A 115,343-nucleotide genomic window follows, 5' to 3' on the forward strand; every position below is an offset into this window, starting at 1 on the left:
GGGTTCGAGGTGCTCGGCGACGGAGGCCCGCACCTCGGCCCGCAGGGCCTCCTCGTCCGCCACCACGCGGGCGCCGGGCAGCGTGGCCGCCGGGTCGTCCGGGAGGCAGGCGAACGATTCGGGGCGTACGGCCATGCGGCCCACGGCGAACCCGGCGGCGGAGCGGTCGAAGGAGACGTGGGTCACGGGGTAGCGGGGCACGCGGCGGTGCAGGAACCACGGCACGGTGATCAGCAGGCAGGCGGGCCAGGTGTAGCGGTGCAGGCCGAAGCTGGCGACCACGTCGGGGCGGGCCTGCTGTCCGTAGTCCCGCAGCACCTGGCTGTCGTCCCAGGACAGGAAGGCGTCCAGGGCGGGGCCGTTCTCCCCCTCGGCGAGAGCGTCGGCGGACACCCAGGCGCCGCCCCGGGGCGGCGCCTCGTCGGCGGCGAGTTCCGTGACGGCGAGTGCGGGGAAGGCCTCCGCCAGGCGGGCGTACGCGTCCGCGACGGCCGAACCGGGCACTGCCATGGGATCACCCCTTCACGTCTCGCCGAACCGGCCCGACACCGGAGCGGTAAAGGTAAGCCTCACCTTACCCAAGACCGTTGAGATGTGAACCGTGGGGCCCGTGCCCGTAAGGTGCTTGACGAGCGGCTGACAAGCCGCCGTAATGACCCCAAGTACCGAAACGTCCGGAGGAGGACCCCGTGAGGCAGGGCACGAAGGGCTTCGCAGGGGCGGGTGACATCGCGACCGGGCAGGACGGCAGGGCGCCGGGTCCAGGCGCGGGCACGGACCCGCGCGCGGACCCAGGCACGGGCTCGGGCCGCGCGGACCCAGGCACGGGCTCGGGCCGCGCGGACCCAGGCACGGGCCGCGCGGACCCAGGCACGGGCTCGGGCGCGGAGAGGGCCAGGGTGCCCGCTCAGTCCGGCGTACGGGGCCGGGAGGGCGACGCCGTACGCGGTCGGGACGACGCCGTACGCGGTGAGCACACCCACAGCGAACCGGCCGCCGTCCTTCCCCGGCCCCGCACGCCCGTCCAGCGGTCCTCCGTGCGAGGGCAGGTCCTCGCCGCACTGCGCACCGCGCTGGTGACGGGTGACCTGCGGCCCGGTGTGGTGTACTCCGCGCCGGTACTGGCCGAGCGGTTCGGGGTCTCCGCGACACCCGTCCGGGAGGCCATGCAGCAACTCGCCCTGGAGGAAGCGGTCGAGGTCGTGCCGAACCGGGGCTTCAGGGTCGTCGAGCGCGGCGCCCGGGACCTGGCCGAACTGGCCGAGGTCCGGTCACTGATCGAGGTTCCGGTGGTGCTGCGGCTGGCCCGTACGGTGCCCGCCGAACGATGGGCCGAACTGCGCCCCCTCGCCGAGGCCACGATCCGCGCGGCCTCCTCCGGCTGCCGGGCCACCTACGCCGAGTCCGACCGCGCCTTCCACCGCGCGGTGCTCGCCCTCGCCGGCAACGAGCAGCTGGTCCGGATCGCCGAAGACCTCCACCGCCGCGCCCAGTGGCCCCTGGTCGGGACTGCCCTCGGCCCGCTCGGCCGGGTGGGGCTGGTGACCGACGCCCACCAGCACACGGCCCTGCTGGACGCGCTGATCGCGGGCGACCGGGACGCGGTGCGGTCACTGGTGGGTGAACACTTCACCGGCGCGGTCTGAACGGCGGCCGCCCCGCAGCACCAGGGCCTGTCCGGCGGACCATGCCGGAGACGCGAGGGCCGGCACGCCCCCGAGCTCTTCGAGCAGGGGGGACCCCCATCGCGTCGACGCCCTCCTCCGCCTTGCGGCTGGACACTCCCCCACGCTCGAACATGTTTGCGCGGGAGGGCCCCCATCGCCCCCGCTCGGCCCAGCTGGACAGACGCCGCCGGTCACCTCCGACTTGATCCGCCGGACAGACCCTGGGCGCGCGGTACGGAGCCCGTGCGTGCGGGGGGTCGTGCGTGCGGAGCCCGTGCGTGCGGGGGCCGTGGGTCCGGAGCCGCGGGTCCGGAGCCGCGGGCGCTTCTACGCCGTCGCCGCTTCCGGGGCCGGCGGGGCCAGTTGGCGGGACAGCCAGGTGGGGACGCCGCCGAGCAGGCGCAGCAGCCGGCGGGCCTCCTCGCGCAGGCGGGACGCCTCCGGCTCGGTCTCCGTGTCGGCGAGGGAGGCCAGGGCCGGGGCCGTGCCGACCAGATAGCCCAACTCCTCCCGGATCCTCAGAGATTCGGCGAACCCATGCCGTGCCTCCGCCAACTCGCCCTCCCGCAGCGCGAGTCCGGCGAGATGACGCCAGGTGCCGGAGAGCAGCAACGGGTCGGCGTGCGCGGTGGCACCCGCGTGCGCGCGGCGGTACGCGGCGCGCGCCGACTGCGGGGAGCGGGACAGGTTCTCGGCGATCAGTCCGCGCCGGAAGTCCAGCAGTGCCCGGACCGGGGCACCCGGAGGGACCAGCGCCGCCGCGCGCCCGAGCGCGGCCCGCGCCTCGTCGGCCCGGTCGCGCACCGCGAACAGGGTGGCGGCGTAGGCCAAGTACCCGCGTTCACAAGCGGCGGCGCCCCGTTCGTCGTCGGTGTCGGCCAGCGCCTCGGCGGTACGCAGCGCGTCCTCGGCCTCGGCCCAGCCCGTCTCCGTGTACAGGCACCGCTCCACCAGGAGCGACGACCGCTGCAGCGCGGCGGCCGCGGTGTCCGGTGTGAGCAGGGCGGCGGCGTCGGCCCAGCAAGCGCGTGAGCGCAGCCGCCATACCGCGGTCTGGAGGGGATCGTCACCAGCGGTCGTTCCGTTACCAGACATGGCGGTGTGCGCCACGTTGCCCTCCCCGAGCACGCCATCGAGCTGTTGAGTGGTGGCCGCATCTCAGCACGAACAACGGGGTCGGGCCAAGAGGGTGGGTGAAGGATTTCACAAAGTCGTGGATCAACGGGCACGAACGGTGGAATGCCCGACGGCGCCCGCGACACCCCACCGGCGCACACTTTCCGCGCGCGCCACCCCCGCCCCGCGCGACCTCCACCACCCCGCTACCCCCGCCACGCGCCCGCCGGGCCGTCAGCTCATGCGGAGGGCCAGGAAGAAGTCGAGCTTGTCCTCCAGGCGGGACAGGTCACGGCCCGTCAACTGCTCGATGCGGCCCACCCGGTACCGCAGGGTGTTGACATGCAGGTGCAGCCGGGCGGCGCAGCGGGTCCAGGAGCCGTCGCAGTCCAGGAAGGCCTCCAGGGTGGGGATCAGCTCGGCGCGGTGGCGCCGGTCGTAGTCCCGCAGCGGGTCCAGGAGACGGGCGGTGAAGGCCCGGCGTACGTCGTCGGGGACGAAGGGGAGCAGCAGGACGTGCGAGGCCAGCTCGTGGTGGCCGGCCGCGCAGACCCGGCCCGGCCGCGCCGCGGCCACGCGCCGCGCGTGCCGCGCCTCCTCCAGGGCCCCGCGCAGCCCCTCCGCCGAGTGCACGGCCGCGCTGACCCCTAGGGTGAGCCGCCCGGCGCCCTCCAGACCGGCCGTCAGCGGCTCCCGTACGGACTCCAGCAGGGCGTCGGCGAGAAGTCCCCGCCCGTCGGCACCGTCGTGCTCGCTCGCCACCGCGGGCAGCGGGACGAGCGCGACGGCCTCGTCCCCGGTGTGCGCCACCGCGATCCGGTCGGAGTGCTCGGGCCCCGTCGACGCCGGGTCGACCAGGATCTCCTCGAGCAGCGCCTGCGCCGCCGCGCCGCCCTCGGCCCCGCCGCCGTCCCGGTCGACCCGCGCGACGACCACCTGCCAGTGCGGCGCGGCCCCGAGGCCGGGTACCAGCACCGGCGCCGCCACGCGCAGCCGGGCCGCGACCTCGGCCGGCGCGGCCCCCGCCTGCACCAGCTCCAGCACCTCCTGCGCGAGCCGGCGCCGTACCGTGCGTGCCGCGTTACGGCGGTCCCGCTCGACCACGATCAGCTGGGTGACCCCGTACAGCAGGTCCAGCCGCTCCTCGGCCCAGTCCCCGGCGTCCGCCTCGACGACCAGCAGCCAGTCCGACAGCACCGTCTCCCGGCCGTCCCACAGCTCCCGGGAGGCCGGTGTGCCATGCCCGCCGGGGTCGCCGTGCGGGGTCTGCGGGGCTTGTGCGGTCTGTGGGGTGGACGCCGGCGTCGGGGCCGTGGATCCGCCGTCGTGCACCGGGAAGAGGCTGTACGTCGTCCGGTCGTCCAGGGTCACCCGGTGCGGTCCGGGGCGGCCGCTGCGGGCGGCCGCCAGATGCTCCGCCGCGATCCGCACGCACACGTCGTCGGGCAGCCGCGGTCCCGCCTTCGAACCGGCGATCAGCCGCCCGGTGGGCGAGAGCACCCACGCCCGCAGGTCCAGGTCGCTGCCCAGCAGGTCGAGCACCACGTCCGGGCCGCCGCCCGCCGGTCCCGACGTCATCAGCCGCCGGTGCCGGTCCACCACGGCCGCGAGGTCCCCGGCCCGCTCACCGGACACCTGCCGTACGACATGCTCGGTGACCGTCGCGAAGGCCACCGACTCGTGCACCGCGAACAGCGGCAGCCGGTGTCGCGCACAGGCCGTGACCAGGTCGTCCGGGACGGCGCCCAGCTCCGCCTCGCCGGCCGCCAGGGCGACGACCCCCGCCTGCACCAGACGCTGTACGAACGGCTCGGAGTCGGCGGCGTCCCGGCGCCAGGCCAGGCCGCTGAGGACGAGTTCCCCGCCGGAGAGGTAGCGGCTGGGGTCCCTCAGGTCGGTGGTCATCACCCCGTGCACGGTGCGGTCCAGTTCGTCCTCGCCGCCGAGCAGCGCGAGCCCCAGCGCGTCGGTCTCCAGCAGTGCGCGCAGCCGCATCCTCGTCGCCGCCGTTCCCTGTCTCGATGTGTACCGATGTCTACGATGGGCCGTGGAAGGGCCCGTGGAGGGCCTTCCGCACGGCGCCTGGGCGCCTTCCGCGCGGTGTCCGGGCGGCCTTCCGTGCGGTAGTCCGGGTGAGTGGCCGATCCGGCACGGTCGGCCGTCTCCCGGACCGTGTCCTCCGTGTCTTCCGGGTCCGTTGTTTCCGGAGGAAGGCAAGGAGGTGGCTGAGGTCCTCTTTTCATATGAATCTACAAGATGCCCCCGTTGGCCAGCCAACTCCTTCAGGTTTTCCGTGACTGACCCGGGTGGAGCAGCGGGCGGTGTACTGAGCCCACTCCGCGTGAATCCCCATATAAGGAGCCGGGCCCCCACACACGGATTGGCTCGATCCGTACGATCCACGAGACGAAGAAGAGAGCCGGTCATGGACTTCCTCCGCCCCGCCAGCTGGGAGGAGGCGCTCGCCGCGAAGGCCGAGCACCCCACCGCTGTGCCGATCGCGGGCGGCACCGACGTGATGGTCGAGATCAACTTCGACCACCGCAGGCCCGAGTACCTCATGGACCTCAACCGCATCGCCGACCTCACCGAGTGGGAGGTCGGCGAGGACACCGTACGGCTCGGCGCCTCCGTCCCGTACACAAGGATCATGGAGCACCTGCGGGCCGAACTGCCGGGCCTCGCCCTCGCCTCCCACACCGTGGCCTCCCCGCAGATCCGCAACCGCGGCGGAGTCGGCGGCAACCTCGGCACCGCCTCCCCGGCCGGCGACGCCCACCCGGCGCTGCTCGCCGCCGGGGCCGAGGTCGAGGCCGCATCGGTGCGCGGGTCCCGCCGCATCCCGATCGACGCCTTCTACACCGGGGTGAAGCGCAACGCGCTGGCGCCCGACGAACTGATCCGCGCCGTCCACATCAAGAAGGCGGACGGACCGCAGCAGTTCTCGAAGGTCGGCACCCGCAACGCCATGGTCATCGCCGTGTGCGCGTTCGGTCTGGCCCTGCACCCCGGTACCCGCACGGTCCGCACCGGCATCGGCTCGGCGGCGCCCACCCCCGTACGGGCCGCCACCGCCGAGGAGTTCCTGAACGCGGCGCTCGACGAGGGCGGACTCTGGGACAACGGGAAGATCGTCCCGCCGTCGGTGGCCGAGCAGTTCGCCGACCTGTGCTCCGCAGCCTGCAACCCGATCGACGACGTCCGCGGCACCGCGAGCTACCGCCGGCACGCGGTCGGCGTCATGGCCCGTCGCACGCTGACCTGGACCTGGGAGTCGTACCGCGGCACTCGCCGCACCACCGAGGGAGTCGCGTGATGCGTGTCCACTTCACGGTCAACGGACGGTCCCAGGAGGCCGACGACGTATGGGAGGGCGAGTCCCTGCTGTACGTGCTGCGCGAACGGCTCGGCCTGCCCGGCTCCAAGAACGCCTGTGAGCAGGGCGAATGCGGCTCCTGCACGGTGCGCCTCGACGGCGTCCCGGTGTGCTCCTGCCTCGTCGCGGCCGGCCAGGCCGAGGGCCGGGAGATCGTCACGGTCGAAGGACTGGCCGCCCTCGCCCGGCATCGCTCCCGCACCGCCGGGGGCGGTGCGCGGGGTGGTGCGGGAGCCCCGGACGCCACGGGCACCCCGTTTGCCACAGGCACCCCGCTCGACGCGGCCCAGCGGCGGCAGGCCCAGGCGGCCCACGGGGCCCACGGGGCCCACGGCGCCGGTTCACAGACCGGCGAGGGAGCCGAACTCGCCCCGATCCAGCAGGCGTTCATCGACGCCGGAGCCGTCCAGTGCGGTTTCTGCACCCCGGGCCTGCTGGTCGCCGCCGACGAGATGCTGGAGCACAACCCCAGCCCGAGCGACGCCGACATCCGCGAGGCGCTGTCGGGCAACCTGTGCCGCTGCACGGGCTACGAGAAGATCATGGACGCGGTCCGCCTCGCCGCCACCCGCCAGTCCGAGGGGACCCGGCCATGACCGAGCACAGCCCCGGCCCCTCCCGCACCCCCACCCGGGCCGCCACCGGTCCCGGACCGGCCGGCGCCCCCCTCGGCGCGCCCTCCATCCTCACCCAGGGCGCCCCGGCCAGCGGCGGAATCGGGGAGTCCACCCTCCGCCCCGACGGCACCCTCAAGGTCACCGGCGAGTTCGCGTACTCCTCCGACCTGTGGCACGAGGACATGCTCTGGGGCCAGATCCTGCGCTCCACGGTCGCGCACGCCGAGATCGTCTCGATCGACACCTCCGAGGCCCTCGCCCTGCCGGGCGTGCACGCCGTCCTCACCTACGACGACCTGCCGACCGAGGTGCGCCACTACGGCCTGGAGATCCAGGACACCCCCGTCCTCGCCCACGGCAAGGTCCGCCACCACGGCGAACCGGTCGCCGTCGTCGCCGCCGACCACCCCGAGACCGCGCGCCGCGCCGCCGCGAAGATCAGGGTCGAGTACCGGGACCTGCCCGTCGTCACCGACGAGGCCTCCGCACTCGCCCCCGACGCGCCCCTCGTCCACGAGCACCGCGACGACCACCACACGCGCCACGTCGCCCACCCCAACATCGTCCACCGCCAGCCGATCGTGCGCGGCGACGTGGCACGGGCCCGCGAGCGCGCCGACGTCGTCGTCGAGGGCGAGTACACCTTCGGCATGCAGGACCAGGCCTTCCTCGGCCCCGAGTCGGGGCTCGCCGTCCCCGAGGAGGACGGCGGCGTCCACCTCTACGTCGCCACCCAGTGGCTCCACTCCGACCGGCGCCAGATGGCGCCCGTGCTCGGCCTGCCCGAGGACAAGGTACGGATGACCCTGGCCGGCGTCGGCGGCGCGTTCGGCGGCCGTGAGGACCTGTCCATGCAGATCCACGCCTGCCTGCTCGCCCTGCGCACCGGCAGACCCGTCAAGATCGTCTACAACCGCTTCGAGTCCTTCTTCGGCCACGTCCACCGCCACCCGGCCAAGCTCCACTACGAGCACGGCGCCACCCGCGACGGCAAACTGACCCACGTCACGTGCCGCATCGTGCTCGACGGCGGAGCGTACGCCTCCGCCTCCCCGGCCGTGGTCGGCAACGCCTCCTCCCTCGGTGTCGGGCCGTACGTCGTGGACGACGTCGAGATCGAGGCCCTCGCCCTCTACACCAACAACCCGCCCTGCGGCGCCATGCGCGGCTTCGGCGCGGTCCAGGCGTGCTTCGCCTACGAGGCCCAGATGGACAAGCTGGCGAAGCGGCTGGGCCTGGACCCGGTGGAGTTCAGACGGCTCAACGCCATGGAACAGGGCACGGTCATGCCCACCGGGCAGATCGTCGACTCCCCGGCACCGGTCGCCGAACTCCTGCGCCGCGTCAAGGCGATGCCGATGCCGCCCGAGCGGCAGTGGGAGAGCAGTGAGGGGGCCGACGTACGCCAGTTGCCCGGCGGCCTGTCCAACACCACCCACGGTGAAGGCGTCGTGCGCGGTGTCGGCTACGCGGTCGGCATCAAGAACGTCGGTTTCTCCGAGGGCTTCGACGACTACTCCACCGCACGCGTCCGGATGGAGGTGGCCGGCGGCCGGCCCGTGGCCGCCGTGCACACCGCGATGGCGGAGGTCGGGCAGGGCGGAGTCACCGTCCACGCCCAGATCGCCCGCACCGAGCTGGGCATCGGCCAGGTGACCATCCACCCCGCCGACACCCGGGTGGGCTCGGCCGGTTCGACCTCCGCCTCCCGGCAGACGTACGTCACCGGAGGAGCGGTCAGGAACGCCTGCGAACTGGTCCGGGAGCAGGTCCTGGAACTGGGCCGGCGCAGGTTCGGCTCCTACCACCCGGCGTGGGCGACGGCCGAACTGCTGCTGGAGGACGGCAAGGTCGTCACCGACGGCGGCGAGGTACTGGCCGACCTGGTGGACGTCCTCGGGGACGAGGCCGTCGAGGTGGAGGAGGAATGGCGGCACCGGCCGACCGAACCCTTCGATCCGCGCACCGGCCGGGGCAACGGCCATGTCCAGTACACCTTCGCCGCGCACCGGGCCGTCGTCGAGGTCGACACCGGACTCGGCCTGGTCAAGGTGATCGAACTCGCCTGCGCACAGGACGTCGGCAAGGCGCTCAACCCGCTGTCCGTCATCGGCCAGATCCAGGGGGGCACCGTCCAGGGCCTGGGCGTGGCGGTCATGGAGGAGATCGTCGTCGACCCGAGGACGGCGAAGGTGCGAAACCCCTCCTTCACCGACTACCTCATCCCCACCATCCTCGACACACCGGTCATCCCCGTCGACGTGCTCGAACTCGCCGACGGCCACGCGCCGTACGGACTGCGCGGCGTCGGCGAGGCCTCCACCCTGTCGTCCACCCCGGCGGTCCTCGCGGCCGTCCGGGACGCGACCGGGCTGGAGCTGAACCGCACACCGGTCCGCCCGGAACACCTCACCGGAACCGGGTGACGCACCGTCGCCCCCAGGCACCCGCCCGGTGCCCACCCCGTCACGGCTGCCGCAGCAGCGAGTTCACCGCCCGGCCGAACACCCTGCGCGAGACGGCACGCAGGGCCGGGTCGCAGAAGCCGGGCAGGAACCGGACCCGCAGGTCCTCGCGCCACAGCACACGGGTCCGGCCACCCGGCCCCGGGTGGACCTCGATCTCCGCCCAGCCCCTGACCAGGCGACCCCGCTTCTCCAGCCGGCACAGGCCGGGGGAGCCGTCGACCGGGGGCTGCCAGACGGTCACCTCCATCGGATCGTCGAAGGCGACCGGGCCGAGGCCCGAGCGGGCGACGAACACCGTGCCCTCACCGGTGGGCGGGGGAGTGGTCACGGTGACCCGGGTGAGCGGGACCGCCGCCCCGTGGCGGGGCCACTCCGTGAGCCGACGCCAGGCCTCGTCGAGCGGGAGGGGTGCCGTGCGCTGGAGATGGAAGGTGGCCACGGGAGGATCCTAGGGAACCAGGACAGGCCGATGGCCCCACCGGGGGCGTGTCACCCGCCCGGCCCAGTCGGCGCGGGGGCTCACCGGGGGACCGGCGCGGGCGCGGGCCGGGTGTGGGGGCGTACCGGCAGTACCTGGCGCATCTGGCGCTCCATGCGCTCGGCCACCTCGCGGGTCTCCGCCAGGACGTCACCGAGCTCGCGCACCAGACCTTCGTAGACGGGGAGACGAACGTGTCCGGACGCGGCGGATCCATCGGTGCCGGTGGGATGGGAAGTCACTGAGGAGGTCCTTCGGTTGTGGGGTCGTTCCTGGTACTGGCCCGAGACATGCGAAAGGGGCCGCTTCTCGCGCCCCGTAGAACTCAGCGTCCGGTACCCGCCGGGGTGTTACACGTCCCGAGGAAATGTCCTGAACCGGCGGTCCTGGGACGGCGGGTGGGTACCGGCGGGCGTGTACCGGTGGTCGTGTCCGTAGCGGTGTCCCGGGCCTTGCGGACAGAGGGTGGCCGCAAGCCTCGGTAGCGTGCGGGCATGACGAAGACGAAGCGGAGCGTCACCCCGGTGCGGGGTCCGGTCGCCGTGCTCGGTACCCGGGCCCTGAACCGTGCCACCCTCGCCCGGCAGTTGCTCCTGCGGCGCTCACCGCTGTCCGCGGAGGCGGCCGTCGAGCATCTGGTCGGACTCCAGGCGCAGAACGTCAAGCCGCCGTACTACGCGCTCGCCGCCCGGCTCGACGGCTTCACGCCCGAGGCACTGTCCCGGCCGATGGCCGACCGCGCGGTGGTCCGCATCGTCACCCTGCGCTCGACCATCCACACCCACACGGCCCAGGACTGCCTCACCCTGCGCCCCCTGGTGCAGCCCGCCCGCGACCGCGAACTCTCCTCCTTCCGCAAAGGGCTGACCGGGGTCGACCTGGACCGGCTGACCGCCCTCGCCCGGGACCTCGTCGAGGCCGGACCGCGCACCATGAAGCAGTTGCGCGAGGCCTTGCTCGAGGAATGGCCCGACGCCGACCCGCAGGCCCTGTCCGTCGCCGCCCGGTGCAGGCTGCCCCTCGTCCAGATCACCCCGCGCGGACTGTGGGGCCGCAGCGGCCAGGTGACGCTCACCACCGCCGAGCGGTGGCTGGGCCGTCCCGCCGAGCCCTCCCCGGGACCGGACGCCACCGTGCTGCGCTACCTCGTCGCCTTCGGGCCCGCCTCCGTGAAGGACATGCAGATCTGGGCCGGACTGACCAGGCTGCGCGAAGCCTTCGACCGCCTCCGCCCGCGCCTGGTCACCTTCCGCGACGAACACGGAGTCGAACTGTTCGACCTTCCCGACGCGCCCCGGCCCGACCCGGACACCCCGGCCCCGCCGCGGTTCCTGCCCGAGTTCGACAACCTGCTCCTCTCCCACGCCGACCGCACCCGCGTCGTGCCCCACGAGCTGCGGGGCAGCACCTGGCAGGGAAACATCCCCTACCGCGCCCTCCTCGTCGACGGCTTCCTGGCGGGAGTGTGGCGGCTGGACGAACACGCCCTGGTGGTCGAGCCGTTCGGTCCGCTCACCAGGGCACGGCGGGAGGAGATCGCCGCCGAGGGGGAGCGGATGCTCCGGGTGATGCACCCGGACACGCCGTACGACATCCGCTTCGGAGCCGTACGCCAGTGACGCCAGTGACGCCAGTGACGGCAGGACGGGCGAAGGGCCGACGGGGCATGGATAGGGGGCGTTGCGGGCTGCTCGTGGAAGCCCGCAGCGCCCCCTGGCATTCACCTGAGGGGTGCTCAGGAAATCAGATGGCGGCGAGCACGGCGGTGGTCGCGGCGGCCTTCGTACTGCGGATGAGCCCGTACATCGGTCTCCTCATCGGTTGCCGGTGGGGGCGCGCGGGGTGGGGGGTTCGACACGAGGGCCGGGCTACCGGTCCCCGTGTGCCCGGCGAGCGGCACACCCTTACGCTACGAGCCGGAGCGCGAGCCCTCAATGAGGGAAGCCCCTAAGGGAGTTGGACAGGGAAAACCCTCGGTCCCGCCCGCCCCGTACGGCCCGGCACGGTGCTCACCGCTGACCCGTGAGGGGCCCGTACGCGTACCCCGGCCCAGGTCACCGTGCCCTGCCGCCCTGCCGCCCTGCCGCCCTGCCGCCCGCCCTGTACGGCCCGGCACCGTGCTCACCGCTGACCCCGAGAGCGCCCGCATGCGCACCCCGACCCAGGCCATCGCACCCCTGCCGCCCTGCGCCCGCCGTGTCCCCGCCCCGGGAGTCACTTGGCGCGGCGGCCCGCGGCCAGGCGGACGATGTCCACCCGCGACCGGATGCCCAGTTTCCGGTACACCCGGGTGAGCGTCGCCTCGACCGTCTTGACGCTGATGAACAGCCGGGCGGCGATCTCCCGGTTGGTGGCGCCCTCCATCACCAGTGAGGCGACCTGCCGTTCCATCGAGGCGAGGCCGTCCAGCGCCGCCGAGGCGGACGCGGGCACCGTGTCCGGTCCCACCGGACCGGCGGCCACGGCCTCGTCCACCTGCCGCAGCCAGGGCAGTGCGCGGCAGCGCCGGAACAGCCGGGCGGCCTCGTCGTAGGGGGCATGCCCTGGGGCCGCACCCGGGAGGCGGGCGCGCAGCCTGGCCAGCGCGAACGCGGCCCGCGCCTCCTCCAGCCCGTACCCCAGCCGGCCCAGCCGGTCCTGAGCCGACGTCAACTGCTTCCGCGCGGCCTCGTGTTCCCCGCGGGCCGCCCGTACCAGGGCCTCCGCGCGGTCCAGTACGGCGAGGACGCCCGCCCGGTCCAGCCGCAGCGCGTGCACCCGGGTGAGGTCGATGAGTTCCTGCGCCTCGCCGGGCTCGCCGATCCGGACCAGCGCCTCGGCGAGATCGCCGTGCCAGCGGCCCCGCGCCGGGTCGGTGATGCCCATGCCCCGCTCCAGCTCCCGCACCCGGCGCAGCGAACGGACCGCACCCGCCGCGTCCCCGGCGGCCGACCGGGCATAGCCGAAGGCGGCCAAGGCGCGCGAGAGGTACATCTGGTCGCCGTCCACCTCGGCGTGGTCGGCCGCCTCCCGGGCCAGGGCCAGCGCGCGTTCCACGTCTCCGCCGGAGGCCTCCGCGAGCGAGGCGAGCATCGCCGAGGCGCCCTCCCCGGTCCCGGAGTCCCGGGCCAGCCGCAGACTCTCCCGTGCCAGGTCCAGGGCGCGGCCGCAGTGCCCGGAGCGCAGCTCCGTGTCGGCGAGGAAGCGCAGGAAGTGCACCTCGCTCTCGACCATGCCGCGCCGCCGCGCCTCCCGCAGCAGCCCGGTGATGCCCTTGCGGGCCTCGGACAGCTGGTCACTCATGAGCAGCCAGCGGAACCTGGCCATGCCCGCGCCGTTGTGGTGGCAGGCCACGTAGGGGTCCTGGGGTTCCCGCAGGGCCCGCTTGATGGTGGCCGGGGCGTCCGGGTGGCCCATCAGGGTCTCGGTGGACGACTGGAAGGCCAGCGCCATCAGCTCGGTGCGCCGGTCCGCGCCCCGCGCCGCCAGGTCCGCCGCGTGCGCGGCCTCCCGCCGGGCCTTGTCGAAGTCGCCGTCGACCACCAGTTCCCGCCAGGCCAGCTGGTAGTGGACCAGGGCGAGCAGCCGCGGGTCGTCGCCCGCGTCGGCCAGCACCTGCGGGAAGACCGCGTCGACCTCACCGAGTGCCTGCCCGGCCGCCTCGATGACCACCATCCACGCCCGCACCCGCTCCGCGGGCACCGTGGCCCGGGTCAGCACCTCACGCGCGATGTCCCGGGCGAGATCCGCCTCCCCCGCGGTGATGGCGTCCTCGGCGGCCTGCAGCCGCCGCTCGTCCGGGCCCGGCGCGCCGTCGGCCGTGTCGGCCGGGGTGCGACGGGCGGCCAGCAGCCCCAGCGAGGCGGCGACCGAAGGAGCCCCGCGATCGCGGGCCAGCGCGGCGGCCTCGGCGAGCCGGGCCGCCACCTCCGGGTCGGTGCCGGTCGTGGCGAGGGCCAGATGCCGGGCCCGCTCGATGGGGTCGGAGGCCGCCGTGGACAGCGCGGCGTGGGCTGCCCGCCGCTCGTGGGCGGGGGCCTCCGCGTACAGCGCGGCCGAGATCAGCGGATGCGCGAACCGCAGCGCCGGCTCCTCCGGGTCCGTCGCCAGCAGCCCCAGCGCGGCGGCCTGGGCCGTCTCCTCCTCGGCGTGCTCCCGGCCGGCCGCGTGCAGCAGCGCCGGCGTCGGGCGGGCACCGGCGCTGGCCACCAGCAGGGTGCGGCGCGCGTCGTCCGACAGCATCTCCAGCCGGCTGAGCACCAGGGCACGCAGCGAGGTCGGCACCGGCAGCGGCTCACCGGGGCGAGGCCGGGCCGGGCTCTCGGCCAGAGCACGGCCCAGTTCGAGCGCGAACAGCGGGTTGCCGTCGCTGGTGCGGTGGATGTCGCGGACCGTGGTGCGGGACAGATCCGTGTAACCGCGATGGTCGAGCAGTGCGGACACCTGGGTACGGGAGAACGGGCCCAGCCGGACCACCCGCGTGTCCGGCGGGCAGGCCCGCAGATGACGGTCGTACTCCTGCCCCTCCGTGCCCTCGGTCCGCACCGCGCACAGCATCTGCACCGGCGCGTCCCCGAGACGCCGGGCGGCGAAGCCCAGCAGCTCCGCACTGGCCGAGTCCAGCCACTGAAGATCGTCGGCGACGACCAGGACGGGTCCCTCGGCGGCCAGCGCCCGCAGGGTGGACAGCACCGCCAGGCGCAGCGCGAGCCCGTCCCGCTGGAGCGTGGACTCGCCGCGGCCGGTGAGCGCCGACTCCAGCGCGGTGCGCTGCGCGGCGGGCAGCGCACCGCAGACCCTCTCGAGGACCAAACCGAACAGATCCGCCAGCGCCAGGAACGGAAGGTGGGATTCGGACTCCGTGGCGGAGCAGCGCAACACCGTGGGCGCCCCGCCCGCGTTTTCCGCCGCAAGTGCCCGCAGCACGGTCGATTTACCTATTCCGGCCGGCCCGTGCAGCAGCACGCTGCCCCCTCGGGCCAGCTGCTCGCGCGCTTGGGCGAACGGCTCCTCCCTGCCGATGACCAGGTCGGGACGGCATCGGACAGGATCCTTGAAGTCCCGGCGCACGGTCACCGCTCCCTCCTGTGTCGTGTCCTGACCAATATTAGGCAACGGGTCAGTTGAATTCGGAGGGGCGACGTCGTGAGGCATTTAACAGCGCACACGCGGATGAAATCCGAAGTCCCGGCACACCGGCCGAAAACCCCGGACCACCGGTAATGCCGACCCCACGAGAACACCGCAAACCTACGGCAACCACCCCGCCCCGCGTGCGGAGACCACCGCCTCCCCACGCGTCCGGGCACCCGGCTCGCGCATCACCGAGCGCGGACACCCCTTCACGGCCCCGTCCGTCACCCCCAGCCGCTCGGCCGCCCTCACCTCGGTCGCCCCCGCCCGGGCCGGCTGTCACCTGTTCGCCTCTCCGCCGCGGCTCCCGAATGAGCCACACCCCCTTTCAGGGGTGGTGAGACCTGCGTCACGGATTAGACGATGGCACGGAGGCACCCGGCAAGGTCCGGGACCGAGGAGGACGGAGCACCCATGACGACGGCGACGGAAGGGAACACATGACGACGGCGACGGAGGAGTTCCGCAGGGCCCGGGACTTCCTGCTGGAACACCGCGACGACTACACCACGGCCTACGAGGGCTTCCGCTGGCCGCGCCCCGACCGCTTCAACTGGGCGCTCGACTGGTTCGACGTGATCGCGGACGGCAACGACCGCACCGCCCTGCACCTCGTCGAGGAGGACGGCGAGCGGACCAGGCTCTCCTTCGCCGAACTGGCCCGCCGCTCCGACCAGGCCGCCAACTGGCTGAGGCAGCAGGGCGTGGGCGCCGAGGACCGGGTGCTCGTCATGCTCGGCAACCAGGCCGAACTCTGGGAGACCGCGCTCGCCGCGATGAAACTGCGTGCCGTGGTCATCCCCGCCACCCCGCTGCTCGGCCCCGCCGACCTGCGTGACCGCGTCGACCGGGGCCGCGTCCGGCACGTGATCACGCGCGCCGCCGACACCTCGAAGTTCGACGAGGTGCCCGGCGACTACACCCGCATCGCCGTCGGCGGGGGCGCCGGCGACGCCTGGCTGCCCTACGAGGACGCCTACGGCGCCGCCGAGCACTACGCGCCCGACGGGCCCACCCTCGCCGACGACCCCCTGATGCTGTACTTCACCTCCGGCACCACCGCACAGCCCAAGCTCGTCGAGCACACCCACACCTCGTACCCCGTCGGGCACCTGGCGACCATGTACTGGATCGGGCTCACACCCGGCGACGTGCACCTGAACATCTCCTCGCCCGGCTGGGCCAAGCACGCCTGGTCCAACCTCTTCGCCCCGTGGAACGCCGAGGCGACCGTCTTCCTGCACAACTACGCGCGCTTCGACGCGGCCCGGCTGATGGCCGAGATGGACCGCGCCGGCGTCACCACCTTCTGCGCCCCGCCCACCGTGTGGCGCATGCTCCTCCAGTCCGACCTGACCGGGCTGCGCACCCCGCCGCGCGAAGTGGTCGCCGCCGGCGAACCGCTCAACCCCGAGGTCATCGAACAGATCCGGCGCGCCTGGGGCGTCACCGTCCGCGACGGCTTCGGCCAGACCGAGACCGCCGTCCAGATCGCCAACAGCCCCGGCCAGCCCCTGCGGACCGGTTCCATGGGCCGCCCGGGGCCCGGCTACCGGGTCGAACTCCTCGACCCCGTCTCCGGCGCGCCCGGCGCCACCGAGGGCGAGATCGCACTCGACCTGTCGGACCACCCGGTGGGCCTGATGACCGGCTACCACGGCGACCCCGACCTCACCGCCCAGGCCATGGCCGGCGGCTACTACCGCACCGGCGACATCGGCTCCCGCGACCCCGACGGCTACCTCACCTACGTGGGCCGCGCCGACGACGTGTTCAAGGCCTCCGACTACAAGATCTCCCCCTTCGAGCTGGAGAGCGCCCTGCTGGAGCACGAGGCGGTCGCCGAGGCGGCCGTCGTACCCGCCCCGGACGAGCTGCGCCTGGCCGTGCCCAAGGCGTACATCGTGCTCGCGGAGGGCCACCGGCCCGGCCCGGACACCGCGAGGGAGCTCTTCGAGCACTCCCGCAAGGTACTCGCCCCCTACAAGCGGGTCCGCCGGCTGGAGTTCGGCGAACTGCCCAAGACCGTCTCCGGCAAGATCCGCCGCATCGAACTGCGCGAGGCCACGGCGGCGGGCTCCGACGCCGAGTACCGCGAGGAGGACTTCCGGTGACCCCCTCGGCCCCGGCACCGGTCCCCGCGCCCTCCCCGTCGTACAGCCACGGGACGAGCACCACCCCGCTGCTCGGCGACACCGTCGGCGCCGATCTCGACCGCGCGATCGCCGCGTACCCGGACCGCGAGGCCCTCGTCGACGTGCCCTCGGGCCGGCGCTGGACCTACGCCGAGTTCGGCGCCGCGGTCGACGAGGTGGCGCGCGGGCTGCTGGCGAAGGGAATCACGACCGGTGACCGCGTCGGCATCTGGGCGGTCAACTGTCCGGAGTGGGTCCTGACGCAGTACGCCACCGCACGCATCGGCGCGATCATGGTGAACATCAACCCGGCCTACCGCGCCCACGAGCTGGAATACGTCCTGCGGCAGGCCGGTGTCGCGGTGCTGATCGCCTCGCTCTCCCACAAGGGCGGCGACTACCGGGCGCTGGTGGACCAGGTGCGCGGGCGCTGCCCCGGACTGCGGGAGGCCGTGTACATCGGCGACCCGTCCTGGGACGCGATGACCGAGGGCGCCGCCACCGTGCCACGCGAGCGGCTCGACGCCGTCGCCGCCGGACTGAGCTGTGACGACCCCATCAACATCCAGTACACCTCGGGCACCACCGGCTTCCCCAAGGGCGCCACCCTCTCCCATCACAACATCCTCAACAACGGCTACCGGGATTCATTCGCAGTGCATCGGGCTTCAGCCCGGTGGTGAAGCGAATCTGAGGGTGGTGACGCGGAGCGTCGCCGCATCTGGTCCGGCGGGGCCGGACACGGCGTGTGCACCACCGCGGCGCGGAGCGCCGTGATCGCCTGGTCCGGCGGAGCCGGGCAGGGCTCACACCGGCCGGTTCTGCTGCTCGACGTACTGCCTGATCACAGAGAGCGGGGCGCCGCCGACGGTCCCGGCGAAGTAGGAGCCCGACCACAGCTTGCTGGCCCGCCAGTAGTGGCGCACCAGGTCGGGGAACTCCTGACGCAGGCGGCGTGAGGAGACGCCCTTGAGAGAGTTGACGAGCTTGGCGACGGCGACCTTGGGCGGGAAGTTCACCAGCAGGTGGACATGGCTGGTCTCGCCGTTGAACTCCACCAGCTCGCACTCGAAGTCCGCGCAGACCGACCGCATGATCTCCTCCATCCGCACCAGGTGATCGTCTGTGAACACGTCGTGCCGAAACTTCGTCACGAAGACCAAGTGCACATGCATCACAAATACACAGTGCCGACCAGTTCTGATCTCTTGCATCTCTGCCATAGCCCAAGTATGTACGGTGGCTCTCACGCAGCTTCGGTACAGCTTTCGCCTGTACCCGGATCACGCCCAACGCAGTGCGTTGTCACGGACATTCGGGTGCGCCCGCGTCGTCTTCAACGACGCCCTGCGCGCCCGCGAGGACGCCAGAGCGGCGGGAGGCCCCATCCCGAAAGCCGGGGAGCTGTCCACGCGCCTGATCACCCAGGCCAAGCAGACCGAGGCCCGCTCCTGGCTGAGAGAAGCCTCCGCGGTCGTGCTCCAGCAGTCCCTGCGCGATGCCGAGACGGCCTACAAGAACTTCTTCGCCTCCCTCAAGGGTGAGCGCAAGGGCCCCAGACTGGGAGCGCCGAGGTTCAAGTCCCGCAAGGACGCCCGGCAGTCGATCCGGTTCACCGCCAACGCCCGCTGGTCGGTCACCGACAGCGGACGACTGAGCCTGCCGAAGATCGGGACCGTCAAGGTGAAGTGGTCGCGCACCCTGCCCGCCCCTCCCACCTCCGTCACCGTGATCAAGGATGCGGCCGGACGGTACTTCGCATCCTTCGTCATCGACACCGACCCGGCCGCCGACGCCGCCCGGATGCCCGACAGCGACCAGACCGTCGGCATCGACCTGGGGCTGACACACTTCGCGATCCTCGACGACGGCACGAAGATCGATTCTCCGCGTTTCCTGCGCCGCGCGGAAAAGAAACTGAAGAAGGCCCAGCGGGAGCTGTCCCGCAAACGGAAGGGATCCAAGAACCGGGAGAAGGCCCGCCTGAAGGTCGCCCGCGCGCATGCCCAGGTCGCCGACGCGCGCCGTGAATTCCACCACCAGCTCTCCACGAAGCTGATCCGCGAGAACCAAGCAATCGGCGTGGAGGACCTGGCGGTGCACGGACTGGCACGCACCCAACTGGCCAAGAGCGTGCACGACGCGGGCTGGTCGCAGTTCGTGGCCATGCTCGTCTACAAGGCCGACCGGTACGAACGCACCCTGATCAAGATCGGCCGGTTCGTGCCGACCAGTCAGACCTGCTCGCACTGCGACCATGTGGATGGACCCAAGCCCCTCCACATCCGGGAATGGACCTGCCCCGCTTGCGGAGCCCTCCTCGACCGGGACATCAACTCCGCACGCAACGTGAAAAAGGCCGCCGGACTGGCGGTATCGGCCTGTGGAGCGCCGGTAAGACCAGAATCCGTTCTGGCGCAGCGCAACGAAGCAGGAAGCCACGGATTCCCTCCCAAAACCTGTGCCGCGTAGCGGCACAGCAACGAGAGAGAAGGCCAGAATCCTCGGGCTTCAGCCCGAGGAGCAAGTCAATGGAACGAGCCGGAGCGCACCGCCGAGGCCGTCGACGCGGGCCGCTGGATGCACACCGGGGACCTCGCGGCGATGCGCGAGGACGGGTACGTGGAGATCGTCGGCCGCATCAAGGACATGATCATCCGGGGCGGGGAGAACATCTACCCGCGCGAGATCGAGGAGTTCCTCCACACCCACCCGAAGATCGCCGACGCCCAGGTCGTCGGCGTCCCGCACGAGCGGTACGGCGAGGAGGTCCTCGCCTGCGTCGTCCTGCGCGACGCCGGTGACCCGGTCACCCTGGAGGACCTGCGCGCCTTCTGCGCCGACCGGCTGGCCCACTACAAGATCCCGAGCCGGCTCCAGGTCCTGGACTCCTTCCCGATGACGGTCTCGGGGAAGGTGCGCAAGGTGGAACTGAGGGAGCGGTACGCCCCGGGTACGGCGGAGGGAGCCGAGGGGGTGGGCGGCACAGAGAGCTGAGGCGCGCGGGCGGGTGTCAGGCGACGGTCCGGCGGAACACCTGCCGGGAACCGCCTTCCGGACCGGGTTCGGCCGGTTCGGCGGGGAGGAAGCCGAGGCGCTCGTAGAAGACGCGTGCGCCACTGGCCGCCGCCCCGGGGTGGTCGGCCCCGAAGGTGACCACCTCGATTCGGCCGGGACCCCGTACCCACCGGCGCGTCGCGTCCGCCATCAGCGCACGGCCGACACCCTTTCCCCGCGCCCGGTCCGAGACGACGAGCCAGTGGACGTGGTGGGCCGGCGGCTCGGCTCCGAACAGCAGCCCGCCGAGGAGGTCCGGACCCGGACCCGGGCTCGGACCCGGCCCTGGACTCGTGGGGCCGGGGTCGACGGCGACGAGCGCCATGGACGCGCGGAGGTGCGCGCGCACCGCGTCGTGGAAACCGGGTACCTCGACCATGGGGCCGAACCACTGCTCGACCTGGGACGCCAGGTCGAGGAACCCGGGGAAGTCCTGCTCTGCCGCTGTTCTGATCATCATGCGAGCAGGGTGGCAGGTGTGTGCCCCGGTGGTCACGGCCGGCCGAGGCTTCGGGACATGCACACGCGCGGCCACCGGTCGAGCCCGTGCCCGCCCTCCTGGGCGCGGATCCGGCGCAGACCGGGCGTGAGTTCGGCCTCGGCCAGCGTGCGGAAGCCGAGGCGGGCGTAGTACGGGGCGTTCCACGGGACGTCGGCGAAGGTGGTCAGGGTCAGGGCGCTCAGGCCCTGCGCGCGGGCCTGCTCGGCGGCGTGGGCGATCAGGGACCGGCCCACGCCCCGGCGGGCGGCGCGCGGGTGCACCGAGACCTGCTCGAGGTGGAACGCGTCGTCCACCGGTTCGGCGATCAGATAGGCGGCGGGCCGGTCCCGTTCGTCGGCGGCGACCCAGCAGTGGCCCGCCCGCCGGTAGTGGTCGAGGGTGTCGAGGGCGGGCGGCTCGTCGTCGGCGATCTCCGGCATGCCCAGGGCCCGGAAGGGTGCGCCGGCGGCCCGTTCGATGTCCTGGAGGGCGGACAGCTCGTCGGAGGCTGGGGGCCGGATGTGCGTACGCATGCCCCGAGTATCGGACGGTGGGGGCGGGAACGTCCCCGGGTTCCCGGGCTTCTCAGGAGCGGGTGGCGTCCAGCGCGTCGGCCGGGGCGTTCACCGGTTGCGGGGTGCCGGTGAGGTCGAGCAGGAACAGCGGGACACCCAGGCGGTCGGCACGCTCCCGGGCGTCCGGAGTGTACCCGGTGAGGGTGACGTACAGACACCGCGCGGACTCCGACATGGACATGAGCCACAGGCACTCCACGTCCCGCGACGTCACCGGACGCGCCGACGGGTCGACCAGGGCGAGGACACCCTGGCCGGCCAGCCCGATGCCGAACGGGGGACGCCGGTGGGCGCGGCGGATGTCGTCGTGGCCGAGCAGGCGCAGATACAGCACGGTCGCCGTGACCGCGTCCCGCGCGGTGCGGATCGGCACGGAGGGGATGTCAGGGCGGCGTGGAGCGGGTCCGGCGGCCGCCGGCGACTCCGGTGCAGGGGTGCCGTCCGGTGCAGGTGCGGCGTACGAGTCAGGTGTGCCGTACGAGCCAGGTGTGGCGTACGAGTCAGGTGTGGTGCCCGAGGCGGGTGAGGGGGATCCGTCCGGGGCGGGAGGGGTTCCCGGGCCGGTCACCGGGATCCGCAGCACCGTCCCGCACGGGCAGCCGAACTCCGGTCGCGGCCACTCGCCGGGCCGCCCGCAGCGTCCGCAGCGCACGGTGACCCACTCCTCCTGCCAGACGCGATGGACGACCGGTGTCGGCGCCGCGTCCGGATCCAGCGGCGGCACGACCGGCGCGCCGCACACGCACGGGTACGACGGCGCCGTGTAGCGGTGCTCGCTCCGACAGGCCGGACAGCGTACGGACACGCTCTCGGGCATGGCCCACCACTTCCGTTTCCGGACGACGTCCTCAGCTCAGGCCGGCGCCCCCATCGTCCTCCCACGACCCCCGGCCTGTCCGGCAGTTGCCGTTCCCGGACACACACCTCCGGCACGGAGGCCGCACGCACACCGCTCCCTTGACGGCCTTTGCGGGACCCGCTTACATTCATTCCAGATAGCAGAAATAAGTTTCCGTAATACGGAAGTCAGAGTGAGAGTCGATGCGGCCGGGAGGAGGGCTCACCGCAGGGCGCGACGGGAGTGCGTATCCGAACAGTCGAAGCAGGAGTGCTCCATGGCTCGAATGACCGCTGCCCGCGCGGCAGTCGAGATCCTCAAGCGTGAGGGCGTCACCGACGCGTTCGGTGTCCCCGGCGCGGCGATCAACCCGTTCTACGCGGCACTCAGGGAATCCGGCGGCATCACCCACACCCTCGCCCGCCATGTCGAGGGTGCCTCGCACATGGCCGAGGGCTACACCCGCACCCGGCCGGGCAACATCGGCGTCTGCGTCGGCACCTCCGGTCCGGCCGGGACCGACATGATCACCGGCCTGTACTCCGCGACCGGCGACTCCGTCCCGATCCTGTGCATCACCGGCCAGGCCCCGACCGCGGTGATCCACAAGGAGGACTTCCAGGCCGTCGACATCGCCGCCATCGCACGGCCGGTCACCAAGCTGGCGGTGACCGTCCTCGAGGCCGCGCAGGTTCCCGGCGTCCTCCAGCAGGCCTTCCATCTCATGCGCTCAGGCCGGCCGGGCCCCGTTTTGATCGACCTGCCGATCGACGTGCAGCAGACGGAGATCGCGTTCGACCCCGGCACGTACGAGCCGCTGCCGGTTCACAAACCCGCCGCGAGCCGCGCCCAGATCGAGAAGGCGCTCGGCATGCTGAACGCCGCCGAGCGCCCGCTGATCGTGGCGGGCGGCGGAGTCATCAACGCCGACGCGTCCGAACTGCTCGTGCAATTCGCCGAGTTGACCGGCACACCGGTCGTGCCGACCCTGATGGGCTGGGGTGTTCTCCCCGACGACCACGAGCTGAGCGCCGGGATGGTCGGCCTCCAGACCTCGCACCGCCACGGCAACGCGACCTTCCTGGAAGCCGACTTCGTCCTCGGCATCGGCAACCGCTGGGCCAACCGCCACACCGGCCGGCTCGACGTCTACACGGCCGGCCGGACCTTCGTCCACGTCGACGTCGAACCCACCCAGATCGGGCGGATCTTCGCCCCCGACTACGGCATCGCCTCCGACGCGCGCGCCGCGCTGGAGCTGTTCGTCCGGGTCGCGAAGGAACACAGGGCCCGGGGCACGCTGCCCGACCGTTCCGCCTGGGCGGCGACGGCCCAGGAGAAGCGGGCCACCCTCCAGCGGCGTACGCACTTCGACGACGTCCCGATCAAACCGCAGCGCGTCTACGAGGAGATGAACCGGGCCTTCGGCCCCGAGACCCGGTACGTCTCGTCCATCGGCCTCTCCCAGATCGCCGGCGCCCAACTGCTCCACGTCCACCGCCCGCGGCACTGGATCAACTGCGGCCAGGCCGGCCCTCTCGGCTGGACCGGCCCGGTGGCACTCGGTGTGGCCAGGGCCGACCCCGGAGCCCAGGTCGTCGCCCTGTCCGGCGACTACGACTTCCAGTTCATGCTCGAAGAGCCGGCCGTCGGGGCACAGCACAGGCTCCCGTACATCCACGTGCTGCTCAACAACTCCTACCTCGGCCTCATCCGGCAGGCGCAGCGGGCGTTCGGCATCGACTTCCAGGTCAGCCTGGAGTTCGAGAACATCAACGCGCCCGAACTGGGCGTCTACGGCGTCGACCACGTCCGGGTCACCGAGGGCCTCGGCTGCAAGGCGATCCGGGTGACCGACCCCGCCGAGCTGGGCGCGGCACGCGGGCCGTCGCGGAGCAGCGCGATCTCGTGCGGTGTCCGCCGGGCGTCGGTGCATCGAGTGCAGTGGACGCAGCGGGTGCAGTCGCCCATGGTTCCCCCTGAAGCGGGGCCCGCCGCCCCCGTGCCGGCGGGCCCCGTGTGAGGGGTTCCTGCCCGGTGACGGGGGTGCCCGAAGCCTCCAGGGGACGGTTCAGAGGTTTATTTGAGGGTGCCGTAGCGGGTCTACGGCCGCTGCCGTAGGCCGGTGGCGGTCAGGCCTCGTGGTGCTGCTCCTCCGACAGACCCGGCCAGTCCTCGGGGCCGCCACCCTGCCACTCGATGAGGTCTGCCCCCTCGACGTCGGTGACGTAGAGATCGGCGAGCCGCAGGATCTCGCCCACGTCGTCGATGTGCGAGGCGACGCCCAGCGTCTCGTCGCCGGAGGTGACCCGGCGCGAGCCGTCCAACGCCGGGGAGTGCACCACGATGTGCGGATGCGCCGTGGGATCTGCCATGTCTCCAGGCTGCTGCCTGCCGGGCGGATCCGCACCCGGGGGGTCCCGGCGTACTCAGGTCCGGGTGCCGGACAGGCGTTCCACCGCGCGCAGCAGCGCGGAGTGGTCCAGTCCGCCGTCGCCCTGCGCGCGCAGGCTCGCGACGAGTTGCGCGACGACGGCGCCGACGGGCAGGGCCGCGCCGACGGTGCGGGCGGCGTCGGTGACGATGCCCAGGTCCTTGTGGTGCAGGTCGATCCGGAAACCGGGCTCGAAGTCCCGGCCGAGGAAGTTGTCCTTCTTGCGGGTCAGTACGGTCGAGCCCGCGAGGCCGCCGTTCAGGACGTCCAGCGCGGCCGCCAGGTCCACGCCGGACTTCTCGAGGAAGACCACGGCCTCGGCGCACGCCTGGATGTTGACGGCGACGATCAGTTGGTTGGCGGCCTTCACGGTCTGCCCGGAGCCGTGCGGACCGCATCGGACGACGGTCCTGCCGAGCACCTCGAACAGGGGTTTCGCGGCGTCGAAGTCGGCCTGTTCACCGCCGACCATGATGGACAGCACCGCCTCGACGGCACCCGCCTCACCGCCGGACACCGGGGCGTCGAGCACACGGATGCCCTGTCCTTCGCGGCGGCGGCCAGGTCGACGGACGTCTGCGGGGTGATCGAGGACATGTCGATCAGCAGGGCGCCGGGCCGCGCGTTCTCGAGGATGCCGTCGGGCCCGTACGCGACGGCCTCGACCTGCGGGGACGCGGGCACCATCGTGATGATCACGTCCGCGTCCCGGACCGCCCCGGCGACCGAAGAGGCAGGGGTGCCGCCCGCGGCGGCCAGCCGGTCCAGCTTCTCCTGCTCCAGGGTGTGGCCGGTGACGTCGTAGCCCGCCCCGATCAGGTTCTCGGACATGGGGGAGCCCATGATGCCGAGGCCGATCCAGGCGATCCGGGGAAGGGTGTCGGGGGCGTCGCTCATGGTGGGAGGCCTCTCTGCACACGCAGGGACAAGAGATGATCAGCGGGCCGCACGGGCCGCACGGGCCTCAAGGGGCAGCCAGTCGAATGCCTCCGCGCTCGGCCGGTCGCCTGGCTTGTACTCCAGACCGACCCTGCCCGTGTAGCCCGCTGTGCGCAGACGGCCGAGGAGGTCCTCCAGCGGGAGCACGCCCGTGCCGGGGGCGCCGCGGCCGGGGCTGTCGGCGATCTGCACATGGCCGGTCCTCGTGGCGTACCGGTCGATCACCGCCGGCAGGTCCTCCCCGTTCATGGCCAGGTGGTACAGGTCCATCAGGAACCGGGCGTTGCCGAGCCCCGTGGCCGCGTTCACCCGGTCGACGACCTGCACCGCGGCCGGGGCCGACACCAGCGGGTACCGCGGCGACTCGGTCCGGTTCAGCGCCTCGATCAGCAGCGTCGCGCCGATCCGGTCGGCGGCGTGGGCGGCGAGGGCGAGGTTCTCCAGGGCGAGCGCGTCCTGCTCGGCCGGGTCCACGCCCTCGACGCGGTTGCCGTACAGCGCGTTGAGGGCCGTACAGCCGAGGGGCTCGGCGAAGTCCGCGGCCACGTCGACATGGGCGCGGAACCGCTCCGACTCCTCACCCGGGAGCGACAGGGCGCCGCGGTCGGGGCCGGGGAGCCGTCCGGCGTAGAAGTTCAGGCCGGTGAGCCGGACGCCGGCGTTCTCGATCGCTTTTCTCAGCCCGTCGAGTTCGGACCGTGCGGGTGCCGGCGAGCCGGCCCAGGGCCACCACAGCTCGACCGCGGTGAAACCGGCCGCGGCGGCTGCCGCGGGGCGTTCCAGGAGCGGGAGTTCGGTGAAGAGGATCGACAGGTTGACGGCGAAGCGCTGGTCTGCGGCGGCACTCCACTCAGCACCTGGCATCGGGGCCGTGCTCCCTTCCGATCACGCCAATCACTCCTTGAATTCCGGATCGTGGAACATTTCTTCTACTTATCGGAAGATTGCCTGTGGATCTCGAGGGCTGTCAAGGGGGAGCGGGTGACAAGGGCGCGCGAAGCCGTACCGGATGCCGGTGTCCCGGTATCCGGCCGAACGGCCGGCACCCGATGAACGTCGTAGGTCATCAGCGCGTGCCAGGACCCGGGAGAAACCACCTGCCGCGCTCCTGGCCGGCCCTGGGTCCGGCCCGTTCGCTCCCGCCTGTCCGCCCCGTCCGGCTTCTGGGGTTCGGACCGAGGATCGTCCGGTGTCGCCCGGGCCGTGTGTCCGAGACCCGGTCCGCCGACGGTGACGCCCAGTTCGGTGTGGGGCAGCCCGGCCGGACCGAGCTCCGCCGGCGCGATTTCGCCGACGCGATCTCGCCGGCGGTGAAGAGGCTGGACATCAAGAACTCGTCGCCGGGCTCGACCTCGTACACCTCCTCGCCCGAGACCGGATGACGGCGCCGTCGCAGACCGATCTCACCGATCGGTGTCTCCTGCCGGTCGAGCTCCTCGAAGCGCGGACTCATCCGTCCGCCTTTCTGATGTCCGCCGGGCAGGGGTGCCGCCGAGGTGGCGCCCGGAAGGCCGCGCCCCGGGTGATACGGGGCGCGGTCCGGTCAGGCGTCGATGATGACGGGGATGATGAGGGGTTTGCGGCGGTGGGTGCGGAACGCCCAGTTGGCCACGGCGCGGGCGACGAGCTGTTCGAGCTGGTGTGCGTCGCCGATGCCTTCCTCGGCGGCGGTGGCCAGCGTCTTTTCGATGAGGGGGATGACGGGTTCGAACGTGGTCTCGTCGTGTACGAAGCCGCGGGCCAGGAAGTCGGGTGCCTCGGCCAGCGCGCCGGTGTCGGCGTCCACGATCGCCACGACCGTGACCACGCCTTCCTCGGCCAGGGTGAGACGGTCCTTGAGGGATGCCTCGGTCGCGCCGCCGACCTCCATGCCGTCCACGTAGACGTTGCCCGCGGGCACCTTGCCGGTGATGGACGCGCGCCCGTCGACGAGGTCGACGACGACCCCGTCCTCGGCGACGACGACCCGTTCGGGGGCGACTCCGGTGCGGATGGCGAGGTCGGCGTTGGCCCGCAGATGGCGCCACTCGCCGTGGACGGGCATGACGTTGCGGGGCTTGACGATGTTGTAGCAGTAGACGAGCTCGCCGGCGCTGGCGTGCCCGGAGACGTGCACCTTGGCGTTGCCCTTGTGGACGACGTGGGCGCCCCACCGGGTCAGCCCGTTGATCACCCGGTAGATGGCGTTCTCGTTGCCGGGGATCAGGGAACTGGCGAGCAGGACCGTGTCGCCCTCGCCGATGCGGATCTGATGGTCGCGGTTGGCCATCCGCGACAGCGCGGCCATGGGTTCGCCCTGCGATCCCGTGCACACCAGGGTGATCCGGTGGTCGGCGAGCTTCTCCAGTTCCCTCGTGCTCACGACCAGACCGGAGGGGACCTTCAGATAACCCAACTCGCGGGCGATGCCCATGTTGCGGACCATCGAGCGGCCCACGAACGCCACCTTGCGGCCGTGCTGGTGGGCGGCGTCCAGGACCTGCTGGATGCGGTGCACATGGCTGGCGAAGCTGGAGACGATGACCCGCCGGGGCGCGGTACGCATCACCTGCTCGATCGCCGGATTCAGTTCCCGCTCGGAGGTGGTGAAGCCGGGCACTTCGGCGTTGGTCGAGTCGGTGAGGAACAGATCCACGCCCTCCTCGCCCAGGCGGGCGAAGGCGCGCAGGTCGGTGATGCGGTCGTCGAGGGGGAACTGGTCCATCTTGAAGTCACCGGTGTGCAGCACCAGCCCGGCGCCGGTACGGATCGCCACGGCGAGGCTGTCCGGGATGGAGTGGTTGACCGCGACGAACTCGCAGCCGAAGGGGCCGAAGCTCCGCCGGTCGCCTTCCTTCACCCGTACCGTCCGCGGCCGGATGCCGTGCTCCTTGAGCTTGGCCTCCAGGAACGCCAGCGTCAGCTTCGACCCGACGACGGGAATGTCGGACCGCTCACGCAGCAGATAGGGCACGCCCCCGATGTGGTCCTCGTGTCCATGGGTCAGGACGATGGCCGCGATGTCGTCCAGACGGTCCCTGATCGACGTGAAGTCGGGCAGGATCACGTCCACTCCGGGCTGTGTCTCCTCGGGGAACAGCACCCCGCAGTCCACGACGAGCAGTTTGCCGGCGTGTTCGAAGACGGTCATGTTGCGGCCGATTTCGCCCAGACCGCCCAAGGCGGTGACCCTCAGCCCTCCTTCGGGCAGTGGCGGGGCGGCTTTTAGTTCGGGGTGCGGATGGCTCATACCCTGACGTTAGCCGAGGCGTTCCCGGCGGGCCGCCCCACGTCGGTGTTCTTCGGTGCCGCAGCCTCCGACCTCGGCGTACGGCTGCCGCTGGACGCCGTCGTCGGCCCCGCCCCACCGCCTGGTTCACGCAGGCCCGCCCGGCGCTCGTCGTCCTGGCTGCCCTGTCGGTCGCCGTCGCACTCGCTGTCCTGTCGGCCAGGCTCCCGCGCACGGCCGTGGACACCACACCGGGCCGACCGGAGCCGCCGCCACGACGGTTCGGACGTACTGGGAGCTGTCCCCTGCACGCTACCTGTCCGCTTGCCGGCCCAGGGGGGCCGCGGTGACGCCGGTGGTGGGGCCCGGCTCCTGCCGGGATTCCGGCCTGGTTTCTGTCCGTGGGCCAGGCGTTGCGGTGTCTGCGGGCAGACGCTCGGAGCCGACGGGCCGGTGCGCGCTCGACGGGGCGGCCGGACGTAGGACGACCGGCTGTTGGGCTGTGGCGCTGCGCGGGCGGCTTGGCCACGTGCGGGGTGGAGGTATGCGCCGGTCGGTTAGGGTCACCTCGTGGTGGACGAAGTGTCTCCGTCCCGGTGAAATCGATCGGCCCGGGTGCATCGCGGTGGTGAAGCAGTCGACTGGTGCATCCCTGGTGTGCCCCGATGTGCTCTCGCGGTGGGTGATCTGGGTAAAAAATGCAGGTCAGAGGCGTTTTCTGGGGGCGCAGTGCGATTGAGAGTGGAGTTCACGACCGAGCCCTTCGATCTGGACGAGGCGCCCGCGCATGCGGTGGTGGCCCGGGAGGTCGTGGAGGGGGCCGCGCTGGACTCGGTGGACGTCGGGCCGTTCGGGAACACCGCGGAGGGCGGTGCCGACGTGGTCCTCGCCGCCGTGGACGTCCTGCTGCGCCGAAGCCTGGAGGCCGGCGCGACCCGGATCTCGCTCCAGGTCAACGTGATAGCGGAGGCCGAGGGATGAGCGGCGGGGCGGACGAGGCGTTCATCGCCGCCGTCAAGCCGCTCGTCGAGGCCATGGGCGGGCGGCTGCTCCCGCCCGACGAGGCCGGTCCCGACGACGTCGTCCTCGCCTGGGAGGGCGCCGATGTCGTCGCTGTGCGCCTGCCCCAGCTAGCCGACTCCCTCGATCACATCCTCGCCGCGCTGGAGCGCCGGCAGGGCAGGCCCCTCGCCGACCTGGACCGCAGGGCCAAGCAGGAGATCGTGCGGAGCCTGGAGGCGCGCGGCGCCTTCGCCGTCCGGCACGGCGTCGAGACGGTGGCGGGCGCGCTCGGCGTCAGCCGCTTCACCGTCTACAACTACCTCAACCGGGAGAAGGGCTCCTGAGACTTCCCTCAAAGCCCCTGAAGGGCTTCCGGTGAGCTTCTGCCTGGTTCCTGACGGGCCCGGACGGGCCCGCGGCCGGTCGGTGAGGGCCGTCCGCCCCTCTCACCCCTCCCGTTCTTCAACAAACTGTTGACGCAGTGGCCCGGGGCGGCGTTAGCTGTTCGTACGCCCGTTCCGCAGGATGACCGGTCCCGGCTGGGGGAGGCTTGTGTGACGTCCGCTTCCACGCCGCAGGGCCTGGCCCGCTTCAACGCCCTGGGGGAGAGCGAGGCTCTCGCCGCCCTCCACGAGGTGTGCGCCTCCACGGCGTGGGCCCGGCGGCTGCTCGCCGGCCGCCCGTACGCGACCGCCGGCGAGCTGTACGCCGCCGCCGACGCCGTCACGAGCGGGCTGACCGCGGCGGACCTCGACGAGGCGATGGCCGGGCATCCGCCGATCGGCGGACCCCGGCCCGGGGACCCGGCCTCGGCGCGGGAGCAGAGCGGCATGGCCTCCGCGCCGGACCGCCTCAAGGCGGAGATGCTCGAGCTGAACCTCGCCCACCAGGAGAAGTTCGGCCATGTGTTCCTCGTCTGCGCCACCGGCCGGACCGGCGAGCAGCTGCGCGACGCGGCCAGGGAACGCCTGGGCAACACGCCGGAGCGGGAACGCGAGACCGTCCGCACCGAGCTGGGGAGGATCAACCGCATACGCCTGGCCCGGCTGGTCGAAGCGGACCGGCAGCCCCGACATCCCTAGGAGCAGTGCCCGTATGAGCACCGAGACCACCGCTTCCGTCTCCACGCACATCCTGGACACCAGTGTCGGCCGCCCCGCCGGGGGCGTAGCCGTCCAGCTCTCCGCCCGCCCGGGCCGGGAGGCGCGCTGGCAGGCGCTCGGCGGCTCCGCGACCGACGCGGACGGGCGCTGCAAGGACCTCCCGGCGCTGCCGGAGGGCATCACCCACGTACGGCTCGACTTCGCCGTGGAGTCGTACTTCGAGCCACAGGCCACCGACAGGCGAGCCGAGGCACGGCAGGACGCCCCCGCGCACCGGGACAGCGGCACCGGAGCGTTCTTCCCGGAGGTGGCGGTCACGTTCGCCGTCGTACCGGGCGAGCACTACCACGTACCGCTGCTGCTCAACCCGTTCGGCTACTCCGTATACCGAGGGAGCTAGCAGACATGCCCACGATTCTCGGCCGGAACCAGTACGGCAAAGCGGAGAACCGCGTCGTCAGGATCACGCGCGACGGCGCCACCCACCACATCAGGGACCTGAACGTCTCCGTCGCCCTGTCCGGCGACATGGAGGACGTCCACCACTCCGGCTCCAACGCCAACGTCCTGCCGACCGACACCACCAAGAACACCGTGTTCGCCTTCGCCAAGGAGCACGGCATCGAGTCCGCCGAGCAGTTCGGCATCCACCTCGCCCGGCACTTCGTGACCTCCCAGGAGCCCATCCACCGGGCCCGCATCCGCGTCGAGGAGTACGCCTGGGACAGGATCACGACCTCCGGCGCCCACCGGCGGGAGCGCGGCGAGCACTCCTTCGTCCGAAAGGGTCAGGAGACCCGGCTCACGCAGGTCACCTACGACGGCGAGCGGTGGGAGGTCGTCTCGGGCCTGAAGGACCTGACGGTGCTGAACTCCACCGACTCCGAGTTCCACGGCTTCGTCAAGGACAGGTACACGACCCTGAAGGAGACCCGGGACCGCGTCCTCGCCACCTCGGTCGCCGCCCGATGGCGGTTCAACTGGACCGACGACGGGCACCCGATGCCCGACTGGGAGACGTCCTACGCGCGGACGAGGCAGCACCTGCTCCAGGCCTTCGCCGAGACGTACTCCCTGTCCCTGCAGCAGACGATGTACCGGATGGGCGCGCGGATCATCGAGCACCGTGAGGAGATAGACGAGGTCCGCTTCTCCCTCCCCAACAGTCACCACTTCCAGGTGGACCTGGAACCCTTCGGGCTCGACAACGACAGCGCGGACGGCGCCGTGTACCTCGCCGCCGACCGCCCCTACGGCCTGATCGAAGCCACGATCCTGCGCGACGGCTGCGAGGCGCTCATCCCGGCGGACCTCACCAACCTCTGAGAACAAGGACGATCTGGAGAGACGAACCCATGGAAGCAGTCCGGCGCACCGTCATCGAGAACTGCGCGATCGCGACCGTCGACGCGAAGGACACCGAGTACGCCTCCGGGCACCTCGTCCTCGCCGGCCACCGCATCGAGTCGCTCGGCGCGGGCAGGCCCCCCGAGGGCCTGGAGAACGTCGTCCGCCGCATCGACGCCACCGGACACCTGGCCACGCCCGGCCTGGTCAGCACCCACCACCACTTCTACCAGTGGCTCACCCGGGGCCTGGCCACCGACCGGAACCTGTTCGACTGGCTCGTCGCGCTGTACCCGGCCTGGGCGCGCCTCGACGAGCCGATGGTGCACGCCGCCGCCCGGGGCTCCCTCGCGATGATGGCCCGCGGCGGTGTCACCACCGCCATGGACCACCACTACGTGTTCCCCCGCGGCTCCGGCGACCTGTCCGGCGCCGTCCTCCGCGCCGCCCGCGACATGGGCGTCCGCTTCACCCTGGCCCGCGGTTCGATGGACCGCGGCGAGAAGGACGGCGGCCTGCCCCCGGACTTCGCCGTGGAGACGCTCGAAGACGCCCTCGCCGCGACCGAGGAGACCGTCCGGCAGCACCACGACACCTCCTCCGACGCCATGACCCGGGTCGCCGTGGCACCCTGCTCCCCGTTCTCCGTCTCCACCGAACTGATGCGGCAGTCAGCGGAGTTGGCGCGCAGTCTCGGCGTACGCCTGCACACGCACGGGTCGGAGACGGTGGAGGAGGAGAAGTTCTGCCACGAACTGTTCGGGATGGGCCCGACCGACTACTTCGAGTCCACCGGCTGGCTCGGCGAGGACGTGTGGATGGCGCACTGCGTCCACATGAACGACTCCGACATCGCCGCCTTCGCCCGCACCGGGACGGGCGTCGCCCACTGCCCCTCCTCCAACGCCCGCCTCGCCGCCGGGATCGCCCGCGTCCCCGACCTGCTGGCCGCCGGGGTCCCGGTCGGCCTCGGCGTGGACGGCACCGCGTCCAACGAGTCCGGCGAACTGCACACCGAACTGCGCAACGCCCTGCTCGTGGCCCGCCTCGGCCCGCACCGCGAAGCGTCCTTGACGGTACGTCAGGCTCTGCGTCTGGGAACCCACGGAGGCGCCCGGGTCCTGGGCCGGGCGGCGGAGATCGGCTCGCTGGAGCCGGGCAAGCTCGCCGACCTGGTGCTGTGGCGGATGGACACCCTCGCCCACGCCTCCATCGCCGACCCGGTGGCCGCGCTGGTCCTCGGCGCGCCGGCGCCGGTCACGGCGTCGTTCGTCAACGGCCGCCAGATCGTGGAGGGCGGCCGGCTGCGCACGGCCGACGAGGACGAGATCGCCCGCACCACCCGCGCACAGGCCCGGCGGCTGGCCGCGATCGCGGCGCGGGACTGAGCGCGGACGCGACGCAGGACTGACCGCGGATCCTGAACGGCACACGGACCCGACCGAGTTGTCCCGGGCGGGTCCGCGGGGCCTGTGTGCCGCCTGCTTCAGGTACGCCTGCTTCAGGTACGGCCCGTCCGCTCCGATCTTTCCGGGACCGTCGAGAACGTACACCCGGAGGTTGCCCTTGCCCGGGCCCCCACGGTCAGGGAACCGTTCGAGACGGTCCTCGTGTCACCGGTGACGACATCACGGTAGGTGCCGTTCGGGATGCCCGTGTACGTCGCCGAGCCGGTCACGGTGACGAGCGCGAAACTTGTCGGTGCCACCGGCGGTGTACCGCCACTTGAAGGCCATTATGGCCCGGCCGGCCTGCCCTGAGTGTTCCCGCCGCCAGAGCCAGCGCGCCCACCGCCACCACCACGGCCACCCGGAAGGCCAGCCGATATCCCTCGGCCGTCGCCACTGGGCCGAACGCAACCGGTTCTACATCGCCGAGTCACGAGCGGCCTACGACACCGAACACGGCCCCGAACTGGTCGACGCGTAGCCGTACCGGGGGAACGCTCGCCCCCGGTACGGCCGACGCCGCCCTACAGCCCGAACAAGTCCGGGTCCTTGGCCAGTTCCCGGAAGAGGTCCTGCGGGCTCGGCACCAGCTTGCGCAGCTTGAGGTCCAGCACGCCGCCGACCGCCGTGATCTCGGCCGAGACCGTGCCGTCCGCCCGGGTGATGACCTGCTCGATGCGGAACGTCTTGCCGGTGCTCCAGGAGAAGACGCAGCTCACATCGACCTCGTCGCCGGCGAGCAGTTCGCGCTTGTAGCGGATGGTGGTCTCCAGGGCGACCGGTCCCACACCCCGCGCGGCGAGCGCGGACTGCGTGACCCCCGCTTCATGGAGCAGCGCCCAGCGCGCGTGCTCCGCGTAGTTGAGGTACACGGCCTGGTTGAGGTGACCCTGCACATCGGTCTCGTATCCGCGCACGGTCACCCGGACGGAAAACGGCTCGCTCACTGCTGCCCCTTCGTGCCTGTTCGGTTCGCTGTGTCGAGCACCGATCCTGGCACGCGCCCTCATGCGCGGCGCGGGGAGGCCAGCAGGTACCGGGCCCGCGTCCGCGGCTCCGTGTACTCCCCGGCCTGCCAGCCGGCCCCCTCCAGGGTGACCGCGCAGGCCCGCAGCACCTCGCCGTCCGCTTCGTACACGGCGACGGCCTCCGGCTGCGGTGTCTCCCGCACCCGGTAACCGGCGGCCCCGGCGCTCTCCCCGGCGGGACGGTGCCCGGCGGCCTCCAGGGCGAGCGCGGCGGCCTGTACGAGATGGCCGCGCTCCCAGCCGCAGGGCCGGTCGGTGGCACCGTCCGGGTGCGACATGCGCCGCAACTCCAGCAGTCCCTGCCACGCGCTCCGCACCTCACGCACCCGCGCGGCCCCGCCCTCGGCCGCACCCTTCTCCCCGCCGACCCGAGCGGCGAACACCCCGCCGGAGGTCCCGCTGCCGGAGGTCCCGTCCTCCGGCTCCGGGCCGCTCCTCCCCTCCGCGTCGTCCTTCCCCTCCCGTATCCGGTGCCCCGCCGGCGTCAGGAAGTGACCGTGCGGCGCACGGGGGTGCCGGAACGCCAGCCCGCGCTTGACCAGCCCCGCAAGCTGGGCCTCGGTCCCCTTGAGCCGCCCACTGACCGGATCGGCCGCCTGCACCACCCGCCGCAACCCCGCGCCCAACGCTCTCGTCACCACACCCACCCCCGATCCCCGACCGGTTCGCCGGCCGGCCTTTCCAGCCCTTTCGAAGACTACGGCCGAACACTGACACTCCCCGGGTTCCGCCGTCGCGCCCCTGTGGGAGCCGGCCGGGGCGGAGACCGATCCACTCACGACGCGTGATGTTCCACGACCCGGTCGTAGAATTCCGCTGTGGAGAACTCAGATCGTACGTCGCGGCCCGGAGTGAAATCGCGGAGCGCGGGCGGCAAGCCCGCGCAAGGCCTGGAATCCGTGGAGAACGCCCTCTCCCTGCTGCTCCTGCTCCGCAAGCAGGGGCGTGTGCGGCTGAGCGAGGCCGCCGACGAGCTGGGTGTGGCCAGGTCCACGGCTCATCGTCTGCTCTCCACCCTGCGCGGCCGCGGCTTCGCGGTGCAGGGCGCCGACAAGGTGTACCGGCCCGGCCCCACGCTCTACCGCCTGGGGATGTCCCAGCGCTCCGAGTACGACCTCGTGGAAACCGCCCGGCCGCACCTGCTGTGGCTCAACGGACAGCTCGGTGAAACGGTGCACCTGTCGGTCCGGGCCGGGGCCGAGGCGCGCATCCTGCACAGCATCGAGGGAACGCACGCACTGCGCGTCGGCAGCCGCACGGGCGTGAGCCTGCCCGCGCACCTCTCCGCCGGCGGCAAGGCGCTCCTCGCCGACCTGGGCGTCTCCGAACTCGCCGACATCTACGGCACCCGGCGCACCGCGCAGGCGGACACCGACCCCGAGACACTGCACCGCACGCTCGAGACCGTCCGCAGGCGGGGCTACGCGGTCAATATCGGAGGTACCGAGCGCGGCATCTCCGCGGTGGGCGCCGCCGTGCGGGAGCCGGGCGGCCGCGCCGTGGCGGCGATGATCGTCTCGGCCCCTTCGCTGCGCTTCACCCGCGCCCGCCTCGGTGAGGCGGCCGCTGTGCTCGGGGAGGCGGTGCGCCGCATGGAGGCGGCACTCTGAGCCGGCGGCCGGCGTCCTCGTACGCACACGGCCGAAGCGGGGAGCAGGATACGGCGGCAGGCCCGTAGTGCAAAAAAATGCTCCCCCCTGTACCGCAGAGCGGAACTACTGGACATTTTTGTTGCTCTCTGCGCAACAGGGCTGCTTCCATTCTGGTCACCGATGGGTCATTCGCTTGTCGCCGGAAGGACACCGGGGTCTGCGGAGCCGCCCACCGTGTCGGCGCTCCGCATCGCGGCCCGCCCGGCTCCCTTCCCCCCTCTCCGCGACAGGACGTGGCCGCATGACCACTGATGTTCAAGCACCCGCTCCCGCCCGCGCTTCCGCCCGGCCCCCCGCTCCGGACCCGACGGACCGGCGCACCCGCGCCCTGACCCGTGCGGTCGTCGCCCTGTGCACGGCGGCGATCACGGTCGAGGGGTTCGACCTGATCGTCTACGGCGTGGCGATGCCGTCGATGCTCGCCGACTCGAACCTGGGCTTCGACAAGTCCCTCGCCGGAACTCTCGGCAGCCTCGTCTATCTGGGCATGCTCATCGGCGCCATCGTCTGTGGGCCCCTCGCCGACCGTCTCGGCAGGCGTCGTCTCGTGCTGGCGTCGGGAGTGATCTTCACCCTGTTCACCGTCGGCTGTGCCGTCGCCGCCACGCCCTGGCAGTTCGGCCTCTTCCGGCTGCTCGCCGGCATCGGCATGGGCGGTGTGATGCCGTCCTGCGTGGCCCTCGCGAAGGAGTACGCGCCGCGCGGCCGCTCCGCGCTGGTGGCGACCATCGTCCTCGCGGGCGTTCCGGTCGGCGGTGTGCTCGCCGCGCTCACCGCCGCCGCGTGGGGCGAGTTCCTCGGCTGGCGCGGCCTGTTCGGTGTCGGCGCGGCGCTGTCGACGCTGGTGTTCGCCGGCGCGTACGCCCTGCTGCCGGACTCGCGGCCCGGAGCGGCCGACGCCCCCGACCCCCGAGCCACTCCCCCGACGGTGTCCGCCGGCAGCCCCGAGTCCGCCGGTAGCCCCGAATTCGGCGGAGGCCTCGCGTCCGGCGGACCGACGGCCGAGGCGAAGAACCCCTCACCGGCCCGCTCCGTGCTGTCGGACGGCCGCGCCCGCACCACCGTGCTGTTCGTCGTCGCCAACTTCGCGGTGCTCCTGGCCTGGTACGGCCTGAACACCTGGTTGACCCAGCTGATGCGCGAGATGGACTACCCGCTCGGCTCGGCGCTGCAGTTCACGCTCGTGCTCAATCTGGGCGCCGTGATCGGCTCGTTCGCCATCGCCGCCGTCGCCGACCGGATCGGCCCGCGCTTCGTCACCATCGGCAGTGCGGCGCTCTCCTCGGTCGCCGTCGTCGGCCTGTCGTTGGGCGGCAACACCGTCGTGGTCCTCTGTCTGACCGCGCTCGCCGGTGTCGGTGCCCATTCGTCCCTGACCGTGCTCAACGACTGGGTGGCGTCCAGCTACCCGGCCTCGATCCGGGCCACGGCACTCGGCTACGTCTCGGGCTTCGGGCGCGGCGGCGCGATCGTGGCGCCGCTGCTCGGCGGCTGGATCCTGACGTCCTCCTTCGGCCCGACCACGGTCTTCTACGTCTTCGCCGCGGCCGCCGCCCTGAGCGCCGCGGCCCTCCTCGCCATCCCGAACCGCCGGGCCTGACGCCCCCGCCGCGAAGCGCGACGCCCCGTCTCCAGCAGGAGGCGGGGCGTTCTCATGAGGTGAGGGCCAGGGCTACTGTCGGTAGCCGCTGAGGAACCGGCCGATGCGGCCGATCGCCGTCTCCAGGACGTCCGCATGGGGGAGGGTCAGGATGCGGAAGTGGTCGGTGGTGGGCCAGTTGAAGCCGGTGCCCTGGACCACCTGGATCTTCTCCCGCAGGAGCAGGTCGAGGACGAACCTCTCGTCGTCGTGGATCTTGTGCACCGCCGGATCGATGCGCGGGAACGCGTACAGGGCCCCCTTGGGTTTGACGCAGCTCACGCCGGGGATGTCGTTGAGCATCCGCCAGGCGGTGTCCCGCTGTTCGTGCAGGCGGCCGCCGGGGGCGGTCAGCTCCCTGATGGACTGGCGGCCGCCGAGCGCGGCCTGGATGGCGTACTGGGCGGGCGCGTTGGCGCACAGGCGCATGGAGGCCAGCATGGTCAGGCCCTCCAGGTAGTTCTTCGCATGCTGCTTCGGACCCGTGACCACCAGCCAGCCGGAGCGGAAGCCCGCCACGCGGTACGTCTTCGACAGCCCGCAGAAGGTGAGGACGACCAGGTCGGGGGCGAGCGCGGCGGCCGAGTGGTGCACGGCGTCGTCGTAGAGGATCTGGTCGTAGATCTCGTCGGCGAGGACCATCAGGCCGTGCCGGCGGGCCAGGTCGAGGATGCCCTCGACGATCTCCTTCGGATAGACCGCGCCGGTCGGGTTGTTGGGGTTGATGATGACCACGGCTTTCGTACGGTCCGTGATCTTCGACGCCATGTCGTCCAGGTCGGGGTACCAGTCGGCCTGTTCGTCGCACAGGTAGTGGACCGCCTTGCCGCCCGCGAGGGTGGTCACCGCCGTCCAGAGGGGGAAGTCGGGGGCGGGGATGAGGACCTCGTCGCCGTCCTCCAGCAGTGCCGTGACGGCCATCGACACCAGTTCGGACACGCCGTTGCCGAGGAAGACGTCGTCGACGTCGACCTCCACGCCCAGGGTCTGGTAGCGCTGGGCCACCGCGCGGCGGGCGGAGAGGACGCCCCGCGAGTCGGTGTAGCCGTGCGCCTGCGGCAGCATCCTGATCATGTCCTGGAGGATCTCCTCCGGCGCCTCGAAGCCGAACAGGGCCGGATTCCCGGTGTTCAGGCGCAGCACACTGTGCCCCGCCTCCTCCAGCGCGTTCGCGTGCTCGATGACCGGGCCGCGGATCTCGTAACAGACCTCGCTGAGCTTGCTCGACTGCCGGAACTCCATGGGCCGCTTCCCCTCACGCCGATCTCGTGTTGCTTGGTTTTACCAAGTGACCACTTGGAAAGTCCAACAACTTGTCTACACTGCGTCGCATGTCACCTCGCCGAAGCTACGACCAGTACTGTTCCGCCGCCCGCGCGCTCGACGCCGTCGGCGACCGCTGGACCCTGCTGATCGTCCGCGAGCTCCTCGCCGGCCCGCGACGCTACACCGACCTGCACGCGGACCTCCCCGGCGTCAGCACGGACGTACTGGCCTCACGGCTGAAGGACATGGAACGCGAGGGGCTGACCACCCGGCGCAGGCTCCCCCCGCCCGGCGCGGCCTACGTCTACGAACTCACCGGCCAGGGCCGCTTGTTGTTGCCCGTACTGCAAGCGCTCGGCGCGTGGGGGCAGGCGGCGCTGGGAGAGCGGCGGCCCACCGACGCGGTGCGGGCGCACTGGTTCGCGCTGCCTCTGCTGCGCGCCCTGGACGCCGTGGGTGCGGGTGCGGGCGCGGGGGAGGGCGCGGGAGGGGGCGGCCTGGTCGAAGTCAGGCTGGAGGAGGGGCTGTTCCACCTGCGCGTCGGTGCCGAGGAGGGACCGGTCTACGGTGACGGGCCCGCCCCCGGAGAACCCGACGCCACGCTGGTCCTCGACACCGGCACCTGTACGGCGATCAGCCGCGGCGAGTCGACCGTCGCCGACGCGGTACGCGACGGGCGGGTCGCGGTGAGCGGCGACGGCACGCTCGCCAAGACGCTGCGGGAGGCGTGACGGGAGGCGCGGCCGCGAAGGGGACGTGCGGCCGGGAGGGGGGAATGCGGCCGTGAACGGGAGGAGGCCCGCACAAGGCGGGCCTCCTGGGAGCGTCACGTGCGGGGCGTCCCCTCGGACGTCCCGCTGGATGTCACGCGTTCGGCGGCACCCGGGACGGCCGTCCCGTTCCCCGCGTCAGCCGGTAGCCGGCGACCCCGGCCAGTGCGGCCAGCGCACCGCCCACCGCGGTCCACACCCAACGGCTGGACCACCAGCCCGAGGTCCAGCCGTCCTCGGGTTCGAGGTCGGCCAGTACGGCGGTCGGCGAGTCGTTCCCGTCACCGTCACTGTCGCCGTCCTGGTCGTCCGCGGCGTTCCGCAGCGCGATACCCGGTACCAGCGGTTCCGACAGCGAGCCGTCGACCGCCGCCGCACCGCCCATCTCCTTGGAGCCGGCGCGGACTTCGATGTCCACCGACCGACCCAGGTCGGCCGCCGTGAGGTTCACCGCCGTGAGCCGGATGTAGTACGTGCCCGGCAGCGGGTCGTTGGCCCACGGCTCCGACCAGGCGCGGACCGTGCGCAGCACGCACTTCAGCTCCACGGAGGCCGCGTCGGCCGCCGCGGTGCGGGTCTGGGCGCCGTACTGGCAGGCCTGCCGGCGGCGCAGACCGTCGTACACGTCGATCCGCCAGGTCTCGGCGGCGTGCGTCTCGGGCAGCTTCACCGACGCCTCGACGGTGGGACGTTGCCCCGTACTCGCCGGGAACGACCAGTACAGGTAGTCGCCGACGGACGCGCGCGCCGTCGCGGTCTGCCCCTGCTCGAACTCCGTCGCGGTACGGAACGAGGTGCCCGCGCGGGTCGGTCCGGCGCCGTCCTCGGACGACGCGCCGGGAGAGGGGGTGGAGTCGGCCGCGGCGGGGGCCACGGCGGCAGCGGCCAGTCCGAACGTCAGCAGGGCGGCGCCCAACAAGCGGGTGATACGCATCAGCTGGTCCTCCAGACCGCGAGCCGCCAGCGTGACAGCCAGCCCCAGACGAGACCGGCGAGGAAGCCGGCGAGAACCAGCGTGCCGAGCAGCCACCAGCCCCGGCCCAGGCCGAAGGAGGCCACGTCGCTCGACCCGTCCGGGCCCTCCACGACATCGATGGTCAGTTCCAGCGGCAGGCCGGGTGTGGTCTTCACACCGGAGCCCGGCGAGAACGAGTTGGTCACCGCCAGGCACACCGTCTCGGCGGCCGGCTTGTCGCTGTCGTCGTCGTCCCGCTCGGACTTCGGGTAGCGCAGACCGGTGGACAGGACGTCCGTACGGCCGGTACCCGCGGCCTCACCGCGGACGATCTCCCGGTCGTGCACCGTGACGGCCCGCAGCAGCACGCCGTGGTCCGGGTTCACCGCCCGGTCCGCCGCCACACTCACCGAGGCGCGCAGCTCCTGGCCCGGCAGTACGTCCACCCGGTACCAGCGCTGCTGCCCGAACTCCTCGCGGTCCGTGTAGAGACCGGACTCCAGCGTCGGCGCCTTCGCGCACGACGCGGCACCCTCGGTCGCGACCGGCGTCACCACCGGCTCGGCCGCACGGTCCACCAACTCGTTGACACGTTCGGTCAGTTCATCCTGGTGCTCGACCGAGGTGTAGGTGCCCCCGGTCGCCTCGGCGATGCAGCTGAGCTGCCGGCTCAGCTTGGCGTTCGGCACCAGGCCCAGAGTGTCGATGGTCAGGCCGATGCCCCTGGCCGCTATCTCCCGGGCCACCTCGCACGGGTCGAGCGGGGCGCAGGTGTCCTCGCCGTCGCTGATCAGTACGATCCGCTTGGAACCGTTGCCGTCCTTGAAGTCGTCGGCCGCCTCCAGCAGGGCGGGGCCGATCGGGGTCCAGCCGGTCGGGCTCAGCGTGGCCACCGCCGTCTTGGCCTCCGTGCGGTCCAGCGGGCCGACCGGATAGAGCTGCGCGGTGTCCTTGCAGCCCTCCTTCTTGTCGTCGCCGGGGTAGTCGGCACCGAGAGTGCGGATCCCCAGCTCGACCTCCTCCGGCGTCGCGTCCAGCACCTCGTTGAACGCCTGCTTCGCCGCGGCCATCCGGGACTGCCCGTCGATGTCCCGGGTCCGCATCGAGCCGCTCACATCGAGGACGAGGTCGACCTGGGGCGCGTCCTGGCCCGTGGGTTCACCGGCGACCGCCGCGGACGGGAAGGCGAGCCCCGCCGTCAGAGCGGTGAGCAGGACACCGACGCCCGCTGCCGGCCATTTTCTTCTGATCATCGCCGGATCCTATGGACCGGGGACGCCCCGCTCCAAAGGCGGGGCTCCGGGTCCGGCTCTACCGGCGCTCGTCTTGAAGGGGATTGGGCAGTTCCCCCCATTCGTCCCCGGCCGCCCGTGGTGAAAGCCGCATCAGGGTCAGCGCCTTCGCGGGCAACGGCTCGCCGCACAGCGCCGCCAGGTCCGGGGTGCGCGGCAGATCCCGTACGGCGCTCTCCAGCGCGGCCCGCAGCGCCGGGCCGGAACCCGTCGTACCGGCCAGCGCGCCCGCCACCAGCGAACCGAACACCTTGCGCCGCAGCACCCGTTCGTCGTCCGTCACCATGCGGGCGGGCAACTCGGGTGCCAGGACGCCGTGGTGGGCGAGCCGCGTGGGACTGACCCGCAGGTCGGCCAGATCACGGTAGACGAGCCGCACCGGCTCCCCGTCCGCCGACAGCACGACCAGGAGGTTCTGGCCGTGCGCCTCCAACGCCACACCCAGTTCGAGCAGTCGCAGCCCCACCGTCAGGGCGAGCCGCGTGAACCGGGCCACCCAGGCGGGGGAGCGGGGCAGCCCGGTCGCGGGCAGGGCCGCCACCGGCACCACCCGCTCCCCGGCCGCCGCGTACTCCTGCGGCGACTCGCGCACCACGGCCGCCAGATCGGCGGAACCGGCCGCCGCGGCGCCCAGGGTGCGGGTGATGTGCAGCAGCCCGCCGGTCCGCGCCGCCATCGACTCCCCGAACTCCGACAGCACCGCGGACGCGGCGACCGAACCGAGCGAGATGTCCCGCACCGAAGACGTCAGCCGCGCGCTCAACGCCGTCTTCACATGCGGCCCGTCGGGCAGCGCGAGCGTCCGCAGCGCCATCAGCGGACGCGCCGCCGTCCGACCCGACGGCTCCCGCTTGAGCACATGCGCCGCCTGCCAGGGATGCACCGGGATCACCACCCGCTTCCCGTCCCGCAGCCACTCCGGCCATACCCCCGTCACCAGACAGTCCCCGGCCGGCACCGGAATCAGCCCCAACTCCACGAGGGGCCGGTGCTCGGGCCCGTACGCCAGCTGGTCGGCCACCGAAAAACCGGGCCGGGAACGGCAGCTGGGATGGAACGGATGCCCGTCGACCACCCGCTGCTCCCACTCCCAGTCCTGGTCCCGGTCCCGGTCCCATCCGCCCACGCCGTCCTCCCCCGGATCGTTTGCCCGGGACAGCGCCAACGAGGCGACACTGTGTGCGAGTTCGGCGGCGAAGGCGGTCGAGTGCGGTACGGCGAGTTCCCCCATCAACCGTGCCGGATCGCCGTACGCCACCCCGTCCAGCCGTACGACGGTGACGTACGCGGCGGTCGCATACGGATCCGGACGCGGGCCGCGCAGCCGACGGCCGTCCGCCAGCCGCAGCGTGAGCCCGTCACGGTCCGGCACCCGGCGCGCGACCCACGGCAGCGGATCGTGCGCGAGACCGCGCCACAGCCGGCTCAGCACGGCCGCGCGGGCACCCGGCAGCGCTGCCGCGTACCGGGACACCAGCGCGGGCCGTACGGCGGCCAGCTCGTCGGCCATTTCCGCCTCGACGGGGGAGGGACGGTGCACAGGCGAACTCCTCGGGTACGAAAGGTGCTGCGGAACGAACAGCCGGTCCGTGGCGGACACGCGGACATACTGATCGTCTCCGTCCGGACAGACCGTAGGGAAACAGTGGAACGCGTGGACCTCATGCCCCCGCCCGCAGACGACGACGCGGCCTCCCGCGCCCACGAGGAAGCCCGACTGACCGCCCACGCCGACGCGTACGCGGCCGCACCGCTGCTGAACTGCCTGCTGCGCGAGGTCGCACTCCCGGTGTCGGCCGAGAGCACAGACGAGGACCGGAACAGGGAACAGGCCCGGGAACAGGACCGGGTGCACAAGGCGGATGCCCTCCGCACCTACCGCCTGCCCGGCACCGGCCGCCTGCTACGCGTCCACGGCACCCGGCGCCCCACCGCACCCGAGGTACGCGCGGAGGACGGCACATGGAGCCGCCTCGGCCACCCGGAACTGGTGAAACTCGTCGCCGAGGAGCTGCGCCGGCACACCGGCGTGCCCAACCAGGAACTGCCGGCCGAGATGACCGACAGCCGCGACGCGGTGGCCGCGCTGCTCGCCGCACGGGCAGGCGCCACCCCACCCACCGACCCCTACCTGCGCTCCGAACAGTCCCTGCTCACCGGCCACCCCCACCACCCCGCCCCCAAGGCGCGCGGCGCCGGCCCCGTGGCGAGCTGGCTGCCGTACGCACCGGAGGCGTACGCCCGCTTCCCGCTGACACTGCTGGGACTGCGCGAGGACGCGGCGGTGGAGGAGGGCGACACCTCGTCCCTGGACCGGCTGGGCACCGCCCCGCCCGGCTACCGCCTCCTGCCCGCCCACCCCTGGCAGGTGGAGCTCGCGGCCCGGAGCCTGGCCCCCGCCTTCGCCGACGGCCGCCTGATCAGGCTCGGCACGACCGCGTTCCCGGTATGGCCCACGGCCGCGATCCGCACCGTGTACACACCCGCCCACGACCTGTTCCTGAAGTTCAGCCTGGACGTGCGCATCACCAACGACATCCGCCGCCTGTGGCGCCACGACCTGCTGAAGCTTCGCAGAACGGACCAGGCCACCGGCGAGGCCTTCGCCGCCTCGGCCACCCCCGACGCCCCCGCGGCCTGGCTCAGCGACCGCGGGTACCGCACCGCGGACTTCGCCTTCGAAGAACTGGCCGTACTGGTCCGCGACGGCCTGCACCGCCACCTGCTGCCCGGCACGACCCCGCACCTCGCCGCAGCCCTGGTCGAGGACTACGAGGGCAACCCGCTCGCCACCACCACCGCCCCCGCCGCCTGGTGGGAGGCCTACCTGGCCCAGGTCGTCCCCCCGGCGCTGAATGCCTTCGCCCGGCACGGAGTCGTCGTCGAGGCCCACCTGCAGAACACCCTGATCGCCGTCGACACCGACGGCATGCCGGTACAGGCCCTGTACCGGGACGCGGAAGGCGTGAAACTCCTCCCCGAGGTGACGAGGGAAGCGGGCTGGGAGCGCCTCGTCTACTGCCTGATCGTCAACCACCTGACGGAAATCGCAGCAGCCCTGACCGAACACCATCCGGGCTTCGCCCCGTGGTCCGCAGCCCGCCAAGAACTCTCCCGCCACCCCTTCCCGGAGGCCCGGGCCCTCCTCACCACCCCCACCCTCCCCGCCAAGACCAACCTCCTCCTGCGCTGGACCCACGCCGACGGAGCGTCGGCCCGCTACCGCCCGATCCCCAATCCGCTGGCGGAGCCATAGGCAGCGGCGCTCCTTCTCCGACTCGCCCGCGATGTCATCTGCCGGATACGGCTCCCGACCTCATTCCGAAACGATCGCTTACTCCGGCGGCGCACCGCGCGTGATGCGGTACAGCACGTTCGGGCGCAGGGGGCCGTCGGGTGCGGTGGGGTCGTCGAAGTCGTCGGCCGGGTTCCGGGTCATGCCGATCCGGTGCATCACCGCCTGTGAACGGAGATTGCCGGCCGTGGTGGCAGCGAGGATCTCAGGAAGCCCAAGAGTGTCGAAGCCATGGGCCAGGACCGCCAGTGCGCCCTCGGTGGCGTAGCCCTGACCCCAGGCCGAGCGGGCGAGTCTCCAGCCGGTCTCCACGCCGGTGAAGGGCATCTCCTCGTCCACCTGATCCAAGCCCGCGAAGCCGATGAACTCGCCCGTGGCCCGCACCTCGACCGCCCACCACCCATAGCCTCGCTGGTCGAACTCGGCCTGGAAGCGGGCGATGGGGGGCCTCGCTCTCTTCGCGGGTGAGCAGGTTTCCCAAGTGCTCCCGGACCTCGGGATCGGCATTCATCGCCGCCCGCGGTTCGATGTCGGAGCCATGCCAACGACGGAGGACCAGGCGATCGGTACGCAGTTCAGCCATGCCGCCCAGCCGACGCGAGCGCCGGCTCCTGGGCAAAGCGATTTCTCAAGCCGACCGTCGGAGTCGTCGGACGTCGCGCACGAGGGCGTGGACAGAGCTGAGGAAGACGAGCCCGCCTACCCAGAGCCAGGCGACGGAGACGCCTGACTGGTACTCGTGGACTCCGACGGCAAGGAGCAGTGCACCGGTGAGGACGCCGAGGACAGAGACCAGCGTGCTGATGAGGTGAGTCACTCGCTTACCATCAGCCATGATCCCGACCGGCGGGAGCTCAGGGGGTTTGTCAGTGGATCAGTTCTTCCTGCTCTTCTCCGTCCTTTTGGCGTTGCTGTGTGCGGGCAGCGGCGCATACGCCGTCGTCACCGGACGGGTCAGCGTTCGGTGGGTTCGTCGCCCCGTTCACCCGCAGTTGTGGGGTGCCGGCACGTTGGTCATGGGCCTTGCCGTGGGGACGGTGAGGATCGCGCCCTTCACCGTCTTCATGGTGTTGTTCCTGTGCGCCATGAGCCTTCAAGTAATCGCCTACGCAGTTGACGGTGCGCACAAGTAGCTTCTTATGTGCAGGAGTTGGCTGATTTCCTGAGAGACGCGCCCATCGCTGAGCCCGCTCGGTGGTCCGGACCGGTGCTGTGTGTTCTGTGTTCAGGGACGGTTCGTTCCGCGCTTGCCCTCTGCGTTCACGATCTTCGCGGACCGCTTCCTTCGCGCACAGGGAGATCGTATGAACGAGCACACGAACCACACCGGGCCGGGGCGCCGGTCTCTGCTGCAGGCGGCCGTCGTCGTTCCCGCGGCCGGGGCCGCCGCGTCGGTGGCCGGGGCCGGGACGGCGGACGCGGCACCCCGCACCGGCACCGGTACCCGGGGCGGTCGTTTCGACGAGGACAGTCCACGCTTCTCGGTGGCGGTGCTGCCCGACACGCAGTACCTGTTCGACGCCGACAGCGCGGACCCGGAGCCGCTGAGAGCGACCTTCCGGTACCTGGCGTCCGAGCGCGGCGAGGCCAACATCGCCTTCATGACACACCTCGGCGACATCACCGAGCACGGTACCGAGGACGAGATCGAACTCGCCGCCGACACCTTCCGGTCCCTGCACGGCAAGGTTCCCTACAGCGTCCTCGCCGGCAACCACGACATCGCCTCGGGTGACGACCAGCGCGGCGACAGCGCGTACCTCCGGGCCTTCGGGCCCCGCCGTTTCCGGCCGATGCCCACGTTCGGGGGTGCCTCTCCCGACGGCTACAACAGCTACCACGTGCTGCGCGCCGCCGGCCGCGAGTGGCTGGTGCTCGCCCTCGACTGGCGGGCGTCGGACAAGGGGCTCGCGTGGGCGCAGGGTGTCCTCGACGCGCACCCCACCTGCCCCGCCATCCTCACCACCCACGACATCGCCGCGGCAGGAGACGACGGCGAGGCGCACCTGTCCGGCAACGGGCAGCGGCTGTGGGACAGCATCATCCGGGGCAACGACCAGATCTTCCTCGCACTGGGGGGCCACTACTGGCCGCCCGGCCGCACGGTGCTCACCAACGACGCGGGCCACGACGTGCACGTCCACATCACCAACTACCAGGACCGCTACTACGGCGGCGCCGGCATGATCCGGCTGTACGCCTTCGACCTGGTGCGCGACACCATCGACGTGCAGACCTTCGCCCCCTGGTTCCTCGCCCGTGATCCGAGGAAGCGGACTCCGCTCGAGGCGGAGAACCTCGAACTGACCGGCTCCACAGACCGGTTCAGCCTCGACATCGACTTCGCCCGACGATTCGAGGGCTTCGCCCCCGTCGTTCCCCCCAAGCCGCGGCCCGCGCATCGGGTCATGCCGAGGGGCACGGTGGCCTACTGGCGGTTCGACGCCGACGGCCCGTCCGGCGCCGGACGTCCCGGCTCCCCGGTGCCCGCCGGGACGGTGGTCCGTGACCTGACCGGGAACGGCAACGACCTGGCCGTACGGCTGCTGCACGACAGCGCCGCCGACGTCGTCACCTGGTCCGCCGACCACCACGACGGTCAGCCCGCGCACGCCAGCCTGCGGTTCGACGGCGGGAAGGCGCCGGACCGCGGGGCCGTGCTGACCACGAAGTCCACGGCGCCGCTGAACAGTTCGAAGTTCCGGTCCGGCTTCACCATCGAGACCTTCATCAAACTCCCCGACCCGTTCGAGGGCGACCACGCCTGGATGGGCATCCTCAGCTGGGAGGGCCGCAACGGGGACGCCGGCAAGACCACGGGCTGGTCCGAGGACGAGCCCACCTGCAGTCTGAACGTCTCGCCGGAGCGCTTCCTGCAGTTCGTCCTCTACCCCGATGTACAGGACGCCGACCCCACCTCCTGGAGCCACACGCTGCCGGTCGGCCGGTGGACCCACATCGCCGTCGTCAACGACGGACGACGCACGGTGATGTACGTGGACGGCTCGAAGATCGCCCGCAACCCGGCCCAGCCCGCCACCGGCATCGAGACGCTCGGCAAGCCGTTCGTCATCGGCGGCACCCAGTTCGCCGAGAAGTTCGGGCAGGGCTTCTACGGCTGGATCGGCGACACCCGCATCGTCGAACGCGCCCTGAGCCCGAAGGACTTCATGCGTCGCGTCAGGTAATCGCCCGCCGCCCGCCGGCCACGCTTCGGTCAACGCCCGGTCGCAGCCCGGGAACACCTCGGCCCGCCACGGGCGTTGACCGCCGCATGACTGAAGACCGCCCGGCACCGCGCCCGTGGTCCGAGGAAGCGCTCTCCCACCCGTTCGGCACGCAGCGGTTCGGCACCCTCGCCACCGTCAAGAGCAGTGGCCATCCTCATCCGACCAGCATGGTCCACCAGGCCTGCGGCCTGAACACCTACGGACACCCGCTGCCGGTGTCGGTGCTCTTCTGAGGGCAGGTGTGGGACCGGACGGACACCCGGGGGCCGCAAGGGGCGCACGACCGCCGACGGGGCGCTCGCGCCGCGGGCGGCCGCGGGCTTCCCGTGCGCCTTCCCCCGAACCGGTGACTTGAGGGGGACGGGCGGCGGTCGAGCGCCGGGATCGGGACGACCAGTGCTTGTGTGGTCGTCTCGGCATCCGATCGCACAAGGAGTACCGCCATGCCGTCACAGCCGTCGGACATCTCGTACACCGTGCCAGGAATGAGCACCCAGGACAGCCGGGGAATCATCGAGATGCTGCAGATGCGTCTGCACTCCCTCAACGACCTCCACCTGACCCTCAAGCACGTTCACTGGAACGTCGTCGGACCGCATTTCATCGCCGTGCACGAGATGATCGATCCCCAGGTCGACCAGGTCCGCTCCATGACCGACGACCTCGCCGAGCGGATCTCCACCCTCGGCGGAGAACCCGACGGCACCCCGGGGGCGCTGGTGAACCAGCGCACCTGGGACGACTACTCGATCGGCCGTGCCGAAGCCATCGAGCACCTCGGGGCTCTCGACCTCGTGTACACCTCCGTCATCAAGGACCACCGGGAGGCCATGCAGGCCACCGAGACGTCCGACCCGGTCACCCAGGACATGCTCATCGAGCAGCTGCGCGGCCTGGAACTCTTCCAGTGGTTCGTCCGCGCACACCTGGAATCCAGTGGCGGACGGCTCAGCACCCGCGGTGCCTCCACGGAGAGCGGAGCCGCGGAGCAGGCGGCGGACCAGGCACGCACCCAGCCCTGACCGCGCCGGGCGTCCACCCGGGCCGGCCGCGCCCTCTTCGGCGCCGGACCCGCCGAGGCCAAGCCGGTCCGCGGCGGAACCGGCGGGCGTCATCGTCCGCCCGGCGGGTGGATCCGTTCCGCACGACCGAGACACGACCGCGATACGACCGGCTGCGGGTCAGCCGCCGCGGCCGGCTCGCCGCGCCGAACGGGCCCGTACCGACCACCGGACGACGACGGCGGTTCCGACGAGAAGACCCAGCACCCGGCGGCTCGTTCGGGTGCCGGTCCACGGGGAGCGGACGGCGCGACGTCCGGCTCCCCCCACCGCACGAGGCCGGTGGACGGGCTCCACGACCGGTGGCGGGGCCGCCTCCCCGGTCCGGGACACCTCCTGCGCGATCCGCCGCCATACCCGCTGCGGGGGCGCGACCGGCAGGTCGGCCTCCTCCACGCCGCGCGCGGCGACCACGACCCGGGCCATCAGGGTCAGCTCCTCCCGGCAGGTGCGGCACAGGGCGATGTGCCGCAGGGCGTCGGCGTCGTCGCTCGAAACGCCGTTGCCCAGTGCCAGTTCCACCAGGTGCGCGGGCTCGACGTGTGCCACGTACCCTCCTGATCTTGTGCTCCGTGTCCTGTCCGCGCGTACCGGCCCGGTCTCAGGCAGGGAGAGGCTCCGCTGTGACGACCAGGTTGGCCTGGTAGCCGCCCGCCTCGGGGACGAACGGGGGCGCGCAGGTGACGAGGGTGAGAACCGGGGGACCGGTCCGCCGGAACGTCGAGGACGGAAGGCCGTCCTTCGGTACCGTCGCACGCGCGACGACGCGGTAGACCGCCGACCCGGCGCCGGCGCGCCGCACTTCGACCCGGGCCCCGGGCCGCACGTCGTAGAGTGCGGCGAACTCGCCCAGCGCACCGGTGTCGCCGTCCACGTGTCCGACGAGCACGGCCGACCCCCGAGGGCTTCCCGGCGCGGGACCGAAGCGGTACCAGCCGGCGACGGCGGGATCCCCCGGAATGGCCATCGCGCCCTGTTCGGTGACGCCCACCGGCCGGACCCGGGCGTCCAGGCCCACGTCGCCCACCAGGACGCGCTCCGGTGGCGCCTCCCGCCGTTCGCCGCGCGGGGTGGGAGGCGGCGACGGCTCGGTGGCGCCGGGGAGTTCACTCGCGGCGGCCGCCCGTGCCGGGGCCGCCGGCCCGAAGTCGGGCGGTGGGGTCCCCTGGTCCGAGGGCCCGGCGCGCAGGGTGGCGACCGCCGCCAGAGCGGCGGTCGCCATGACGAGACCGGTCAGCCGTCGCGCGGTGTCACCCACGCCGGCCCGCGGCCCGGCGGGCCACCAGGACGCCCGCCAGCGCCGCCGTCCCGGCCGCGGCCGCCCAGGCCACCCACTGGTCGGAGGAGTTCGAGGCGACCGCGGCGCCGCTGCCGCCCGCGTCGACGCCGTTCGGCACGGATTCCATGCCGCCGAGCGTCTGGGTCGCCAGCGCCAGGTTCTTGTCCGCGGCGCTGCCCCAGGCGTAGACGACGTTGCCGGTGCCCTCCTTCAGATTCAGGTCGGCCGGGCCGATCGCCACGGTGTCCGTGCCGGCGAGCACCACGTCGGCCGGGACGGTGCCGGCGTCGACCACGGTGGTGTCCTCCTCGGGGTTCTCCAGCCCCTTGAAGACGGGCTGCCCGCCCGCTCGGACGTCCACGGCCGGGGCGGCGGCGACGTGACGCACGGTCAGTCGTGCCTTGCCCGCGTCGACCTTGGAGACGTCGTTGACGAAGGCCGTCAGCTGGGGCTTGCCGTCGGCGGAGAGGTGAGCGGCGATGGTGGCGTTCGCTCCCGCGGGCACCTCGATCTTCTTCTCGACGGCCGGGGTGCCGTCGGGGCCCTGGCCGGCTTCGAAGAGCTGGATGTCGTAGGTGCCGGCGTCGAGGGACTGCGGGTCGGTCACCGTGCCGGGCTCGAAGTCGCCGAGCAGTTCGTCACCGTTGGCGTAGACGTCGACGGTCAGGCCGGGAACGCCGTGGAAGACGGACACCATGGCGGTGTCCTCACTGTCGGCGGCGGGGGCCGCCAGGGCGGGCGCGGCCACGCCGAGGGCGAGGGCGCAGGCTCCGGCCGAGGCGGCGAGGGTGAGGGAGGTCCGAGAGGTCCGGGAAGTCATGAGGATCATTCCTTCGGTGAGGATTCCGCCGGTCGCGGGGTCTCGTATCCGTTTCGCGTGGGGGCGCCGATGCGGATGCGTCCGGCACCGGTGTTCCGGTCCGCCTACGCGGCGGTGTCGTCGGCGCGGCCCTGCTCGATGCCCTGGCGCAGCCGGAGCAGACCACGACGCGCGTGGCTCTTCACGGTGCCCAGGGGCATGCCGGTCCGCTCGGCGATCTCGGCCTGGGTCAGGTCCTCGTAGAAGGCCATGCAGAGCACCTCGCGCTGGGCGCGCGGCAGCCGGGACAGGGCGTCGACCAGGAGCACCCGGTCCAGGACCTCGTCCGGTGGCGGCTCCTCGTGCGGCCGGGTGCCGGCGTCGTGTGCCACCGAGTCGACCAGCGTGAGGCGTTTCGTCCTGGCCGCCAGGGCGTCGACGATCTTCCGACGGGTGATGCCGACGAGCCAGGCGCCGAGGGGGCCCCGCTCCGGACGGAAACCGTCCCGTCCGCGCCAGGCGCCGAGGAACACCTGCTGGGTCACGTCGTCCGCCTCGTAGGTGTCGCCGAGCGAACGGGTGGCCATCGTGTGGACGAGCGATCCCCAGCGCCGGTAGACCGCCGCGAACGCGTTCTCGTCCGCGGCGCGCAGGCCACGGGCCAGTTCGCTCTCGTACAGCGCTTCGTCCGCCGCCGCGGGGCGGACAGCGGTGGACCGTGTCTTCGTGCTCATGGCCTTGTTCCTCCTGCGTGCGTCCTGTGCGGGGCGGAAGGCCGACTGTCACGCCCGCCGGTCGGCACGCGCGCCCTGACCGAGTGCCTGGACTACAGTGTGGAGAGCCAAAACGACGCAAACAACATGCGTCGATTGTGCGTCGGAAGAGGGAAGTGTGGGCCCGAACAGAGACGTCGAGGAGAGCGGGAGCGCGCCGCGTGGCGGCGGGCTGACCACCGGTGAGGTGGCGCGGCGTCTGGGGGTGGCACCCACGACCGTCCGGACGTGGGACCGCCGCTACGGTCTCGGCCCCACCGCGCACACCGGTGGCCGGCACCGCCGCTGGACCGACGCGGACGTGGCCCGGCTGGAGCGGATGTGCGCGCTGACGGCGACCGGACTGCCACCCGCCGAGGCCGCCCAGCTGGCGCTCGACGCGGTGATGCCCGACGCGCCCGCGCCCCGGGAGGGCACCGCTCCCCCTCCGGCGCCGGCCGCCCGCCGACGCAGCCGGGCCGGCTCCGGTCTCCGGCTGGGCGACGTGCGTCAGGAGTGCAGAGGAGTCGCGCGCGCGGCCCTGCGCCTGGACGCCGCCGCCCTCGACGAACTGCTGAGGACGGCGATGGAGGAATACGGCCTGGTCACCGCCTGGACCGAGGTGATCGTGCCGACGCTGCAGGCGGTCGGCCGCAAGTGGGAGAACTCGGGCGAGAGATACGTCGAGGTCGAGCACTTCCTGTCCTGGCACGTCTCCGGCGCGCTGCGGCGCCACGCCCCGCCCGTGGCCGCCGACCGGCCCGGCGCCACCACGGTGCTCGCCTGCGTGCCCGCGGAGAACCACACGCTGCCGCTGGAGGTGCTCGCCGCCGCACTGGCCGAACGGGGCCTCCCGGTACGCATGTTCGGCGGCGCGCTGCCCGTCGAGTCGCTCGTGGCCGCCGTACGCAGGACCGGGCCGGCCGCGGTGGGGCTGTGGGCCCAGTCGCGGACCACCGCGAGCAGACCCCTGGCCCAGCATGTGGCCGCGATGGAATGGGGGGTGCGCGGCGCGCGCAGGAAGCCGGTCGTCCTCACGCTGGGACCCGGCTGGGCCGGGCAGACCGTGCAGGGACTGCCGCGTCCGTCGGGGCTCGCGGAGGCGGTCACGGCGGTGGAGTCGGTCGCGCTCAGGTGATCCGGCGGGCTCGGCGGGTACCGGGTCGTGGTGGCGCCTGGCCCCGCCGGACGCGACGTGCTCGGGTGGACATGGCACGCGGTGGAACCCGCCACCGCGCACGGCGCCCGCCGACGACACGTTCCGCACGCGTGGCGGGCGAGGCGGGACGGGTGCGGCGGCGCGGGCCGAAGCGCGCGCCCCAGGACGAGTACCGGCCCTCGGCGCAGAGGGAATCGAGCGGCGGAGGAAGAGGAACATGAACACTCGGCACCACGGGTTTCCGGACGCCGTCGTCGTCGGAGCAGGTCTCGCCGGCCTGGCCTGCGCGCTGGACCTGTGCCGTGCCGGACGGCGGGTGGCCCTGCTGGAGGCGTCCGACGGCGTGGGCGGCCGGATGCGCACCGACCGGCGGGACGGATTCCGGCTCGACCGCGGATTCCAGGTGTTCAACACCTCCTACCCCCAGGTGAAGCGACGCCTCGACCTGCGGAGTCTGCGGCTGAGGCCCTTCACACCGGGCATCACCGCGCACACCTCGACGGGCCCCGTCCACCTCGCCGATCCGACCCGGCGGCCGAGGTCGGCGGGGACACTGCTGCCCGGACGGGCCCTGCCGGCCCGCGACCTGGCCGCGATGGCGGCGCTCACCGCGCGGGACGCCCTTCTGCCCGCCGGACTTCTCACCCGGCGTCCGGACGGCTCGACCGCCGCCGCACTGTCCCGCGCCGGGCTGTCGGCCGGGACGGTCACCGAGATTCTGCGGCCGTTCCTGTCCGGCGTGTTCCTGGAGGACCGGCTGGAGACCTCCGCCCGTTTCTTCCACCTGGTCTGGCGCAGCATGGTCCGGGGAACGCTCTGCCTGCCCGCCGACGGCATCGGCGCCGTCCCCGCCCAGCTGGCCGACGGCCTGCCCGACGGCGTCCTGCGGCTGGAGACACCGGTCACCGCGCTCACCGCGGCGGGGGTTCTCCTGGAGGACGGCCGCGAGCTGCCGGCCAGGTCCGTCGTGGTGGCGACGGACGCCGCCACCGCGGCCCGTCTGCTGCCCGGCCTGGCCGTGCCCGAAGGCCGTACCGTCACCACGTACTACCATGCCGCCGCGCACACCCCCCTGGCCGAGCCGACCCTGCTGGTGGACAGCACCGGGGCGGTGCTGAACACCTGCGTCCTCACCGAGGTGACGCCCACCTACGCCCCGCCCGGCACCGCGCTGATCTCCAGCTCCGTCCTGGGCCCCGACCGGCCCGGGGACGACGGGGCGGTGCGCCGGCGCCTGTCCGAGCTCTACGGCACCGACACCAGCGGCTGGCAGCAGGTCGGCGTGTACACCGTGGCCGGGGCGCTGCCCGTGATGGAGCCGCCCTGGCCGCTGAGCCGTACGACGCGCTTCGCACCGGGCCGGTACGTCTGCGGGGACCACCGGGCGACCGGATCCGTGCAGGGCGCGCTGGCCTCGGGCACCCGGGCCGCCCGGGAGGCGCTGAACGACCTGGCGCTCGATTGACCCGGACCGGACCGTGCCCGGCGCATCCACCGGCGGCCGGCCCACGGAACCCACAGCGCGGCACGCAGCGCCGCCGGCCTGTCCCTGCGACCGGGAGTGAGACGTGGACATCAACGGCGCGCGCGTGCTGGTGGCCGGAGCCACCGGCGTCCTCGGCGGTGCCCTCACCGCGGAACTGGCCGGCCGTGGAGCGCGCCCGGCGCTCACGGGACGCGACCCGGCCCGCCTCGCCGAGGCCGCCCGGGCGTACCCGGGCGCTCCGGCCCTCCTCTTCGACGCGTACGACCCCGCCTCCTGTGCCCGCGCCGTGCACGGTGCGGCGGATGCCCTGGGCGGGCTGGACGCGGTCGTGACCGCCTTCGGAGCGGTCGCCTTCGGCCGGGCCGCCGGGCTCGGTGACGAGATCGCGGAGCATCTGACGGCGGTCAACGTCCTCGCACCCGCCGCCTTCTTCCGCGCCGCGCTCGCCCTCATGGCCCCCGGGTCCCTGATCGCCGCCTTCACCGGCGTGGTCGCCGAGCGCCCGCAGGCGGGGATGGCCGACTACAGCGCCTCCAAAGCCGCGCTGAGCGCCTGGCTCTCCGCCGCGCGCCGCGAGGCGCGGACCACCGGCATCCGGGTCCTGGACATCCGGCCCGGACACCTGGACACCGGCTTCGCCGACCGGCCCGTCGCCGGCACCGCCCCGCCCCTGCCCCCAGGCGGCGACCCCCGCCGGGTCGTCGCCGCCGTCGCCGACGCGATGGAGGCGGACGCCGAACTGCTGCGCACCGCCCCGGACGGCACACCCGTCGTCGAACGGCGCGCCCGGTGAGCCGCCGCGGCGACGCCCCCGACGCGGCGTCCGATGTCGTCATCGTCGGCGGAGGGGCGTCCGGACTCAGCCTCGCGCAGCACCTGACGGCGACCACCTCCACCACCGTGACCCTGGTGGAACCACCGGACGGCCCGCGGCGCCCGCCCGAACGGACCTGGTGCTACTGGGACGACGGCGCCGGCGACTTCGACGAAGCGGTCGCGGCCTCCTGGTCCCGGCTGCGGATCCACGGCGCCGACGGCGACCGGATCACCGTGGACCCGTCCCCGCTGCGCTACCGCATGCTCCGCTCCACGGCGTTCGAACGGCTGGCTTACTCCCGCCTGGACGGCTCGCCCGGCGCCCGCGTCCTGCGCGCGACGGCGGACACGGTGTGCGACACGGCCGACGGAGCGGAAGTCCGGTGCACGGCACCCGACGGACGGACGCTGACCCTCCGCGCCCGCCACGTGTTCGACTCCCGCCCCCTGCCCGCCCTGCCCCCCGCCCGGACCCAACTCCTCCAGCACTTCCGCGGCTGGTTCGTGCGCACGGACACGGACCGGTTCGATCCCGAGGTCGCCGACCTGATGGACTTCCGGGTGCCGCAGCCGCGCCACGGGCTCGCCTTCGGCTACGTACTGCCGCTGGCGCCCGACAGGGCGCTCGTCGAGTACACCGAGTTCTCCCGGACTCCCCTGACCACGACGGCGTACGAGGCGGCCCTGGGCCACTACTGCCGGGAGATCCTGGAACTCGGTGCGTTCACCGTCGAATCGGCGGAACAGGGCGTCATCCCGATGACCGACGCACGCTTCCCCCGCCGCGCCGGGAGTGCCGTCTTCCGCATCGGGACGGCCGGCGGCGCCACCCGCCCGGCCACCGGCTACACCTTCGCCGCCGTGCAACGGCAGAGCCGGGCCATCGCCGCCGCCCTGCGCGACGGCCGGGCCCTCGTGCCCCGACCGCACGGGCGGCGGGCCCTGGCCATGGACGCCGTCCTGCTGCGGGCCCTGGACACCGGGCGGGTCGACGGCCCCGGCTTCTTCACCGGCCTGTTCCGCCGCGTTCCGCCGGAACGGCTGCTGCGCTTCCTCGACGGCGGCACCTCACCCCGGGAGGAGTGGGGCATCGGCCTGCGCACCCCCATCGGCCCCATGCTCCGGACCGCCGTCGAAGTCCCTTTCCTGTCCCGTCGTACCCACCCCGCCCCACGCATCGGAGAGAGCCGGCGATGACACTGCTGCGCGACTGTGACCTGGCACGCGCCTTCGACCACGCGTCGTACACCTACGACCGCCTCACGGCCCTCAGCCCCGGCTACCGCACCGACCTCCTGCGCTCGGCGCGACGGCTGCGGCTGCCCCGGGGCGGGGCCGGGCTGCACCTCCTCGACCTCGGATGCGGGACGGGCGCCTCCACCCGGGCCCTCCTGCGGGCCGCGCCCCACGCCCGGATCACGGCCGTCGACGCCTCGCCGGGAATGCTCCGGCGCGCACGGGCCAAACCGTGGCCGGCCCGGGTGCGCTTCCGGCACCTGACGGCCGAGGAAGTGGCCACGGCCGGGGAGGGGCCGTACGACGCGGTGTTCGCCGCCTATCTGCTGCGCAACGTCACCGACCCGGACGGTGTTCTGTCCGCCGTCCGGAGTCTGCTGCGACCGGGCGGGCGCCTCGCCGTCCACGAGTACAGCCTCAGCGGTTCCGTGGCCCATCGCGCCCTGTGGACGGCCGTGTGCCGGACCGTGATCATCCCCGCGGGCGCCCTCGGCGGCCACCACGCCCTCCACCACCACCTGTGGCGCAGCGTCCTCGACTTCGACACCGCCCCCGGCTTCGCCGACCGGCTCACCGGCGCCGGTTTCACCGGGGTGCGGACCGTTCCCCTCGCCGGCTGGCAGACCGGGATCACGTACACCTTCCTCGCCCGCAACGGCTCCGCCACGACAGCGGAGGACGACCGATGAGCAGTGCGCACCGTGCCGCCCGGCGGGGCCGGGACCGCAAGGCCGAAGTCCTGATGCCCGCGCCCGGCCGGGACCGGTTCGCCCGTGCGGACGCACCGGGTGTCGCCGTGATCGGCGGGGGGATCGCGGGTCTCGCGGCGGCCACCCTCCTGGCCGAACGAGGCGCCCGCGTGACCCTCTACGAACGGGAGGAGTCGCTCGGCGGACGTCTCGCGGGATGGCGCACCCGCCTCGCCGACGGCAGCGAGGCGACCATGAGCCGCGGCTTCCACGCCTTCTTCCGCCAGTACTACAACCTGCGCGGCCTTCTGCGGCGTACCGATCCCGCGCTCGACCGTCTCAGTCCGCTGCCCGACTACCCGCTACGGCACAGCGGAGGGCTGACCGACAGCTTCGCCCGCGTCCCGCGCACACCACCGTTCAGCGCCCTCGGGTTCGTCGCCCTCAGCCCCACCTTCGGCTGGCGCGACCTCACCGCCATGGACCCCCGGGCCGCGCTGCCCCTCCTCGACGTCCGGGTGCCCGAGGTCTACGAGCGCTTCGACTCCCTGAGCGCGACCCGCTTCCTGGAACGCGTCCGCTTCCCCGAAGCCGCGCACCATCTGGCGTTCGAGGTGTTCTCGCGCAGTTTCTTCGCCGACCCGCGCGAACTGTCCGCCGCGGAACTCCTGCTGATGTTCCACATCTACTTCCTCGGCTCCGCCGAGGGCCTGCTCTTCGACGTACCGAACGAGCCCTTCCCCCAGGCCCTGTGGGAGCCGCTCGGCGACTACCTGGAACGGCTCGGGGCCCACATGCGCACCGGCACACCCGTGCACGGCGTCCACCCGTGCGACGACGGGGGAGTGGAGGTGCGGACCGGCACCACCGCGGACCGTCACGAGGCGGTGGTGCTCGCCCTCGACCCCGGGGCCCTGCGCGGCCTCGTCGCGGCGTCACCCGGTCTGGGCACCCCCGCCTGGCGCGAGGACATCGCCGCCCTGCGCACCGCCCCGCCCTTCACGGTCTCCCGGCTCTGGCTCGACCGGCCGGTCCACGCCCACCGCGCCGGATTCCTCGGCACCAGCGGCTACGACGGCCTCGACAACATCAGCGTCCTGGAACGCTACGAGGGCGAAGCCGCCCGGTGGGCCGCCCGTACCGGCGGCTCGGTCGTGGAACTGCACGCCTACGCCGCCGACGCGAAGCCCGAGGCGGTGCAGAGCCGGCTGATCGACAGCCTGCACCGGGTCTACCCGGAGACCCGGACGGCGCGGATCGTGGACGCCCGTCACGAACGGCGCGCCGACTGCCCGCTCTTCCCGGTCGGCACCCACTCCCGGCGGCCCACCGTCCGCACTCCCGACCCCCGGGTGGCCCTGGCCGGTGACGCCATCCGCTGCGACCTGCCCGTGGCCCTGATGGAACGCGCCGCCACCACCGGCTTCCTGGCGGCCAACACCCTGCTCGGCGACCGGGGCGTCCGGGGGCAAGTGCTGTGGACGGTCCCCCGGTCGGGCCGCTCACCCGCGCTGCGGGCACTCGGCGCCCTCGCCGGCCGCTGAGAGCCCCGAACGAAATGGGCGCCCGGCTCGCGACGTTCGGCACGCACCCCCCAAGCTCTTCGAGCAGGGGGACCCCCAGCCGCGTTGCCAAAAGGCCCTAGCAGCTCCGCTACGAGGACACCTTCCGGCGCTTTGCGATCGCCCGCACCGGACGCCGCGAGCTGATCGGGCGCCCATTTTGTTCGGGGCTCTGAGGCCGGGTCTCGTGAGGAGGCGTGCCCGGGCGGGGCGCACGAGCTGCCGGTGAGGGCGAGTGGCACCACCCGCCCCCACCCGCTCTCACCGGCCGCTCACCCCGGAAACCGTCCGGTGCTGCGCAGCGCCCAGCGCCGCTCCGCGTACGCCAGGTCGTCGCGCCACAGCCGGCCGGCCGTCCGGCGCATCAACGGGCGCAGCGCGGGCGCGGCGGCCCGTGCCAGCGCGAAACCCCACCGGTCCGAGGCCGCGACGACCGCCTCGACCACGGCGGTCCGCGGCCGCTCGTCGGCCTCGCCGGTCAGCGGCGTGGCATGGGTCTCGACCACGGACGTGGTCCCCTCGCCCTCGGTGATGCGCATGACGACCGTGCGCGGTCCGGGAGCGGTGAACTCCGCCCGGACCGGCACCACCAGTGCGCCGGTCACCCGGAAGGAGACGTCGACGACGAAGGCGTCGTCCCCCTCGCCCCGCGGCGGCCGGGCCACCGTCAGGTCGACGAACGAGTAGGGGTGGAACCAGGAGCCGTGCCACGGGTCCAGCCGGTTGGCGACCACGTCCTGCGGCTCGCACCGCCCCACCGCCGTGAACACGGCGTCCACCCCGCTGCCCGCGGCCGGCCGCACCGGCACCGCGGGACGCTCCGTCGGCTCCTCGCCGCCGACCGTGTCCAGCCGGACCCACACCAGTACGCCGTCGTCGTGGACGGGATACGGGTCCCAGCCGGCGAACGGGCCGCCGTCCAGGGCCAGTCCGTGCCAGTGGCACACCAGCGTGCCGCACACCACCCGGCTGTCGCGCAGGGGCGCGCCCAGGTGCGGGCAGGCCCCCGGACCGGCGTGCAGCTCGCCCGTGTCCGACCGCCACAGCACGACCTCGACCCCGCCCACCGTCCTGCCGTACGGGCGGTCACCGGCCCGCACGTCCCGGGAGGCACCGACGACGAACCAGTTCCCGGACGGACGGGCGGACGCCCGCTTGAGGACGTCGGCGATCAGCGCGGGGCGCGCCTCCCGCCAGGTCGGCGTCTGTTCCGTCCAGCCGGACCCGCGCCGCCGTCGCAACGGTGGTGTCCAGCCGGTCCGGTTCGTTCGCTCCCTCACCGCACGGATCCCTTCCCCCGGAGTGCCGCGCGGGACGCACGGGGCACCCCGTCCGCGGCGCGGGCGCGCCGCCGCGCCCGCATGATGTGGACGGCGCCCGCGGCGGCCGTGGCCGCACGGCGCCCGCGCGACACCACCGCCCGGCGGTGCAGCACCGTGTACCCCTGGTCCGCGATCGCGTCGAGGATGCCGCGGTAGAGGGCGAACGCGGTACGGATGCAGGGGCGCACCCGCGGGTCGAGCATGGCGATGCCCGGCTCCGCCGCCCGGTACACCTTCCTGGTCATGGCCTCGGCGGCGACGAGCGCCTCGTGGATCCGCGCGTCGCGGCGCCCGGTGCGGCGGCTCCACTCCAGCAGGGGCCGGTCCACGCCGTGGGCGGCGAGCAGCTCCGCCGGCAGGTAGACGCGGCCCCGGTCCAGGTCCTCGCCGACGTCGCGCAGGAAGTTGGTGAGCTGGAAGGCGACGCCGAGGTCCGCCGCGTGCGGGGCCGCCTCCTCGCGCGAGGTGACCGTGCCGAGCACGGGCAGCATCTGCAGTCCGATCACCGCCGCCGAACCGTGCATGTAGGCCCGCAGGTCGGTGTAGGTCGGATAGTCGGTGACGTGCAGGTCGCTGCGCATCGAGGCCAGGAAGTCGGCGAACAGCGTGTGCTCGATGTCGTACCGGGCGGAGGTGTCGGCCACGGCCCGGACCACGGGCTCGTCCCCGCCGCCGGTACGCAGCCCGTGGGCGAGGTCGCTCTCCAGGCGCCGCAGCAGCAGGTCCCGTTCCTTCGGCGCCCGGGGCCGGTCGAGGTCGTCCACGATGTCGTCCGCCCAGCGGGCGAAGCCGTACAGGGCGTGCACGGCGGAGCGGCGTTCCACCGGGAGCAGCCGGGTGGCCAGGAAGTAGGTTCTGCCGTGGCGGGCGTTGAGCCGTCTGCAACGGATGTAGGCGGCGCGCAGCGCGGGATCGGTGATCCCGGCGGCGTCCAGTTCACGACGGGTCATGGATGCCTTCCTCGGCCGGGGTCGCGGCGGCGCGTACGACGCGCGCTGCCGGGCGGGTGCGGGCCGTGCGGACGGAACCGCCGCGGACGCCGCCGGTGACGCGCGCGGCGGCGAGCCTGCCGCTGATGAGCACCGTCGGCACGCCCACGCCGGGGGTGGTCCCGCAGCCGGCCAGCACGACGTTCTCGAGGCCGCGCACCAGATTGCGCGGGCGGAACGGGCCCGTCTGGGCGAACGTGTGGGAGACCGAGAACGGGCTGCCCGCCGCGTGCCCCTGCGCAGCCCAGTCCAGGGGCGTCACCAGCATCTCCTCCTGGACGCTGTCCGCGAACCCGTCCAGACCCCGGCGCTCCAGCTCGGCGACCAGGCTGTCGCGGTAGCGCGGACCCAGCTCCCGCCAGGCGGCGGCCGAGGGCCCGACGGCGGTGTTCGGGCACGGGGCCAGCACGTAGTGGAGGTGCCTGCCCGGCGGGGCCAGCGCGGGATCGTGCGTCGTCGGCCGGGTGATCAGCAGGGACGGGTCGCTCATCAGCCGGCCCGAGCGGGTCAGCTCGTGGAAGGTGCGCTCCCAGGCCGCGCCGAAGGAGAGGGTGTGGTGGGCGAGACCGGGCCAGGTCCGGTCGGTCCCCGCGTGCAGGACCACGGCGGACGGCGAGTGGCGCAGCCGCACCGGGCGCCGCGGGGCACGCCCCAGCAGCCGGTGCGCCGTGGACAGCTCGCAGGTCAGCACCACCGCGTCGCAGCCGATCCGCTCGCCCGACGCCAGCCGTACGGCACGCACCCGTCCGGCCGAGCGCTCCAGCGCGGTCACCTCGGACGACCAGCGGAAGTCGGCACCCGCGCCGGCCGCCGCGTCCGCCATGCCGCGGGGCAGCGCGTGCATGCCGCCCTTGGGGAACCAGACACCGGCCACCGTGTCCATGTAGGCGATCACCGCGTAGGCCGCGAGGGCCCTGGCCGGGGCGACCCCGGCGTACAGGGCCTGGAACGAGAAGACACGTTGCAGCCGGGGGTCGGAGAGGAAGCGGCCGATGCGGCGGTCCAGCCGTCCGAAGCCGCCCAGCCCCGCCAGCCGGGCCAGGTCGGGGTGCAGGAGCTGGAAGGGCGAGTCGAAGTTCGTGTCGATGAACCGGCGCATCTGCGCCCGGTACAACCGCTCCAGCCATTCCCGCAGCCCGCGGTAGCCCGCCGCCTCGGCCGGTCCGGCGAACCGCCGCACCTCCGCCTCCATGGCCTCGCCGTCGGTGTGGACGTCGAGCGACGTCCCGTCCGCGAAGCACGCCCGGTAGGCCGGGTGCAGGGCCGTCAGCTCGACGTGCCGGGCGAGGCTGTCGCCGACGGCGGCGAAGGCCTCGTCGGCCAGGTGCGGCATGGTCAGCACCGTGGGACCGGTGTCCACCTCGTAGCCGCCCAGGCGCACCCGGCCGGACCGGCCGCCCGGACCGGCGTCCCGCTCCACGACCGTCACCCGGCGGCCCGCCCCCAGCAGATGCAGGGCACACGCGAGGCCGGACAGCCCGGCACCCACCACGACGACGTGATCCGTCGCCCCCGGCACGGTTCTCACGCGGCCTCACCGGTCCGCTCCGGAGCGACGCCCGACGCCCGTTCGACCAGCGCGGCGAACTCCCGCCGTACGGCGGGGTCCGCACCGGTCCCCGCGAAGTGCCGCAGGCTCGTCGCAGCCAGCTCCGTGATCCTGTCCTCCACGACCGTCCACGCACCGGTCCGCTCCAGTGCCGTCCTCATCCGCTCCACGGTCTCGTCCGAACGGGCGCAGGCGTGCGGACCGAGCACGTCGGCCGCCTCCCGGTCCCCGGAGGCCTCCGCGAGCCGGAGGCCGACGGCGAGCAGGTAGGTCAGCTTGCGGGTCCGCAGGTCGTCACCGGCCGGTTTGCCCGTCAGGTCCGGGTCGCCGAAGGCGCCGAGGAGGTCGTCGCGGAGCTGGAAGGCCAGCCCCGCACACCGCCCGGCGGAACGCAGCGCGTCCAGGGTCTGCGTGTCGGCGCCGGCCAGGGACGCGCCCAGTGCCAGCGGGCGCTCGACCGTGTACAGGGCGCTCTTGAGCGTGGCGATGCCCACCGCCTCGTCGACACCGGACAATCCGGCGGCCTGCGCGTGGATGTCCCGGTACTGCCCCGCGACCATCTCGCCGCGCATCGCCCGCCACTCGCGGTACAGCTGCGGGCCGTACGGTGAGCCGAGCGCCGTCTCGGTCAGCAGATCGTCCGCCCAGACCAGGGCCAGGTCACCGGCGAGTACCGCGGCGGATGCCGCGAACGCTTCGGGCGGACCCGTCATCCGCGCGGCGCGGTGCATGGCGGCGAGGTCGACGTGCACCGCGGGCGCGCCCCGGCGCAGCGGCGAACCGTCCATGACGTCGTCGTGGATGAGAGCGCATGCCTGCACCAGCTCGAGCGCGACTCCCGTCCGCAGGAGCGCCGTCGCGTCGCCCGAGCCGCCCGCCGCCCGCCAGCCGCACCACGCGAACGCCGTGCGCAGCCGTTTCCCGCCCCGCCGGACGAACGCGGTGACCCGGCCGGCGACGTCACGCGCGAACAGCGGGTCCACGTCACGGGCCCGGCACAGTTCCTCGTCGAGGACGTGCCCGAGCTCCGCCTCGACGGCGCGGACGGTGTCGAGAGCCGTGAGCGGACCGTCGACGGGCCCGGTCGGTTCGGCCACGGTGGGCCCGAGTCCCCACATACACAACCTCTTCTCACTCTCGGTCACCTGCACACCAGTGCTTCTGCCGGGTGCCCTTGTGTGGATGCGCTGATTCCTTCCCGTTACGGGGTCGGTCCCGGAGGACAGTCACTCCACCGGCCCAGCGGCGTGGGCGGCATGGCGGTATGTCACCTCGGGCGCGCTCCCGACGGCGCGCCCGTGCGAGGCCGGTGAGCCGGTCCGGCCGGCGGCCCCGGTCGGGCGGCCCCGGTCGGGCGGTGAGCCGGTCCGTGGCACGAGGCCACCGACGCCGACCCCGGCGGTCACGTCGGTGGGCCCGCCGCTCCCGGCCGGCCGCGCCCGCGAGCCCGGCATGGTCCGAACGGGAGGCTCTAACGGCGCGGAGGGCGGGAGCCGGCCTGGTCGGCCCGGCCGCCGGCACCGAGCAGCCCCGTGGCCTCGAACGGCTGCTCGGCGGCGAGACGAGGCAGTTCACGCCGCGACAGCATCGTCACCACAGGGGGCATCGCGGCGCGCACGAGTTGGGCCGACCGCAGCCAGCGGGGCACGTAGACGGACGGCCGGCGCCGTTCGATCGCGGTGACCAGCCGGCCGGCCACGTACTCGACGGGGTACACCTTGCGCGCCGGTGGCGGCATATGGCCCCGTAGCTCCCGCAGCACCGCGTACGCGTCGGCGTCGCGGATCATGTCGGTGTCCGTCCAGTTGATGTAGGCGATCCCGACCCCCACACGCCGGTGGGCCACCTCCGCCTGCAGCGCGTGGGCGAACGACTCGACCCCCGCCTTCGACGCGCAGTACGCGCTCATCATCGGGGCCGTGCCGATGGACGCGAGCGACGCGACCTGGAGAAAGTAGCCCCGGGTCTCGAACAGGTCATCGAGGAACGTCCGGGCCGTGACGGCGCTGCCGATCAGGTTCACCTCGACCACCCGACGCCAGCTCGTGGGATCGGACTCGGCGAACGGGCCTCCCTCGGCCACTCCCGCGTTGGCGACCACGACGGAAGGAGGCCCGAGCCGCACACGGATCTCCGCGGCTGCCCGGGCCATGCCCCGGTCGTCCGTGACGTCGACCTCCCAGCACTCGGACACACCCGCAGGCAGGGAATCCCTGACCCGGGCCAGTGTTCTCTCCTCACGCCCGAGCAGCGCCACCCGCGTACCCCGGCCGGCCAGATCCCGTGCCATCGCCGCACCCAGACCGCGTGCCGCTCCGGTCACGACGGCTGTCCGCCCGTGCAGCGGGCTCTCGGCGACCGGCATGGACGGTTCCTCTCCCGCGGTGGCGTCCCCCTGCACTCACGGTAGGGCCGGCCGCCGCCGTCGGCATGCGGGGCGCCGTCGCACCGGCTGCTTCGCCCCGCCCTCGGGTCCGGTGACGTGCGGGCCAGGACACCGGGCCACCGGGCCCGAGGTCGTGCATCGGCACGGGCGGCAGGGGTGAACTCACCACGGCCCGCAGGACAACGCGGGAATCAGTCGCACGACGGCCGCCGAAGCCGCTGCGCGATGTCTGCCGTCACTTTTCGTAGGTGGACAGGGCCAGCCCGAGGGCGAAGAACGTGGGGGCCCACTCACCGACGAAGATGCCCAGGCGGTCGGCGCGTTCCTCGCCCTTCTTCTCCACGCTCAGGGAAGCGCACCAGGTGATGACGGACATGCCGATGGAGATGAAGCCGGCGGTGTAGGCGTGCTCGGCACGGATACCGGATTCGTGCAGCTTCTTGACGATCATGAAGGATCTCGGCTTTCGGGAGGCGGGGACGGGCTCTGCCGTCCATCCCATCCGGGCACACCGGGTGACGCGCCCGGATGACGGCCATGCGGCCCAACGAATCCACCCGCTTCCGATCCCACCGCCGGTCGGTGTAACCCGGGACGGTTCTTGCGAGGCTGGAGACGACACCGTTCCGTCACCCGAGGCGATCGGGACCGCTTCTCCCTTCTGCCGGCCCGACAGGGCGACGCGTCCGATGGCCCGTTCCCTCCATATTTCACTTATCGTGACTGGTCACGGATTGACTCTCGCCGTGGCGGTTCCCAAGCTGGTACGGGGGCCGCGAAAGGGGCCGTAGCCGTGAGTGGTGGGCAGAGTGAACTTCCCAGGCTGCTGACGGCAGCGGAGACGGCGGCGCCGGTGGAGGCCGTCGACGTGGTCGCCGAGTACCTGTGGCGGCGCTTCGGAGCCACGAAGGTCTCTTTCCTCATCGTGGACCTGACGGGGAGGTCGGTGGCGCGGTTGTCCACCTCCGATACCGCGGAGGGTGGGCGAGAAGCGGAGCGGATCCCCATGCCCGGCAGCGTCTACGAGAAGGTGATCCGCACCCAGCGGCTGTATCGGGAGGCGACCGGCCGGGGACAGCGGGTGATCGTGCCGGTCACCAACCGGGGGGACGCGATCGGGCTGCTCGAACTGCTCCTGCCGGCCGACGCGGACGCCGACGTCCTCGACGCGGTCGGGGAAGCCGGACATATCCTGGCCTACGTCGTGATCGCCAACGGGCACTTCACCGACCTCTACATCTGGGGAAAACGCTCCAGGCCCCCCACCCTGGCAGCAGAAATCCAGTACCAGCTGCTGCCTCCCTCGCTGTCGTGCGAGGCCGCACAGTTCACTCTGTGCGGGAGCCTGGAGCCCTCCGAAGACCTCAGTGGAGACACCTTCGACTACACACTGGACCACGACACACTGCACTTGTCGGTGACCGACCCCATGGGCCACGACATCGGTGCCGCGCTGGCCGCCACGGTCCTGGTGGGCGCGCTGCGCGGCGCCCGCCGCGCAGGAGCAGACCTGGCAGACCAGGCCCACCTGGCAGACCAGGCCCTGGCCGACTACGGACACGGCCACGCCACCGGGCAGCTGCTGCGTATCAACCTTCATACCGGGCAGGCCCAGATGGTCAACGCCGGCCACCCCTGGCCACTGCGCCTACGCGAGGGGGCCGCGGAGGAGATCACCTGCGAAGTGGACCATCCCTTCGGGCTGTCCGCGCTCGCGTCCCGCCCCTACCGGGTTCAGGACATCGATCTGCGACCCGGTGACCGTCTGCTCATGCTGACCGACGGCATGCTCGAACGTCATGGGGAGAAGGTCGACCTGCCCGACCTGCTCGAGCGCACCCGGAACCTGCACCCGCGGGAGACCGCGCTGATACTGACGTCCGCGGTACGGGACGCCGCCCCCGGCGGCCGGCTCGAAGACGATGCCACCGTGATGTGCCTGGACTGGCACGGTCCCCAGGAGATCCAGCGGCACGTCAGCTCCGGTGCGGACGTGCGGCAGGCCTCACCCGGCCGCACGATGCGATAACCGATAACCGATAACCGATAACCGATGACCGCCGTGAGCGACCCGTGGCGCTTCACGACCGCGGGCCGGCTGACGGAGGAGGCCGCCTGCCGGCGGCCGAGCAGGCGGGAGGGTCCGTGGTGATGCCGGCGCGGTGGCTCGGGCGCTCCTCGCCGGCCGTCACGCTCGGTTACCACGCTCACTTCATGCCGGAGGCCGGGAGTAAGGGGCGCACGATGATCGACGGGCTGCTCGGGGAGGCGGGAGACCAGTGCGCCGGCCGAAACTCCCCAGATTCTCCCCAGGGCTGATCGTGGCCGATTCCCCGGAACACGGGGGTCTTGGAGAGGTCATGGATTGCAAGGCCAAGGGATCGCGTAGCCTGGCGAAATGTTGACCGAGGTCACCGCTACCCGCTACATCACACCTCTGAGGTCCGGCGGTTCCGTGCCCGGGGTGTTCGAGGCCGACGACCTGGGCACCTACGTCGTGAAGTTCACGGGGTCCGCGCAGGGGCGCAAGGCACTGGTCGCCGAGGTGATCGTCGGGGAACTGGCCCGTGCGCTGGGGCTGCGGTTCCCGGAACTGGTGCTGGTGGACTTCGATCCGGCGATCGCCGACAGCGAGCCGCACCAGGAGGTGCGGGAGCTGCACGCGGCCAGTGCCGGGATCAACCTGGGCATGGACTATCTGCCGGGGGCGCGGGACTTCACGCCCGAGGTCGCCGAGGTCTTTCCCGTCGACCCGGTGGAGGCCGGGCGGATCGTCTGGCTGGACGCGCTCACGGTGAACGTGGACCGGACCGTCCACAGCTCCAATCTGATGGTCTGGCCGACGCTCGGCGTCGCGCCGCCCCGGCTGTGGCTCATCGACCACGGGGCCGCGCTCGTCTTCCACCACCGCTGGGACACGTCCGACCCGACCAAGGCGTACGACTTCCGCCACCACGCCCTCGGCGGTCACGGGCCCGACGTCCGCGCCGCCGACGCCGAACTCGCGCCGAAGGTGACCGAGGAACTGCTGCGGACCATCACCGCCGAGGTGCCCGACGCCTGGCTCGCCGGGGAGCCGGACTTCGCGACGCCCGACGAGGCCCGCGAGGCGTACGCGGGGTATCTGTACGCGCGGGCGCGTGCCTCGGCCCAGTGGCTGCCGACCGATTTCCCCGGCGCGGAGGAACTGGCCGAGGAGAACGCACGCCGGGCGGCGCGGACCCGGCAGGGGCGCCCGGCGTGGCTCAAGAACGTTCCCGATCTGCACGGCAGGCCCGCGGCGGAGCAGGACTGGTCGGTACACCTGGGTTGAATCCTCCCCTCCCTGAAGGGAAGGGGATTCCTGGCTCAGGCCGCCTCCCGGAGCAGCGCTCCGGGAGGTCTTCCGCCATCGGCACCAGCCGGGTGGAGACCAGCCCGGACGAGCATGACGCGTGCGGAGTTCTTGTCCCGTGGGGCCACGGTTCCGTAGGCGGTGCAGGTGTAGACGCGCTCCCCCAGCGGCTGGGGGTCCCCCCCACGCCTTGAAGGCAGTGGGGGAGCGTGCTTGGCTCTCGCATCGCAGTGCGCGCAGTCCATCGTGGTGTGCGCGGGATGGACGAGACGGATGTCCCGCCCGTGCTTGCGGCCCATCTCGATCAGAGCGGCCTTGGTGGCGCCGATGGAGGCGTCGGCTGCCTTGCGGGCCATGGTGGTCTTGGCCAGGAACTTCGGGCGGAAGTCCTCGACCGCGATGACGTCGTGGTCGCGGACAACCTTTTTGGCCCACTTGCGCCCGGTGTCCGCACGCTGCCTCGCGACCTTCCTGTGGGCCTTCGCGCGCAGTTTCCCCGCCTCGCGGTAGCCCTTCGATGCGGGCTCGCCCTTCTTCGGCTTGCGGCGGGCCATCATCCGGTCGTAGCGGGCCGGCTTGGTCCGGGCCTTCCTGCCGTGCTCGGCATGCGGCAGGTCGTGCGCGTCGGACGTGGCCGGTCTCCGGCAGGGGCTGGAGCTGGGCGGGGACGACGAACGAGCAGTACCAGTGCCCGAGGCCGTCCCGGTACAGGCGTACCGAGGACGGCTCGGCCGGCAGTTCCCGTGACCAGACCACCGTCAGGACGACGCCGCCCGCCAGGTGCAGCCGGCCGTCCTTCGACCGGAACCCGCGTTTGGTGTAGTTGAGGGTCGCCAGTGCCTCGCGTCTGGTCTTCCACTTCGGCATCCCGGCCCGGCGCGCTGTGGGCAGGCGTTCCTTGATGTCCTTGTGCGCCTTGGCGCGGGAGCGGCCGAAGTCGCGGATGACCTGCTGCTGGGGAACCGACGAGCCCTCACGCAGCCACGGCGTACGGGCGCGGGCTTCGGTCAGCATCCTGTCGAGCCGAGCCGGGCCGCACGTGGCTTTCCGGCCGGTGGACTTGTTGTGCAGGTGCACGGCCCTGGACTTGGCGACGCATTCGTTCCACACCCAGCGGCACCGGTCCCACTCCGCCGCCAGGACGGTGCGGGCAGCGCACGACACGCGCAACCGGTAGGTGTACCGGGCATGCCCGGCCCCCGCATCCGCCCTCACCTGCACCATCTCGCCTCCCTCGCGGCCCCGCCCGGGGACACTCCGTCATCCCGAACCCTGCGAAGGACCGTACGTGCGACAGCCGCACAGACACACCCCGATCCCACAGCCACCACCCCCACCAGCGACCACAGGCACACGCGTTCGCATCACATCGGCGACAGCGACAGCGACAGCGGCGCGGAGGCGCCGCGCCCTGGACCGGATGCGATTCCTCCCCGGCGTGAACGCCGGGGCCTTCTCGTAAGAAACAGGTGAACCGGGGCCGCCCCGCCGAGGCGGGGCGGCCCCTGGGTGGGCGTCGGCCCTTGCCTCACACCGTTGCCTGCTCGGGAACGACGAGGTCGAAGAACCCCCAGTGCGACCCGGCGGGCAGGGTGCCCGACAGGATCCGGCCGCACTTCTGCGTCACGATGTGCGAGGACCCCCGGTGCAGGCTCCCGGCATGGCTGTCGCGGAAGAAGCGCTGCAACGTGCCGTCCCGCATGACCTGGGCGCCGGCGAAGCGATGCACGAGCTGACTGATCTCCAGCGCGGTCCGGGTGGCGAGGCTGCAGGCGAGCCGCGCCATCGTCTCCTGCTCGTCGTCGAGCGGGGACTGCGCTTCGAGCGCCGACTCGTTGTCGCGCCAGGTCTCGCGCAGCAGCGCCATGGTGCCCCGGACGTGCGAGAAGTGCCGTGCGTACTCCGCGAAGAACTCGTCACTGGTGACCGGGGACCCCACCGCGGGATCCTTGTGCTGCGTCAGCTCGCGCAGTTCGTCGAGCATGCGCCGCCCGACCCCCTGCGACCAGGCCGCCTGATGCAGACCGGCCAGCAGCGCGGGACTCAGGCCCCGCAGGGAACGGCCCCGCCGGGCGTGCTCCGGGCCGGTGCGGAAGACGTAGGTGTCCTTGATCAGCAGGTCCTCGGCCCGGTAGTCGAGGCTCGCGGTCGCCCGCAGCCCGAGCATGTCCCAGTTGTCGCTGATCCGCAGGGCGGCGCGGGGAACCAGGCAGACCAGCCTCTCTCCCGTCCCCTGGACCGTCACCGCGAGATTGAGGTGGGTGGCCATGGACACCCCGGCCGCGAACTGCCAGGCCCCGCTCACCCGGTAGCCGCCGTCCTCCCGTACGGCCTGGCCGGTGAACGACGTGGACTGCCCCGCCACCAGGGGGAACGTGTCCTTGGTGAAGAGTTCGGTCACCGCCTCGTCGCCCAGGTACGTGGCCGCGGCAGCCGTCTCGCTCGCCACGGCGCGCACCAGCCAGCCCAGCGAGGAGTCGGCGTGCGACAGCTTCTCCATCACCTGCAGGACCTGCAGGGGGGACGCCTCCAGGCCGCCGAGTTCGGCCGGCACCATCAGCCTGAAGACTCCGCTGTCGCGGAGCGCGTCCTGCACCACCGGAGTCGGACGCCGCAGGCGCTCGCTGTCCGCGGCCTCGCTCTGCAACAGGGGGTAGATCTCGTCCAGTTGCCTCAGCAGCCCGGAGAAGCCCTCGTTCACCTGTGTCTGGACCGTCATGACCGGCTCCTCTGCGACTGCGACTGCGACTGCGACGGCGCACCGCCGCCGGCGGTCTCGCTCTCCTGGGCCAGGGCGCTCCACTGACCGCGGTAGAAGAGCAGGGGGTTGGTGTCGTCCTGCTGGCCGTAGGACGACACGCGACCGAGGACCAGGACGTGGTCCCCGCCGTCGTAGCCCGCCCACGGAGTGCACTGGAAGTACGCCAGTGAACCGTTGATCCGCGGCGCGTTGTCGTCGTCGACCCACTCGATGAGGTGGGCGTCCTGCGGTTTGCCCGCGAAGTGGAGGGCGGTGTCGAGCTGGTTGTCGCCGAGCACGTTGACCGCGAAGGGCCGTTCGAGCAGATAGGTCAGGGCCCGCGAGTTCCGCTGCATCGAGACCAGCAGCAGCGGCGGATCAAGGGACACGGAGGTGAAGGAGTTCACGGTGACGCCGTAGTAGCTGTCGCCGGACCGGTACGTGAGCACGACGACGCCGGTGGCGAAGTTGCCCAGGGTGTTGCGAAGCAGGCGGGGATCGGCGAGCGAGGGGACCGCGACGCTCGACGCGAGGGTCTTCGCGTCGGCGGCCTTCTCGTAGATCTCGGAGTCCCACATGATGTCGGTCATCCCGAACCTCCTGGAAATCGTGGGTCCGGCCCGTGCGGGCCGGGTTGGGCCGGCGGCCACGTGCCGTGGGGCCGTGGCCGCCGGCCGGGGTCAGACGGCCTCTTCGACGGCTTCCTCACCCGTGACGAACGTGGTGCCGGTGCCTTCGGGCAGCAGGCTCCGCAGGGCCGGGTAGGCGGCCAGGGCCAGCACGAACGACACCAGGAAGCCGAGGGCGAAGACGTCGGTGGCCATCAGGACCGTGCCGACGGCGGCGGACAGCACCAGGGTGATGACGCCGGCCCAGTTCCACTTCTCCACCCGGTGGGTGGCCCGGTCGTACCGCGTGCGCCGCACCAGGTAGTAGTCCGCGATCATCACGCCGCACATACCGAGCGTCATGGAGCCCAGGTACGCCAGGTAGGCGGCGAACTGCTCCAGGATGCCGGCGGCGATCATCAGCAGGGCGATGACGTTCCCGATCACCACCATCGCCGCCCGGCCCGGCTTCCACCCGGTCAGGGAGTCGATCAGGTTGACCAGCGACAGCGAGCCCGAGTAGGCGTTGATGGCCTGTGCCTTCGCCTGGGCGGCGTAGATGGTGATGAAGCCCATCCAGCCGGCGAAGATGACGAAGAAGGCACCCGTGTTCTCCATGACGAACGTGCTGCCCGCGGCGCCGGCCGCTTCCTGGCTCAGGCCGGCGTCGTTGGCCATGAGGTACTCGATGACCTCGGGCATGCCGCCGATGACGACGAGCGATCCCAGGACGGTCATGACGACGTTCTGGGTGATCGGGCCGGAGGCGGCCAGAATGGTGACATCGCGGCGCGTGCGGCAGTAACGGGCGAAGTCCGTGGTGACCAGGGCGATGGTTCCCGCCGTGGCGCCCATGACTCCGATCGCGGCCTCGAACTTCGGCCAGAGACCGCCGGGGACGACACCGCCGTAGGTGAACACGTCCATCGGGTTGGCGCCCTGGATCACGTAGATGTGGATCAGCATGTAGATCGTGACCAGGAGCGTGACGGCGGTCAGGGCGGCCGACGCCCGCAGCGCGAGCTTGAGGCCGAAGATGGCCAGAGCGATCCAGGCCAGCGTCATGAGGCCGTAGAGCAGGATGCGTATCGGCCAGGAGTCCGGCAGGTCGAACATCAGCAGCGTGCCCTGGTAGAGGAGTGCGGACTCCATGGCCAGGAAGCCGAGGATCATGAACGCGAAGATGACCGAGCCGATCGACGAGCCCATGAAGCCGAACCCGAAGAACCGGGAGGTGATGGTGCTCGACATGCCGGTTTCGAAGGCCATCCGCCCGAGGGCCTTGCCGAGGAGCACGGCGAAGCCCGCGACGAGGACACCGACGATCATGCCCACCGTGAAACCGGCGAGCACGACCGTGAAGCCGGCGATGGCGAAGATGACGAGCGCGGTCGCGACACTGATCGGACTGAGGGAGAGCTCATAGCCGCTCTTCCGCTCCGCCATCGGCACGCTGACCAGGGCATGGTCTTCCGCCGCAGCGGCCAGTGCCGAATCGGTGGATCTGGGATTTCTGGTTGGTGAGGACACAGTTCCTACCCCCGGGGGATATGGCGCCCACGGCCACTTCTCACAGTGGGACGCGCCTTGAGTGGCTGAGAACGCTCAGTCGGCGCTGCAGCCGGCCACCGCGATGGCCTCGATCTCGAGCAGGATCTCCGGCTTGGCGAGCGCGGAGACCTCGACCAGGGAGCACGCCGGGAAGTCGCCGGAGAAGAACTCCTGACGGGCCTTCCACACCCCGGCGTTGTCCCCCATGTCCGTGACGAAGATCGTCATCTTGACGATGTCGTCCATGACCGCGCCGGCCGCCTCGACCAGATCCTTGATCTTCTGGAAAATGACCTTGGACTGGTCGTAGGCGGTGTCGCCGAGGACACTCACCCCGTCCTGCCCGCGCGCGGTCATTCCGGAGATCATGATCAGGTCGTCGATCCGCAGGCAGTTCGACCACATCTTGTCCGCCGGCTCGCGCACGGCATCGGAGATGAAACGTTTCTTCTTCATGGCGCTGCTCCTCACAGGTCGATCCGGTTGTCCCAGGCGGAGGCCCCGCCCCAGTTCACGCAGACGCTCTGGCGGCGCATGAAGCCCTTCCACGCGTCCGAGCCGGCGGTGCGGCCGCCCCCGGTCTCCTTCTCGCCGCCGAACGCGGAACCGACGTCGGCGCCCGTGGTGCCCATGTTGATCCGGACGATGCCGCAGTCACTGCCGCGGGCCGACAGGAACGTCTCGATGTTGGTCAGGTTCGTGCTGTGCATGCCCGAGGCCAGGCCCTGGGCGACGCCGTTGTGGATCTCGATGGCCTCCTCGAGATCCTCGTAGGTCAGCACGGAGACGATCGGCACGAAGGTCTCCGACTGGGCGATCTCGAAGTGCGGCTCGACACCCGTGACGATGGCCGGCTCGACGTACAGACCCGGGCGGTCGATCACATGGCCGCCGTACACCACGGTGGCGCCCTCGCCTTCGGCACCGGCGAGGACCTTCCGGTAGTCCTCCACCGCCTGCCGGTCGATCAGCGGGCCGACCACGGTGTCCGGGTCGCGCGGGTCACCGATGGTGATCTGGTCGAAGGCCTTCTTCAGCAGCTCGACCAGCTCGTCCGCGATGCTCGCGTGGGCGATGACGCGGCGGGTGCTCGTGCAGCGCTGGCCCGTCGTGCCGACCACGCCGAACGTCAGTGCCCGGGCGGCGAGTTCGAGGTCGGCGGTCTCGTCGACGATGCAGCCGTTGTTGCCCGAGCACTCCAGCTGGTACCGGCGTCCGAGCGTCGAGCCGACGATGTCGGCGACCTTGCGGCCCACCGTCGTCGAACCGGTGAACGAGATCATCGCGACCCGGGTGTCGGCGACCATCGTCTCGGCGACGGCGTTGTCGTCCGGGATGAGCAGGGAGAACACGCCCTCGCAGCCCAGCTCCGCCGCCGCCTTGTTGACCAGCTTCTGCACGGCGATCGCGGTCAGCGGCACCTTCGGGCTCGGCTTCCAGATCACCGTGTTGCCGGCGATCGCGGACAGGAACCCGTTCTGCGCCCACACGGCGGCCGGGAAGTTGTACGCGCTGATCAGCCCGACGACGCCCAGCGGCAGCCACTGGTCGTACATGCGGTGCTCGACCCGCTGGGACTGCTGGGTGAAGCCGTACATCATCCGCGCCTGGCCGGCGGCCAGCGTCGACATGTCGATCGCTTCGCGGAGCTCGCCCTTGGCCTCCATCGTCGACTTGCCGGTGTCCAGGGAGACGACCGCGGCCAGGCTCTCCAGGTTCTCCTCGATCAACTGACCGATCCGGCGCACGAATTCACCGCGCCGCGGCGGCGGCACCATCCGCCAGCGCTTCTGGGTCTCGACGGCGGCGGCCACGAGCGTCTCGTAGTCCTGTCCGTCGGAGGCCGCGATCCGGCCCACGACCTCACCGTCGGCGGGACACTGCGCCTCGATGACCGGCCGGCCCTCGACGGTGCCCCAGCCGGTCGAGTCCCCGTAGGTACCGGAGTGCACCTGGTCCAGGCCGAATTCGGCGAGCACCTTGTCGGTGTCGAACAGAGTCTTGGTGGTTTCGCTCATCATCGCTTTCCATCAACGTCGCGGGTTCGGCGGGAATACGTCGGACGGACCGGCACCTCACTCCTTGGCAAGGAAGTCGCCGATCGTCTCGTCCGTGTGGTATTCGGGCTTCTCGTAGTAGTGCGGGCCGTCGTAGATCTCGATCAGCACGCTGCGCTCGTGCGCCAGCGTCGGGCCGTGCGGGTGGTCCTTCGGGTTCATGTAGAAGGAGCCCGGACGCAGCCGCAGGCCGGAGTCGGTGTACTCGTAGTCGCCCTCGAGGCAGTACATGAACTGGTTCGAGGCGTGCGTGTGCTTCGTCGGGATGGTGCCGCCCTTGTCGTACTCGAGCAGGGCGATGCTGGCGCCGGTCTCCGGGTTCTTGTGGAGGAAGTACTGACGGAACCCGTAGTCGGGGTAGTCGATCCAGTCCTCGTCCTTGAGGGACTTGAGGTCCGCGGCATGGATCAGGACCTCGAGCGACTTCATGGTCTCGGGGTTGATGCTCATGGTTCACTCCCGTCCGGGGCGGCCGGCGGCCACCCACGTGTCGTATTCCCGGCGGCTTTCAGGTGTGGCGGGGAAGAGCCCGAAGAGGGACCGGCCGCGCTGGATCTCCAGTGCCGCGAACTCCTCGTACGCGGCGGCGTCGGCGGCCTCCGCGGCGACCTCGGCGGCCAGTTCCCCGGGGATGACCGCGACGCCGTCGCTGTCGCCCAGCACCACGTCGCCCGGGTAGACCGCGACTCCGCCGCAGCCGACGGGTTCGTCCAGGGCGACCGGGTGCAGGGCGATGGGAGTCGCCTTGGGCGCGTTGTCCCGCTGGTAGCACGGCAGGCCGGTCTCCCTGACGGCCGCCGAGTCCCGGTACCCGCCGTCGGTGACGACGCCCGACACACCGCGGTGCTTCAGCCGCGCCGCCATCATGTCGCCCATGGACGCGGCGGCCGTGCTGCCGAACGCGTCGATCACGAGCACCGCGCCGGGCGGGCACTCCTCCATCGCCCGCCGGTGCAGGTTCTCGCTGCTCGCGTAGGTGGCGAGGGTGTCGAGATCCTCGCGTGCGGGGATGAACCGCAGGGTGTAGGCCGGGCCCACCAGCGGCTGCTGATCGGCTGCCAGCGGCCGCACGCCGGCCATGATCACGTTCCGCAGGCCGCGCCGGAGCAGCATGTTGGCCACGGTGGCCGAACCCGCTTGCGCCAGTTGCGCGCGGACCCGCTCCGGCAGCGGCTGGGCGAGGTCCGTGCTCGCTGCGCCGGTCACTGGAAGAACTCCAGGGGCGGACGGTTCCCCCACTGGGTGGTGTCACTGGCCGTGCCGTTGAACTTGGTCGGCCGGTGGCGGTGGTCGACGACGTCGCCGTCGGTGTAGTGCTCGATACGGAAGCCGAACGGGTCCTTCCAGTAGTCGAAGATCTGGCTGCCGAGCAGGTGGCGGCCGACTCCGACGTCGAGGGTGTACCCCTGCTGAATGAGGTAGTCGTGCGACGACATCACCGCGTCCATGTCGGTGACCTCGAACGCGCTGTGGTGGATTCCCACCCAGTCCGACTGCAGGACGAGCATGAAGTGGTGGTCCACCAGCTGCTCGCCCAGGTCCAGCCGGACGAAGGTACCGACGACGGGGCCCTCCTCACCCGGCGGGACGAAGTAGTCCGAGGGCAGGAAGTCGAAACGCTCGTTCAGCCAGGCCATCGACGCGTCGTGGTCCTTCACATGGAGCACGAAGTGGCCCAGGCGTGCGATGGTGCACGGCGCCACGGGCTGGCGGACGGCGGCGTTCACCCGGTTCTTGTCGCGGACGTTGTTCATGACGAAGGGGTCGCGGTCCGGGAGCGGCTCGGCCTTCTCCCGGCCCCAGACCGCCCGGATCCCGATGCCGTCGGGCATGGTCATCGAGACCTCGTGGCCGCCGCCGGGCTCCGTCGACTCCCGGACCGGGGACGACCCCGGCTTCGCGGCGAGCTCGACGAGGTCGTCGTAGCCGGCGACCTCGATCGAGGCACCGATGAAGCGCTGCTTGTCGGCCTTTCGGGTCACATGGATGTGATGCTGCGTGCCCGTTCCCCGCATGTACAGGGTCCGGTCGTCGCTGCCCTCGGCCTTCACCATGCCGAACGCGGTCAGGAACTTCTCCATCACCTCGAGATCCGGTGCCTCGTAGGTGACTTGGGCGGCATCGATCGCCGTAGCCACGGGTCCTCCTGTGGTGGATGGGAGCGCGGCGGCGCGCGGGGAACCGGCGCCGCCGGATGAGCCGGGGCTCCCGCTCCGGACGGGAGCCGCCCGGACGGGGGCCGTACGGACGGGGGCCGTACGGGCGGGAGCCGCGCAGACGGTCAGCGCTTGAGGATGCTGACGTCGTCCGGGTTCTTCAGGTCCGGCACGGTCCAGCCGTCCAGGTCGTACTCGTCCATGGCGCTCTGCGCGAAGTCCTTGCAGTAGTCGAGGAGACCGCTGCCCCGGGCGCCGAACAGGTTGGTCTGGCGCGTCACGTCGTTGCTGCCGATGTAGTTGATCTCGTACAGCTCGTGGCGGGCTCCGAACTCCGTGCCGATGGAGTCCCAGAGCATCTTCATGACCTTGACGCGCTCCTCGGCGTCGATGCCCCCCGTACCGCGCAGGTAGGTGTCCAGGTAGCCGCGGATCTCGGGGGTCCTGAAGTCCTTCGCGTGGGAGTTGAGGTAGATCAGGCCGCTGGCCACGACCTGCTCGATGATGTTCTTGATCTTCGGCATGGCCAGCTGGTTCATCACGCGGTAGGCGCCGGCGAACTGCGGGTCGGGCTGGATCATGCCGCCCTTCCAGGGCACCGCGCTCTTGGCCATCGCGTCCGACAGCGCCCAGAACGTGTTGCGCCAGGCGATGACCTCACCGAGCTGGGACATGACGCCGTGGAACTGGCCTGCTCCGGTGACGTCGAGGGCGCGGGACAGCATGCCGACCAGGAAGTCCATCTTCACGGCGAACCGGGTGCAGCCGTGCAGGGAGGCGCGCTCCAGATAACCCGAGTGGATGTTGTACTTGTTGGCCTGCTCCAGGTCGTTGTAGATGAACGCGTTCTCCCAGGGCACGAACACGTCGTCGAGGACCAGGATCGCGTCGTTCTCGTCCAGACGGCTCGACAGCGGGTAGTCGAACGGGCTGCCCAGCACGGCCGCGCGGTACTCGTTGGACGTACGGCAGATCAGCTTCACGCCGGGAGCGTTGGTGGGCGTGATGAACACCGGCGAGAAGGCCGGGTCCTGCACGGCGACCTGGCCCACGTGACCGACGAAGGTGTAGTGCGTCAGGGCCGATCCGGTGGCCACCACCTTGGCGCCCTTGACGTAGAAACCGGCGTCGGTCTCCCTGGTGACCCGGATGAAGACGTCCTTGCCCGCGTCCGCGCCCATACCGCGGTCCACCGGGGGGTTCATGATCGCGTGGTTGATGTACCACGTCTTCTCCTGGGCCTTGCGGTACCAGTTGCGCGCGTTGTCCTCGAACCCCCGGTAGAACTCGGCGTTGGCGCCGAGAGTGCCGAGGAAACAGCCCTTGTAGTCGGGGGAGCGCCCCATCCAGCCCCAGGCGATCTTCTGCCACTCGGCGATCGCGTCACGGGAGGCCACCTGCTCCTCGACGCTCTTGGGCGCCTGGTAGAAGCGGTGGGTGAAGCCTCCACCCTCGGTGGGCGCGGTGAGGACATCCTTGCGCGCCGGGTCGTGCAGGGCGTCGTACATGCGAGCGATCATGCGGGCGGAGTTACGGAAGGCGGGGTGCTCGGCGATGTTCTCCACCCGCTCCCCGTAGATCCAGACCTCGCGGCCGTCGTTGAGGCTTTCGAGATATTCATCCCCGGTGAAGGGGAGGTGATCACGGCCGGCAGGGCTGTGTGCAGACTGGTTCGCGTTTCCCGTCGTCATTGACCGGAGCCCCTTCTTTTCGTGCGCGGAACCGCGTCAATCCCTCGGTTCGTGCAGCCAATACGAGAGCAGCGATCGCGTGAGGTTTTTACCTCTCGATCCGAAACTGCCTACGCCGTCGAATTGCCGGGAAGACTGACACGGCCTATGGGGCGGGGCAAGAGAAGTGGGGAGAGGGCGATGGCGCTCGATGGTGCTCGAGCGCCTCGGCCGGCTACCTGCCCGTCGGTCGGAGCGTAGTGGAGAGACTGCCTCTGACCAGGCATTTTGAGTTTTTCCCAGGACGTTGGGGGGTACTGGAGGAGCATTGAAAAGTGACGCACATCACATAGGATTCATCGCAGTTCATGGAGCTGCTTGCTTGATTTCCCCGCCCTTTCCATACAGGGGGTCTTAGGGGGGTATAAAGTTTCGTGTATGGCTGCGCTCACCGTCCGAGCGTGCGACGGTGCTCGGCGACGATGCGCGTCGCCTGCAGCCACCGCTCCATCAACGGCGTGATCTCGGCCCCGCGTTTCCACAGGAGCGTCGCCTGCATGGGCCTGAGCCATCGCGGGGGGTCGAGGAGGGCCACCGTGTCGCTTTTTCCGGCCATGCGCTCGGTCGCGGGGGCGACGCCCAGTCCCGCGGCGACGAAAGCGAGCGCGGTCTGTGGTGTGGAGACCTCGATGACTTCGAAGGAGTGGTCGGTCGCCAGAGCTTTCTCCGCGGCGTCCGGCATTCCCGAGAAGGCGGGAATCGGGGACGGAAGAATCCAGCGTCCCCAGCCTTTTCCGTCAGGGTGCTGTTCCTTCGCGCGATATTTCGGCACAGCGAGCTTGATGCCGATGTCGATAACGGGAGACCACTCGCAGGTGTCCGCGACGAACCCGGCGAATTGTGCGGGGGCGAACGGAACGCAGCCCATGTCCAGTTCGCCCGTCCGAATCCGTTGAACGATCACATCGGGAGTGACGTCGACCAGACTCACGTGAGCGTTGGGAGCATGGTCGAGGAACTCGGCCAGGACATCGGCGATGATCTCGTTGATGACCATGGGCTCCACGCCGATGCGCAGGTCTCCGGCCGCCCCCTCGGCCATCGACCTCAGCGTCTCGACCACCCGGTTCCGGTCGGCGATCAGCCGCTCGCCCCTGGACAGCAGGTGGAGCCCGGCCCGGGTGGGGTGGACGCCCTTCGCCGTCCGCTCGAGGAGGCGCACACCGAGTTCCCGCTCCAGCTTCGTGATGGCGTGACTCACCGGCGGCTGTGTCATGCCGAGATTCTTGGCGGCCTGTGAAACCGAGCCGGCCTCGACGACGGCCCTGAAGTACTCGAGTTGGCGAAAGTCCATGCCGTCTGCATTTCACGGCTTCCGGTAAATGTCAACACATACCTGACCAAACCGGAGAAGGCGGAACGGGTCGGTCAAATGGGCGGGGCGCTTCGGGGATGTGGCCATCCGCAGTGCCGCATGAATCCCCTCGCGTGCCGGGAGCGCGTCTGGCTCCGGGGTGCGGACGGCCGGAGCGGTCCCGGGCGCAGCGAGGCCCCCGGGGGTTTCCCGGGGGCCTCGGGCGCGGTGGGACGTCAGCCCTGGAGTTGCTCGTACGCCGGCAGGGTGAGGAAGTCGGCGTAGTCCTCGTCGAGGGCGACCGTCAGCAGCAGGTCGTGGGCCTGCTGCCAGTGGCCCGCCGCGAAGATCTCCTCGCCCAGCTCGCCGCGGATGTTCGACAGCTCCTCGGCGGCGACCCGTCGGGCCAGCTCCGCGGTGACCGGTTCGCCGTTGTCGAGGACGACGCCCGCGTTGATCCACTGCCAGATCTGGGAGCGGGAGATCTCGGCGGTGGCCGCATCCTCCATCAGGTTGAAGATGGCCACCGCGCCGAGGCCGCGCAGCCACGCCTCGATGTAGCGGATGCCCACCTGGACCGCGTTGACCAGGCCCGCGTACGTCGGAGTGGCCTCCAGGGAGTCGATCGCGAGCAGGTCGGCGGCGTGGACGTCGACGTCCTCGCGCAGCCGGTCCTTCTGGTGCGGCCTGTCGCCGAGCACCCGGTCGAAGGATTCCATGGCGATCGGGACCAGGTCCGGGTGGGCGACCCAGGAGCCGTCGAAACCGTCGTTCGCCTCACGGTCCTTGTCGGCGCGCACCTTCTCGAACGCGACCTTGTTGACCTCCGGGTCCCGGCGGGACGGGATGAAGGCCGCCATGCCGCCGATCGCGTGCGCACCCCGCTTGTGGCAGGTGCGCACGAGGAGTTCGGTGTACGCGCGCATGAACGGGGCCGTCATCGTGACCGCGTTGCGGTCCGGGAGGACGAACTTCTCCCCGCCGTCACGGAAGTTCTTGACGATGGAGAACAGATAGTCCCAGCGCCCCGCGTTCAGCCCCGAGGCATGCTCGCGCAGCTCGTAGAGGATCTCCTCCATCTCGTACGCGGCCGTGATCGTCTCGATGAGGACGGTGGCGCGCACGGTGCCCCGGGGGATGCCCACGTAGTCCTGGGCGAAGACGAACACGTCGTTCCACAGGCGGGCTTCGAGATGGGACTCCGTCTTCGGGAGGTAGAAGTACGGGCCTTTGCCGAGGTCCAGGAGGCGCCGGGCGTTGTGGAAGAAGTACAGCCCGAAGTCGACCAGGGCGCCGGGTACCCGGGTGCCGTCGGCATCGGTGAGATGGCGCTCGTCCAGGTGCCAGCCGCGCGGGCGCGTGACGACCGTCGCCAGCTCCCCGTCCGGGCGCAGGGCGTACGACTTGCCGGACACCGGGTCGGTGAAGTCGATGGTCCGGGTGTAGGCGTTGATCAGGTTGAGCTGGCCGAGGACCACGTTCTCCCAGGTGGGCGCGGAGGCGTCCTCGAAGTCCGCGAGCCACACCTTCGCACCCGAGTTGAGGGCGTTGACGGTCATCTTCCGGTCGGTGGGGCCGGTGATCTCGACCCGGCGGTCGTTCAGGGCCTCCGGGGCCGGGGCCACCCGCCAGGAGTCGTCCGCGCGGACGTCGGCCGTCTCGGGAAGGAAGTCGAGCGTGGAGGTGCGGGCGATCTCGGCGCGGCGCTCCGCGCGGAGGGCGAGGAGTTCGTCGCGCCGGGGCGTGAACCGCCGGTGCAGTTCGGCCAGGAAGGCGAGGGCCGCCTCGGTGAGGACCTCCTCCTGCCGGGGCAGGGGCTCGGCGTCGACGATGGCCAGCGGGTGCGGCGCTGGTGCGGACATCAGCTGTCACTTCCTTCGGCGGGCACGGCACCGGGTGCCGGTCGACCCGGGTACGGCGGAGAACGCCCGGGGCAGGGACGGGTCCGAGGGGCGCTCCGGGTTGTGGATAGTAGTTTCCTTATCGTGGAAGTTCAATGGTTTGTTGATGTGGGGACACCCCGGGCCGGCGGACGCGTGACATCCCTTTACCCGAGGCGGCTCAGGTCCTCCTCCGTGTCGATGTCGTAGGCCTCGGCCACGTCCCCGCACTCGACGAGGACTACGTCGTCCGCGTGTTCCTTCAGGTAGGCGCGCGCTCCCTGGTCGCCGGTCGCGGCCGCGGCGACACCGGCCCAGTGCGCGGACCCGAACAGGACGGGGTGACCGCGTACGCCGGCGTAGGTGGCCGAGACGAGGGGGGCCCGCACCTCCTTCCGCTCTCGCGCGTTCCGCGCCCCCTGCGGGTACCCCGTCTCCCGCTCCGCGTACGCGGCGCGTACCCGCGCGACCGCCTGCGGGCCGATTCCGGGCTGATCGACCAGCAGGACCAGGGCGGCCCGCGCTTTTGTGCCGGTCAGCGAGGCGAGCCCGGCCCGCAGGGACGAGCCCATGCCCTGCTCCCAGTCCGGGTTGTCGACGAGCACGCAGTCCGGCAGAGAGGCTCGCGAGCGGACGTCGTCCGCCCGCGCACCGAGCACCACGTGCACGCGCTCGCAGCCGCCCGCGCGCAACGCTTGCGCCGCGTGCTCCACCAGTGGCCGCCCCCGGTGGGTCAGCAGCGCCTTGGGCCGGCCGCCCAGCCGCCGTCCACCGCCCGCCGCGAGCAGCAGTCCCGCCACCTGTGTGGTGGTCCGTCCCGAGTCCGGGTTCGTCCGAGGTGTCGTCATACGTTCTGCATACCTCAATGCCTCGGGGGCCGCCGGGTGCCGGAGGAACCCGGCGGGTGGCGCGGGGTGGCGCGACGGGTGACCCGGCGAGTGACGTGGCGGACGGCGTGGGAGGGGCGGGCGGGGCGGAAACGGGGCGGAGGCGGGGAGCGTTAAGGGGCGCATCCGGCCTGCGATGTCACGCTGTGGAGCAAGACGATGACGCAGCGGACTGGCGCGGAGGGGGTGGGGTGGCGTTTACTGGCGCGCACCGGCCGACGGGGCGGCGGGGCCGGTGGGGAGGCGCACCACCGCGTGCGAGGGGGAGGACTGTGTTGCGGAGCGTAGAGCAGCGACAGGCGACCGGCAGTCGAGAGGACGATCCGCGGGTGGCGGAGCTGCGCTCCGCCGTGGCCCGGCTGCGTCGCCAACTGGCAGCCCATCCGGCGGAGTTCCCCGACCGGATCATCGCGGAGGACGAACTCGCCGCACTGGACGCCCACGCGGCAGGCGGCAATCCCGAGATTCCCCGGTTACGCCGTTCCCTGCTGCTGATCGCCGGCGCGATCGGCTCGGTGAGTGCGCTGGGCCGAGGGCTGGGCGAAGTGCGGGACGCGGTGGATCTGTTCGGATCGTCACCGAGGGTTTGACGCACGCCCGTTCGCATGCCTCTCGAAAGGGGGGCGTGCGCGGGCGCTGTGGTCGCGGTGGGCAAGCGGAGCCGGGCCGGGTCGTCGGGACGGGCCGGTCACCGGGTGCGGTCGTACCGTCGGTCCGGGGCGGGGCGTCGGTCTTGGGTGGTTTGCCGGTCCGAGGCGGTTCGTCGGTCCAGGTCAGGCCGTCGGGCCGCCGGGGGTGGTGAGCACCTCGGAGAGTTCCGTCGCCACCTGCTGGAGCACCGGCACGATCCGCTCCGTCGCCGCCTCCGTGACTCGCCCCGCGGGACCGGAGATCGAGAGGGCGGCCGGGGTGGGGGCGTCGGGCACGGGGACGGCGAGGCACCGTACGCCGATCTCCTGCTCGTTGTCGTCGATGGCGTAGCCCTGGCGGCGCACTTCGTCGAGCGCGGCCAGGAAACCCTCCGGCGTGGTGATGGTCCTGTCCGTCGCCGCGGGCATTCCGGTGCGGGCGAGCAGGGCCCGTACGTCCCGGGGCGGGAAGCCGGCCAGCAGGGCCTTGCCCACGCCGGTGGAGTGCGGCAGGACGCGGCGGCCGACCTCGGTGAACATCCGCATGGAGTGCTTGGACGGCACCTGTGCGACGTAGACGACCTCGTCCCCGTCGAGCAGCGCCATGTTGGCCGTCTCGCCGGTCTCCTCCACCAGGCGGGCCAGATACGGACGCGCCCAGGTGCCCAGCAGCCGGGAGGAGGACTCGCCGAGCCGGATCAGGCGCGGGCCGAGCGCGTACCGGCGGTTGGGCTGCTGGCGTACGTAACCGCACGCGACCAGGGTGCGCATCAGGCGGTGGATCGTCGGCAGGGGCAGCCCGCTGCTCGCCGCCAGTTCGCTGAGGCCGACCTCGCCGCCCGCGTCCGCCATCCGCTCGAGCAGGTCGAAGGCGCGCTCGAGGGACTGCACTCCGCCGCCCGGGGCGGACCGGACGGAGTCGTTGGTGCTGGCGCTGGACGTCGGCACGGCGCATTCCTTTCGGACCGGCGGGAAGGGGGAAGCCTACCCGGCGGTCGGGTCGACCGGCTGTCTGTGCATTCATACATTCTGCTCATCGGAATCTTAATTCCGCCCTGTGGAAAAGTCCAAGGAGTGACCGTCGGTGCCCGTGCGGGCGGAGCACCCCTTGACGGCATCGGAGCGGGAGTGAAGACTCCTTCAACAGAACGTTGAAAACGGGCGGGAGGGCGCGAGTGTCCGACGTCGAACTGGTGCTGCGCTCGACGCGCGTCATCACTCCCGAGGGCGCGCGCGCCGCGGCCGTCGCCGTCGCCGACGGCACGATCACGGCCGTCCTGCCGTACGAGGCACCGGTCCCCGGGACGGCGCGCCTGACGGACCTCGGCGACGACGTCCTGCTGCCCGGCCTGGTCGACACCCACGTGCACGTCAACGACCCGGGCCGCAGCGAGTGGGAGGGCTTCTGGACCGCCACCCGCGCGGCGGCGGCCGGCGGCATCACCACGCTCGTCGACATGCCGCTCAACTCCCTCCCGCCGACCACGACAACCGCTCATCTGCGCACCAAGCAGCGAACCGCCGCCGGCCGGACCCATGTCGACGTCGGCTTCTGGGGCGGCGCCCTGCCCGGCAACGTCGGGGACCTGCGACCGCTGCACGAGGCCGGCGTCTTCGGCTTCAAGGCCTTCCTGTCACCGTCCGGCGTCGACGAGTTCCCGCACCTCGGACAGGACCGACTCGCCCGGACCCTGGAAGAGATCGCCGGCTTCGACGGGCTGCTGATCGTGCACGCCGAGGACCCGGAGCACCTCGACGCCGCCCCGCAGCACGGCGGCCCCAAGTACGCCGACTTCCTCGCCTCCCGCCCGCCCGCCGCCGAGGACACCGCCATCGCCCGGCTCCTCGCGCAGGCGAAACGCCTCGACGCCCGCGTGCACATCCTGCACCTGTCCTCCGGCGACGCGCTGCCGCTGATCGCCGGGGCCAGATCCGAAGGGGTACGCGTCACCGTCGAGACCTGCCCCCATTACCTGACCCTCACCGCCGAGGAAGTCCCGGACGGCGCCAGCGAGTTCAAGTGCTGCCCGCCCATCCGCGAAGCCGCCAACCAGGGACCGCTCTGGCAGGCGCTCGCGGACGGCGTCATCGACTGCGTGGTCACCGACCACTCCCCGTCCACCGCCGACCTCAAGACGGCCGACTTCGCCACCGCCTGGGGCGGCGTCTCCGGCCTCCAGCTCAGCCTGCCCGCCGTCTGGACCGGGGCCCGCGAACGCGGACACGGCCTGGAGGACGTCGTGCGCTGGATGTCGGCGCGGACGGCGGAACTCGTCGGCCTCGACGACCGCAAGGGCGCCATCGCCCCCGGCCGGGACGCCGACTTCGCCGTCCTGGCCCCCGACGACACCTTCACCGTCGATCCGGAGACCCTCCAGCACCGCAACCGCGTGACGGCGTACGCGGGCAGGACCCTGTACGGCGTCGTGAAGTCCACCTGGCTGCGCGGCCGGCGCATCATGGCCGACGGCGAGTTCACCGCACCACAGGGCCGGTTGCTGACCCGCGTCCCCTGACGGGGCGGGGGAGGAGGGGCAGCAGGCGCCCGACGCCCGACGCCCGCCGACCGTCGGCAGGAACGCGCCCACCGTCCACAGCTCAGCCCAGCCCAGCCCCCAGCCCACCGCCCCTCCCACCGCTTCCACCGCCCAGCGAAAGGCAGGACCGGACCACCGTGACCGCGCAGCACGCACACCCGGCGTCCCGCTTCACCGGCGCCGCACGTCCCTACGGCGGCGGTGACCCGTACGCGGACTACCGCACCGCCGACTTCCCCTTCGCCCGTCACACCGACCTCGCCGACCGCCGGCTCGGCGCCGGTGTCGTCGCCGCCGACGACGAGTTCTTCGCCGAGCGCGAGAACCTGCTGCTGCCCGGTCGTGCCGTGTTCGACCCCGAGCACTTCGGCCACAAGGGCAAGGTCATGGACGGCTGGGAGACCCGGCGCCGCCGCGGCCCCTCCGCCGGGCACCCCTGGCCGGCGGCGGAGGACCACGACTGGGCACTGATCCGCCTCGGCGCGCCCGGAGTCGTCCACGGCATCGTCGTCGACACCGCCCACTTCCGCGGCAACCACCCCCGGGCCGTGTCGGTCGAGGGTGCCTCGGTGCCCGGCTCCCCGGGACCGGAGCGACTGCTGTCGGGCGAGGTGGCGTGGACGACGTTGCTCCCGCGCACCCCGGTGGGCGGCCACGCGGCCAACGGCTTCGCCGTACCGGCCGGCCGGCGCTTCACCCACCTGCGCCTGTCCCAGTACCCCGACGGAGGCATCGCGCGCCTGCGCGTGTACGGCGAAGCCGTCCCGGACCCGGTATGGCTGGAGGCCCTGGGCACCTTCGACGTCGTCGCCCTGGAGAACGGCGGCCGGGTCGAGGACGCGTCCGACCGCTTCTACTCACCGCCCGCGAACACCATCCGGCCCGGCCGCTCCCACCGGATGGACGACGGCTGGGAGACCCGACGACGCCGTGACCAGGGGCACGACTGGATCCGCTACCGGCTCGCGGGCCAGGCGGAGATCCGCGCCCTCGAGATCGACACGGCCTGCCTGAAGGGCAACAGCGCCGGCTGGGCCTCGGTGTCGGTGCGCGACGGCGAGGACGCCGTGGCCGACGTGCAAGGCGGGGACGGCGGAGAAGTCGGGGACGATGAGGACGGTGGGGGAGGCGGCTGGCGGGAGGTCCTGCCCCGGACCCGTCTCCAGCCCGACACCAACCACCGTTTCGTCCTCCCCGTCCCGACGACCGGCACACACGCGCGCGTGGACATCTTCCCGGACGGCGGCATCTCCCGGCTGCGCTTGTTCGGTTCACTGACCGACCAGGGGTCGGCCACCCTGACCGCACGCCACCGTGAACTGGGCGGCTGACCCACCGGACCGCCCGGCCGCGGCAGCGGCAACGGGGCAGGCGGTGGGTCACATCGATCGGGCCGCCTGCGCCGGTCAGGCCGCGTGGCCACCGTCCACCGCGAACTCCGCGCCGGTGACGTACGCGGCGCCGGCCAGATGGGCGATCGTGGCGGCCACCTCGTCGGCCGTGCCGAAGCGGCCGACGGCGGTCACCGCCGCCTGGGCCGGGGCGTGGGGGCCGTCCGCCGGGTTCATACCGGTGTCGATCGGCCCCGGATGGACGATGTTCGCCGTGATGCCGCGCCCGCCCAACTCCCGCGCGAGCGCCTTCGTCAGCCCGACCAGGGCCGCCTTGCTCATCGCGTAGAGCGTGCCGCCGGGGCCCGGGACACGCTGGGTCATGCAGGTGCCGAGCGTGATGATCCGCCCTCCCGCCGTCATGTGCGCGGCGGCCGCGCGGGAGGCCAGGAAGACGCCGCGTACGTTCACGGCGAGGACCCGGTCGACATCGGAGGCGGTCAGGGTGTCCAGCGGGCCGAGTACGCCGATGCCCGCGTTGTTCACCAGTACGTCGAGGCGGCCCAGCGACCGCACCGTGGCGGTCACGGCCCCGGCGGCCTCGTCCGCGTCGGCGGCGTCCGCGCGCAATGCCACCGCTCGGCGCCCCAGCGCTTCGACGGCCCGTACGACGTCCTCGGCAGCCTCCTCGCCGTTGACGTAGGTGACGGCCACGTCCGCGCCCTCGCGGGCCAGGCGCAGGGCCGTCGCGGCACCGATGCCCCGGCTGCCGCCGGTGACCAGAGCCACCTTGCCGAGGAGAGCGCCTTCGGGGTGGGCAAGCGTGCTGTCGGAGGGGTGAGCCGTGCTGTCTGCGGGATGAGAAGTCATGCGTCCATCCCAGCGGCCGGCGCGGGGAGGCGCTGGCGGCGAACGGACGTCGAGGCCGCCGGCTTCATGCCGTTCGGCAGGCCTCGCCCCGCGGTGGAGTGGGGGTTCCGCGGGGCGAGGACCGGACGTGCGTCAACAGTCGTGATCGACGAGGTCGGACGACGCGTGGTGGTCGGCCGTGCAGGAGTCCTCCTCGTACTCCTCACCGGTCACGACGCGGCGGGCACCGCCACGGCGGCGTCCTCTCCTGCGCCGCCGACAACGCCCTCACCTTCGCGGGCGGCACGGTGCTCGGCCCGTACGTCCTCACCGGGGGCTTCTCCATCCAGTACCTCCGGCCGGCCACCGGGCGCACCCTGCGCGCCCGCGCCGAGGTCGTGCACGCCGGCCGCCGCCAAGCCGTCGTCCGCTGCGACCTGCACATCATCGACGGCGACGGCGCCGCGACCCTGTGCGCGGTGACCCAGGGCACGGTCCTGCCGGTCTCCGTGCCCTGAGCACCTGATGCCCGAGCGCCCCCGAGTCCGAGCATCCGAGCGCCCCCACGCCCGGGGCGGCGTTCACCCGTAGGCCGCCACCGCCCCGCCCGCGATCTCCATCAGCCGTACCGGTCTGCGCTCCCGCCGGGACAGCTCGCACGCCTCCGCGACGCGCAGCGCCTGGAGGGCCTCGCGCCCGTCGCAGGGATTGGCCCGCCCGCCCTGCACCACCTCGACGAAGCCGTTCAGTTCCGCCTCGTACGCGGGCCCGAAGCGCTCCAGGAAGCTCGTCCACGGCTTGTCCGCGGCCGGGGGCCCGGTCGGCTCGGTGGACGCGATCGGCGTACGGTCGTCCAGGCCGACCACGATCTGGTCCCGCTCCCCGGCGAGCTCCATCCGCACGTCGTAGCCCGCGCCGTTCATCCGGGTCGCGGTGAGGACGGCGAGTGTGCCGCCCTCGAGGGTGAGGAGCGCCGCGCCGGTGTCCACGTCGTCCGCCTCGCGGAACATCGCCGGCCCCGCGTCGGACCCGGCGGCATAGACGTCCACGATCTCCCGGCCGGTCACCCAGCGCACGATGTCGAAATCATGGATCAGCGTGTCCCGGTACAGCCCGCCGGACTGCGGCAGATACCCGGCCGGCGGCGGCTCCGGGTCGCTGCTCATGGCCCGGACGGTGTGCAGCCGGCCGAGCCGGCCCGAACGCACAGCCTCCCGCGCGCCGGTGTAGCCGGGGTCGAACCGGCGCTGGAAGCCCATCTGCAGGACCGTCCCGGCCGCCTCGACCTCCGAGACCGCCTGTAACGTGCCCGCGAGGTCGAGGGCGATGGGCTTCTCGCAGAACACCGGCAGCCCCGAACGGGCCGCCCGGCCGATGAGTTCGGCGTGGGCGGACGTGGCCGTGGTGATCACCAGGGCGTCCACCCCCCAGGTGTAGATCTCGTCCACCCCGGGCGCCGCCGTCTCGCCGAGCCGGTGTGCGAGGGCCTGTGCCCTGGCAGGGTCGGCATCGGTGAGGATCAAGGATCCGACGTCGCGATGCCTGCTGAGTGTGTGGGCGTGAATGGTGCCGATACGGCCCGTACCGATGACCCCGATGCGCATGGGAACAAACTGCGGCCCGCGCCCCTCCCTGTCAATCCGTATGTCCGGACAACCGAACTACGCCACTTCCCGTCCACCCCGCACGGGGCTACGCTCGGGCCGTGCCCAAACCAGGAGTGGACCCGACCGTGCAGCTGGAGCTGAGCGTGGACCGCGGCTCCCCCGTACCGCTGTACTTCCAGCTGTCCCAGCAGTTGGAAGCCGCCATCGAGCACGGCAGGCTGACCCCCGGAAGTCTGCTGGGCAACGAGATCGAGCTGGCCGGGCGCCTCGGCCTGTCCCGGCCGACCGTCCGTCAGGCCATCCAGTCCCTCGTCGACAAGGGCCTGCTCGTGCGGCGGCGCGGAGTCGGCACCCAGGTGGTGCACAGTCAGGTCAAGCGGCCCCTGGAGCTCAGCAGCCTCTACGACGATCTGGAGTCCGCCGGGCATCGCCCCGCCACGAAAGTCCTGGTCAACACGGTCGTCCCCGCCTCTCCCGAAATTGCCGCCGCCCTCGGGGTGGCCGAGGCGGGCGAGGTGCACCGCATCGAGCGGCTGCGGTTCGCGCACGGGGAGCCGATGGCGTACATGACCAACTACCTGCCGCTCGGGCTGCTCGACCTGGACACCCGCCAGCTGGAGGCCACCGGTCTGTACCGGCTGATGCGGGCGGCCGGGATCACCCTGCACAGCGCCCGCCAGACCATCGGCGCCCGCGCCGCCGGGGCCGCCGAGGCCGAGCGGCTCGGTGAGCAGCGGGGCGCCCCGTTGCTCACCATGCAGCGCGTGACCTTCGACGACACCGGTCGTACCGTGGAGTTCGGCACCCACACCTACCGGCCCGACCGCTACTCGTTCGAGTTCCAGCTGCTCGTACGGTCGTGACGCCCCGGGTCACGGAGGTCCTGGGTTATCGGAGTTCCTGAGTTCCGGGAGTCCGTGGTCCGGAAGTCCGTGGTCCGGAAGTCCGAGGCCCACGGCCTTCCTTTCCCGGTTCCGAAGTCCCGGTGAACCTCAGGTGACTTGAGGGACTTGAGGTGATCTTCGTCGTGTTGTCCGGACAATGTGACCAGATCATGGAATGGGGTGTCGAAAGGTGAGGGATGTCCCCTCGGCGGAGCTGCCGGAAGGCACCGGGGGAGCCCTCGGGAAGCCGTTCGAGAGAGATCGGGAAACCGCCGGGAAGCGGCCGGAAGCGCCCCGCAAGCGTCACGCGTCACGTGATCCCTTTGCTCCCGGGTACGCCACCCTGGGTCACCGTGAGGCAGAATCGGCGACGATGAGCACCTACCGCGACCTCACACTCCCCAGGGCATTGAGTTCCGCCCGGGCGGGCGCCGCCCCCATCGGCTCCCGCCGTGCTCCCGCCGTGCTCCGCACGGTCGGCACCCGGGAACGCCGCTCGTACCTGACGGCACCGCGCGTGCCGACCGTCGGCATCGACATCGGCGGCACGAAGGTGATGGCGGGCGTCGTCGACGCAGACGGCAACATCCTGGAGCGGCTCCGCACGGAGACCCCGGACAAGTCCAAGAGCCCGAAAGTCGTCGAGGACACCATCGTCGAACTGGTGCTTGACCTGTCCGACCGGCACGACGTGCACGCGGTCGGCGTCGGCGCGGCCGGCTGGGTCGACGCCGACCGCAACCGCGTGCTGTTCGCCCCGCACCTGTCGTGGCGCAACGAGCCGCTGCGCGACCGCCTCGCCGGCCGGCTCGCCGTTCCCGTCCTGGTCGACAACGACGCCAACTCCGCCGCCTGGGCCGAATGGCGCTTCGGCGCCGGGCGCGGCGAGGACCACCTCGTCATGATCACGCTGGGCACCGGCATCGGCGGCGCGATCCTCGAGGACGGTCAGGTCAAGCGCGGCAAGTACGGCGTCGCCGGCGAGTTCGGCCACATGCAGGTCGTCCCCGGCGGCCACCGCTGCCCCTGCGGCAACCGCGGCTGCTGGGAGCAGTACAGCTCCGGCAACGCACTGGTCCGCGAGGCGCGCGAACTGGCCGCCGCGGACTCGCCGGTCGCCTACGGGATCATCGAGCACGTCAAAGGGAACATCGCCGAGATCAGCGGCCCGATGATCACCGAGCTGGCCCGTGAGGGCGATGCCATGTGCATCGAGCTCCTCCAGGACATCGGCCAGTGGCTCGGCGTCGGCATCGCCAACCTCGCCGCCGCCCTCGACCCCTCCTGCTTCGTCATCGGCGGCGGGGTCTCGGCCGCCGACGACCTGCTGATCGGCCCCGCGCGGGACGCGTTCAAGAGGCACCTCACGGGCCGCGGCTACCGCCCCGAGGCCCACATCGTCCGCGCCCAGCTCGGCCCCGAGGCCGGCATGGTCGGCGCCGCCGACCTCGCCCGCCTGGTCGCCCGCCGCTTCCGCCGTGCCAAGCGCCGCCGGGTCGAACGCTACGAGCGCTACGAGCGGTATGCGGAGGCCGGCCGGGCCAACCAGGAGACGCCGTGACGGGCGACGGTCCCCCTCGGGCGCATGATCCGCCGCAGGGCGCTCACCCTGCTGATCATCGTGCTGCTCATCGGTGTCCCGGCCGGGTACCTGATGATCTCCGCGAACCAGAGCCGGGCCAGCGGCAAGGACAAGGAGGCCAGGTACTCGGCGAACAGCCTGACCCAGGGCTGGCCGTCGAAGGTGCAGCGCCGCCTCTACCAGGTGCCGGTCCCGCACCCCGCCTGGTGGGTGGCCACCTACGAGACGAACAACTGGAAGACCAGCCGCCTGTACGTCGAGTTCGAGACCACCGACGCCGGTCTGAGCGCCTTTCTCACCAGTATGGGCGTGCAGCGGGACGACCTGAAGCGGGATGGCATCACCATCAGCGACCGCGACCGGGAAGTCACCGGCTGGAAGTTCGACCGCCCCGGCATCTGGTCCGGTCTCGTCAACGAACGGAAGAACCCCGCGCCCACGCACGACGTCGTCGTCAACGAGGGCAAGCCGGGCTTCCCCAGGGTGTACGTCGTCTCCCGGACGGTCCCCTGATCCGCACCGCCGCCCCGGTCCGTGACCGGGTGCGCCCGGTGCGCACAGGTCCGGTCGCGGAACCGATTGTCAGTGCCCGCCCGTAGAGTCGAAGGCGAACAATCCGACGACACGGGTGGGCGTGCACGGGGACGGGCGGGAGGTGACAGGGCGCATGAGCGAGGGGACCATGACGGCCGAACGGCACACGGCCGGGACGGACGCGGGGGAGGCCGGCCCGGCGGACGCGGCGATCGCGGCCGCCACCGCGGAGATCCCCGTCGGTCTCGCCGCCGTCTTCCTGCCGGCGGCCCTGCCACGCGACGGGCGCATCGCCTTCTACGACCCCGGGAGCGGCCCCGCCGAAGCCGTCCCGGAGCACGCCCCGCACACGCGGCTCACCGTCACCCGCCCGCACGGAGACGGAGTCCGGCGGCGGACGGTCACCGCCCTCTCCCTCCCCCTCGACGAGGCTCTGCCCCTGCTGGTCCGCGCCCGGCACGACCCCGCGGCGCACCCCGCCACCGCCTGCTGGGGCGCCGCCGCCCTGCACGCCCTGCGGCTCACGGCGCGCGGCCGGCTCCTGCCCGGCCTGACGGCCACCGGCCACGACGCCTGGCGGGTCGGCCCTCTCGACCCGGACGACGTGGCACACCTGCGCGCGGTGGCCGCGGCCCTGCCCTTCGAGGGCCACGCCGTTCCGCTGCCCGGCCCCGGCCCGCTCCGGCTGCCGCAGCCGGAAGCCCTGGTCCGCGCCTTCCTGGACGCGGTCGCGGACACGCTGCCCCGTACCCCGGCCGCACCGTACGCCTCGGGGCTGCCGTTCGCCGCCCGCAAGGCCCAGCGGCTGCCCGGTGCCCAGGACTGGGCCGCCGAGGTCGCCGCCGGCATGGACGCCGGCGTGCGCGTCTCGCTCCGCCTCGACCTCTCCGCGTACGACCTGTTCGACGGCGCCGACGAGGGCGCGGGGGGCACCGGCGCGCGCGGTGCGGGCGCGGCGGTCGTCCAGGTGCACAGCCTCGCCGACCCCACCCTCGTCGCCGACGCGACAGCCCTGTGGGCGGGGACGGCGGACAGCGCGTTCGGCCCCCGCGCGCGCGTGGACGCCGCCCTCGCCGTCCGCCGGGCCGCCCGTGTCTGGCCCCCGCTGGACCGGCTCTCCGACCAGGACGTACCCGACGTACTGGCACTGTCCGAGGACGAGTTGAACGACCTGCTCGGCGTCGCCGCCACCCGCCTCGCCGCGGCCGGTGTCGCCGTGCACTGGCCCCGGGACCTGGCCCAGGACCTCACCGCGACGGCGGTGGTCCGGCCGGCCCCCGGATCGGCGACCGACGGGAGCGGCTTCTTCGAGAGCGAGGACCTGCTGCGCTTCGGCTGGCAGATCGCGCTCGGCGGCGACCCGCTCACCGAGGCCGAGATGGACGCCCTGGCCGAGGCCCACCGCCCCGTCGTCCGGCTGCGCGACCAGTGGGTGCTGGTCGACCCGGCGCTCGTCCGCAAGGCCCGCAAACGGGAGCTGGGCCTGCTCGATCCCGTCGACGCGCTGTCCGTCGCCCTCACCGGCACCGCGGAGGCCGACGGCGAGACCGTCGAGGCGGTCCCCGTCGGCGCCCTCGCCGTCCTCCGGGACCGCCTCACCACGGGCGTTCAGCCCGCCGAGCCGCCCCCCGGACTCGACGCCACCCTGCGCGACTACCAACTGCGGGGACTGGCCTGGCTCGACCTCATGACCTCCCTCGGCCTCGGCGGCTGCCTCGCCGACGACATGGGCCTCGGCAAGACGATCACCCTCATCGCACTGCATCTGAAACGGGACCGCGCCGAGCCGACCCTGGTCGTCTGCCCCACCTCCCTGCTCGGCAACTGGCAGCGGGAGATCACCCGGTTCGCCCCCGGCGTCCCCGTGCGCCGCTTCCACGGCCCGGACCGGACCCTGGACGACCTGACCGGCGGCTTCGTCCTCACCACCTACGGCACCATGCGCTCGGCCGCCCCGACACTGGCCGCACAGCGCTGGGGCATGGTCGTCGCCGACGAGGCCCAGCACGTCAAGAACCCGCACTCGGCCACGGCGAAGGCGCTGCGCACCATCCCGACCCCCGCGCGCGTGGCCCTCACCGGCACCCCCGTCGAGAACAACCTCTCCGAGCTGTGGGCCCTCCTCGACTGGACGACCCCCGGGCTCCTCGGCCCCCTCACCTCCTTCCGCGCCCGGCACGCCCGCGCGGTGGAGGCCGGCGAGGACGACGAGGCCGTCGAGCGGCTCTCCCGCCTGGTGCGGCCCTTCCTCCTGCGGCGCAAGAAGTCCGACCCGGGCATCGTCCCCGAACTGCCGCCCAAGACCGAGACGGACCACCCCGTCCCGCTCACCCGCGAACAGGCCGCGCTCTACGAGGCGGTGGTGCGCGAGTCGATGCTCGCCATCGAGACCGCCCAGGGCATGGGCCGCCGGGGCCTGGTGCTGAAGCTGCTGACCGCGCTGAAACAGATCTGCAACCACCCGGCGCTCTACCTCAAGGACGCGCACACACGGGCCGGCGGCGACCGCCTCGCGGCCCGCTCCGGCAAACTCGCCCTGCTGGACGAACTGCTGGACACCCTCCTCGCCGAGGACGGATCGGCCCTGGTCTTCACGCAGTACGTCGGCATGGCCCGGCTGATCACCGCACATCTGACCGAGCGCGCGGTGCCGGTCGACCTCCTCCACGGCGGTACGCCGGTACCGGAGCGGGAACGCATGGTGGACCGCTTCCAGAGCGGCGCGACCCCTGTCCTGGTCCTGTCCCTGAAGGCAGCCGGCACCGGCCTGAACCTCACCCGCGCGGGCCATGTCGTCCACTTCGACCGCTGGTGGAACCCGGCGGTCGAGGACCAGGCCACCGACCGCGCCTACCGCATCGGCCAGACCCAGCCGGTCCAGGTCCACCGTCTGGTCACCGAGGGCACGATCGAGGACCGCATCGCCGAGATGCTCGATGCCAAACGGGCCCTCGCCGACGCGATCCTCGGCTCCGGCGAGTCGGCCCTCACGGAACTGACCGACCACGAGCTGTCCGACCTGGTCTCCCTGCGGAGGACGTCATGACCCCCCGCCCCTCCGACGAGGCCCGGGAGGCCCTGCGGGCCGCCCGCAGGCGTGCGAGCGCCGATCCGGTGCCGGAGGCGGGGGAGGACGGGAAACCCGCGGGCACCCAGGAACAACGCCCCGGTGACGTGGCCCGCGACGCCCTGCGCAGGGCCGTACGGGCCCGGCGCACGACGGACACGGGGAACCCCGGGACGGCGGACGGGCCCGAGGGCGGGGGCGTGAAGGGCGAGATGAGCCCGGCGACAGGGGCGGAGCGGGAGCCGGAGACGGGCCACGAGGGGCCGGCGGCAGCGTCGGCGGCCGGTGACGCCGGTACCGACACCGGCGGCGTACGGACGGAGCGGCGCACGGGGGTGGCGGACGGCGCCGCCCCGCCGTCGTCCGCCGACGGTATCCGGAGCCGTCCGGATCTCCCTGCCCGCCCAGTCCTCCCGGATCTTCCGGAGCCGGAGCCGGAGCCGGAGCAGGAGCAGGAGCCCAGGCCCGCCCGGCGCCCCGGGGACATCGCGCGGGAGGCCTTGCGCGCGGCCCGTCAGGAAGCCCTGCGCGCGCGAACGGAGACCGACGACCGGGCAACCGGCGACCGTGCCTTGGACGACGGCTCCTCCGCCGACCGGGCGGCCGGTGACCGGAGGAGCGACGGCCGGGACACCACCGGCCCGCCCGCCGGCCGTACCCCGCTTCCGTCGGGCGCGGCCCCCCGAGTTCCTCACGTCCCCCGCACCACCCGAGGTGACCGGGCCGCCGGTGCCCGGCAGGGCGAGGCACAGGCCGAAGAGGCGGGAGCACTCGCGGTACGGGACCTGCTCGACGGCGCGCTCCTCTCGCCCCTGTCCCCGTCCGCGCCCCCGCCCGCGCCCTTTGACGTGGCCGAACCGGCCCCGAAGCCCGACGGCCACCCCCACAAGCAGCCGGCCACCCATCAACCCCCGGCCACCCACCAACCCCTGGCGCCCCCGGCGGCCCTGGCGGCCCTGGCACTTCAGGAGCCCCCGACACCCAAGGCACCTCCCGCCACCCCCCAGTCGCCGCCTTCCATGGCCGCCCCCACCCGGGACGGGGAGCTGCGCCGTACCTTCGCCGCGTTCCCGCCCCGCACCCCGGGCGGCACGAGGTTCGCCGACACCTGGTGGGGCGACGCGTGGGTCACGGCGCTGGAGGAGGGCGCGCTGGACGCCGCGCGGCTCACGCGCGGACGCCGGTACGCGGAGCGGGGGCACGCCGACGCCATCACCGTCACCCCCGGGCTCGTCCTCGCCTACGTCCAGGGAAGCCGCCCCCGCCCGTACCGCGTGCAGGTAAGGCTGCGGACCTTCGCGGACACCGAGTGGGAGCGGTTCCTGGACGCGGCCGCCGACCGACCCGGCCACATCGCGGCCCTGCTGGACAAGGAGATGCCCCAGTCCCTCGCCGACTGCGGAGCTCCGCTGCTGCCCCGCCCCGGTGATCTCGCCCCGCAGTGCAGCTGCCCTGATTCCGGCCATCCCTGCAAGCACGCCGCCGCCCTCTGCTACCAGACCGCCCGGCTGCTCGACGCCGACCCGTTCGTGCTGCTCCTGCTGCGCGGGCGGGGCGAGCGCGACGTGATCGACGCCCTGTCCCGGCTCAGCGCCGCCCGCACGGCCCGTGCCGCCCGGGACAGGGAACCGGAGCCCCTCCCCGGAATGCGGGCCGATGAGGCCGTCGCGCCGCGGGCTCTTCCGCCGCTTCCACCGCCGCTGCCCCCACCCCCGCACCCGGAGCAGCCCCCGGCGTACCCGGCGGCCCCGGGCGGCCCGGACCCGTTCGCGCTCGACCAGCTCGCCACCGACGCCGCCGCCCGCGCGCACGCCCTGCTCACCACCGGCCGCGACCCCGTCGCCCGGTTCACGCTGTGGCAGGACGCCGTACGGCTCGCCGCCGCCCGCCCCGGCTCCGGACTCACCGCCGGCACCCGCGCGCTGTACTCCTCCCTCGCCCGCGCGGCCGGGAGCACCCCCGCCGAGCTGGCCCGCGCGGTCGCCGCCTGGCGCCAGGGCGGCCCGGCCGGACTCGAGGCCCTGGAGGAACCCTGGGACCCGCCGGCCGGCCGTTTCGACCGTGCCCGCCCCCTCCTCCTCGCCGCGGACCTGCCCGCCTTCCGCCCCTGGCACAACCGCCTCACCCACCCCCGGGGGCACCTCCAGCTCCGCCTCGGCCGCGACCACCTCTGGTACGCGTACGAGTCCGAGCCCGGCCACGACGACTGGTGGCCTCGCGGCACCCCCGACCCGGACCCCGTCGGGGCCCTCACCGGCCTGGACGCTCCGGGCGCTCTGTGAACGCGCAAGGTGTCCGGGACGGGTCCGTGGGCGGTCTTCGGGCGTGCCGGCCGAGATCGGCGGAATGATGGCGTCCACGCCGGTCACCTTGACCAGAGACAGCTCGGTCCAGCGCGCCATTCGTCGGCGCCGTCGGTGAGTCCTGCGGGTTGAACGTGATGTCGACCTTCGCGGTCCGTTGTGGTCGGCCAGAGTCGGTTCAGGGCGTTCTATGCGTTGGGATTGAGCATGTTCCGCGATCTTGGGACGGGGACGGGGAGTGTGGGGAGAATCGGTGGGTGCTGTCCTGCGGCCGGGTCTGACTCTCGAGACGTCTGATCGGGCGTCCTGTTCACGCTGTTTCAACCGTCGGCCGGGCACGGTGCGGCGTGCCGGAGCGGAGGGACCGGTCCCTCCGGGGCGGCCCTGTTCCGCTGTCTGCCGGCCCAGGGCGTGGACGTGTTCGACATGAACCGGCCCGACCGGACCGACCGCCGCCGGCACGGCAAGTCGGACCGGACAGGGCCGTCGCTTCGCCGATCAAGATCGGGGGCACCCCCGATCGCCTGGGCGGTGAGGCGCCCTGCGTCGCGCTGTGCGGGGTCAGCCCTGTCGGGCGTTCCTCGGGCGGTCGGGCAGTACCGCCGCCTCAACCATGGCGGTGACCGGCGGGCCGACGGCGCCCTGCACCGGGTCGTACGGAATCGTCTGCGCTTTGACCCGCGCACCCAGGACTGCTACGAACGCCGCATCAAGGAGGGCAGGACCCGACGCGACATCGTGCGATGCCTCAAACGCTACGCTGCGTGGGAGGTCTTCCACCTGATCAGGGTTGTACAGTCCTGCCCCGTCACAGGGGCAGTCGTGAGAGATGAGAGGGTCTGACGGGTGAGTGAGACACCACCGAACACCCTGCAATACCGCTTCGACGGGCCAGAAGAGGCTCCAGTTCTGATTCTGGCTCCCTCGCTGGGTACCACATGGCACATGTGGGACCGGCAGATCCCCGAACTGACGAAGCAGTGGCGTGTCTTCCGGTTCGACCTGCCCGGACACGGAGGCGCCCCCGCGTACCCGGGGGGCTCGGTCGGCGATCTCACCGGGCGGCTGCTCGCCACCCTCGAAGGCCTCGGCGTGCAGCGCTTCGGCTACGCGGGCTGCGCGCTCGGCGGCGCGATCGGCCTGGAACTGGCCCTGCGCCACCCCGAACGCCTCGCCTCCCTCGCCCTGATCGCCGCCTCGCCCCGGTTCGGCACCGCCGACGAGTTCCGCCAGCGTGGGGTGATCGTCCGCACGAACGGGCTCGACCCGATCGCCCGCACCGCGCCCGACCGCTGGTTCACCAGCGGTTTCGCGGCCGCGCAGCCCGCGATCACCGAGTGGGCCGTGCAGATGGTGCGCACCACCGACCCGGGCTGCTACATCGCCGCCTGCGAGGCCCTCGCCTCGTTCGACGTACGGGCCGAACTCGGCAGCGTCGGCGTGCCGACGCTGGTGCTGGTCGGCTCGGACGACCAGGTCACCGGCCCCGCCGAGGCCCGCACGCTGGTCGCCGGGGTGCCGGACGCCCGGCTGGCCGTCGTGCCCGGCGCCTCCCACCTCGTGCCGGTGGAACAGCCCGCAGCCGTCACCGACCTTCTGGTCCGGCACTTCTCCACCGCCTGGCAGCCCGCCTTCGAGGCCGCCACCGGACACATCGCCCTGCCCGCCGTCCAGGTCCAGGCGGGGCAGGTGGTCGTACCGCAGCAGGCCGGGCCCGTCGCCGAGATCACCGCCGCTGTCCCGCCGCAGCCCCGGGGCGGCGCACCCGACCCGTACGAGGCCGGGATCAAGGTCCGCCGTGAGGTGCTGGGCGACGCGCACGTCGACCAGATGCTGGCGCAGACCGACGACTTCTCGGGCGACTTCCAGGAGTACGTCACCAGCTCCGTCTGGGGCGGGGTCTGGGACCGGCCCGGCCTGGACCGGCGCACCCGCAGCTGCGTCACCCTCACCGCCCTGGTCGCCGGCGGCCACCTGGAGGACCTCGCCGTCCACACCCGGGCCGCCCTGCGCAACGGCCTCACTCCCGCGGAGATCAAGGAGGTCCTGCTCCAGGCGGCCGTCTACTGCGGTGTCCCCGCCGCGAACAGCGCGTTCCGCGTGGCCCAGCAGGTGATCCGCGAGGAGACCACACCCCAGGAGTGAGGCCCGGGGCGAGATCCGGGAGGAGTCCTGAGGGGGCAGGATGGACGTATGAGGCTCACGAAGAAGTCGCACTCCTGCGTCCGCCTGGAGAAGGACGGCCGCACCCTCGTCGTCGACCCCGGAGGGTTCAGCGAGGAGGACGCCGCGCTCGGCGCGGACGCCCTCCTCGTCACGCACGAGCACCCCGACCACTTCGACGAGGGGAGACTCAGGGCCGCGCTGGAGGCCGACCCGGCCGCCCGGATCTGGACCCTGAAGTCCGTCGCGGACCAGCTCTCGACCGCTTTCCCGGGCCGGGTGCACACCGTCGGCCACGGCGACACGTTCACCGCCGCGGGCTTCGAGGTGCAGGTGCACGGCGAGCTGCACGCCGTGATCCACCCGGACATCCCGCGGGTCACCAACGTCGGCTACCTCGTCGACGGCGGCGCCCTCTTCCATCCCGGTGACGCCCTCACCGTCCCCGACCATCCGGTCCGGACGCTGATGCTCCCCGTCATGGCCCCCTGGAACAAGATCTCGGAGGTCATCGACTACGTCCGCGAGGTCCGGCCGGAGCGCGCCTACGACATCCACGACGCCCTGCTCACCGATCTGGCCCGCCCGATCTACGACCGTCAGATCGGGGCCCTCGGCGGCGCCGAGCACCTGCGACTGGCCCCGGGGGCGACGGCCGAGCTGTGAGTCAGGCCTTCGGCCCCCGGCGGCCGGGCATTGTCACAGGCGCCGGGTAGGTTGTGGGACATGCGCATCGCGACCTGGAACGTGAACTCGATCACCGCCCGCCTGCCGAGGCTCCTGGCCTGGCTGGAGAGCAGCGGCACGGACGTGCTGTGCCTCCAGGAGGCCAAGGTCGCCGAGGAGCAGTTCCCGGTGGAGCAACTGCGCGAGCTGGGTTACGAGTCGGCGGTGCACGCCACCGGCCGGTGGAACGGCGTGGCGGTGCTCTCCCGCGTGGGCCTCGAGGACGTCGTCAAGGGCCTGCCCGGCGACCCGGGCTACGACGGTTCGCTGGAGCCCCGGGCCGTCTCCGCGACCTGCGGCCCGGTCCGCGTCTGGTCGGTGTACGTGCCCAACGGGCGTGAGGTGGACCACGCGCACTACGCGTACAAGCTCCAGTGGTTCGAGGCGCTGAAGGCCGCCGTGGCCGGCGACGCGGCGGGCAGCCGCCCGTTCGCGGTCCTCGGCGACTACAACGTGGCGCCGACCGACGACGACGTGCACGACATCACCCTCTTCGAGGGCTCCACCCATGTCACCCCGGCCGAGCGCGCCGCCCTCACCGCCCTGCGCGAGACCGGGCTGACCGACGTGGTCCCGCGTCCGCTGAAGTACGACCACCCGTTCACGTACTGGGACTACCGCCAGCTCGGCTTCCCCAAGAACCGCGGCATGCGCATCGACCTGGTGTACGGCAACGAGCCGTTCACCAAGGCCGTTTCCGACGCCTACGTCGACCGTGAGGAGCGCAAGGGCAAGGGCGCCTCGGACCACGCGCCGGTCGTGGTCGACCTGGACGTGTGATCACCGGCCACCGAAGATCAGGAACCGGCCACCCGACGGGAGTTGTCCGCGCGCCCTGTGGTGCGGACGGCGGTATGAATGTCACGCTGGAGGGATGAACATCCCCTTCCTGGGCAGCCGGCGTCAGAAGCCCGGAGTCCGCGATCCCGATGGCCTCGCGGAACTCCTCGCCGAGTGCGAGCTGCTGCGCTCCCAGGTGTCCCGTGCGGGTATCCGACTGGACGACTCCCCGGCCTCGTTGGAGGCGCTGGACCAGTTGGTCCCGGGAAGCTGGCGGGACGACGAGGACGCCCTGACCCGGCTGGGCAACGACGCCGGGCTGTATCTGGGCACGGTCATCGTGCGCACCGTGCCGGGAGCCGTCTGGGAGATCCGTTCCGACGGGCAGCCCGTCGTACGGCTCGCCTCCGGGCGGGAGTTCGACGTCGTGGACTCCGGGCGCGCCTGGGCCGCCGGCGGTGTGCCCGAACTGTCCCAGCTGTACGCCGAGGTCGCGGAGGCGTGAGACGCCGGACGGGGCTCCGGTCCCGGCCGGTCCGCCCTCCCGCTCTCCGGTCCTGCCCGGCCCGCCCTCCCGCTCTCCGGGCCTGCCCGGTCCGCCCTCCCGCTCTCCGGTCCTGCCCGGCCCGCCCTCCTGCCCTCCGGTCCCGCACGGCCCGCCCTCCGGCGCCGTGCGGGCCGTGCGGGCCGGGCTCCCGAACCGCATGTACCGAGGGCGTCGACCTCACCGCGGGCGGGGAGCGGTGAGGCCGACGCCCTCGGCCCATCGGGGTCGGGCGGCTCGCACCTGTACCGGGCGAGCGACCGGCTGGAGGCCATCGGGTCCGGCGTGATCCCGATCGACGGGCAGCCGCCGCCGACCAGGACAAGGCACCGACCAGGACAAGGCACCGGTGAGGACAAGGCACCGGTGAGGACAAGGCGCCGGCGCGGCCGCGTGCCGATGTCGGGACGGTCCTCCGGCCGTCCGGCCTCTTCGCGCACCGGACCGCCCCGCGGACGGGATGATCAACGAGGTCCCGGACCTCATGCGGCACCCGGCCGAAGCGAACATGACCGTGAGCATCGTCACGCACGGGAGGGCTTCGCCCGCCCTGCCGTCGGCCGGCCGGCCTCATGGCCGACGTCTCCATGGCCAACGGCCTTGTCGTCGAGGGCTGTACGCCCGACGATTTCCTCACGGATCCGGGCAGGAACCGGGCCGAGGACCTCCTCTCCGGGATCCTCGAACAGTGAGCGGGGTCACGCGGCGACCTCCGCCCGCCCGGCCTCGACTACGATGTTTTCTCCGTCCCGGTGAGGAGGGGGACTTCGCGGTCGAGCGGGGGACGCCGCCGCCGGGAGGGGCCCACCGTCCTCCGTCCGCGGGGGCGGCGGTTCACATCGGCCAGTCCCGTCCGACGGCAGTCGGAGATCACTGCCCGCGCGGCGAAGACGGTCCGTACCACGGGCTGTTCGCCGGCGAGCAGAAGGTCAGCTGCACGTCGGACGGGTTGAGCCCGGTCATCCGCCCACACACTTCCCCGAGCGGTTCAGGACTTCTGCTGCCTCTTGCGCTAGGCGGGCGCCGGAGCGGGGGAGGATTCGGCGGCGGGGGCCGGCGGGGAGGTCTGCGCGGCGCGTGTCACGTCCCCGACCACCTCGACGACATCGGGGCCGTACGCCTGCGAGTTGACGACCTTCAGCAGCAGGACGAAGGAATGGGAACCGTGCTTGCGGGCCAGACGCTCGTGGTTGCGGGCGAGATAGCGGGTGGCGGCCTGGTTGGTGATCGCGCGCTGGCCGCAGAACAGGAACACCGGCCGGGTGTCGCGCTGTTCACCGACGGTGAGCCGGGCGAGCAGGACGTACTCCGTGACACCCGGCTCCATCCGGTAGAGCTCGGTGCCGATCCGGAAGGCGCCCCGCTCCGGGCCCGGTTCGGGATCTATGTTGACGCGCACCCCCGGCAGCATCGCCGCCATGTGGGCCACCATCCGCCGGTTCGACGCGGGTCCCCCCACGCAGAACTCCGTGCGTTCACCGAAACCCTGGTGGGCCGCGTCCTGCGTGACCACCTGGACATGCGCCCCGCAGTCCTTGATCAGCGCCGAGAGCTCGAGCAGCGAGAACACGTCGAAACGATGCACGGCCGGTTCCGCCGTGGCAGGATCGCGGTTGACGACGAGGAGCGACTCGGAGTTGTCCGGCAGTCCGAAAAAGGCCTGCTTGCGCCTGAGCTTGCGCTTCCACAGGTAGGTACGGGCGATCCAGCCCAGCGCGGCGAAGAGGCCGGAGGCGACCACACCCAGAACAATGTTGCGTACGTCGTCACTCATGGGCGCGCATGCTAGCGGGCTCGAGCAAACCCGTGTTCGAGACGTCCGGGAAAGGGCGTCCGGGAACCCGTGACGGCACGCCCCCGCGAGATTCATGACGCGGGCATGGCAATGAATTAGGCTGCGCGGACAGCCCTTCAACGGAGGTGCGGATGCGTCCTCGTGTCGGACGGAAACTGACGGTTCTGGCGGTCACCGCCCTCGTGGTCTCGTCGGGGGCGGCAGCGCCGTCATCGGCCGCCACGCAGGGCGGTGAGCCGCAGGGCGCCATGCCACAGGGCGGCGGGCCCGGCCAGGCCCCTGCCAAGACCCCGGTGGCCGTCGGCCACGGCGGAGCGGTCTCCAGCGTCGACGCCGACGCCTCCGCCGCCGGCATCGAGGTCCTCAGGAACGGCGGCAACGCCGTCGACGCGGCCGTCGCCACCGCCGCCGCGCTCGGCGTCACCGAGCCCTACTCGGCCGGCATCGGCGGAGGCGGCTACTTCGTCCACTACGACGCCGGGTCCCGCACCGTGCGGACGATCGACGGACGCGAGACCGCCCCGCTGACCGCTGACTCCGGCCTCTTCCTGGAGAACGGCGCCCCCGTCCCCTTCGCCGAAGCCGTCAGCAGCGGCCTCGCCGTCGGCACCCCGGGCACTGCGGCCACCTGGCAGCGGGCGCTCGACCAGTGGGGCAGCAAGTCCCTGCGGACGGTCCTGGCCCCCGCACAGCGGCTCGCCCGCGACGGATTCACCGTGGACAGCACCTTCCGCGCCCAGACCGCCGCCAACGAGACCCGCTTCCGCCACTTCCCCGACACCGCCGAACTGTTCCTGCCCGGCGGTGAACTCCCGGTCGTCGGCACCACCTTCAAGAACCCCGACCTCGCCCGCACCTACGCGGAACTGAGCGGGAAGGGCGTCGACGCGCTGTACCGGGGCGGCATCGGCCGGGACATCGTGAACACGGTCAACGAGCCGCCCGTGGACCCGGACTCCGGCTGGAACGCACGCCCCGGCGAGCTGTCCGCCCGGGACCTCGCGGCGTACCGAGCAAAGTCCCAGCCGCCCACGAAGACGTCGTACCGCGGCCTGGACGTCTACGCCATGGCACCCTCCTCCTCCGGCGGCACCACCGTCGGCGAGGCCCTCAACATCCTGGAGCGGACCGACCTCTCCCGGGCCGACGGCGTCCGCTACCTGCACCGCCTCATCGAAGCGAGCCGCATCGCGTTCGCCGACCGGGGCCGCTGGGTCGGCGACCCCGCCTTCGAGGACGTACCGGCGAAGGAACTGCTCTCCCAGCGGTACGCCGACTCCCGCGAGTGCCTCATCCAGGACGACGCCGTCCTCACCAGCCCACTCGCCCCCGGCGACCCGCGCGACCCCGCGCCCTGCGCGACCGGCGGCACCGCGGCCCCGACGACGTACGAGGGCGAGAGCACCACGCACCTCACCACCGCCGACCGGTGGGGCAACGTCGTCTCCTACACCCTCACCATCGAGCAGACCGGCGGCAGCGGCATCACCGTGCCCGGCCGCGGGTTCCTGCTCAACAACGAGCTGACGGACTTCTCCTTCGCCCCGGCGAACCCGACCGTCCACGACCCGAACCTGCCGGGTCCCGGCAAGCGGCCCCGGTCCTCGATGGCCCCGACGATCGTGCTCGACCGGCACGACCGTCCGGTCGTGGCGCTCGGCTCGCCCGGCGGTTCGACCATCATCACCACCGTGCTGCAGACCCTGACCGGGTTCCTCGACCGGGGTCTGCCGCTGGTCGACGCGATCGCCGCGCCGCGCGCCAGTCAGCGCAACACGGCCCGCACGGACCTCGAACCCAGCCTGTACGACAGCGCGGCACGGCGGAAACTGGAGGCCATCGGGCACTCCTTCCAGGCCAACCCGGAGATCGGCGCGACCACCGCCGTGCAACGGCTGCCGGACGGCCGATGGGTCGCCGCGGCGGAGAAGACCCGCCGGGGAGGCGGCTCGGCGATGGTGGTGCGCCCGACGGGGTGGTCAGCCGGTAGGCCGTAGGCCCGCTCGGAGGAAAGGCGCCCGCGCCCCTCGGGGGGACGGGCGCCCGTACGCTCACCGCCCGGGCGGGTTACGACCTCACCCGCGATGGGGAGTGGACCGGCGAGCGGCGTCCTGCGGCTTCGGATCCAAGGCGGAGGAGGGAGTGATGGCGGAGCCATCGCGCCCGACGACAACGCCGGAGGCGAAGTCGTCGGGCGTCGGGAGCCCGCTCGCTGTCGCGGGTGAGGCCGTCAGGGCGCCGGAGGCTCCTCGCGGCCGGTGCCGGGGTCGTCGGGGCCGGCCGTCGAACCGCTGCCGGCTCCGGTCCCGGCCGTCGAGCCGGTCCCGGTCCCTGCGCCGGCCCCCGCCCCGGTCCGGAACGTGAGGTTCCCGTCCGCCGCATCCACCGTCACCCGGTCGCCGCCGCGGACACCGCCGTCCAGCAGCAGCCGGGAGAGCTGGTTGTCGACCTCCCGCTGGATGGTGCGGCGCAGCGGCCGCGCCCCGTACTCGGGCTCGTGCCCGCGCCGCGCCAGCCAGTCCACGGCCGCCCCGGTGAACTCGACCGTGACGCCCTGCCCCCGCAGTCCGCGCCGTGTCGCCTCCAGCAGCAGACCGGTGATCCGCCGCAGTTCCTCGGCGGTCAGCTGACGGAACACCACCACCTCGTCGATCCGGTTGAGGAACTCGGGCCGGAAGTGCTCCCGCAGCGGCCGCAGGATCCGCTCCCGCCGCGCCTCCTCGTCCGCCTCCGCGCCACCCGTCGCGAAGCCCGGCGCCCCGCCGCGCCGGGTGATGGCCTCCGAACCGAGGTTGCTCGTCATCACGATCACGGTGTTGCTGAAGTCCACGGTCCGGCCCTGGGAGTCGGTCAGCCGGCCGTCGTCGAGGACCTGGAGCAGGATGTTGAAGACGTCCGGATGCGCCTTCTCCACCTCGTCGAGCAGGAGCAGCGAGTACGGGTGCCTGCGCACCACCTCGGTCAGCTGCCCCGCCTCCTCGTGGCCGACGTACCCGGGCGGAGCGCCGACCAGCCGGCTGACGGTGTGCCGCTCCTGGTACTCGCTCATGTCGAGGCGGACCATGCGCTCCTCGCTGCCGAACAGGGCCTCGGCCAGTGCCCGCGCCAGCTCCGTCTTGCCGACGCCGGTCGGCCCGAGGAACATGAAACTGCCGATCGGCCGGTCGGGACTGGCGAGCCCGGCCCGGGAGCGCAGCACCGCGTCCGAGACCACCCGTACCGCCTCGTCCTGGCCGACGACCCGCTGGTGCAGATGCTCCTCGAGCCCCAGCAGCCGGTCCTTCTCCTCCTCGGTGAGACGGCTGACCGGGATGCCGGTCTGCCGGGACACCACCTCCGCGATCGCCTCGGTGTCCACCACCAGACTCTGGCCCTCGTCGACCCGGCCCTCGCCCCCCACCTCGGCGATACGTTCCCTCAGCTCGCCGACGCGGTCCCGCAACTGGGTCGCCTGCTCGTACCTCTCGTCGGCGACCGCCTGGTCCTTGTCGCAGGTCAGCTGCTCCAGCTCCTGCTCCAGGGCGCGTACGTCGGTGCCCTTGGTCCGGGACCGCAGCCGCACCCGGGCGCCCGCCTGGTCGATCAGGTCGATCGCCTTGTCCGGCAGACGGCGGTCGCTGAGATAGCGGTCGGACAGCTCCACGGCCGCCACCAGCGCCTCGTCGGTGTAGCGGACCTGGTGGTGGGCCTCGTACCGGTCCCGCAGACCGCGCAGGATCTCGATCGCGTCGGACGGCGTGGGCTCCGGCACCATGATCGGCTGGAAGCGGCGGGCCAGCGCCGCGTCCTTCTCGATCCGGCGGTACTCCTCCAGCGTGGTCGCGCCCACGATGTGCAGCTCGCCGCGGGCCAGCGCCGGCTTGAGGATGTTGCCGGCGTCCATCGAGCCGCCCTCGCCGCCGCCCCCGGCGCCCACGACGGTGTGCAGCTCGTCGATGAAGACGATCAGCCGGTCCGAGTGGGCGCGGATCTCGTCGACGATGGCGGTCATCCGCTCCTCGAAGTCGCCCCGGTAGCGGGTCCCGGCGACCACGGCCGTCAGGTCCAGCGCGACCACCCGCCGGGCCATCAGCACGTCGGGCACGTCCCCGTCGACGATCTGCTGCGCCAGCCCCTCCACCACGGCGGTCTTGCCGACGCCCGCGTCACCGATCAGCACCGGGTTGTTCTTGCCGCGCCGCGAGAGCACCTCGATGGTCTGCTCGATCTCCTCCTCCCGCCCGATCACCGGGTCGACGCGGCCCTCGCGGGCCAGCTCGGTGAGGTCGCGGCCGTACTTGTCCAGCGTCGGTGTGCCCGTCGCGGTGCGGGGACGCTCGGTGCGGGGCTGCGCGGGGTCCGGTGCGTCGGGCGGCATCCCGGCGGAGGCGAACCGGGCCGCGTCCAGGATGTGCCCGGCTGCCGAGTCGGGGTTGGCGGCCAGGGCACTGAGCACATGCTCCGGGCCGATGTATCCGGCCCCGGTCGACCGGGCCATCTCGTGCGCGTCCAGCAGAGCCCGCTTCACGGCGGGGGTGAGGGAGAGCGCCGTCGGCGGCGGGGCGTCGTCCGGCCCGTACTGGACGGGCCCGGAGCGTTCGTCGATCTCCGAGGCCAGCGAGTCGGGATCCGCGCCCGCCCGGCTGAGCAGGCCACGGGTCGGCTCGGTGGCCAGTGCGGCACGCAACAGGTGCTGGGTGTCCAGATCCCGGCTGCCGTGCTCGGCGGCGTACTGCGCGGCACCGCGCACCAGCTCTCTGGCCGGTTGGCTCAGCAACCGGCCGATGTCGACCTGCCGGGGGCGCGGCCCGCCGAAGAAACGTGCGAAAAATTCTTCGAAGGGGTCCGAGCCGTAGCCCTCCGGACCCGTGAAGCCGCTGCTCATGGACATCCGTTCCGGCGCCCCCGCGGGATCCCCCTGGGCCGGGCGGAACCGGGAACCCGAAGGAGTCCCGGGGCGCACTCACTGCTCGACGTACGGTCCGGACGCGGGTGCCCGGCCCTCTCCCGGTTACACACATGCGTGCCCTCGCGGTGCGAGGCGCCGTCTGCGGCGCGATCGAGAACACCCTCGCACGATCGTTCCGGGTCGGCACCCCGGAACCGCGCCACCGCGCGGGGCGCGTTCCGGGGACTGAGGAGGGCTTGAGGGGGCTTGAGGGGCTCGAGAGGGCTCGGCAGGGTGGTGGCCTCGCCGGAAGGCCGGGCGGAAGGAGGCTCCCGGCCGTTCGCCGGTGGCCGTGGGATGCCCCGGCGGGGTTGTGTCCGGTCACCGGTCGGCGGCCACGGCCACCGGTCGGCGGTACGCGCGCCGGGGCGCGTTCAGCGGGCGGTGAGGATTGCGCGGGCCCGCGGTGGTGACGGCCGCGGTGTGGGCGGCCGGGAGCCGTCGTCGGTGCGCAGGGTCCAGCCGTCGGAGGCGGTGTGGAAGCCGTCCGTGCCGCCGCCCACGAGTATGGGCTCGATCCGTGAGGTGGGCCGCTGTACGCCGGTCGTGCCGCCCGTCGCGCCACCCGTGGTGCCGTCGGCCGCTGCCTGAGCCTGAAGTCTGGTCCGGGGCCGGACCCGGGAGCCGGACCCCGCTCCGGGGGCGGGCCGGAGTCCTGTCTGCGGGCCGTCCGTGCGTCGTGCGACCGGTTCACGGCGGGAGCTCACCCACCGGAGTGCGAAACATGATCGACTCCGCGGCTTGACGCGGATGGTCTTGGCAAGGCCGTCCGAGAGGCTTAGGTTCGTCCCTCTACGACCGTTTCTACGGGTTCTACGGGCGTAGAGGCGCTGACGTCGCGTCGAAGGAGCAGCTCATGGCCAACGTCGTACGTGCCGCCCTGGTCCAGGCCACCTGGACCGGCGACACCGAGTCCATGCTGGCGAAACACGAGGAGCACGCGCGCGAGGCGGCCCGGCGGGGCGCGAAGATCATCGGGTTCCAGGAGGTCTTCAACTCCCCCTACTTCTGCCAGGTCCAGGACGCCGAGCACTACCGCTGGGCCGAGCCCGTGCCCGACGGGCCGACCGTCACCCGGATGCGGGAACTGGCCCGGGAGACCGGCATGGTGATCGTCGTGCCGGTGTTCGAGGTCGAGCAGTCGGGGTTCTACTACAACACCGCGGCCGTGATCGACGCCGACGGCACGGTCCTCGGCAAGTACCGCAAGCACCACATCCCGCAGGTCAAGGGTTTCTGGGAGAAGTTCTACTTCAAGCCCGGCAACCTCGGCTGGCCCGTCTTCGACACCGCGGTCGGCAAGGTCGGCGTCTACATCTGCTACGACCGCCACTTCCCGGAGGGATGGCGCCAACTCGGACTCAACGGAGCCCAGTTGGTCTACAACCCGTCCGCCACGCACCGCGGCCTCTCCTCCCACCTGTGGCAGCTGGAGCAACCGGCGGCGGCCGTCGCGAACGAGTACTTCGTCGCCGCGATCAACCGTGTGGGCCAGGAGGAGTACGGGGACAACGACTTCTACGGCACCTCGTACTTCGTCGACCCCCGCGGACAGTTCGTCGGCGACGTCGCCAGCGACAGCAAGGAGGAACTCGTGGTCCGGGACCTCGACCTCGGCCTCATCGAGGAAGTGCGGCAGCAGTGGGCGTTCTACCGCGACCGCCGCCCCGACGCCTACGAAGGGCTGGTGCGGCCGTGACCGACGACCTCCTGGGCCGCCACCGCTCCGTGCTGCCCGACTGGCTCAGCCTCTACTACGAGGAACCCCTCGAGATCACCCACGGCGAGGGCCGCCACGTCTGGGACTCCGAGGGCAACCGGTACCTCGACTTCTTCGGCGGCATCCTCACCACCATGACCGCCCACGCCCTGCCCGAGGTGACCAAGGCGGTCGCCGAGCAGGCCGGGCGGATCATCCACTCCTCCACCCTCTACCTCAACCGGCAGATGGTGGAACTCGCCACTCGCATCGCCCAGTTGAGCGGAATCCCGAACGCCCGGGTCTTCTTCACCACGTCCGGCACCGAGGCCAACGACACCGCCCTGCTGCTCGCCACCACCTACCGGCGCAGCAACACGGTCCTGGCGATGCGCAACAGCTACCACGGACGCTCCTTCAGCGCCGTCGGCCTCACCGGCAACCGCGGCTGGTCCCCGACCTCGCTGTCCCCGCTGCAGACCCTGTACGTGCACGGCGGCGTGCGCACCCGCGGCCCGTACGCCTCCCTCGGCGACGAGGAGTTCATCGCGGCCTGCGTCGACGACCTCGAGGACCTGCTCGGCCACACGAGGCCGCCCGCGGCCCTGATCGCCGAACCGGTCCAGGGCGTCGGCGGCTTCACCTCACCGCCCGACGGACTGTACGCGGCGTTCCGTGAAGTCCTAAACGAACACGGCGTGTTGTGGATCTCCGACGAGGTGCAGACCGGCTGGGGCCGCACCGGCGACCACTTCTGGGGCTGGCAGGCGCACGCCCGAAACGGACCGCCCGACATCGTGACCTTTGCCAAGGGCATCGGCAACGGCATGTCCATCGGCGGCGTCGTCGCCCGCGCCGAGATCATGAACTGCCTGGACTCCCACAGCATTTCGACGTTCGGCGGCACCCAGGTCACCATGGCCGCCGGTCTGGCCAACCTCACTCACCTCCTTGAACACGACCTCCAGGGCAACGCCCGGCGGGTCGGCGGCCTGCTCATCGAACGCCTGCGGGCCGTCGCCGCCCAGGTGCCCGCCGTACGGGAGGTCCGCGGGCGCGGACTGATGATCGGCGTCGAGCTGACGAAACCGGGCACCGACGAAGCCGATCCGCAGGCCGCCTCCGCCGTAATGGAGGCGGCCCGCCGGGGCGGACTGCTCATCGGCAAGGGCGGCGGCCACAACACCAGCGCCCTGCGCATCGCCCCACCCCTGTCCCTCACCGTCACGGAGGCCGAGGAGGGCGCCACCATCCTCGAACACGCCCTGCGGAGCCTCCACCAGTAGCGGCCCGACGTCCACCCCCGGTCTCCCGCGCCCCCTGTACGGGGCGAACGTACGGGGCGAAGCACCCATGGGGCGCCGGGCCGGGATCGCTGTGCGGCCACCGCCGCGCGGGCGCGGCCGGCCACCGACGACCCGCACTTTTCGACCACGACCCAGCGGAGCGTGCACGCATGAGCCGTACCGTCATCCGGGGTGGCCTCGTCATCACCGCCTCCGACGAACTCCACGCCGACGTCCTGATCGAGGGTGGCAGGATCGCCGCCCTCGCGGCCTCGGGCACCCCGGCCGCCGAGACGTTCACCGCCGACCGGACCATCGACGCCACCGGCAAGTACGTCCTGCCGGGCGGCGTCGACGCCCACACCCACATGGAGCTGCCGTTCGGCGGCACCTTCGCCTCCGACACCTTCGAGACCGGCACCCGGGCCGCCGCCTGGGGCGGTACGACGACCGTCGTCGACTTCGCCGTGCAGCGCGTCGGCCACTCCCTGCGCGAGGGACTGGACACCTGGCACGCCAAGGCCGAGGGCAACTGCGCCATCGACTACGGCTTCCACATGATCGTCTCCGACGTGAACGCGAAGACCCTGAAGGAAATGGATCTTCTGGTAGAAGAAGGGATTACCTCGTTCAAGCAATTTATGGCATATCCAGGTATTTTTTACTCCGACGACGGACAGATCCTGCGCGCCATGCAGCGGGCCGCCGAGAACGGCGGCCTGATCATGATGCACGCCGAGAACGGCATCGCGATCGACGTGCTCGTCGAACAGGCCCTGGCCCGCGGCGAGACCGACCCCCGCTACCACGGCGAGGTCCGCAAGGCCCTGCTGGAGGCCGAGGCCACCCATCGCGCCATCCGCCTCGCCCAGGTCGCCGGCGCCCCGCTGTACGTCGTGCACGTCTCCGCGACGGAGGCGGTGGCCGAACTGGCACGGGCCCGCGACGAGGGGCTGAACGTCTTCGGCGAGACCTGCCCGCAGTACCTGTTCCTGTCCGCCGACAACCTCGCCGAACCGGACTTCGAGGGAGCCAAGTACGTGTGCAGCACGCCCCTGAGGCCGAAGGAGCACCAGGCCGCGCTGTGGCGGGGGCTGCGCACCAACGACCTCCAGGTGGTCTCCACCGACCACTGCCCGTTCTGCTTCACCGGCCAGAAGGACCTCGGCCGCGGCGACTTCTCGAAGATCCCCAACGGTCTGCCGGGCATCGAGAACCGCATGGACCTGCTGCACCAGGCTGTCGTCGAAGGGCACATCTCACGCCGTCGCTGGATCGAGATCGCCTGCGCCACCCCGGCCCGCATGTTCGGCCTGTACCCGAAGAAGGGCACCCTCGCGCCGGGCGCCGACGCCGACGTCGTGATCTACGACCCGCACGCCGAGCAGGTCGTCTCCGCCGAGACCCACCACATGAACGTCGACTACTCGGCCTACGAGGGCAAGCGTGTCACCGGCCGCGTCGAGACCGTCCTCTCGCGCGGCGAACCCGTCATCACCGAGCGGGAGTACACCGGACGCGCGGGACACGGCGTCTACACCCCGCGGTCCACCTGTCAGTACCTCATTTAGGAGCGGTGCGCATGGACTTCGGACTCGTACTGCAGACCGATCCGCCGGCCTCGCGGGTCGTCGACCTGATGAAGCGCGCCGAACGGGCCGGCTTCACCCACGGCTGGACCTTCGACTCCGCCGTGCTCTGGCAGGAACCGTTCGTCATCCACAGCCAGATCCTGTCCCACACGACGACGCTGACCGTCGGCCCGATGGTCACCAACCCGGGTACCCGCACCTGGGAGGTCACCGCCTCCACCTTCGCCACCCTCAACGACATGTTCGGCAACCGCACCGTCTGCGGCATCGGCCGGGGCGACTCCGCGATGCGGGTCGCCGGCCGCGCACCCAACACCCTGGCCCGCATGAGCCAGGCCATGAAGGTCATCCGCACCCTCGCCGAGGGCGGGGAGGCCGATCTCGGCGGCGGCACCGTCGTCCGCTTCCCCTGGATCGGGAAGGACCCCCGGCTCCCCGTGTGGATGGCCGCGTACGGGCCGAAGGCGCTGCGGATGGCCGGGGAGGAGGCCGACGGCTTCATCCTCCAGCTCGCCGACCTCTACCTCACCGAGACCATGGTCAAGGCCGTCAAGGACGCCGCCGTCGCCGTCGGGCGCGACCCGGCCGAGGTGACCGTCTGCGTCGCCGCCCCGGCCTACGTCACCGAGGACGACTCACCGCAGGCACTCGCCCACGC

95 protein-coding genes and 9 pseudogenes (2 of these 104 only partly in view) are annotated in these 115,343 nt (G+C 72.2%); 52 read left to right on the forward strand and 52 right to left on the reverse strand.

Annotation, left to right across the window (positions count from 1 at the left end; genetic code table 11):
- Window positions 1-510 carry the 5' portion of a (2Fe-2S)-binding protein gene (locus V4Y04_RS30850; protein ID WP_332431652.1) on the reverse strand. It extends 393 nt beyond the left edge of the window, so the window shows 510 of its 903 coding nt (coding positions 1-510); it begins with the start codon at window positions 508-510; its stop codon lies off the left edge, out of view.
- 218 nt (window positions 511-728) lie between these two features.
- Here V4Y04_RS30850 and V4Y04_RS30855 point away from each other — a divergent pair, with 218 nt between their 5' ends.
- Window positions 729-1,646, forward strand: a complete 918-nt coding sequence (locus V4Y04_RS30855; protein WP_443080213.1) for a GntR family transcriptional regulator — start codon at window positions 729-731, stop codon at window positions 1,644-1,646.
- A 348-nt stretch (window positions 1,647-1,994) separates the two neighbouring features.
- Here the strand turns inward: V4Y04_RS30855 and V4Y04_RS30860 are convergent, their stop codons facing one another.
- On the reverse strand, window positions 1,995-2,762 hold the full coding sequence (locus V4Y04_RS30860) for a hypothetical protein (protein WP_332431654.1): 768 nt from the start codon (window positions 2,760-2,762) through the stop codon (window positions 1,995-1,997).
- 255 nt (window positions 2,763-3,017) lie between these two features.
- Complete coding sequence (locus tag V4Y04_RS30865; protein WP_332431655.1) at window positions 3,018-4,778, reverse strand: PucR family transcriptional regulator; 1,761 nt, start codon at window positions 4,776-4,778, stop codon at window positions 3,018-3,020.
- Window positions 4,779-5,208: 430 nt separating this feature from the next.
- Here V4Y04_RS30865 and V4Y04_RS30870 point away from each other — a divergent pair, with 430 nt between their 5' ends.
- From V4Y04_RS30870 to V4Y04_RS30880, 3 genes are read left to right on the forward strand one after another with little or no spacing between them, the layout of a single operon-like run.
- On the forward strand, window positions 5,209-6,099 hold the full coding sequence (locus tag V4Y04_RS30870) for an FAD binding domain-containing protein (protein ID WP_332431656.1): 891 nt from the start codon (window positions 5,209-5,211) through the stop codon (window positions 6,097-6,099).
- Window positions 6,099-6,755 carry a (2Fe-2S)-binding protein gene (locus tag V4Y04_RS30875; protein WP_332431657.1) on the forward strand — a complete coding sequence of 219 codons (657 nt, stop codon included), beginning with the start codon at window positions 6,099-6,101 and terminating at the stop codon, window positions 6,753-6,755. The genes V4Y04_RS30870 and V4Y04_RS30875 overlap by 1 nt, the downstream gene beginning before the upstream one ends.
- Window positions 6,752-9,202 carry a xanthine dehydrogenase family protein molybdopterin-binding subunit gene (locus V4Y04_RS30880; RefSeq protein ID WP_332431658.1) on the forward strand — a complete coding sequence of 817 codons (2,451 nt, stop codon included), beginning with the start codon at window positions 6,752-6,754 and terminating at the stop codon, window positions 9,200-9,202. The genes V4Y04_RS30875 and V4Y04_RS30880 overlap by 4 nt, the downstream gene beginning before the upstream one ends.
- 40 nt (window positions 9,203-9,242) lie before the next feature.
- On the opposite strand, the gene V4Y04_RS30885 is transcribed toward V4Y04_RS30880, so the two are convergent.
- Window positions 9,243-9,683 carry an SRPBCC family protein gene (locus V4Y04_RS30885; protein ID WP_332431659.1) on the reverse strand — a complete coding sequence of 147 codons (441 nt, stop codon included), beginning with the start codon at window positions 9,681-9,683 and terminating at the stop codon, window positions 9,243-9,245.
- A gap of 80 nt (window positions 9,684-9,763) precedes the next feature.
- On the reverse strand, window positions 9,764-9,964 hold the full coding sequence (locus V4Y04_RS30890) for a hypothetical protein (protein WP_332431660.1): 201 nt from the start codon (window positions 9,962-9,964) through the stop codon (window positions 9,764-9,766).
- Window positions 9,965-10,216: 252 nt separating this feature from the next.
- Between V4Y04_RS30890 and V4Y04_RS30895 the strand changes: the two genes are divergently transcribed.
- Entirely contained in the window at window positions 10,217-11,341 is a 1,125-nt protein-coding gene (locus V4Y04_RS30895) for a winged helix DNA-binding domain-containing protein (RefSeq protein WP_332431661.1), read from the forward strand.
- 595 nt (window positions 11,342-11,936) lie between these two features.
- Here the strand turns inward: V4Y04_RS30895 and V4Y04_RS30900 are convergent.
- Complete coding sequence (locus tag V4Y04_RS30900; RefSeq protein WP_332431662.1) at window positions 11,937-14,777, reverse strand: helix-turn-helix transcriptional regulator; 2,841 nt, start codon at window positions 14,775-14,777, stop codon at window positions 11,937-11,939.
- Between the two features lie 497 nt (window positions 14,778-15,274).
- Here V4Y04_RS30900 and V4Y04_RS30910 point away from each other — a divergent pair, with 497 nt between their 5' ends.
- Both V4Y04_RS30910 and V4Y04_RS30915 read left to right on the forward strand, forming a co-directional pair.
- Window positions 15,275-16,948 carry an AMP-binding protein gene (locus V4Y04_RS30910; protein ID WP_332431663.1) on the forward strand — a complete coding sequence of 558 codons (1,674 nt, stop codon included), beginning with the start codon at window positions 15,275-15,277 and terminating at the stop codon, window positions 16,946-16,948.
- Window positions 16,945-17,610, forward strand: a pseudogene (locus tag V4Y04_RS30915) (AMP-binding protein); the annotation flags it as partial. The gene V4Y04_RS30910 and the pseudogene V4Y04_RS30915, both read left to right, overlap by 4 nt.
- Window positions 17,611-17,775: 165 nt before the next feature.
- Here the strand turns inward: V4Y04_RS30915 and tnpA are convergent.
- Window positions 17,776-18,192, reverse strand: a complete 417-nt coding sequence (gene tnpA / locus V4Y04_RS30920; RefSeq protein ID WP_332431664.1) for an IS200/IS605 family transposase — start codon at window positions 18,190-18,192, stop codon at window positions 17,776-17,778.
- 16 nt (window positions 18,193-18,208) lie between these two features.
- Here tnpA and V4Y04_RS30925 point away from each other — a divergent pair, with 16 nt between their 5' ends.
- Both V4Y04_RS30925 and V4Y04_RS30930 read left to right on the forward strand, forming a co-directional pair.
- Window positions 18,209-19,441 carry an RNA-guided endonuclease InsQ/TnpB family protein gene (locus V4Y04_RS30925; RefSeq protein ID WP_332431665.1) on the forward strand — a complete coding sequence of 411 codons (1,233 nt, stop codon included), beginning with the start codon at window positions 18,209-18,211 and terminating at the stop codon, window positions 19,439-19,441.
- Window positions 19,442-19,501: 60 nt separating this feature from the next.
- A pseudogene (locus V4Y04_RS30930) lies at window positions 19,502-19,966 on the forward strand (AMP-binding enzyme); the annotation flags it as partial.
- Between the two features lie 16 nt (window positions 19,967-19,982).
- On the opposite strand, the gene V4Y04_RS30935 reads toward V4Y04_RS30930, so the two are convergent.
- From V4Y04_RS30935 to V4Y04_RS37885, 3 genes are read right to left on the reverse strand one after another with little or no spacing between them, the layout of a single operon-like run.
- Window positions 19,983-20,486, reverse strand: coding sequence for a GNAT family N-acetyltransferase (locus V4Y04_RS30935; RefSeq protein ID WP_332431666.1), 504 nt, complete (start codon window positions 20,484-20,486; stop codon window positions 19,983-19,985).
- A 32-nt stretch (window positions 20,487-20,518) separates the two neighbouring features.
- Window positions 20,519-21,040: a GNAT family N-acetyltransferase gene (locus V4Y04_RS30940; protein WP_332431667.1), complete on the reverse strand. Its 522-nt coding sequence runs from the start codon at window positions 21,038-21,040 to the stop codon at window positions 20,519-20,521.
- Between the two features lie 52 nt (window positions 21,041-21,092).
- A complete protein-coding gene (locus V4Y04_RS37885) occupies window positions 21,093-21,899 on the reverse strand; it encodes a hypothetical protein (RefSeq protein WP_443080109.1) in 807 nt (268 codons plus the stop codon).
- 298 nt (window positions 21,900-22,197) lie between these two features.
- On the opposite strand from V4Y04_RS37885, the gene gcl reads away from it, so the two are divergent.
- A complete protein-coding gene (gcl, locus tag V4Y04_RS30950; protein ID WP_332431669.1) occupies window positions 22,198-23,943 on the forward strand; it encodes a glyoxylate carboligase in 1,746 nt (581 codons plus the stop codon).
- Between the two features lie 109 nt (window positions 23,944-24,052).
- On the opposite strand, the gene V4Y04_RS30955 is transcribed toward gcl, so the two are convergent.
- The 3 genes and pseudogenes from V4Y04_RS30955 to V4Y04_RS30965 form a co-directional block, all read right to left on the reverse strand.
- Window positions 24,053-24,295, reverse strand: a complete 243-nt coding sequence (locus tag V4Y04_RS30955) for a hypothetical protein (RefSeq protein ID WP_332431670.1) — start codon at window positions 24,293-24,295, stop codon at window positions 24,053-24,055.
- A 54-nt stretch (window positions 24,296-24,349) separates the two neighbouring features.
- Window positions 24,350-25,251, reverse strand: a pseudogene (locus tag V4Y04_RS30960) (2-hydroxy-3-oxopropionate reductase).
- A 39-nt stretch (window positions 25,252-25,290) separates the two neighbouring features.
- On the reverse strand, window positions 25,291-26,157 hold the full coding sequence (locus V4Y04_RS30965) for a TIM barrel protein (RefSeq protein ID WP_332431671.1): 867 nt from the start codon (window positions 26,155-26,157) through the stop codon (window positions 25,291-25,293).
- 341 nt (window positions 26,158-26,498) lie between these two features.
- Here V4Y04_RS30965 and V4Y04_RS30970 point away from each other — a divergent pair, with 341 nt between their 5' ends.
- Entirely contained in the window at window positions 26,499-26,675 is a 177-nt protein-coding gene (locus V4Y04_RS30970) for a hypothetical protein (protein ID WP_332431672.1), read from the forward strand.
- Between the two features lie 161 nt (window positions 26,676-26,836).
- Here the strand turns inward: V4Y04_RS30970 and V4Y04_RS30975 are convergent, their stop codons facing one another.
- A complete protein-coding gene (locus V4Y04_RS30975) occupies window positions 26,837-28,522 on the reverse strand; it encodes a ribonuclease J (RefSeq protein WP_332431673.1) in 1,686 nt (561 codons plus the stop codon).
- A 708-nt stretch (window positions 28,523-29,230) separates the two neighbouring features.
- On the opposite strand from V4Y04_RS30975, the gene V4Y04_RS30980 reads away from it, so the two are divergent.
- From V4Y04_RS30980 to V4Y04_RS31005, 6 genes are all read left to right on the forward strand, one after another.
- Entirely contained in the window at window positions 29,231-29,482 is a 252-nt protein-coding gene (locus V4Y04_RS30980) for a hypothetical protein (protein WP_332431674.1), read from the forward strand.
- The gene (locus tag V4Y04_RS30985) at window positions 29,479-29,847 is read left to right on the forward strand and encodes a helix-turn-helix domain-containing protein (protein ID WP_332431675.1); all 369 of its coding nucleotides are present in this window, start codon (window positions 29,479-29,481) and stop codon (window positions 29,845-29,847) included. The genes V4Y04_RS30980 and V4Y04_RS30985 overlap by 4 nt, the downstream gene beginning before the upstream one ends.
- Window positions 29,848-30,057: 210 nt before the next feature.
- Window positions 30,058-30,585, forward strand: a complete 528-nt coding sequence (uraD, locus tag V4Y04_RS30990; RefSeq protein ID WP_332431676.1) for a 2-oxo-4-hydroxy-4-carboxy-5-ureidoimidazoline decarboxylase — start codon at window positions 30,058-30,060, stop codon at window positions 30,583-30,585.
- A 13-nt stretch (window positions 30,586-30,598) separates the two neighbouring features.
- Window positions 30,599-31,006, forward strand: a complete 408-nt coding sequence (uraH, locus tag V4Y04_RS30995; protein WP_332431677.1) for a hydroxyisourate hydrolase — start codon at window positions 30,599-30,601, stop codon at window positions 31,004-31,006.
- Between the two features lie 5 nt (window positions 31,007-31,011).
- A complete protein-coding gene (gene pucL, locus V4Y04_RS31000; RefSeq protein ID WP_332431678.1) occupies window positions 31,012-31,932 on the forward strand; it encodes a factor-independent urate hydroxylase in 921 nt (306 codons plus the stop codon).
- A gap of 29 nt (window positions 31,933-31,961) precedes the next feature.
- Window positions 31,962-33,341 carry an 8-oxoguanine deaminase gene (locus V4Y04_RS31005; protein ID WP_332431679.1) on the forward strand — a complete coding sequence of 460 codons (1,380 nt, stop codon included), beginning with the start codon at window positions 31,962-31,964 and terminating at the stop codon, window positions 33,339-33,341.
- 111 nt (window positions 33,342-33,452) lie between these two features.
- Here V4Y04_RS31005 and V4Y04_RS31010 read toward each other — a convergent pair.
- Window positions 33,453-33,689, reverse strand: a pseudogene (locus V4Y04_RS31010) (hypothetical protein); the annotation flags it as partial.
- Here V4Y04_RS31010 and V4Y04_RS31015 point away from each other — a divergent pair.
- Window positions 33,679-33,882, forward strand: coding sequence for a hypothetical protein (locus tag V4Y04_RS31015; protein WP_332433162.1), 204 nt, complete (start codon window positions 33,679-33,681; stop codon window positions 33,880-33,882). The pseudogene V4Y04_RS31010 and the gene V4Y04_RS31015 sit on opposite strands and share 11 nt — an antisense overlap.
- 43 nt (window positions 33,883-33,925) lie before the next feature.
- On the opposite strand, the gene V4Y04_RS31020 is transcribed toward V4Y04_RS31015, so the two are convergent.
- Window positions 33,926-34,348 carry an acyl-CoA thioesterase gene (locus V4Y04_RS31020; RefSeq protein WP_332431680.1) on the reverse strand — a complete coding sequence of 141 codons (423 nt, stop codon included), beginning with the start codon at window positions 34,346-34,348 and terminating at the stop codon, window positions 33,926-33,928.
- 59 nt (window positions 34,349-34,407) lie between these two features.
- Window positions 34,408-35,067: a hypothetical protein gene (locus tag V4Y04_RS31025; RefSeq protein ID WP_332431681.1), complete on the reverse strand. Its 660-nt coding sequence runs from the start codon at window positions 35,065-35,067 to the stop codon at window positions 34,408-34,410.
- Window positions 35,068-35,247: 180 nt separating this feature from the next.
- Between V4Y04_RS31025 and V4Y04_RS31030 the strand changes: the two genes are divergently transcribed.
- Complete coding sequence (locus V4Y04_RS31030; RefSeq protein WP_332431682.1) at window positions 35,248-36,039, forward strand: IclR family transcriptional regulator; 792 nt, start codon at window positions 35,248-35,250, stop codon at window positions 36,037-36,039.
- Window positions 36,040-36,322: 283 nt separating this feature from the next.
- A complete protein-coding gene (locus V4Y04_RS31035; RefSeq protein WP_332431683.1) occupies window positions 36,323-37,681 on the forward strand; it encodes an MFS transporter in 1,359 nt (452 codons plus the stop codon).
- Between the two features lie 72 nt (window positions 37,682-37,753).
- Here V4Y04_RS31035 and V4Y04_RS31040 read toward each other — a convergent pair whose 3' ends face one another.
- Complete coding sequence (locus tag V4Y04_RS31040) at window positions 37,754-38,962, reverse strand: pyridoxal phosphate-dependent aminotransferase (protein ID WP_326755649.1); 1,209 nt, start codon at window positions 38,960-38,962, stop codon at window positions 37,754-37,756.
- A gap of 89 nt (window positions 38,963-39,051) precedes the next feature.
- On the opposite strand from V4Y04_RS31040, the gene V4Y04_RS31045 reads away from it, so the two are divergent.
- Complete coding sequence (locus tag V4Y04_RS31045) at window positions 39,052-39,717, forward strand: winged helix-turn-helix transcriptional regulator (protein ID WP_332431684.1); 666 nt, start codon at window positions 39,052-39,054, stop codon at window positions 39,715-39,717.
- Window positions 39,718-39,850: 133 nt separating this feature from the next.
- On the opposite strand, the gene V4Y04_RS31050 is transcribed toward V4Y04_RS31045, so the two are convergent.
- Genes V4Y04_RS31050 through V4Y04_RS31060 form a run of 3 tightly spaced genes read right to left on the reverse strand, consistent with a single transcriptional unit; the run spans window position 39,851 to window position 43,543 of the window.
- Window positions 39,851-40,690: a hypothetical protein gene (locus tag V4Y04_RS31050; RefSeq protein WP_332431685.1), complete on the reverse strand. Its 840-nt coding sequence runs from the start codon at window positions 40,688-40,690 to the stop codon at window positions 39,851-39,853.
- Window positions 40,690-41,964 carry a VWA domain-containing protein gene (locus V4Y04_RS31055; RefSeq protein ID WP_332431686.1) on the reverse strand — a complete coding sequence of 425 codons (1,275 nt, stop codon included), beginning with the start codon at window positions 41,962-41,964 and terminating at the stop codon, window positions 40,690-40,692. The genes V4Y04_RS31050 and V4Y04_RS31055 overlap by 1 nt, the downstream gene beginning before the upstream one ends.
- Before the next feature lie 58 nt (window positions 41,965-42,022).
- Entirely contained in the window at window positions 42,023-43,543 is a 1,521-nt protein-coding gene (locus V4Y04_RS31060; protein WP_332431687.1) for an IucA/IucC family protein, read from the reverse strand.
- A gap of 123 nt (window positions 43,544-43,666) precedes the next feature.
- Here V4Y04_RS31060 and V4Y04_RS31065 point away from each other — a divergent pair, with 123 nt between their 5' ends.
- Window positions 43,667-45,259, forward strand: coding sequence for an IucA/IucC family protein (locus tag V4Y04_RS31065; RefSeq protein ID WP_332433051.1), 1,593 nt, complete (start codon window positions 43,667-43,669; stop codon window positions 45,257-45,259).
- 78 nt (window positions 45,260-45,337) lie between these two features.
- On the opposite strand, the pseudogene V4Y04_RS31070 reads toward V4Y04_RS31065, so the two are convergent.
- Window positions 45,338-45,881: pseudogene (locus tag V4Y04_RS31070) on the reverse strand (GNAT family N-acetyltransferase).
- A 286-nt stretch (window positions 45,882-46,167) separates the two neighbouring features.
- Here V4Y04_RS31070 and V4Y04_RS31075 point away from each other — a divergent pair.
- The 4 genes from V4Y04_RS31075 (at window position 46,168) to V4Y04_RS31090 (ending at window position 49,550) form a co-directional block, all read left to right on the forward strand.
- Window positions 46,168-46,431 (forward strand): hypothetical protein, encoded by a 264-nt coding sequence (locus tag V4Y04_RS31075; RefSeq protein WP_332431688.1) that lies wholly within the window; start codon window positions 46,168-46,170, stop codon window positions 46,429-46,431.
- A gap of 171 nt (window positions 46,432-46,602) precedes the next feature.
- Window positions 46,603-48,486, forward strand: coding sequence for a LamG-like jellyroll fold domain-containing protein (locus V4Y04_RS31080; RefSeq protein ID WP_332431689.1), 1,884 nt, complete (start codon window positions 46,603-46,605; stop codon window positions 48,484-48,486).
- An 86-nt stretch (window positions 48,487-48,572) separates the two neighbouring features.
- Window positions 48,573-48,761 carry a hypothetical protein gene (locus tag V4Y04_RS31085; RefSeq protein ID WP_332431690.1) on the forward strand — a complete coding sequence of 63 codons (189 nt, stop codon included), beginning with the start codon at window positions 48,573-48,575 and terminating at the stop codon, window positions 48,759-48,761.
- 210 nt (window positions 48,762-48,971) lie between these two features.
- Window positions 48,972-49,550, forward strand: a complete 579-nt coding sequence (locus V4Y04_RS31090; protein ID WP_332431691.1) for a Dps family protein — start codon at window positions 48,972-48,974, stop codon at window positions 49,548-49,550.
- A gap of 159 nt (window positions 49,551-49,709) precedes the next feature.
- On the opposite strand, the gene V4Y04_RS31095 is transcribed toward V4Y04_RS31090, so the two are convergent.
- From V4Y04_RS31095 to V4Y04_RS31110, 4 genes are all read right to left on the reverse strand, one after another.
- The gene (locus tag V4Y04_RS31095; RefSeq protein ID WP_332431692.1) at window positions 49,710-50,138 is read right to left on the reverse strand and encodes a hypothetical protein; all 429 of its coding nucleotides are present in this window, start codon (window positions 50,136-50,138) and stop codon (window positions 49,710-49,712) included.
- A 52-nt stretch (window positions 50,139-50,190) separates the two neighbouring features.
- A complete protein-coding gene (locus V4Y04_RS31100) occupies window positions 50,191-50,811 on the reverse strand; it encodes a class F sortase (protein ID WP_332431693.1) in 621 nt (206 codons plus the stop codon).
- A 28-nt stretch (window positions 50,812-50,839) separates the two neighbouring features.
- Window positions 50,840-51,688 (reverse strand): DUF4397 domain-containing protein, encoded by an 849-nt coding sequence (locus V4Y04_RS31105; protein WP_332431694.1) that lies wholly within the window; start codon window positions 51,686-51,688, stop codon window positions 50,840-50,842.
- Between the two features lie 104 nt (window positions 51,689-51,792).
- A complete protein-coding gene (locus tag V4Y04_RS31110) occupies window positions 51,793-52,401 on the reverse strand; it encodes a sigma-70 family RNA polymerase sigma factor (RefSeq protein ID WP_332431695.1) in 609 nt (202 codons plus the stop codon).
- A gap of 157 nt (window positions 52,402-52,558) precedes the next feature.
- Here V4Y04_RS31110 and V4Y04_RS31115 point away from each other — a divergent pair, with 157 nt between their 5' ends.
- From V4Y04_RS31115 to V4Y04_RS31140, 6 genes are all read left to right on the forward strand, one after another.
- A complete protein-coding gene (locus V4Y04_RS31115; RefSeq protein WP_332431696.1) occupies window positions 52,559-53,557 on the forward strand; it encodes a MerR family transcriptional regulator in 999 nt (332 codons plus the stop codon).
- 238 nt (window positions 53,558-53,795) lie between these two features.
- The gene (locus tag V4Y04_RS31120) at window positions 53,796-55,043 is read left to right on the forward strand and encodes an NAD(P)/FAD-dependent oxidoreductase (protein ID WP_332431697.1); all 1,248 of its coding nucleotides are present in this window, start codon (window positions 53,796-53,798) and stop codon (window positions 55,041-55,043) included.
- A 103-nt stretch (window positions 55,044-55,146) separates the two neighbouring features.
- Entirely contained in the window at window positions 55,147-55,857 is a 711-nt protein-coding gene (locus V4Y04_RS31125) for an SDR family NAD(P)-dependent oxidoreductase (RefSeq protein ID WP_332431698.1), read from the forward strand.
- On the forward strand, window positions 55,854-57,077 hold the full coding sequence (locus tag V4Y04_RS31130; RefSeq protein ID WP_332431699.1) for a lycopene cyclase family protein: 1,224 nt from the start codon (window positions 55,854-55,856) through the stop codon (window positions 57,075-57,077). Before V4Y04_RS31125 ends, V4Y04_RS31130 begins: the two co-directional genes overlap by 4 nt.
- Window positions 57,074-57,805 carry a class I SAM-dependent methyltransferase gene (locus tag V4Y04_RS31135; protein ID WP_332431700.1) on the forward strand — a complete coding sequence of 244 codons (732 nt, stop codon included), beginning with the start codon at window positions 57,074-57,076 and terminating at the stop codon, window positions 57,803-57,805. The genes V4Y04_RS31130 and V4Y04_RS31135 overlap by 4 nt, the downstream gene beginning before the upstream one ends.
- Window positions 57,802-59,349, forward strand: a complete 1,548-nt coding sequence (locus V4Y04_RS31140; RefSeq protein ID WP_332431701.1) for an FAD-dependent oxidoreductase — start codon at window positions 57,802-57,804, stop codon at window positions 59,347-59,349. Before V4Y04_RS31135 ends, V4Y04_RS31140 begins: the two co-directional genes overlap by 4 nt.
- Before the next feature lie 290 nt (window positions 59,350-59,639).
- On the opposite strand, the gene V4Y04_RS31145 is transcribed toward V4Y04_RS31140, so the two are convergent.
- The 6 genes from V4Y04_RS31145 to V4Y04_RS31170 form a co-directional block, all read right to left on the reverse strand.
- The gene (locus tag V4Y04_RS31145) at window positions 59,640-60,647 is read right to left on the reverse strand and encodes a DUF5914 domain-containing protein (RefSeq protein ID WP_332431702.1); all 1,008 of its coding nucleotides are present in this window, start codon (window positions 60,645-60,647) and stop codon (window positions 59,640-59,642) included.
- Entirely contained in the window at window positions 60,644-61,639 is a 996-nt protein-coding gene (locus V4Y04_RS31150; protein WP_332431703.1) for a phytoene/squalene synthase family protein, read from the reverse strand. Before V4Y04_RS31150 ends, V4Y04_RS31145 begins: the two co-directional genes overlap by 4 nt.
- The gene (gene crtI / locus V4Y04_RS31155) at window positions 61,626-63,206 is read right to left on the reverse strand and encodes a phytoene desaturase family protein (protein WP_332431704.1); all 1,581 of its coding nucleotides are present in this window, start codon (window positions 63,204-63,206) and stop codon (window positions 61,626-61,628) included. The genes V4Y04_RS31150 and crtI overlap by 14 nt, the downstream gene beginning before the upstream one ends.
- Window positions 63,203-64,345 (reverse strand): polyprenyl synthetase family protein, encoded by a 1,143-nt coding sequence (locus V4Y04_RS31160; RefSeq protein ID WP_332431705.1) that lies wholly within the window; start codon window positions 64,343-64,345, stop codon window positions 63,203-63,205. The genes crtI and V4Y04_RS31160 overlap by 4 nt, the downstream gene beginning before the upstream one ends.
- Window positions 64,346-64,698: 353 nt before the next feature.
- On the reverse strand, window positions 64,699-65,592 hold the full coding sequence (locus V4Y04_RS31165) for an SDR family oxidoreductase (RefSeq protein ID WP_332431706.1): 894 nt from the start codon (window positions 65,590-65,592) through the stop codon (window positions 64,699-64,701).
- A gap of 256 nt (window positions 65,593-65,848) precedes the next feature.
- Window positions 65,849-66,064, reverse strand: coding sequence for a hypothetical protein (locus V4Y04_RS31170; RefSeq protein ID WP_332431707.1), 216 nt, complete (start codon window positions 66,062-66,064; stop codon window positions 65,849-65,851).
- Between the two features lie 342 nt (window positions 66,065-66,406).
- On the opposite strand from V4Y04_RS31170, the gene V4Y04_RS31175 reads away from it, so the two are divergent.
- The gene (locus V4Y04_RS31175; protein ID WP_332431708.1) at window positions 66,407-67,642 is read left to right on the forward strand and encodes a PP2C family protein-serine/threonine phosphatase; all 1,236 of its coding nucleotides are present in this window, start codon (window positions 66,407-66,409) and stop codon (window positions 67,640-67,642) included.
- Between the two features lie 369 nt (window positions 67,643-68,011).
- Window positions 68,012-68,926, forward strand: a complete 915-nt coding sequence (locus V4Y04_RS31180) for a HipA family kinase (RefSeq protein WP_332431709.1) — start codon at window positions 68,012-68,014, stop codon at window positions 68,924-68,926.
- 35 nt (window positions 68,927-68,961) lie between these two features.
- On the opposite strand, the pseudogene V4Y04_RS31185 reads toward V4Y04_RS31180, so the two are convergent.
- From V4Y04_RS31185 to V4Y04_RS31245, 13 genes and pseudogenes are all read right to left on the reverse strand, one after another.
- Window positions 68,962-70,171 (reverse strand): annotated as a pseudogene (locus tag V4Y04_RS31185) (RNA-guided endonuclease InsQ/TnpB family protein).
- A gap of 304 nt (window positions 70,172-70,475) precedes the next feature.
- Window positions 70,476-71,666 (reverse strand): acyl-CoA dehydrogenase family protein, encoded by a 1,191-nt coding sequence (locus tag V4Y04_RS31190; RefSeq protein ID WP_332431710.1) that lies wholly within the window; start codon window positions 71,664-71,666, stop codon window positions 70,476-70,478.
- Window positions 71,663-72,277 carry a flavin reductase family protein gene (locus V4Y04_RS31195; protein WP_332431711.1) on the reverse strand — a complete coding sequence of 205 codons (615 nt, stop codon included), beginning with the start codon at window positions 72,275-72,277 and terminating at the stop codon, window positions 71,663-71,665. The genes V4Y04_RS31190 and V4Y04_RS31195 overlap by 4 nt, the downstream gene beginning before the upstream one ends.
- Before the next feature lie 90 nt (window positions 72,278-72,367).
- Window positions 72,368-73,741 (reverse strand): purine-cytosine permease family protein, encoded by a 1,374-nt coding sequence (locus V4Y04_RS31200; protein ID WP_332431712.1) that lies wholly within the window; start codon window positions 73,739-73,741, stop codon window positions 72,368-72,370.
- Window positions 73,742-73,900: 159 nt separating this feature from the next.
- Window positions 73,901-74,302, reverse strand: coding sequence for a RidA family protein (locus V4Y04_RS31205; RefSeq protein ID WP_332431713.1), 402 nt, complete (start codon window positions 74,300-74,302; stop codon window positions 73,901-73,903).
- A gap of 11 nt (window positions 74,303-74,313) precedes the next feature.
- A complete protein-coding gene (locus tag V4Y04_RS31210) occupies window positions 74,314-75,864 on the reverse strand; it encodes an aldehyde dehydrogenase family protein (RefSeq protein WP_332431714.1) in 1,551 nt (516 codons plus the stop codon).
- 57 nt (window positions 75,865-75,921) lie between these two features.
- Window positions 75,922-76,353 (reverse strand): cupin domain-containing protein, encoded by a 432-nt coding sequence (locus V4Y04_RS31215; protein ID WP_332431715.1) that lies wholly within the window; start codon window positions 76,351-76,353, stop codon window positions 75,922-75,924.
- Between the two features lie 3 nt (window positions 76,354-76,356).
- Window positions 76,357-77,109: a dimethylmenaquinone methyltransferase gene (locus V4Y04_RS31220; protein ID WP_332431716.1), complete on the reverse strand. Its 753-nt coding sequence runs from the start codon at window positions 77,107-77,109 to the stop codon at window positions 76,357-76,359.
- On the reverse strand, window positions 77,106-78,041 hold the full coding sequence (locus tag V4Y04_RS31225; protein ID WP_332431717.1) for a VOC family protein: 936 nt from the start codon (window positions 78,039-78,041) through the stop codon (window positions 77,106-77,108). Before V4Y04_RS31225 ends, V4Y04_RS31220 begins: the two co-directional genes overlap by 4 nt.
- 143 nt (window positions 78,042-78,184) lie before the next feature.
- Window positions 78,185-79,750 carry a 4-hydroxyphenylacetate 3-hydroxylase N-terminal domain-containing protein gene (locus V4Y04_RS31230; RefSeq protein ID WP_332431718.1) on the reverse strand — a complete coding sequence of 522 codons (1,566 nt, stop codon included), beginning with the start codon at window positions 79,748-79,750 and terminating at the stop codon, window positions 78,185-78,187.
- A 427-nt stretch (window positions 79,751-80,177) separates the two neighbouring features.
- Complete coding sequence (locus V4Y04_RS31235; protein WP_332431719.1) at window positions 80,178-81,083, reverse strand: LysR family transcriptional regulator; 906 nt, start codon at window positions 81,081-81,083, stop codon at window positions 80,178-80,180.
- 236 nt (window positions 81,084-81,319) lie between these two features.
- The gene (gene aceB, locus V4Y04_RS31240) at window positions 81,320-82,945 is read right to left on the reverse strand and encodes a malate synthase A (protein WP_332431720.1); all 1,626 of its coding nucleotides are present in this window, start codon (window positions 82,943-82,945) and stop codon (window positions 81,320-81,322) included.
- 185 nt (window positions 82,946-83,130) lie between these two features.
- Window positions 83,131-83,811, reverse strand: a complete 681-nt coding sequence (locus V4Y04_RS31245; RefSeq protein ID WP_332431721.1) for a nucleotidyltransferase family protein — start codon at window positions 83,809-83,811, stop codon at window positions 83,131-83,133.
- A gap of 368 nt (window positions 83,812-84,179) precedes the next feature.
- Here V4Y04_RS31245 and V4Y04_RS31250 point away from each other — a divergent pair, with 368 nt between their 5' ends.
- Window positions 84,180-84,440, forward strand: a complete 261-nt coding sequence (locus V4Y04_RS31250) for a DUF5955 family protein (RefSeq protein ID WP_332431722.1) — start codon at window positions 84,180-84,182, stop codon at window positions 84,438-84,440.
- Window positions 84,441-84,623: 183 nt separating this feature from the next.
- Here the strand turns inward: V4Y04_RS31250 and V4Y04_RS31255 are convergent, their stop codons facing one another.
- Window positions 84,624-85,427, reverse strand: a complete 804-nt coding sequence (locus tag V4Y04_RS31255) for an IclR family transcriptional regulator (protein WP_332431723.1) — start codon at window positions 85,425-85,427, stop codon at window positions 84,624-84,626.
- A 227-nt stretch (window positions 85,428-85,654) separates the two neighbouring features.
- On the opposite strand from V4Y04_RS31255, the gene allB reads away from it, so the two are divergent.
- Both allB and alc read left to right on the forward strand, forming a co-directional pair.
- Window positions 85,655-86,995: an allantoinase AllB gene (allB, locus tag V4Y04_RS31260; RefSeq protein WP_332431724.1), complete on the forward strand. Its 1,341-nt coding sequence runs from the start codon at window positions 85,655-85,657 to the stop codon at window positions 86,993-86,995.
- Between the two features lie 158 nt (window positions 86,996-87,153).
- Window positions 87,154-88,347 carry an allantoicase gene (alc, locus tag V4Y04_RS31265; protein WP_332431725.1) on the forward strand — a complete coding sequence of 398 codons (1,194 nt, stop codon included), beginning with the start codon at window positions 87,154-87,156 and terminating at the stop codon, window positions 88,345-88,347.
- 75 nt (window positions 88,348-88,422) lie between these two features.
- On the opposite strand, the gene V4Y04_RS31270 is transcribed toward alc, so the two are convergent.
- Window positions 88,423-89,217, reverse strand: coding sequence for an SDR family oxidoreductase (locus V4Y04_RS31270; RefSeq protein ID WP_332431726.1), 795 nt, complete (start codon window positions 89,215-89,217; stop codon window positions 88,423-88,425).
- 132 nt (window positions 89,218-89,349) lie between these two features.
- Window positions 89,350-89,445 (reverse strand): annotated as a pseudogene (locus tag V4Y04_RS31275) (ribonuclease); the annotation flags it as partial.
- Here V4Y04_RS31275 and V4Y04_RS31280 point away from each other — a divergent pair.
- Window positions 89,439-89,714: pseudogene (locus V4Y04_RS31280) on the forward strand (PaaI family thioesterase); the annotation flags it as partial. The pseudogenes V4Y04_RS31275 and V4Y04_RS31280 overlap by 7 nt on opposite strands.
- 63 nt (window positions 89,715-89,777) lie before the next feature.
- Here V4Y04_RS31280 and V4Y04_RS31285 read toward each other — a convergent pair.
- Window positions 89,778-90,800 carry a Gfo/Idh/MocA family protein gene (locus V4Y04_RS31285; protein ID WP_332431727.1) on the reverse strand — a complete coding sequence of 341 codons (1,023 nt, stop codon included), beginning with the start codon at window positions 90,798-90,800 and terminating at the stop codon, window positions 89,778-89,780.
- A 128-nt stretch (window positions 90,801-90,928) separates the two neighbouring features.
- On the opposite strand from V4Y04_RS31285, the gene V4Y04_RS31290 reads away from it, so the two are divergent.
- The 9 genes from V4Y04_RS31290 to V4Y04_RS31330 all read left to right on the forward strand — a co-directional run bounded on the left by V4Y04_RS31290 (window position 90,929) and on the right by V4Y04_RS31330 (window position 103,347).
- Window positions 90,929-91,666, forward strand: coding sequence for a GntR family transcriptional regulator (locus V4Y04_RS31290; RefSeq protein WP_332433052.1), 738 nt, complete (start codon window positions 90,929-90,931; stop codon window positions 91,664-91,666).
- Window positions 91,667-92,060: 394 nt separating this feature from the next.
- Window positions 92,061-93,248, forward strand: a complete 1,188-nt coding sequence (locus V4Y04_RS31295; protein ID WP_332431728.1) for an ROK family glucokinase — start codon at window positions 92,061-92,063, stop codon at window positions 93,246-93,248.
- A 24-nt stretch (window positions 93,249-93,272) separates the two neighbouring features.
- The gene (locus V4Y04_RS31300) at window positions 93,273-93,782 is read left to right on the forward strand and encodes a sugar kinase (protein ID WP_332431729.1); all 510 of its coding nucleotides are present in this window, start codon (window positions 93,273-93,275) and stop codon (window positions 93,780-93,782) included.
- 154 nt (window positions 93,783-93,936) lie between these two features.
- Entirely contained in the window at window positions 93,937-96,849 is a 2,913-nt protein-coding gene (locus V4Y04_RS31305; protein ID WP_332431730.1) for a DEAD/DEAH box helicase, read from the forward strand.
- Complete coding sequence (locus V4Y04_RS31310; protein WP_332431731.1) at window positions 96,846-99,152, forward strand: SWIM zinc finger family protein; 2,307 nt, start codon at window positions 96,846-96,848, stop codon at window positions 99,150-99,152. Before V4Y04_RS31305 ends, V4Y04_RS31310 begins: the two co-directional genes overlap by 4 nt.
- Window positions 99,153-100,019: 867 nt before the next feature.
- Window positions 100,020-101,318: a bifunctional 3-oxoadipate enol-lactonase/4-carboxymuconolactone decarboxylase PcaDC gene (gene pcaDC, locus V4Y04_RS31315; RefSeq protein WP_332431732.1), complete on the forward strand. Its 1,299-nt coding sequence runs from the start codon at window positions 100,020-100,022 to the stop codon at window positions 101,316-101,318.
- Between the two features lie 48 nt (window positions 101,319-101,366).
- Window positions 101,367-102,002: an MBL fold metallo-hydrolase gene (locus V4Y04_RS31320; RefSeq protein ID WP_332431733.1), complete on the forward strand. Its 636-nt coding sequence runs from the start codon at window positions 101,367-101,369 to the stop codon at window positions 102,000-102,002.
- A gap of 60 nt (window positions 102,003-102,062) precedes the next feature.
- Window positions 102,063-102,842 carry an exodeoxyribonuclease III gene (locus tag V4Y04_RS31325; RefSeq protein ID WP_332431734.1) on the forward strand — a complete coding sequence of 260 codons (780 nt, stop codon included), beginning with the start codon at window positions 102,063-102,065 and terminating at the stop codon, window positions 102,840-102,842.
- 94 nt (window positions 102,843-102,936) lie between these two features.
- Window positions 102,937-103,347, forward strand: coding sequence for a DUF6278 family protein (locus V4Y04_RS31330; protein ID WP_332431735.1), 411 nt, complete (start codon window positions 102,937-102,939; stop codon window positions 103,345-103,347).
- Window positions 103,348-104,398: 1,051 nt separating this feature from the next.
- Here the strand turns inward: V4Y04_RS31330 and V4Y04_RS31335 are convergent.
- Window positions 104,399-105,160, reverse strand: a complete 762-nt coding sequence (locus V4Y04_RS31335; protein WP_332431736.1) for a hypothetical protein — start codon at window positions 105,158-105,160, stop codon at window positions 104,399-104,401.
- Window positions 105,161-105,312: 152 nt separating this feature from the next.
- On the opposite strand from V4Y04_RS31335, the gene ggt reads away from it, so the two are divergent.
- On the forward strand, window positions 105,313-107,178 hold the full coding sequence (ggt, locus tag V4Y04_RS31340) for a gamma-glutamyltransferase (protein WP_332431737.1): 1,866 nt from the start codon (window positions 105,313-105,315) through the stop codon (window positions 107,176-107,178).
- 233 nt (window positions 107,179-107,411) lie between these two features.
- On the opposite strand, the gene V4Y04_RS31345 is transcribed toward ggt, so the two are convergent.
- Together V4Y04_RS31345 and V4Y04_RS31350 are read right to left on the reverse strand one after the other, a co-directional pair.
- Window positions 107,412-110,045 carry an ATP-dependent Clp protease ATP-binding subunit gene (locus tag V4Y04_RS31345; protein WP_332431738.1) on the reverse strand — a complete coding sequence of 878 codons (2,634 nt, stop codon included), beginning with the start codon at window positions 110,043-110,045 and terminating at the stop codon, window positions 107,412-107,414.
- A gap of 384 nt (window positions 110,046-110,429) precedes the next feature.
- Window positions 110,430-110,626: pseudogene (locus tag V4Y04_RS31350) on the reverse strand (hypothetical protein); the annotation flags it as partial.
- Window positions 110,627-110,964: 338 nt separating this feature from the next.
- On the opposite strand from V4Y04_RS31350, the gene V4Y04_RS31355 reads away from it, so the two are divergent.
- From V4Y04_RS31355 to V4Y04_RS31370, 4 genes are all read left to right on the forward strand, one after another.
- Window positions 110,965-111,807, forward strand: a complete 843-nt coding sequence (locus V4Y04_RS31355) for a nitrilase-related carbon-nitrogen hydrolase (RefSeq protein WP_055598029.1) — start codon at window positions 110,965-110,967, stop codon at window positions 111,805-111,807.
- Entirely contained in the window at window positions 111,804-113,093 is a 1,290-nt protein-coding gene (locus tag V4Y04_RS31360; protein ID WP_332431739.1) for an aspartate aminotransferase family protein, read from the forward strand. Before V4Y04_RS31355 ends, V4Y04_RS31360 begins: the two co-directional genes overlap by 4 nt.
- A gap of 170 nt (window positions 113,094-113,263) precedes the next feature.
- Complete coding sequence (gene hydA / locus V4Y04_RS31365) at window positions 113,264-114,664, forward strand: dihydropyrimidinase (RefSeq protein ID WP_332431740.1); 1,401 nt, start codon at window positions 113,264-113,266, stop codon at window positions 114,662-114,664.
- Window positions 114,665-114,675: 11 nt separating this feature from the next.
- A protein-coding gene (locus V4Y04_RS31370) for a TIGR03842 family LLM class F420-dependent oxidoreductase (protein ID WP_332431741.1) crosses the window boundary here: on the forward strand, window positions 114,676-115,343 show its 5' portion. Its footprint extends 355 nt past the window's final position; the window shows 668 of its 1,023 coding nt (coding positions 1-668); it begins with the start codon at window positions 114,676-114,678; the stop codon falls past the right edge of the window.

It is taken from the genome of Streptomyces sp. P9-A2 (assembly GCF_036634175.1).
Classification (GTDB): domain Bacteria; phylum Actinomycetota; class Actinomycetes; order Streptomycetales; family Streptomycetaceae; genus Streptomyces; species Streptomyces pratens.

Coding starts and splice junctions, on each gene's coding strand:
- V4Y04_RS30870 (WP_332431656.1), top strand. CDS start 5,209: ATGGACTTCCTCCGCCCCGCCAGCTGGGAGGAGGCGCTCGCCGCGAAG.
- V4Y04_RS31035 (WP_332431683.1), top strand. CDS start 36,323: ATGACCACTGATGTTCAAGCACCCGCTCCCGCCCGCGCTTCCGCCCGG.
- V4Y04_RS31005 (WP_332431679.1), top strand. CDS start 31,962: ATGGAAGCAGTCCGGCGCACCGTCATCGAGAACTGCGCGATCGCGACC.
- V4Y04_RS31150 (WP_332431703.1), bottom strand. CDS start 61,639: ATGACCCGTCGTGAACTGGACGCCGCCGGGATCACCGATCCCGCGCTG.
- V4Y04_RS31120 (WP_332431697.1), top strand. CDS start 53,796: ATGAACACTCGGCACCACGGGTTTCCGGACGCCGTCGTCGTCGGAGCA.
- V4Y04_RS31270 (WP_332431726.1), bottom strand. CDS start 89,217: ATGACTTCTCATCCCGCAGACAGCACGGCTCACCCCTCCGACAGCACG.
- V4Y04_RS31160 (WP_332431705.1), bottom strand. CDS start 64,345: ATGTGGGGACTCGGGCCCACCGTGGCCGAACCGACCGGGCCCGTCGAC.
- V4Y04_RS30865 (WP_332431655.1), bottom strand. CDS start 4,778: ATGCGGCTGCGCGCACTGCTGGAGACCGACGCGCTGGGGCTCGCGCTG.
- V4Y04_RS30975 (WP_332431673.1), bottom strand. CDS start 28,522: ATGAGCCATCCGCACCCCGAACTAAAAGCCGCCCCGCCACTGCCCGAA.
- V4Y04_RS31110 (WP_332431695.1), bottom strand. CDS start 52,401: ATGAGCACGAAGACACGGTCCACCGCTGTCCGCCCCGCGGCGGCGGAC.
- V4Y04_RS30860 (WP_332431654.1), bottom strand. CDS start 2,762: ATGTCTGGTAACGGAACGACCGCTGGTGACGATCCCCTCCAGACCGCG.
- V4Y04_RS31135 (WP_332431700.1), top strand. CDS start 57,074: ATGACACTGCTGCGCGACTGTGACCTGGCACGCGCCTTCGACCACGCG.
- V4Y04_RS30910 (WP_332431663.1), top strand. CDS start 15,275: ATGACGACGGCGACGGAGGAGTTCCGCAGGGCCCGGGACTTCCTGCTG.
- V4Y04_RS31080 (WP_332431689.1), top strand. CDS start 46,603: ATGAACGAGCACACGAACCACACCGGGCCGGGGCGCCGGTCTCTGCTG.
- V4Y04_RS30965 (WP_332431671.1), bottom strand. CDS start 26,157: ATGCCAGGTGCTGAGTGGAGTGCCGCCGCAGACCAGCGCTTCGCCGTC.
- V4Y04_RS31355 (WP_055598029.1), top strand. CDS start 110,965: ATGGCCAACGTCGTACGTGCCGCCCTGGTCCAGGCCACCTGGACCGGC.
- V4Y04_RS31345 (WP_332431738.1), bottom strand. CDS start 110,045: ATGAGCAGCGGCTTCACGGGTCCGGAGGGCTACGGCTCGGACCCCTTC.
- V4Y04_RS30940 (WP_332431667.1), bottom strand. CDS start 21,040: ATGCGTACGCACATCCGGCCCCCAGCCTCCGACGAGCTGTCCGCCCTC.
- hydA (WP_332431740.1), top strand. CDS start 113,264: ATGAGCCGTACCGTCATCCGGGGTGGCCTCGTCATCACCGCCTCCGAC.
- V4Y04_RS31105 (WP_332431694.1), bottom strand. CDS start 51,688: ATGACTTCCCGGACCTCTCGGACCTCCCTCACCCTCGCCGCCTCGGCC.
- V4Y04_RS31170 (WP_332431707.1), bottom strand. CDS start 66,064: ATGATCGTCAAGAAGCTGCACGAATCCGGTATCCGTGCCGAGCACGCC.
- V4Y04_RS31285 (WP_332431727.1), bottom strand. CDS start 90,800: ATGCGCATCGGGGTCATCGGTACGGGCCGTATCGGCACCATTCACGCC.
- V4Y04_RS37885 (WP_443080109.1), bottom strand. CDS start 21,899: ATGCCCGAGAGCGTGTCCGTACGCTGTCCGGCCTGTCGGAGCGAGCAC.
- aceB (WP_332431720.1), bottom strand. CDS start 82,945: ATGTCCGCACCAGCGCCGCACCCGCTGGCCATCGTCGACGCCGAGCCC.
- V4Y04_RS31165 (WP_332431706.1), bottom strand. CDS start 65,592: ATGCCGGTCGCCGAGAGCCCGCTGCACGGGCGGACAGCCGTCGTGACC.
- V4Y04_RS31230 (WP_332431718.1), bottom strand. CDS start 79,750: ATGACGACGGGAAACGCGAACCAGTCTGCACACAGCCCTGCCGGCCGT.
- V4Y04_RS31040 (WP_326755649.1), bottom strand. CDS start 38,962: ATGGAGTTCCGGCAGTCGAGCAAGCTCAGCGAGGTCTGTTACGAGATC.
- V4Y04_RS30875 (WP_332431657.1), top strand. CDS start 6,099: ATGCGTGTCCACTTCACGGTCAACGGACGGTCCCAGGAGGCCGACGAC.
- V4Y04_RS31330 (WP_332431735.1), top strand. CDS start 102,937: ATGAACATCCCCTTCCTGGGCAGCCGGCGTCAGAAGCCCGGAGTCCGC.
- ggt (WP_332431737.1), top strand. CDS start 105,313: ATGCGTCCTCGTGTCGGACGGAAACTGACGGTTCTGGCGGTCACCGCC.
- V4Y04_RS31140 (WP_332431701.1), top strand. CDS start 57,802: ATGAGCAGTGCGCACCGTGCCGCCCGGCGGGGCCGGGACCGCAAGGCC.
- V4Y04_RS31050 (WP_332431685.1), bottom strand. CDS start 40,690: ATGCGTATCACCCGCTTGTTGGGCGCCGCCCTGCTGACGTTCGGACTG.
- uraH (WP_332431677.1), top strand. CDS start 30,599: ATGAGCACCGAGACCACCGCTTCCGTCTCCACGCACATCCTGGACACC.
- V4Y04_RS31210 (WP_332431714.1), bottom strand. CDS start 75,864: ATGAGCGAAACCACCAAGACTCTGTTCGACACCGACAAGGTGCTCGCC.
- V4Y04_RS31310 (WP_332431731.1), top strand. CDS start 96,846: ATGACCCCCCGCCCCTCCGACGAGGCCCGGGAGGCCCTGCGGGCCGCC.
- V4Y04_RS31065 (WP_332433051.1), top strand. CDS start 43,667: ATGCCCCCGCCCGCAGACGACGACGCGGCCTCCCGCGCCCACGAGGAA.
- V4Y04_RS31090 (WP_332431691.1), top strand. CDS start 48,972: ATGCCGTCACAGCCGTCGGACATCTCGTACACCGTGCCAGGAATGAGC.
- gcl (WP_332431669.1), top strand. CDS start 22,198: ATGGCTCGAATGACCGCTGCCCGCGCGGCAGTCGAGATCCTCAAGCGT.
- V4Y04_RS31325 (WP_332431734.1), top strand. CDS start 102,063: ATGCGCATCGCGACCTGGAACGTGAACTCGATCACCGCCCGCCTGCCG.
- V4Y04_RS31300 (WP_332431729.1), top strand. CDS start 93,273: ATGATCCGCCGCAGGGCGCTCACCCTGCTGATCATCGTGCTGCTCATC.
- V4Y04_RS30955 (WP_332431670.1), bottom strand. CDS start 24,295: ATGGCAGATCCCACGGCGCATCCGCACATCGTGGTGCACTCCCCGGCG.
- V4Y04_RS31055 (WP_332431686.1), bottom strand. CDS start 41,964: ATGATCAGAAGAAAATGGCCGGCAGCGGGCGTCGGTGTCCTGCTCACC.
- pucL (WP_332431678.1), top strand. CDS start 31,012: ATGCCCACGATTCTCGGCCGGAACCAGTACGGCAAAGCGGAGAACCGC.
- V4Y04_RS31045 (WP_332431684.1), top strand. CDS start 39,052: ATGTCACCTCGCCGAAGCTACGACCAGTACTGTTCCGCCGCCCGCGCG.
- V4Y04_RS31235 (WP_332431719.1), bottom strand. CDS start 81,083: ATGGACTTTCGCCAACTCGAGTACTTCAGGGCCGTCGTCGAGGCCGGC.
- V4Y04_RS31205 (WP_332431713.1), bottom strand. CDS start 74,302: ATGAAGAAGAAACGTTTCATCTCCGATGCCGTGCGCGAGCCGGCGGAC.
- V4Y04_RS31085 (WP_332431690.1), top strand. CDS start 48,573: ATGACTGAAGACCGCCCGGCACCGCGCCCGTGGTCCGAGGAAGCGCTC.
- V4Y04_RS30985 (WP_332431675.1), top strand. CDS start 29,479: ATGAGCGGCGGGGCGGACGAGGCGTTCATCGCCGCCGTCAAGCCGCTC.
- V4Y04_RS30880 (WP_332431658.1), top strand. CDS start 6,752: ATGACCGAGCACAGCCCCGGCCCCTCCCGCACCCCCACCCGGGCCGCC.
- V4Y04_RS31100 (WP_332431693.1), bottom strand. CDS start 50,811: ATGGCGACCGCCGCTCTGGCGGCGGTCGCCACCCTGCGCGCCGGGCCC.
- tnpA (WP_332431664.1), bottom strand. CDS start 18,192: ATGGCAGAGATGCAAGAGATCAGAACTGGTCGGCACTGTGTATTTGTG.
- V4Y04_RS31245 (WP_332431721.1), bottom strand. CDS start 83,811: ATGACGACACCTCGGACGAACCCGGACTCGGGACGGACCACCACACAG.
- V4Y04_RS30935 (WP_332431666.1), bottom strand. CDS start 20,486: ATGATGATCAGAACAGCGGCAGAGCAGGACTTCCCCGGGTTCCTCGAC.
- V4Y04_RS31180 (WP_332431709.1), top strand. CDS start 68,012: ATGTTGACCGAGGTCACCGCTACCCGCTACATCACACCTCTGAGGTCC.
- V4Y04_RS31295 (WP_332431728.1), top strand. CDS start 92,061: ATGAGCACCTACCGCGACCTCACACTCCCCAGGGCATTGAGTTCCGCC.
- V4Y04_RS30895 (WP_332431661.1), top strand. CDS start 10,217: ATGACGAAGACGAAGCGGAGCGTCACCCCGGTGCGGGGTCCGGTCGCC.
- V4Y04_RS31200 (WP_332431712.1), bottom strand. CDS start 73,741: ATGGCGGAGCGGAAGAGCGGCTATGAGCTCTCCCTCAGTCCGATCAGT.
- V4Y04_RS31320 (WP_332431733.1), top strand. CDS start 101,367: ATGAGGCTCACGAAGAAGTCGCACTCCTGCGTCCGCCTGGAGAAGGAC.
- V4Y04_RS31215 (WP_332431715.1), bottom strand. CDS start 76,353: ATGAGCATCAACCCCGAGACCATGAAGTCGCTCGAGGTCCTGATCCAT.
- V4Y04_RS31305 (WP_332431730.1), top strand. CDS start 93,937: ATGAGCGAGGGGACCATGACGGCCGAACGGCACACGGCCGGGACGGAC.
- V4Y04_RS31335 (WP_332431736.1), bottom strand. CDS start 105,160: ATGAGTGACGACGTACGCAACATTGTTCTGGGTGTGGTCGCCTCCGGC.
- V4Y04_RS31190 (WP_332431710.1), bottom strand. CDS start 71,666: ATGACGGTCCAGACACAGGTGAACGAGGGCTTCTCCGGGCTGCTGAGG.
- V4Y04_RS31195 (WP_332431711.1), bottom strand. CDS start 72,277: ATGACCGACATCATGTGGGACTCCGAGATCTACGAGAAGGCCGCCGAC.